Origin of the sequence: Terrabacter sp. MAHUQ-38, from assembly GCF_014518425.1 — a bacterium.
Classification (GTDB): domain Bacteria; phylum Actinomycetota; class Actinomycetes; order Actinomycetales; family Dermatophilaceae; genus Terrabacter.
Map to the genome: position 1 here is coordinate 1 of NZ_JACVCU010000003.1, position 115,343 is coordinate 115,343.

91 protein-coding genes (1 of these 91 running past the window's edge) are annotated in these 115,343 nt (G+C 71.5%); 41 read left to right on the forward strand and 50 right to left on the reverse strand.

Going from position 1 to position 115,343, the window contains the following annotated elements; genetic code table 11:
* Positions 1-461: 461 nt before the first annotated feature.
* The 7 genes from H9I49_RS11255 to H9I49_RS11285 form a co-directional block, all read right to left on the reverse strand.
* Positions 462-1,751 carry a thymidine phosphorylase gene (locus H9I49_RS11255; protein ID WP_188030482.1) on the reverse strand — a complete coding sequence of 430 codons (1,290 nt, stop codon included), beginning with the start codon at positions 1,749-1,751 and terminating at the stop codon, positions 462-464.
* A 56-nt stretch (positions 1,752-1,807) separates the two neighbouring features.
* Positions 1,808-2,161 (reverse strand): cytidine deaminase, encoded by a 354-nt coding sequence (locus tag H9I49_RS11260; RefSeq protein ID WP_188031182.1) that lies wholly within the window; start codon positions 2,159-2,161, stop codon positions 1,808-1,810.
* Between the two features lie 135 nt (positions 2,162-2,296).
* Entirely contained in the window at positions 2,297-3,838 is a 1,542-nt protein-coding gene (locus H9I49_RS11265) for an ABC transporter ATP-binding protein (RefSeq protein ID WP_188030483.1), read from the reverse strand.
* On the reverse strand, positions 3,835-4,824 hold the full coding sequence (locus H9I49_RS11270) for an ABC transporter permease (protein WP_188030484.1): 990 nt from the start codon (positions 4,822-4,824) through the stop codon (positions 3,835-3,837). Before H9I49_RS11270 ends, H9I49_RS11265 begins: the two co-directional genes overlap by 4 nt.
* A gap of 1 nt (position 4,825) precedes the next feature.
* Positions 4,826-6,004 (reverse strand): ABC transporter permease, encoded by a 1,179-nt coding sequence (locus H9I49_RS11275; RefSeq protein ID WP_188030485.1) that lies wholly within the window; start codon positions 6,002-6,004, stop codon positions 4,826-4,828.
* A gap of 155 nt (positions 6,005-6,159) precedes the next feature.
* A complete protein-coding gene (locus tag H9I49_RS11280; protein WP_255523912.1) occupies positions 6,160-7,230 on the reverse strand; it encodes a BMP family ABC transporter substrate-binding protein in 1,071 nt (356 codons plus the stop codon).
* A gap of 111 nt (positions 7,231-7,341) precedes the next feature.
* On the reverse strand, positions 7,342-8,595 hold the full coding sequence (locus H9I49_RS11285) for an amidohydrolase (RefSeq protein WP_188030486.1): 1,254 nt from the start codon (positions 8,593-8,595) through the stop codon (positions 7,342-7,344).
* A 96-nt stretch (positions 8,596-8,691) separates the two neighbouring features.
* On the opposite strand from H9I49_RS11285, the gene H9I49_RS24435 reads away from it, so the two are divergent.
* The 4 genes from H9I49_RS24435 to H9I49_RS24440 all read left to right on the forward strand — a co-directional run bounded on the left by H9I49_RS24435 (position 8,692) and on the right by H9I49_RS24440 (position 12,292).
* Positions 8,692-9,381: a (2Fe-2S)-binding protein gene (locus H9I49_RS24435; protein WP_188030487.1), complete on the forward strand. Its 690-nt coding sequence runs from the start codon at positions 8,692-8,694 to the stop codon at positions 9,379-9,381.
* 10 nt (positions 9,382-9,391) lie between these two features.
* Complete coding sequence (locus H9I49_RS11295) at positions 9,392-10,354, forward strand: pseudouridine-5'-phosphate glycosidase (RefSeq protein ID WP_188030488.1); 963 nt, start codon at positions 9,392-9,394, stop codon at positions 10,352-10,354.
* Complete coding sequence (locus H9I49_RS11300) at positions 10,351-11,229, forward strand: PfkB family carbohydrate kinase (RefSeq protein WP_223128639.1); 879 nt, start codon at positions 10,351-10,353, stop codon at positions 11,227-11,229. Before H9I49_RS11295 ends, H9I49_RS11300 begins: the two co-directional genes overlap by 4 nt.
* Positions 11,230-11,866: 637 nt before the next feature.
* On the forward strand, positions 11,867-12,292 hold the full coding sequence (locus H9I49_RS24440) for a DUF559 domain-containing protein (protein ID WP_188030489.1): 426 nt from the start codon (positions 11,867-11,869) through the stop codon (positions 12,290-12,292).
* 36 nt (positions 12,293-12,328) lie between these two features.
* On the opposite strand, the gene H9I49_RS11310 is transcribed toward H9I49_RS24440, so the two are convergent.
* Positions 12,329-13,921: a methylmalonyl-CoA mutase gene (locus H9I49_RS11310; RefSeq protein WP_188030490.1), complete on the reverse strand. Its 1,593-nt coding sequence runs from the start codon at positions 13,919-13,921 to the stop codon at positions 12,329-12,331.
* Between the two features lie 218 nt (positions 13,922-14,139).
* On the reverse strand, positions 14,140-14,655 hold the full coding sequence (locus H9I49_RS11315; protein ID WP_188030491.1) for a GbsR/MarR family transcriptional regulator: 516 nt from the start codon (positions 14,653-14,655) through the stop codon (positions 14,140-14,142).
* A gap of 83 nt (positions 14,656-14,738) precedes the next feature.
* Between H9I49_RS11315 and H9I49_RS11320 the strand changes: the two genes are divergently transcribed.
* The 5 genes from H9I49_RS11320 (at position 14,739) to H9I49_RS11340 (ending at position 20,883) form a co-directional block, all read left to right on the forward strand.
* Positions 14,739-15,644 (forward strand): ABC transporter ATP-binding protein, encoded by a 906-nt coding sequence (locus H9I49_RS11320; RefSeq protein WP_188030492.1) that lies wholly within the window; start codon positions 14,739-14,741, stop codon positions 15,642-15,644.
* Positions 15,641-17,269, forward strand: coding sequence for an ABC transporter permease (locus H9I49_RS11325; protein WP_188030493.1), 1,629 nt, complete (start codon positions 15,641-15,643; stop codon positions 17,267-17,269). Before H9I49_RS11320 ends, H9I49_RS11325 begins: the two co-directional genes overlap by 4 nt.
* Positions 17,270-17,318: 49 nt before the next feature.
* Positions 17,319-18,407, forward strand: coding sequence for a mannose-1-phosphate guanylyltransferase (locus H9I49_RS11330; RefSeq protein ID WP_188030494.1), 1,089 nt, complete (start codon positions 17,319-17,321; stop codon positions 18,405-18,407).
* A gap of 2 nt (positions 18,408-18,409) precedes the next feature.
* Positions 18,410-20,017 carry a hypothetical protein gene (locus tag H9I49_RS11335; protein WP_188030495.1) on the forward strand — a complete coding sequence of 536 codons (1,608 nt, stop codon included), beginning with the start codon at positions 18,410-18,412 and terminating at the stop codon, positions 20,015-20,017.
* A gap of 62 nt (positions 20,018-20,079) precedes the next feature.
* Positions 20,080-20,883 carry a GNAT family N-acetyltransferase gene (locus tag H9I49_RS11340; RefSeq protein ID WP_188030496.1) on the forward strand — a complete coding sequence of 268 codons (804 nt, stop codon included), beginning with the start codon at positions 20,080-20,082 and terminating at the stop codon, positions 20,881-20,883.
* A 31-nt stretch (positions 20,884-20,914) separates the two neighbouring features.
* Here the strand turns inward: H9I49_RS11340 and H9I49_RS11345 are convergent, their stop codons facing one another.
* A complete protein-coding gene (locus H9I49_RS11345) occupies positions 20,915-21,916 on the reverse strand; it encodes an SDR family NAD(P)-dependent oxidoreductase (protein ID WP_188030497.1) in 1,002 nt (333 codons plus the stop codon).
* A 114-nt stretch (positions 21,917-22,030) separates the two neighbouring features.
* Between H9I49_RS11345 and H9I49_RS11350 the strand changes: the two genes are divergently transcribed.
* From H9I49_RS11350 to H9I49_RS11385, 8 genes are all read left to right on the forward strand, one after another.
* Complete coding sequence (locus H9I49_RS11350; protein WP_188030498.1) at positions 22,031-23,227, forward strand: glycosyltransferase family 1 protein; 1,197 nt, start codon at positions 22,031-22,033, stop codon at positions 23,225-23,227.
* A 106-nt stretch (positions 23,228-23,333) separates the two neighbouring features.
* Complete coding sequence (locus tag H9I49_RS11355) at positions 23,334-24,179, forward strand: hypothetical protein (protein ID WP_188030499.1); 846 nt, start codon at positions 23,334-23,336, stop codon at positions 24,177-24,179.
* The gene (locus H9I49_RS11360; protein ID WP_188030500.1) at positions 24,179-26,137 is read left to right on the forward strand and encodes a fumarate reductase/succinate dehydrogenase flavoprotein subunit; all 1,959 of its coding nucleotides are present in this window, start codon (positions 24,179-24,181) and stop codon (positions 26,135-26,137) included. The genes H9I49_RS11355 and H9I49_RS11360 overlap by 1 nt, the downstream gene beginning before the upstream one ends.
* Complete coding sequence (locus tag H9I49_RS11365; RefSeq protein WP_188030501.1) at positions 26,134-26,886, forward strand: succinate dehydrogenase/fumarate reductase iron-sulfur subunit; 753 nt, start codon at positions 26,134-26,136, stop codon at positions 26,884-26,886. The genes H9I49_RS11360 and H9I49_RS11365 overlap by 4 nt, the downstream gene beginning before the upstream one ends.
* Before the next feature lie 171 nt (positions 26,887-27,057).
* Positions 27,058-27,711, forward strand: a complete 654-nt coding sequence (locus tag H9I49_RS11370) for a succinate dehydrogenase cytochrome b subunit (protein WP_188030502.1) — start codon at positions 27,058-27,060, stop codon at positions 27,709-27,711.
* A 3-nt stretch (positions 27,712-27,714) separates the two neighbouring features.
* The gene (locus H9I49_RS11375) at positions 27,715-29,715 is read left to right on the forward strand and encodes a fumarate reductase/succinate dehydrogenase flavoprotein subunit (protein ID WP_188030503.1); all 2,001 of its coding nucleotides are present in this window, start codon (positions 27,715-27,717) and stop codon (positions 29,713-29,715) included.
* Between the two features lie 55 nt (positions 29,716-29,770).
* Positions 29,771-30,523: a succinate dehydrogenase/fumarate reductase iron-sulfur subunit gene (locus tag H9I49_RS11380; protein WP_188030504.1), complete on the forward strand. Its 753-nt coding sequence runs from the start codon at positions 29,771-29,773 to the stop codon at positions 30,521-30,523.
* Between the two features lie 78 nt (positions 30,524-30,601).
* Positions 30,602-32,122 (forward strand): serine hydrolase, encoded by a 1,521-nt coding sequence (locus H9I49_RS11385; protein ID WP_188030505.1) that lies wholly within the window; start codon positions 30,602-30,604, stop codon positions 32,120-32,122.
* Positions 32,123-32,233: 111 nt separating this feature from the next.
* On the opposite strand, the gene H9I49_RS11390 is transcribed toward H9I49_RS11385, so the two are convergent.
* From H9I49_RS11390 to H9I49_RS11405, 4 genes are read right to left on the reverse strand one after another with little or no spacing between them, the layout of a single operon-like run.
* On the reverse strand, positions 32,234-33,352 hold the full coding sequence (locus tag H9I49_RS11390; protein ID WP_188030506.1) for a YihY/virulence factor BrkB family protein: 1,119 nt from the start codon (positions 33,350-33,352) through the stop codon (positions 32,234-32,236).
* Positions 33,353-33,355: 3 nt separating this feature from the next.
* The gene (locus tag H9I49_RS11395; protein ID WP_188030507.1) at positions 33,356-33,886 is read right to left on the reverse strand and encodes a 2'-5' RNA ligase family protein; all 531 of its coding nucleotides are present in this window, start codon (positions 33,884-33,886) and stop codon (positions 33,356-33,358) included.
* A gap of 46 nt (positions 33,887-33,932) precedes the next feature.
* A complete protein-coding gene (gene trpS, locus H9I49_RS11400) occupies positions 33,933-34,982 on the reverse strand; it encodes a tryptophan--tRNA ligase (protein ID WP_188030508.1) in 1,050 nt (349 codons plus the stop codon).
* 42 nt (positions 34,983-35,024) lie between these two features.
* Positions 35,025-35,843, reverse strand: coding sequence for an exodeoxyribonuclease III (locus H9I49_RS11405; RefSeq protein ID WP_188030509.1), 819 nt, complete (start codon positions 35,841-35,843; stop codon positions 35,025-35,027).
* Positions 35,844-35,941: 98 nt separating this feature from the next.
* Between H9I49_RS11405 and H9I49_RS11410 the strand changes: the two genes are divergently transcribed.
* Positions 35,942-36,925, forward strand: a complete 984-nt coding sequence (locus H9I49_RS11410) for a MauE/DoxX family redox-associated membrane protein (RefSeq protein ID WP_188030510.1) — start codon at positions 35,942-35,944, stop codon at positions 36,923-36,925.
* Positions 36,926-37,031: 106 nt separating this feature from the next.
* Here the strand turns inward: H9I49_RS11410 and H9I49_RS11415 are convergent, their stop codons facing one another.
* The 8 genes from H9I49_RS11415 to H9I49_RS11450 form a co-directional block, all read right to left on the reverse strand.
* Positions 37,032-37,649 carry a hypothetical protein gene (locus H9I49_RS11415; RefSeq protein WP_188030511.1) on the reverse strand — a complete coding sequence of 206 codons (618 nt, stop codon included), beginning with the start codon at positions 37,647-37,649 and terminating at the stop codon, positions 37,032-37,034.
* A 96-nt stretch (positions 37,650-37,745) separates the two neighbouring features.
* Positions 37,746-38,099 (reverse strand): hypothetical protein, encoded by a 354-nt coding sequence (locus tag H9I49_RS11420; protein ID WP_188030512.1) that lies wholly within the window; start codon positions 38,097-38,099, stop codon positions 37,746-37,748.
* Positions 38,096-38,860, reverse strand: a complete 765-nt coding sequence (locus H9I49_RS11425) for a hypothetical protein (protein ID WP_188030513.1) — start codon at positions 38,858-38,860, stop codon at positions 38,096-38,098. The genes H9I49_RS11420 and H9I49_RS11425 overlap by 4 nt, the downstream gene beginning before the upstream one ends.
* Positions 38,857-40,005, reverse strand: a complete 1,149-nt coding sequence (locus H9I49_RS11430) for a glycosyltransferase (protein WP_188030514.1) — start codon at positions 40,003-40,005, stop codon at positions 38,857-38,859. Before H9I49_RS11430 ends, H9I49_RS11425 begins: the two co-directional genes overlap by 4 nt.
* Position 40,006: 1 nt before the next feature.
* Positions 40,007-41,038 carry a glycosyltransferase family 4 protein gene (locus tag H9I49_RS11435; protein WP_188030515.1) on the reverse strand — a complete coding sequence of 344 codons (1,032 nt, stop codon included), beginning with the start codon at positions 41,036-41,038 and terminating at the stop codon, positions 40,007-40,009.
* Entirely contained in the window at positions 41,035-42,192 is a 1,158-nt protein-coding gene (locus H9I49_RS11440; RefSeq protein WP_188030516.1) for a glycosyltransferase family 4 protein, read from the reverse strand. Before H9I49_RS11440 ends, H9I49_RS11435 begins: the two co-directional genes overlap by 4 nt.
* Positions 42,189-43,544 carry an O-antigen ligase gene (locus H9I49_RS11445; protein ID WP_188030517.1) on the reverse strand — a complete coding sequence of 452 codons (1,356 nt, stop codon included), beginning with the start codon at positions 43,542-43,544 and terminating at the stop codon, positions 42,189-42,191. Before H9I49_RS11445 ends, H9I49_RS11440 begins: the two co-directional genes overlap by 4 nt.
* On the reverse strand, positions 43,532-45,559 hold the full coding sequence (locus H9I49_RS11450) for a glycosyltransferase (RefSeq protein WP_370587538.1): 2,028 nt from the start codon (positions 45,557-45,559) through the stop codon (positions 43,532-43,534). The genes H9I49_RS11445 and H9I49_RS11450 overlap by 13 nt, the downstream gene beginning before the upstream one ends.
* A gap of 130 nt (positions 45,560-45,689) precedes the next feature.
* On the opposite strand from H9I49_RS11450, the gene H9I49_RS11455 reads away from it, so the two are divergent.
* Positions 45,690-47,099 (forward strand): polysaccharide biosynthesis tyrosine autokinase, encoded by a 1,410-nt coding sequence (locus tag H9I49_RS11455; RefSeq protein WP_188030519.1) that lies wholly within the window; start codon positions 45,690-45,692, stop codon positions 47,097-47,099.
* Between the two features lie 15 nt (positions 47,100-47,114).
* Here the strand turns inward: H9I49_RS11455 and H9I49_RS11460 are convergent, their stop codons facing one another.
* Together H9I49_RS11460 and H9I49_RS11465 are read right to left on the reverse strand one after the other, a co-directional pair.
* On the reverse strand, positions 47,115-47,396 hold the full coding sequence (locus tag H9I49_RS11460) for a PqqD family protein (RefSeq protein WP_188030520.1): 282 nt from the start codon (positions 47,394-47,396) through the stop codon (positions 47,115-47,117).
* Complete coding sequence (locus H9I49_RS11465) at positions 47,393-48,295, reverse strand: nucleotidyltransferase family protein (RefSeq protein WP_188030521.1); 903 nt, start codon at positions 48,293-48,295, stop codon at positions 47,393-47,395. The genes H9I49_RS11460 and H9I49_RS11465 overlap by 4 nt, the downstream gene beginning before the upstream one ends.
* Before the next feature lie 67 nt (positions 48,296-48,362).
* Between H9I49_RS11465 and H9I49_RS24445 the strand changes: the two genes are divergently transcribed.
* On the forward strand, positions 48,363-49,088 hold the full coding sequence (locus tag H9I49_RS24445; protein ID WP_188030522.1) for a phosphatase PAP2 family protein: 726 nt from the start codon (positions 48,363-48,365) through the stop codon (positions 49,086-49,088).
* Here the strand turns inward: H9I49_RS24445 and H9I49_RS11475 are convergent.
* Positions 49,055-50,116: a glycosyltransferase family 1 protein gene (locus H9I49_RS11475; RefSeq protein ID WP_188030523.1), complete on the reverse strand. Its 1,062-nt coding sequence runs from the start codon at positions 50,114-50,116 to the stop codon at positions 49,055-49,057. The genes H9I49_RS24445 and H9I49_RS11475 overlap by 34 nt on opposite strands.
* Positions 50,117-50,254: 138 nt before the next feature.
* Between H9I49_RS11475 and H9I49_RS11480 the strand changes: the two genes are divergently transcribed.
* Complete coding sequence (locus tag H9I49_RS11480) at positions 50,255-51,523, forward strand: glycosyltransferase family 4 protein (protein ID WP_188030524.1); 1,269 nt, start codon at positions 50,255-50,257, stop codon at positions 51,521-51,523.
* Here the strand turns inward: H9I49_RS11480 and H9I49_RS11485 are convergent.
* From H9I49_RS11485 to H9I49_RS11500, 4 genes are all read right to left on the reverse strand, one after another.
* A complete protein-coding gene (locus tag H9I49_RS11485; RefSeq protein ID WP_188030525.1) occupies positions 51,486-53,195 on the reverse strand; it encodes an oligosaccharide flippase family protein in 1,710 nt (569 codons plus the stop codon). The genes H9I49_RS11480 and H9I49_RS11485 overlap by 38 nt on opposite strands.
* Complete coding sequence (locus H9I49_RS11490; protein WP_188030526.1) at positions 53,185-54,135, reverse strand: hypothetical protein; 951 nt, start codon at positions 54,133-54,135, stop codon at positions 53,185-53,187. The genes H9I49_RS11485 and H9I49_RS11490 overlap by 11 nt, the downstream gene beginning before the upstream one ends.
* A gap of 3 nt (positions 54,136-54,138) precedes the next feature.
* Positions 54,139-55,113 (reverse strand): glycosyltransferase family 2 protein, encoded by a 975-nt coding sequence (locus tag H9I49_RS11495; protein WP_188030527.1) that lies wholly within the window; start codon positions 55,111-55,113, stop codon positions 54,139-54,141.
* 76 nt (positions 55,114-55,189) lie between these two features.
* Entirely contained in the window at positions 55,190-56,293 is a 1,104-nt protein-coding gene (locus H9I49_RS11500; RefSeq protein WP_370587539.1) for a glycosyltransferase family 4 protein, read from the reverse strand.
* Positions 56,294-56,335: 42 nt separating this feature from the next.
* On the opposite strand from H9I49_RS11500, the gene H9I49_RS11505 reads away from it, so the two are divergent.
* Together H9I49_RS11505 and H9I49_RS11510 are read left to right on the forward strand one after the other, a co-directional pair.
* Entirely contained in the window at positions 56,336-57,454 is a 1,119-nt protein-coding gene (locus H9I49_RS11505) for a glycosyltransferase (RefSeq protein ID WP_188030528.1), read from the forward strand.
* A 55-nt stretch (positions 57,455-57,509) separates the two neighbouring features.
* Positions 57,510-58,745, forward strand: coding sequence for an acyltransferase (locus H9I49_RS11510; protein ID WP_188030529.1), 1,236 nt, complete (start codon positions 57,510-57,512; stop codon positions 58,743-58,745).
* On the opposite strand, the gene H9I49_RS11515 is transcribed toward H9I49_RS11510, so the two are convergent.
* Complete coding sequence (locus H9I49_RS11515) at positions 58,738-59,325, reverse strand: hypothetical protein (RefSeq protein ID WP_188030530.1); 588 nt, start codon at positions 59,323-59,325, stop codon at positions 58,738-58,740. The two genes, H9I49_RS11510 and H9I49_RS11515, sit on opposite strands and share 8 nt — an antisense overlap.
* Before the next feature lie 54 nt (positions 59,326-59,379).
* Between H9I49_RS11515 and H9I49_RS11520 the strand changes: the two genes are divergently transcribed.
* Positions 59,380-60,474, forward strand: coding sequence for an LCP family protein (locus H9I49_RS11520; protein ID WP_188030531.1), 1,095 nt, complete (start codon positions 59,380-59,382; stop codon positions 60,472-60,474).
* Positions 60,475-60,527: 53 nt separating this feature from the next.
* Here the strand turns inward: H9I49_RS11520 and H9I49_RS11525 are convergent, their stop codons facing one another.
* From H9I49_RS11525 to H9I49_RS11545, 5 genes are all read right to left on the reverse strand, one after another.
* A complete protein-coding gene (locus H9I49_RS11525) occupies positions 60,528-61,505 on the reverse strand; it encodes a hypothetical protein (RefSeq protein WP_188030532.1) in 978 nt (325 codons plus the stop codon).
* Between the two features lie 106 nt (positions 61,506-61,611).
* Positions 61,612-62,223, reverse strand: coding sequence for a low molecular weight phosphatase family protein (locus H9I49_RS11530; protein WP_188030533.1), 612 nt, complete (start codon positions 62,221-62,223; stop codon positions 61,612-61,614).
* A complete protein-coding gene (locus tag H9I49_RS11535; RefSeq protein ID WP_188030534.1) occupies positions 62,220-62,828 on the reverse strand; it encodes a dTDP-4-dehydrorhamnose 3,5-epimerase family protein in 609 nt (202 codons plus the stop codon). The genes H9I49_RS11530 and H9I49_RS11535 overlap by 4 nt, the downstream gene beginning before the upstream one ends.
* 13 nt (positions 62,829-62,841) lie before the next feature.
* Positions 62,842-63,720, reverse strand: coding sequence for a glucose-1-phosphate thymidylyltransferase RfbA (gene rfbA / locus H9I49_RS11540; RefSeq protein WP_188030535.1), 879 nt, complete (start codon positions 63,718-63,720; stop codon positions 62,842-62,844).
* Between the two features lie 75 nt (positions 63,721-63,795).
* Entirely contained in the window at positions 63,796-65,136 is a 1,341-nt protein-coding gene (locus H9I49_RS11545) for a UDP-glucose/GDP-mannose dehydrogenase family protein (protein WP_188030536.1), read from the reverse strand.
* A gap of 189 nt (positions 65,137-65,325) precedes the next feature.
* Between H9I49_RS11545 and H9I49_RS11550 the strand changes: the two genes are divergently transcribed.
* Genes H9I49_RS11550 through wecB form a run of 5 tightly spaced genes read left to right on the forward strand, consistent with a single transcriptional unit; the run spans position 65,326 to position 71,433 of the window.
* Positions 65,326-66,582, forward strand: coding sequence for a glycosyltransferase family 4 protein (locus tag H9I49_RS11550; protein WP_188030537.1), 1,257 nt, complete (start codon positions 65,326-65,328; stop codon positions 66,580-66,582).
* The gene (locus tag H9I49_RS11555) at positions 66,575-68,398 is read left to right on the forward strand and encodes a glycosyltransferase family 4 protein (protein WP_188030538.1); all 1,824 of its coding nucleotides are present in this window, start codon (positions 66,575-66,577) and stop codon (positions 68,396-68,398) included. Before H9I49_RS11550 ends, H9I49_RS11555 begins: the two co-directional genes overlap by 8 nt.
* The gene (locus H9I49_RS11560) at positions 68,395-69,294 is read left to right on the forward strand and encodes an ABC transporter permease (protein WP_188030539.1); all 900 of its coding nucleotides are present in this window, start codon (positions 68,395-68,397) and stop codon (positions 69,292-69,294) included. Before H9I49_RS11555 ends, H9I49_RS11560 begins: the two co-directional genes overlap by 4 nt.
* Positions 69,287-70,276 (forward strand): ABC transporter ATP-binding protein, encoded by a 990-nt coding sequence (locus H9I49_RS11565; RefSeq protein ID WP_370587540.1) that lies wholly within the window; start codon positions 69,287-69,289, stop codon positions 70,274-70,276. Before H9I49_RS11560 ends, H9I49_RS11565 begins: the two co-directional genes overlap by 8 nt.
* A 14-nt stretch (positions 70,277-70,290) precedes the next feature.
* Entirely contained in the window at positions 70,291-71,433 is a 1,143-nt protein-coding gene (gene wecB, locus H9I49_RS11570; RefSeq protein ID WP_188030540.1) for a non-hydrolyzing UDP-N-acetylglucosamine 2-epimerase, read from the forward strand.
* A gap of 21 nt (positions 71,434-71,454) precedes the next feature.
* Here wecB and H9I49_RS11575 read toward each other — a convergent pair whose 3' ends face one another.
* Entirely contained in the window at positions 71,455-74,250 is a 2,796-nt protein-coding gene (locus H9I49_RS11575; RefSeq protein ID WP_188030541.1) for a hypothetical protein, read from the reverse strand.
* Positions 74,251-74,577: 327 nt separating this feature from the next.
* Between H9I49_RS11575 and H9I49_RS11580 the strand changes: the two genes are divergently transcribed.
* The 3 genes from H9I49_RS11580 to H9I49_RS11590 are packed head-to-tail and all read left to right on the forward strand — an operon-like array spanning position 74,578 to position 81,180.
* Positions 74,578-77,589, forward strand: coding sequence for a hypothetical protein (locus H9I49_RS11580; RefSeq protein ID WP_188030542.1), 3,012 nt, complete (start codon positions 74,578-74,580; stop codon positions 77,587-77,589).
* A 10-nt stretch (positions 77,590-77,599) separates the two neighbouring features.
* A complete protein-coding gene (locus H9I49_RS11585; RefSeq protein ID WP_188030543.1) occupies positions 77,600-79,357 on the forward strand; it encodes a DUF6270 domain-containing protein in 1,758 nt (585 codons plus the stop codon).
* Complete coding sequence (locus H9I49_RS11590; protein ID WP_188030544.1) at positions 79,354-81,180, forward strand: heparinase II/III family protein; 1,827 nt, start codon at positions 79,354-79,356, stop codon at positions 81,178-81,180. Before H9I49_RS11585 ends, H9I49_RS11590 begins: the two co-directional genes overlap by 4 nt.
* A gap of 80 nt (positions 81,181-81,260) precedes the next feature.
* Here the strand turns inward: H9I49_RS11590 and H9I49_RS11595 are convergent, their stop codons facing one another.
* Genes H9I49_RS11595 through H9I49_RS11605 form a run of 3 tightly spaced genes read right to left on the reverse strand, consistent with a single transcriptional unit; the run spans position 81,261 to position 89,332 of the window.
* On the reverse strand, positions 81,261-82,961 hold the full coding sequence (locus tag H9I49_RS11595) for a DUF6270 domain-containing protein (RefSeq protein ID WP_188030545.1): 1,701 nt from the start codon (positions 82,959-82,961) through the stop codon (positions 81,261-81,263).
* A complete protein-coding gene (locus H9I49_RS11600; protein WP_188030546.1) occupies positions 82,958-84,805 on the reverse strand; it encodes a hypothetical protein in 1,848 nt (615 codons plus the stop codon). Before H9I49_RS11600 ends, H9I49_RS11595 begins: the two co-directional genes overlap by 4 nt.
* 3 nt (positions 84,806-84,808) lie before the next feature.
* Complete coding sequence (locus H9I49_RS11605; RefSeq protein WP_223128642.1) at positions 84,809-89,332, reverse strand: glycosyltransferase; 4,524 nt, start codon at positions 89,330-89,332, stop codon at positions 84,809-84,811.
* 249 nt (positions 89,333-89,581) lie between these two features.
* Between H9I49_RS11605 and H9I49_RS24450 the strand changes: the two genes are divergently transcribed.
* Positions 89,582-91,390 carry a DUF6270 domain-containing protein gene (locus tag H9I49_RS24450; protein WP_188030547.1) on the forward strand — a complete coding sequence of 603 codons (1,809 nt, stop codon included), beginning with the start codon at positions 89,582-89,584 and terminating at the stop codon, positions 91,388-91,390.
* A gap of 16 nt (positions 91,391-91,406) precedes the next feature.
* Here the strand turns inward: H9I49_RS24450 and H9I49_RS11615 are convergent, their stop codons facing one another.
* From H9I49_RS11615 to H9I49_RS11630, 4 genes are read right to left on the reverse strand one after another with little or no spacing between them, the layout of a single operon-like run.
* Positions 91,407-94,658, reverse strand: coding sequence for a glycosyltransferase (locus tag H9I49_RS11615; protein WP_188030548.1), 3,252 nt, complete (start codon positions 94,656-94,658; stop codon positions 91,407-91,409).
* Entirely contained in the window at positions 94,655-96,445 is a 1,791-nt protein-coding gene (locus H9I49_RS11620; RefSeq protein WP_188030549.1) for an FkbM family methyltransferase, read from the reverse strand. Before H9I49_RS11620 ends, H9I49_RS11615 begins: the two co-directional genes overlap by 4 nt.
* Positions 96,442-97,731, reverse strand: a complete 1,290-nt coding sequence (gene wecC, locus H9I49_RS11625; RefSeq protein ID WP_370587541.1) for a UDP-N-acetyl-D-mannosamine dehydrogenase — start codon at positions 97,729-97,731, stop codon at positions 96,442-96,444. Before wecC ends, H9I49_RS11620 begins: the two co-directional genes overlap by 4 nt.
* A gap of 13 nt (positions 97,732-97,744) precedes the next feature.
* A complete protein-coding gene (locus H9I49_RS11630) occupies positions 97,745-99,613 on the reverse strand; it encodes a glycosyltransferase (RefSeq protein ID WP_188030550.1) in 1,869 nt (622 codons plus the stop codon).
* A gap of 143 nt (positions 99,614-99,756) precedes the next feature.
* Here H9I49_RS11630 and H9I49_RS11635 point away from each other — a divergent pair, with 143 nt between their 5' ends.
* From H9I49_RS11635 to H9I49_RS11670, 8 genes are all read left to right on the forward strand, one after another.
* Positions 99,757-100,686 (forward strand): SGNH/GDSL hydrolase family protein, encoded by a 930-nt coding sequence (locus H9I49_RS11635; protein ID WP_188030551.1) that lies wholly within the window; start codon positions 99,757-99,759, stop codon positions 100,684-100,686.
* A gap of 67 nt (positions 100,687-100,753) precedes the next feature.
* Entirely contained in the window at positions 100,754-101,767 is a 1,014-nt protein-coding gene (rfbB, locus tag H9I49_RS11640) for a dTDP-glucose 4,6-dehydratase (RefSeq protein ID WP_188030552.1), read from the forward strand.
* On the forward strand, positions 101,764-102,624 hold the full coding sequence (gene rfbD / locus H9I49_RS11645) for a dTDP-4-dehydrorhamnose reductase (protein WP_188030553.1): 861 nt from the start codon (positions 101,764-101,766) through the stop codon (positions 102,622-102,624). The genes rfbB and rfbD overlap by 4 nt, the downstream gene beginning before the upstream one ends.
* 113 nt (positions 102,625-102,737) lie before the next feature.
* Positions 102,738-103,553, forward strand: coding sequence for an aquaporin Z (aqpZ, locus tag H9I49_RS11650; protein ID WP_188030554.1), 816 nt, complete (start codon positions 102,738-102,740; stop codon positions 103,551-103,553).
* A 50-nt stretch (positions 103,554-103,603) separates the two neighbouring features.
* On the forward strand, positions 103,604-105,241 hold the full coding sequence (locus H9I49_RS11655) for a hypothetical protein (RefSeq protein WP_188030555.1): 1,638 nt from the start codon (positions 103,604-103,606) through the stop codon (positions 105,239-105,241).
* Positions 105,242-105,275: 34 nt separating this feature from the next.
* On the forward strand, positions 105,276-105,926 hold the full coding sequence (locus tag H9I49_RS11660) for a SatD family protein (protein ID WP_188030556.1): 651 nt from the start codon (positions 105,276-105,278) through the stop codon (positions 105,924-105,926).
* Entirely contained in the window at positions 105,923-106,783 is an 861-nt protein-coding gene (locus H9I49_RS11665; RefSeq protein ID WP_188030557.1) for a hypothetical protein, read from the forward strand. The genes H9I49_RS11660 and H9I49_RS11665 overlap by 4 nt, the downstream gene beginning before the upstream one ends.
* Positions 106,784-106,967: 184 nt before the next feature.
* Complete coding sequence (locus H9I49_RS11670; protein WP_188030558.1) at positions 106,968-107,957, forward strand: malate dehydrogenase; 990 nt, start codon at positions 106,968-106,970, stop codon at positions 107,955-107,957.
* A 78-nt stretch (positions 107,958-108,035) separates the two neighbouring features.
* On the opposite strand, the gene H9I49_RS11675 is transcribed toward H9I49_RS11670, so the two are convergent.
* The 7 genes from H9I49_RS11675 to H9I49_RS11705 form a co-directional block, all read right to left on the reverse strand.
* Positions 108,036-109,004 carry a glycosyltransferase gene (locus H9I49_RS11675; RefSeq protein ID WP_188030559.1) on the reverse strand — a complete coding sequence of 323 codons (969 nt, stop codon included), beginning with the start codon at positions 109,002-109,004 and terminating at the stop codon, positions 108,036-108,038.
* Between the two features lie 10 nt (positions 109,005-109,014).
* The gene (locus tag H9I49_RS11680) at positions 109,015-109,335 is read right to left on the reverse strand and encodes a DUF3017 domain-containing protein (RefSeq protein WP_188030560.1); all 321 of its coding nucleotides are present in this window, start codon (positions 109,333-109,335) and stop codon (positions 109,015-109,017) included.
* 9 nt (positions 109,336-109,344) lie between these two features.
* Positions 109,345-110,208 (reverse strand): bifunctional methylenetetrahydrofolate dehydrogenase/methenyltetrahydrofolate cyclohydrolase, encoded by an 864-nt coding sequence (locus H9I49_RS11685; RefSeq protein WP_188030561.1) that lies wholly within the window; start codon positions 110,206-110,208, stop codon positions 109,345-109,347.
* 45 nt (positions 110,209-110,253) lie between these two features.
* Positions 110,254-111,456 carry a glycosyltransferase family 4 protein gene (locus tag H9I49_RS11690; protein ID WP_188030562.1) on the reverse strand — a complete coding sequence of 401 codons (1,203 nt, stop codon included), beginning with the start codon at positions 111,454-111,456 and terminating at the stop codon, positions 110,254-110,256.
* Positions 111,457-111,614: 158 nt separating this feature from the next.
* Positions 111,615-112,874 carry an NAD(P)/FAD-dependent oxidoreductase gene (locus tag H9I49_RS11695; protein ID WP_188030563.1) on the reverse strand — a complete coding sequence of 420 codons (1,260 nt, stop codon included), beginning with the start codon at positions 112,872-112,874 and terminating at the stop codon, positions 111,615-111,617.
* An 87-nt stretch (positions 112,875-112,961) separates the two neighbouring features.
* Positions 112,962-113,618, reverse strand: coding sequence for a hypothetical protein (locus H9I49_RS11700; protein WP_188030564.1), 657 nt, complete (start codon positions 113,616-113,618; stop codon positions 112,962-112,964).
* Between the two features lie 145 nt (positions 113,619-113,763).
* On the reverse strand, positions 113,764-115,343 hold the 3' portion of the coding sequence (locus H9I49_RS11705) for an ABC transporter ATP-binding protein (RefSeq protein WP_188030565.1). The gene runs 442 nt beyond the window's last position; only the last 1,580 of its 2,022 coding nucleotides appear in the window; its start codon lies beyond the right edge, outside the window; it ends in the stop codon at positions 113,764-113,766.

Below are 115,343 nucleotides of genomic sequence, written 5' to 3' on the forward strand. Positions count from 1 at the left end.
GCCAGGCCCCGAGACGAGGTAATTGGCATCGATTTTTGACACGCTGTTGAGTTCTCAAGAATCGGACACACACCATCAACCACCTCACCGAGGAGGCCTCCGGGGCAACCCTTCAAACTTACCCGCCGGCTCCGTGCCAGTCAAACTCGCTTGCGGCTCCAGAGAACCGCTCCAAGCTGACCCGCGCAGATGGCGGACCCGCAGCCCGGTGGACCGGACCAACCGGCCGACCTTTGTGCTTTGGGTACCAGCCCCGGGACCGGCCAACTTCGCTCGGGTGATCTCTCACCGCCGCGGTGGCGTCCGTTCCTCCCTGTCGGGCTGACAAAGAGAACATTAGCCCGGCCCCGCCGAGAAACACAAATCGGCTCTCCCGTCCCCCGCTGTCCTCGCCCTGCGAGTCGCTGACCTGCGAAAACGCCATGTTCGGAGGCCGTCGGCCGTCGGTATCGCCCGGCCGGTCAGGAGACGCGGTCGATGACGATCGGCGGCAGGTCCGGCCGCGACTCCTCCGGAGCGATCGTGAAGCCGCCCTCGAGCGCCTCGAGAGCCCTCTGGAACCGCTCGGGCTCGTCGGTGTGCAGGGTCATGAGCGGCTCGCCGCCACGCACCGTCGCACCGGGTTTGCGGTGCAGCTCGACGCCGGCGCCGGCCTGCACCGGGTCCTCCTTGCGCGCGCGCCCGGCACCGAGACGCCACGCGGCCACGCCGACCGCCAGCGCGTCGAGCCGTACGAGCACCCCGTCAGCCGGGGCCAGGACCTGGTGCGTCTCCCTCGCCACAGGCAGCTCGGCATCCGGGTCGCCGCCCTGCGCCCGGATCATCCGGCGCCAGACGTCCATGGCGCGGCCGTCGGCGAGGACGTCGGCGGGGTCGACGTCCTCGCGGCCTGCGCCCTCCACCATCTCCCGTGCCAACGCCAGGGTCAGCTCCACGACGTCGCCGGGGCCCCCACCCGCGAGCACCTCCACGGACTCGCGCACCTCGAGGGCGTTGCCGGCGGTGAGGCCGAGCGGCGTCTCCATGTTGGTCAGCAGCGCGACGGTGTGCACGCCCGCATCGGCGCCCAGGCGCACCATCGTCTCGGCGAGCTCACGGGCCTGGTCGAGCTCCTTCATGAAGGCGCCCGAGCCGACCTTGACGTCGAGCACGAGCGAACCGGTGCCCTCGGCGATCTTCTTGCTCATGATCGAGGTCGCGATGAGCGGCACGCACGAGACCGTCCCCGTCACGTCACGCAGCGCATACAGCTTCTTGTCCGCAGGGGCCAGGCCCGAGCCGGCTGCGCAGATGACGGCACCGACGTCCTCGAGCTGGCGCATCATCTGCTCGTTCGTCAGGTCGGCGCACCACCCCGGGATCGACTCGAGCTTGTCGAGCGTGCCGCCGGTGTGGCCGAGCCCGCGCCCGGACAGCTGCGGCACGGCAACGCCGCAGGCGGCCACGATCGGCGCCAGCGGGAGCGTGATCTTGTCGCCGACCCCGCCGGTCGAGTGCTTGTCGCTCGTCGGGCGGGACAGGCCCGAGAAGTCGAGCCGCTCTCCCGAGCGGATCATCGCGTCGGCCCACCGCGCGATCTCACGCGCGTTCATGCCGTTGAGGTAGATCGCCATCGCGAGCGCCGCCATCTGCTCCTCGGCGACGGTCCCGCGGGTGTACGCGTCGATGACCCAGTCGATCTGGGCGTCCGAAAGCTCGGTCCGGTCGCGCTTGGCGGAAATGACGTCTACGGCATCGAAGGCTTCGCTCACCGGACCATCATGTCCCAGCCGTGCGCCGCCCCGACCCGGGACCGCGGACGTGCCGTTCAGCCCCCGGCGTGACGAAGGTTCTCCGGTCCGAACGCCTGTGGCAGGACGGCCGACATCGGCAGCACGCCCTCCGGCGTCATGAGCAGGCACTCCGGGCCGCCGTTCTCCCAGAGCAGCTGCCGGCAGCGGCCGCACGGCATCAGGGGCAGCCCGTCGCCACCGACGCAGAACACAGCTGTGAGCCGGCCCCCGCCGGTCGCATGCAGCTCGGAGACCATCCCGCACTCGGCGCACAGACCGACGCCGTACGCGGCGTTCTCCACGTTGCAGCCCGCGACGACGCGGCCGTCGTCGACGAGACCGGCCACGCCGACCGGGAAGTGCGAGTAGGGCGCGTACGCCCGCTCCATCACCTCGACCGCGCGGGAGCGCAGCGCCTCCCAGTCGACGTCATGCCCCAGCGACCCCGCCGTGTGCCGCGAGGCGGGCTGGGCGGCATACGGCCGCGTTTCGTCGTGACCGACGGTCTCGTCCGCCGGTGCCACCTACTGGTCACCCGCCATGAGCCGGCCGATCTCGGTGCGGTCTGCGTCCTTGCCGGGCAGCTCGGCGACGACCTTGCCCCCGTGGATGACGGCGATGCGGTCGGCGAGGGAGAGCACCTCGTCGAGCTCGGCGGACACGAGCAGGACGGCGGCCCCCTCGTCGCGCGCGGCGACGATGCGGCGGTGGATGAACTCGATGGAGCCCACGTCGACACCGCGCGTGGGCTGGGCCGCCATGAGCAGCTTGGGCCCGAAGCTCATCTCGCGTGCGACGACGACCTTCTGCTTGTTGCCGCCCGACAGCGCGCCCGCGGGCGTCTGGACGCCGGGGGCGCGGATGTCGAACTCGGTGAAGAGCGCCTCGGCGTTCTGGCGCACCTCGTCGAAGTCGCGGACGAACCCGTTGCAGAACGGCTTCTCCGCGAAGCGGTTGAGCACGAGGTTGTCCGCCAACGAGTAGGACGCGACGAGTCCGTGACGCTCGCGGTCCTCGGGGATGTGCCCGATGCCGGCGACGTGGGTGTCGCGCGGGTTGGCTTTGGTGATGTCCTTGCCGAGCAGGTCGATGCTGCCCGACTGCGGGGGGCGCATCCCCGCGATCGCCTCGACGAGCTCACGCTGGCCGTTGCCCTCCACGCCGGCGACGCCGACGATCTCACCGGCTCGCACGTCGAGCGAGAACCCGTCCACGGCACGAAGGTGACGGTCGTCGAGCACGACGAGGTCCTTGATGGACAGGACCTCGTGAGCGGGCTTGGCCTCGTCCTTGTCGACGCGCAGCACGACGTCGCGACCGACCATCATCGTCGCGAGGCCACGAGCGTCCGTGTCGGCCGTGGCGACCTCGCCGACGACCGCGCCCTGCCGCAGGACGTAGACGCGGTCGGAGACGGCGAGGACCTCACGGAGCTTGTGCGTGATGAAGACGATCGACGTGCCCGCCGCGGCGAGCTCCTTCATGACGGAGAGCAGCTCGTCGGTCTCCTGCGGCGTGAGCACGGCGGTCGGCTCGTCGAGGATGAGCAGGTCGACCTTGCGCGAGAGGGCCTTGAGGATCTCGACGCGTTGCTGCGTGCCGACGGGCAGGTCCTCGACCTCGGCGTCGGGGTCGACGGCCAGGCCGTGCTTCTTCGACAGCTCACGGACCATGGCCCGCGCTCCGTCGATGTCGAGCCGGCCGCCCTTGGTCGTCTCGTGTCCGAGGATCATGTTCTCGGCGACCGTCATGACCGGCACGAGCTGGAAGTGCTGGTGCACCATGCCGATGCCGCGACGGATCGCGTCCCTCGGGTCCTTGACCGGGCTGGCGTCCCCCTTGATCGTGATGGTGCCCTCGTCGGGCTTGGCGAGGCCGAAGATCTGCTTGACGAGCGTCGACTTGCCGGCGCCGTTCTCACCGAGCAGCGCGACGATCTCACCGCGGCGGACGTGCAGGCTGATGTCTCGGTTGGCGCGCACCGTCCCGTAGGACTTCGACAGCCCGGCGATGTCGAGCAGCCGCTCGTCCTGCTGCCTGGGCCGCTCCGTCTCCTGCTGGCTCACGAACCCTCTCCCTTCACGAACGGCTGCCCGACCGCGCCAGGTGCCCGGACCCGTCCGGCGGCGACTGCCAGGACGACGAGGGTCAGGAGGTACGGCAGCAGGGTGATGAACTGCTGCGGGATGTTGATGACACCCTGCAGCTGCGACGCGAGGGCGTTGGTGAAGCCGAAGAAGAGCGCGGCGGCGAAGACGCGAAGGGGCCGCCACGCACCGAAGATGAGGATCGCGAGCGCGAGGAAGCCTCGACCGGCCGTCATGCCTCGCTCGAAGCCCGCCGTCGCCTCCATCGAGAGGAAGGCACCGGCCGCGCCGGCGAAGATCCCGCCGATCGTGACGTTGAGCAGACGCATCCGGATGACGTTGATGCCGGCGGTGTCGGCCGCCGAGGGGTACTCACCGATGGACCGCGTGCGCAGGCCCCACCGCGTGCGGAAGAGCGCGAGATGCACGACCGGCACGGCGAGCAGGGCGAAGAGCGCGATCGGACCCGTCTGGAAGAAGACGTCGCCGATCAGCGGGATGCTCGAGAGCACCGGGATGTCCCACTGCGGCATGTTCGCCGACAGGACCTGGCCGGGACGGTAGAAGAACGAGGTGAGGCCGGTCGCGACGATGTTGATGACGACACCGGCGATGATCTGGTCCATCAGGCCCTTGACCGTCGTGAACGCCAGGAAGGCGCCCATGACGATGCCGGCGAGCATCCCGACGCCGACTCCGACCACGAGGGACCCGGAGGCCGCCGCGGTGAAGAACGCCGTGAAGGCGGCCACGAGCATCTGACCCTCGATGCCGATGTTGACGACGCCCGACCGCTCTCCGACGACACCGGTGAGCGCACCGAGGACGAGGGGCACCGCGAAGAACCACGCCCCCTTGAACATCGAGGTCGCGACGTTGTCGTTCACGACGTAGAAGACGTAGGCCGCCACGAGGATCACGACGGTGGTGCCCACCGAGATCCGGTTGCGCTGGAGCCATTCCATGTCAGGACCCCCAGCTGCTCGCGAGGGCGGAGGACTTGGCCGTGTGCCGCCGGAAGATCAGCTTGGCGATGATGGGCAGCGACACGAGCAGCAGCGTGATCGCGAGCAGCATGTCGACGATCTCGGGCTGGATGCCGGTGTTGAACATCAACGTCGACGAGCCGGCGCGCAGGGCCCCGACGAGCATGGCGGCAGGAATCGTGCCCAGAGGGCTCGACCGGGCGAGCAGCGCGATGGTGATGCCGTCGAAGCCGAGGGAGCCGGCGATGCCGTCCTGGTAGCGGTACGGGTCGATCTCGAGGTACTCGACGGAACCGGCGAGCCCCGCCAGGCCACCGGCGACCGCCATGGCGAGCACGATCATGCCGCCGAGCCGGATGCCCGCATAGGACGCGGCGTGACGGTTGCGGCCGATCGTCTCGAACTGGAACCCGAGCGTCGTGCGCCGCAGCATCCACGCGACGAGGATCGCGAGAACGAGGGCAATCGGCAGACCGATCGGGATGAACCCGAGGGGGGTCAGCTTGGCGGCATCCGGGGCCGGGTAGGACGCGGGGTAGGCCGAGGTCGGGTCCTTGAGCGGGCCGTTGACGAGGTAGTCGATGAGCCCCGCGGCGATCGAGTTGAGCATGATCGTCGAGATGACCTCGTGCACCCCGCGGCTGGCCTTGAGAGCACCGGCGATCGAGGCCCACATGGCGCCGCCGAGGATGCCCGCGACCATGGCGATGACGGCGACGAGGAAGCCGGGCGCCTCCCGGACCGAGTGCGCCGCCGCGGCCGCGCAGATGGCGCCGGACATGAGCTGGCCCTGCGCACCGATGTTGAAGAGGCCCACGCGCAGCGGGATGACGACCGCGAGACCGCACAGGATGAGCGGCACCATCTTCTCGAAGGTGGCCTGCAGGCCGTCGGCCGTGCCGAAGGAGTAGGAGAACAGGCTCTGGTAGGCGTACGTGGGGTTGACCCCCTGCGCCCGGATGAGCGCCGCCCCGATGGCCAGGGCGGCGACGACCGCCACGATCGGGACGACGATGGACTGCTCCCGGACGAGCAGTCCCAGGACCCCCGTCGGTGGTGGCGGCGCCCCCTGCTCGGGGACCACCGGCGGCGGCGCCTCCGTGGCCACGGCGCCCTGCGAGGGGGCGCCGTCGGACGGCTCATCTCTGGGATCGGCCATCTCGGACCTCTCGACTCCTTGTCTGGACACGACTCATGCGACACGCCGGCGAACCGACGGGGAACGGCGTCGAGCGGGCGCCCCGGTGGAGCACCCGCTCGACGTCATCATGACGGGACTCTAGTGCGGATCTGTGTCGCCCCGGACGGAACTGATCAGGGCTTGTAGCCGGTCGCCAGCGAGCCGTCCTCGAGCTTCTTGACGACATCGCCGACCTTCGTCTTCACGTCGGCCGGGACCTTGCTGTCGAAGTCGTGGAACTGCGAGATGCCGGCGGTGCCGAAGAAGTTGCCGGGCTTGATCTCGTTGCTCTTGATCTGCTTGAGCAGCGTGCCGATGCCCTCCTTCTCGTGCTTCTCTGCCGAGGTGATGAGGCACGGGTGTGCAGCGGGGAGGGTGTTCCACTGGTCGAGGTCCACACCGATGCAGAAGATCTTGTCGCCGGCGCCGGCCGTCTTCGCGGCCTCCTGGAGCGCGCCGTTGCCCGTGTTGCCACCGGCGCCGAAGATGAAGTCGGCACCTTGCGCCAGCATCTTCTTGGCCTCGCCGGCACCCCACACGGGGTCGTTGAACGCGGTGTTGCCGGCCGGGTGGTAGACCTTCGACACCTTGATGCCCGGGTTGGCCGCCATGGCGCCGTTCTCGTAGCCGGCGGCATAGGCCTGGGTCGGAGGGATCTCCTGGCCGAGGACGACGCCGATCTTGTTGGTCTTGGTCATCAGGCCGGCGAGGTAGCCGGCGGCGTAGCCCGCCTGGTCCTCGTGGAAGATCAGGCCGGTCACGTTGGGAACCACCGGGTCGGCCTGGAACTGGTCGAAGCCGATGAACTTGGTGTTGGGGTACTGCTTGCCCGCGGCGCGCGTCGCGTCGCCCATCAAGAAGCCGACCGTGACGATGACGTCGTACTTCGTGTCGGTGAACTGCTTGATGTTCTTCGCGTAGTCCTTGGGGTCGGTCGTCTCGATGTACTTGGTCTGGGCACCGAGCTCGCCCTTGACCTCCTCGACGCCCTCCCAGGCGGCCTGGTTGAAGCCCTTGTCGTCGACCTTGCCGACGTCGGTCACGAGACCGACGCAGAACACCTCGGCGCTCGAGCAGTCGCCCGACGCGGCCGTGTTCGTGCCCCCGCCCGAGCCGGTGGAGGGGCCCGTGGTCCCACCGCAGCCCGCGAGTGCGGCGACCAGTCCGCCCGCGACGACCGCACTCAACTTCACATGTGAACGCAAGGCGCTCTCCTTCAGTCCGACGGGCCGACGACGACATCGGCCCAGATAGCACGGAACTGTAGACCCCGACGCCACAAGATCTGAGCGCGTCAGGGCATGTCGCAGGAAGTGTTACCGATCCGCGACCGCGCTCAGAGGAGGGACCCCGCCGAGCGTCTGGGTGCCCGCGAGGTGGGCCGCAGCGGAGAACACGACCCCGGCCAGGGTGCGGGCCCCGACCCCGATCGCGGCCTCGTCGATGACGAGGTCTCCGCGGTGCAGGTCGTACGTCGGTCCGCCGGGAGCCCGGGTGCCGAGGCGGGCCATCGCGCCCGGCACGTGCGTCAGGTACCACGCGAAGTCCTCGCCGCCGAGTGACTGCGGCGTCGACGTGACGAACGCGCCGGCACCTGTCACGGCCGCCGTGAAGGCGTCGATGCAGCCGGCGTCGTTGACGACCGGGGGCACGCCCTTCGTGATCGTGACGTCGGCGTGGACCGCGTACGGCTTGACGACCTCGTGGACGACCGCTTCGAGGAGGCGCTCGACGCCTTCCCAGATGCCGGCATCGAGCATGCGCAGCGTGCCGCCCACCTTGCCCGACGACGGGATGACGTTGGCGGCGCCGCCCGAGTGGACGGACCCCCACACGAGCGCGGCGCTGGCACGCGGGTCGAGGCGACGGGAGAGCACCGCGGGCACGTCCGTGACGACCTTGGCGAGCGCGTACGTCAGGTCCTGCGTCAGGTGCGGGCGCGACGTGTGGCCGCCCCGACCCGACAACGTCACCTCGACCTGGTCGGCGGCCGCCGTGATGGCACCGACACGCAGACCCACCTGGCCCGCATCGAGGCTCGGGTCGCAGTGGAGGGCGAAGATGCGGTCGACGCCGACGAGTCCCTCCTGCGCGACGACGTCCTCGGCGCCGCCGGGCATGAGCTCCTCGGCGGGCTGGAAGACGAGGCGCGCGGCGACGCCGGCGGCAGCGAGCCGGGCCTCGGCCTGCTTGAGCGCGAGGGCGGCGCCGAGGAGCGCGGTCGTGTGGACGTCATGGCCGCAGGAGTGGCTCACACCATCGGTCTGCGACGCGAACTCGAGGCCGGTCTGCTCGCGGATCGGCAGCGCGTCGAGGTCGGCCCGCAGGGCGATGCGCTGGGTCGGGCTGCTCGGCCCGATGTCGGCGACGAGGCCGGTGCCGCGCAGCCGGCGCACGCTGATCCCGGCCCGTTCCAGACGCTCGGCGACGACAGCCGTCGTGCGGACCTCGCCGCGTCCGAGCTCGGGGTGCAGGTGCAGGTCGCGCCGGATGGTGACCAGCTCCGAGGCGTGCTGCTCGACGGTTCGGGCGATGGCCTCGAAGGGCAGCGAGAGCGAGCGGTCGGTCACGAGTAGGGGAGTCTAGCGAGAGGATGTCCGAGGTCCGCGCCGGACGGGCCGGGTGCGGCCCTCGGGACGAAGGGACGGAAGGGACCTGTGGACCACGTGGAGACCGGCACACGCCTCGGCGAGGACGAGGTGCGTCGCGTCGTGGACATCGTCGACCGCGCGCTGCCCTTCACGACCCTGACGTGCGAGCCCTCCCCCGCAACCGTCTGGTGCGCAGACGTCGTGGCCCACGTCCGCGCCGGCTCCGACCCGCTCGCACCCTGGCGTAGCGCCCTGCACGCGCAGCTCGAGCAACGGCACGGCGTGCGGGTCAGGGAGCACGTGCCTGCTGCCTTCGTGCTGCAGTGGTGGTGCGAGGTCGTCGCCACCCCGATCGCGTATGCCGCCGCGCTCGGCCCGTGGGTGCTCTTCCCCTCCGGCTCCGGGCTGGGTTTCGAGCTGGCCGCGGGCCTCAACCCGCATCGGGTGGTCGTCGACCCGGCGGGGGTCGAGCTCACGGTCGAGGCCGAGCCGGGGCGGCGTCTGGAACGCGGCCACACGGCATACCTCGGGCTGGTCTCCGAGCTGGTGACGGCGTACGCGCCCACGGTCCGGATCGGCTCGCGGCAACGCTGGGGTGTGGTCACGGACATGTGGGACACCGCCGTGCGGCTCGCGCAGGGGGCAGCCGGCGAGAGCGTCGGTCCCGAGCCGACCCGCGTGTCGTGCTGCTTCATCTACGCGCTGCCCGGGATGCGCGAGTGCGCCTCCTGCCCCCGGAGCGGTCGGGGCCGACGGCGCAACTAAGGTGACGGCCATGTCGCAGCGCCTCCCCTCCTCCGACCTGCTCGTCGTCCACGAGGAGGTGCGCGAGGCCCTCGACGCGGGAGTGGGCGTCGTCGCCCTCGAGAGCACGATCCTCGCCCACGGTCTCCCCCACCCCGACAACATCGAGATCGCCGCTCAGATCGAGGGCGCGGTGCGGGCCGGGGGCTCGGTGCCGGCGACGATCGCGCTGTTCGACGGCGTCGTGCACGTGGGCCTGGGGGCCGCGGAGGTCGAGCGCGTGTGCACCGACCCCGACATCGCCAAGCTGTCCATGCGCGACGTCGGCGTGGCCGCGGCGCTGGGGCGCTCGGGCGCGACTACGGTCGCCTCGACCTCGGCGCTGGCCCACCTCGCGGGCATCCGCGTCTTCGCGACCGGCGGCCTCGGGGGCGTGCACCGGGGCGCGTCCGAGACGTTCGACGTGTCGGCCGACCTCGGCGTCATCGCCTCGACACCGGTCCTCATCGTGTGCGCGGGCGTGAAGTCGATCCTCGACGTGCCGGGGACGCTGGAGTACCTCGAGACGCTGTCGGTGCCGGTGCTCGGGTACCGGACGGACGCGTTCCCGGGGTTCTACCTGTCGGACTCGGGGCACGCCGTGCCGTGGCGGGTCGAGTCGGCCGAGGAGGCGGCCCGCGTGGCCGTGACGCGCGACCGGCTCGGGACCGATGCGGCGGGAGTCGTGCTCGCGAACCCGCTGCCGGCCGACCGGCAGGTCGACCGCGAGCTGCACGACCGGCTCGTGACCGAGGGGCTCGCCGTGCTCGAGCGCGAGGGCGTGCACGGCAAGGACGTCACGCCACGACTGCTCGAGTACTTCCACGACAGCTCGAGCGGTGAGTCGCTGCGTGCCAACGTCGAGCTCGTCCTGTCGAACGCGCGGCTCGCGGGTGAGGTGGCGGCGCAGATCGCACGGCTGTCGCCGGCGCCGGCTCCCTCGGCGGCGCCGTGATCTCCCGGCCGGTCGTCGTCGTCGGGGACGTCGGGCTCGACGTCATCACCCGACCCTCGGGCGACATCCGGTGGCACTCCGACACTCCGTCGGCGGTCGCTCTCGTGCCCGGCGGCGCGGGCGGCAACTCGGCCTCGTGGCTGGCAGGGCTCGGGGCCGAGGTGACGCTCGTCGCGCGGGTCGGCGACGACGCCGCGGGCACGACGTGCCGCCGCGAGCTCGAGGCCCAGGGCGTCGAGTGTGCGTTCGCGGTCGACCCGGCCCTGCCGACGTGCATCGTCGTCATCCTGCTCGACGCCCACGGCGACCGGACGATGTTTCCGGACCGCGGTGCCAACAAGGCCTTCTCGGTCGCGGACGTCGACCTCGCCTCCCTCGGCCTCCCGACCGAGCCGCGGCCACACCTGCACCTCAGCGGCTACGTGCTGTTCGACGCGGGGTCACGCGAGGCGGGGCTCGAGTCGCTGCGCCAGGCGCGGGCGCTCGGCTGGACGACGTCGGTCGACCCGCAGTCGCCCGCCCTCATCGAGCGGGAGGGCGTCGCGACCTTCCTGGGATGGGTCGACGGCGTGGACCTGCTGCTCCCGAACGAGAACGAGGTCGCCACGCTCGGCGGCCTGCCCTCGATCCTCCGGCACACGAGCGAGGTCGTGGCGACCTACGGCGCCGCGGGCGCGCGCTGGGTCGGCGACGGTGTCGACGAGACGGCAGAGGCACCCGCTGTCGAGAACGTCGACGCGACCGGGTGCGGCGACGCCTTCAACGCCGGGCTCCTGTCGGCCTGGCTGCGAGGCCAGGACCGTGCCGCGGCCCTGCGTGCCGGGGTGGCGGCCGGAAGCGCGGCGGCGGCACGCGTCGGCGCCCGCCCCAGCTAGACGGCATTCCCCCGCGCCGACGGGTCAGGCAACAGGATGTACGCGGTCCCGTGGCCCATGAATGCGGGGCTCGGGCTGGGTGTCCTGTTCCTTGACCCCTGTGGACGAGCGGCACGCGCCCGAGCCGTGGCCGACGAACCTGAGGTATGCCCAACCATCTGCTCCCCGAGGCTGCGCTGGTCCGGCTCGGTGGCGTCGGGCGTCGGGACCGGCTGCGCTCCCTGAGCCACTGGAGACACATCGATGCGGCGCTCGCCGAGGGCCGGATCCTGCGGGTCGCCCGCGGCTGGTACAGCCTGCCGCTCGGCGAGGCGGGCCGCCGCGAGGCGCTCAGTCTCACCGGCACGGCCTCGCACACGACGGCCGCCAACCATTGGGGCTGGCCGGTGAAGTCGCCACCCGAGCGGCCACACGTCACGGTGCGAGGCAAACGCCACCTCGCGCCCGGCGCCGGCGACGGGGCGATCGTGCACTGGCGTGACCTGGACTGCGATGACGTCGTGGACGGCTGGGTGACATCGAAGGCGCGGACGATCATCGACTGCTGCCTCGACCTGCCCTACGACGAGGCACTCGCCGTGGCCGACTCTGCGCGACGCTCGGGTCTGCGCATGCAGGAGGTGAGCGCACGAGCGGCGTGGCTGGGACCCGTCAGCGCGCCAAGGTCGAACGCGTCGCGGCAGCCGCGGACCCGCGAGCGGCGAACCCGTTCGAGTCGGTGCTGCGCGCCATCGCCAGTGAGGTCGCGGGACTCGAGGTGCAGCCGCAGACAAGGATCCGCTACGACGACTTCTACGCGCGGGTCGACCTGGCCGACGAGGACCTGCGCATCGTGCTCGAGGCGGAGAGCCACGAGTTCCATGCACGGCGACAGGACTTCGACCGGGACTGCCGGCGCTACGACGAGCTCATGGCGCGCGACTGGCTCGTGTTGCGGTTCAGCTGGGAGCAGGTGATGTTCGACCCGGAATGGGTTGCCTCGGTGCTGCGTCGCGTCGTGGCCGTCCGACGCGCCCTGCGGGGTCAACCAACAGGTCGCAGACGGCATACGGGGGCGGCGTGAGGGGACTGTCTCGCCGGGGACCTGTCGGTTGACCCGTCAGAAGGTCTCGCGGGGTTGGTAGGTGCCCCAGACCTCGCGCAGGGCGTGGGCGACCTCGCCGCCGGTGGCGCGCGCGGCGAGGGCGTCCTTCATCGGGTAGAGGACGTTGTCGGTGCCGCGGGCGGCGTCCTGCAGCCGGGCCAGCGCGGCGTCGACGGCGGCCTGGTCGCGGTCGGCGCGCAGGGCGGCGAGACGTTCGCGCTGGTCCTGCTCGATGGTCGGGTCGACGCGCAGCGGCTCGTAGCGCTCTTCCTGCTCGAGGGTGAACCGGTTGACGCCGACGACGGTGCGTTCGCCGTGGTCGATCTCGAGCTGGACCCGGTAGGCGGAGCGTTCGATCTCGGCCTTCTGGAAGCCCTGCTCGATCGCGGCGACGGCGCCGCCCTTGTCCTCGACGGCCTGGATCAGGTCGAGGGCGGCGGCCTCGATCTGGTCGGTCATGGCCTCGATGACGTAGCTGCCGGCGAACGGGTCGACGGTCTTGGTCACGTCGGTCTCGTAGGCGATGACCTGCTGGGTGCGCAGCGCGAGCCGGGCGGCCTTCTCGGTCGGCAGGGCGATGGCTTCGTCGAAGCTGTTGGTGTGCAGCGACTGGGTGCCGCCCAGGACCGCGCCCAGGCCTTGGAGGGCGACCCGGACGAGGTTTACCTCGGGCTGCTGCGCGGTCAGCTGCACGCCGGCGGTCTGGGTGTGGAAGCGCAGCATCATCGACTTCGGGTTGGTCGCGCCGAAGTCCTCCTTCATGATCCGCGCCCAGATGCGGCGGGCGGCGCGGAACTTCGCGACCTCCTCGAGCAGGGTCGTGCGCGCGACGAAGAAGAACGACAGGCGCGGCGCGAAGTCGTCGACCTCGAGCCCGGCGGCCTGCGCGGCCCGGACGTACTCGATCGCGTTGGCGAGGGTGAACGCGATCTCCTGCACGGGCGTGGCGCCGGCCTCGGCCATGTGGTAGCCGCTGATGGAGATGGTGTTCCAGCGCGGCAGCTCCTGGTGGCAGTAGGCGAAGACGTCGGCGATGAGGCGCAGCGACGCGCGTGGCGGGTAGATGTAGGTGCCGCGGGCGATGTACTCCTTGAGCACGTCGTTCTGGATCGTGCCGGTCAGCTTCTCGCCCGCCACGCCCTGCTCCTCGGCAACGAGCTGGTAGAGCAGCAGCAGCGTCGAGCCGGGCGCGTTGATGGTCATCGACGTCGAGATCTTGTCCAGCGGCAGCCCGTCGAACAGGGTGCGCATGTCGTCGAGGCTGTCGATCGCGACCCCGACCTTGCCGACCTCGCCGTGCGCGATCGGCTCGTCGGAGTCATAGCCCATCTGGGTCGGCAGGTCGAACGCGACCGACAGGCCGCCGGTGCCGGCCTTGACGAGCTGGTGGTACCGCTCGTTGCTCTCCTTCGCGGTGCCGAACCCGGCGTACTGGCGCATCGTCCACGGCTTGCCCGTGTACATCGACGGGTACACCCCCCGCGTGAACGGGTAGCCGCCCGGCGCCCCGAGCTTGGCCGCCGGGTCCCACCCGGCCAGCGCCGACGCGTCGTACACCGGCTCGATCGGCAGGTCGGACTCGGAGCGCGCGCCAGTGCTGTCAGCCATGGCGCCGAGCGTATCCGCGTGGGGCCGCGGCGCTGCCGCCGAAGGCCCGAACGTTGCCCATCTCACGTGACCGAGGCCGTATGCCGCCGTGCCGGGTCCCGAACGGAAGTGACCACTCGACGGGGTTGGGGGCGCGTGTGCGGGCCCCTCGGGGGTTGGGGGCGCGAGTGCTGGCCCCTCGACGGGGGTTGGGGGGCGCGAGTGCTGGCCTCGACGGGTCAGGGGTCGGCGGGCCAGTCGCGGGTGATCTCGGCCTTGCGCTGGTCCCACTCGTCCTCGAGCGCGCCGAGCCGCTCGGCCAGGAACTCGAGGAACTCGACGGACAGCTGCAGACGCCGCCCGGCCGGAGTCGTGAGGCCGCCGACGGCCGGCACCCCGGCCCGCAGGCTCGTCTCGATCTGGGCGAGGATCCGGTCACGCGAGAGCATCGCTCCGTGCCAGGCGTCGGCCTGCACCACGTAGACGTCCCGACGCGACCCGCGCTCGCGCTCCTTGCCGATCATGTACGTCTGCGTCAGGTAGCGCACGGCGCCGGAGACTGCGGCCGGGCTCACGTCCAAGGCCTCGGTCAGCTCGGCCGCCGTCATGCGGCCGTCGTCGTCGGCGAGCAGCTGGGCGAAGACGCGGGAGGCGAGGCGCGGCATACCGGCATCGGTGAGGGTGTCGCCGAAGCGCTCGACGTACGCGGAGACCGCCCGCTCGTCGCGGGCTGCCCGCCGTCGCGCTGTCGTCACCACTGCTCCTTCGTCACGAGGCCCGACCCTAGCCGGACCCTCATAGCATTCAGTAAATCGTGAATCTTGTGTATTGTCGATCCATGACCTCCGCCATCCAGGTGCACGACCTCCGCAAGACGTTCGGCCGCACGGTCGCTCTCGACGGGCTCGATCTCGACGTGGCATCCGGCGAGATCCACGGCTTCCTCGGGCCCAACGGCGCCGGCAAGTCCACGACGATCCGCATCCTGCTGGGACTGCTCCGCGCCGACAGTGGGAGCGCGACCCTTCTCGGAGGCGATCCCTGGCGCGACGTCGAGTCGCTCCACCGACGACTCGCCTACGTCCCCGGCGACGTCGCCCTGTGGCCCAACCTCACCGGCGGCGAGGTCATCGACGTCCTCGCCCGGCTCCGCGGCGGCGTCGACGAGCGGCGCCGCGCCTCGATGATCGAGCGGTTCGACCTCGACCCCACCAAGAAGGGCCGTTCGTACTCCAAGGGCAACCGGCAGAAGGTCGCCCTCGTGGCAGCCCTCTCCTCCGATGTCGAGCTGCTGCTGCTCGACGAGCCGACGTCCGGGCTCGACCCGCTCATGGAGGCGGTGTTCCGAGAGGTCGTCCGCGAGTTCCGAAAGGCCGGAGGCACCGTGCTCCTGTCGAGCCACATCCTGTCCGAGGTGGAGCAGCTGTGCGACCGCGTCAGCATCATCCGCGAGGGCCGCAACGTCGAGTCGGGCACCCTGACCCAGCTGCGCCACCTGTCGCGGACCACGGTCCGCGCGACGCTCGGAGACCCCGTCGACGCGGCGCAGCTCTCGACGCTGCCCGGAGTCGCCGACGTCGTCGTCACCGGAGAACACGTGACGTGCACGGTCGGCAGCGACGACCTCGGACGCCTGCTCGAGGTGCTGGGTGCGCACCGCATCACGGCCCTGACGAGCGCTCCCCCGACGCTCGAGGAGCTCTTCATGGAGCAGTACCGCACGACCTCGGCAGCGACGTCATGACCGCCGTGGCAGAGCTGGCGCGTCCCACCGTCACCGGTCTGACCGGGACGACGTCCCTGCTGCGCCTCGCCGCGCGACGCGACCGTGTGCTCGTCCCGGTCAGCGCGCTCGGCCTCGCCGGCTTCGTCGCGATGTCGGCCCAGGCGACCTTCGCGCTCTTCCCCGACCTCCGGTCCGCGCAGGCGTCGATGGCGCCGACCCTGGCCAACCCCGCGCTCGTCGCCATGTACGGCCCGATCTCCAGCCTCGGCATCGACTCGATCGCGACGTTCAAGTCGGTGCTGCTCGGCGGCGTGTTCCTCGCCCTGCTCGCGTACGTCGTCGTCCGGCGCCACACGCGTACCGAGGAGGAGTCCGGACGCTTCGAGCTGCTCGGCGCCGGTGTCGTCGGCCGCCGGGCGGCGCTGACGGCAGCGGTACTGCTCGGCACGCTGGCGGTGCTGCTCACCGTCGTCCTCACGGTCGCGCTCTCCATCGCCGTCGGCCTCGACGCCGCCGGCTCGATCGCTCTCGGCGTCTCGTGGCTCGTCATTGGCCTGTCGTGGGTCGGCGTCACGGCGGTCGCCGCGCAGCTGACCTCGAGCACGCGCGGCACGGCGGCGTGGTCGCTCGGTGCGCTCGCCATCGCGTTCCTCCTGCGCGCCGTCGGCGACACCGCGGCCGGCGACAGCCCTGGCCGGTTCCTCTCGTGGCTCTCGCCGCTCGGCTGGGGCGTCAAGGTGTCGCCCTTCGGCGACAACCGCTACTGGCTGGTCGTGCTGGGCCTGGCCCTCTACTCCGTCCTCGTCGCCCTCGCGTTCTCCCTCCTCGAGCGTCGCGACCTCGGGTCAGGGGTGCTGCCCAGCCGAGCCGGGCGCGACCGCGGCACGATGGGCACCGCCGGCGCCCTGACCCGGCGCCTCGCCCGGGGCACGCTCGTCGGCTGGGGCGTCGCGTACGTCGTGCTCGGCCTCGCCCTCGGCTCCATCGCCGGCAGCGTCGAGACGTTCGTCGGCTCCCCCGAGGTCGCGGACATGCTGAGGGCCATGGGTGGTGACGCCGGCTCGATCACCGACATCTACTTCGCCACCGAGCTGCACTTCGCTGCCGTCGGCGCCTCGGCCCTGGCGATCGCCCTCGTCACGCGCATGCACACGGAGGAGACCACGACCCGCGCCGAGGCCGTCCTCGCGACCCCCGTGCGACGGGCCCGTTGGGCGCTCGGGCACGTCGGGCTCGCGGTCCTCGCCTCGGCCGGTGTCGTGCTGGTCGGCGCGGTCGTGGCCGGCCTCGTCCACGGCGCCGACGCCGGCGACGTCGGCGGGGCCGTCGGGCGGCTCGTGGGCGCCGCGCTGTCGACGCTGCCGGCCGTATGGGTGGCCCTGGCCGCCGCCATGCTGCTCTACGGCGCGCTCCCCCGCCTCACGGGGCTCGCATGGGCCGCGCTCATCGTCTTCCTCCTGCTCGGCGAGTTCGGTGACCTGCTCGACCTTCCCGAGTGGCTCGTCGACCTGTCGCCGTTCGCGCACCTGCCGGCTCTGCCGGGCGGCGCGTTCGAGTGGACGCCCCTCGTCGCGCTCACAGTCGTGGCCGCCGTCGTGGGCGGCGCCGGCATCGCGGCCCTGCGGCGCCGCGACATCGGCTGACCCGCCGACGAGTTCGAGCGCCGCCGGGCAGGTCGGTACGGTGTGGCGCATGACAGGCATCCCCGGCTTCTGGGCCGTGATCCCCGCCGGTGGTTCCGGCACGCGGTTGTGGCCCATCTCCCGTCGCCACTCCCCGAAGTTCCTCCACGACCTGACGGGTTCGGGGCAGTCGCTGCTGCGCGCCACGTGGGACCGACTCGAGCCGCTCGTCGGCGAACGCATCCTCGTCGTCACCGGGGTCGCCCACGAGGATGCCGTACGCCGTCAGCTCCCGATGCTCGGCTACGACGCCGTCGTCGGGGAGCCGTCGCCGCGCGACTCGATGCCCGCCATCGGCCTGGCCGCCGCCATCCTCGAGCGACGCGACCCCGAGGCCGTCCTCGGCTCCTTCGCCGCCGACCACGTCATCACCCAGCCCGACAACTTCCACCGCGCCGTGGAGGAGGCCGTCGTGCTCGCGCGCCGCGGCGAGCTCGTGACCATCGGCATCGAGCCGACCGGCCCCTCGACCGCGTTCGGCTACATCCGCCTCGGCGAGGCGCTGGGAGTCGACGGCGCGCCCAGCGCCCACCGGGTCGACGAGTTCGTCGAGAAGCCCGATGCCGAGACGGCCACGCGCTACCTCGAGAGCGGCGGTTACCGCTGGAACGCCGGGATGTTCGTCGTGGGCGCCACGACGCTGCTCGAGCTGCTCGCCGAGAACCACGCCGAGATGGTCGACCACCTGCGCACGATCGCTGCCGACCCGCGCCGCATGCGCGACCTGTGGCCGGCGCTGCACAAGATCGCCATCGACCACGCCGTCGCGGAGCCGGCCGCCGCGGCGGGTCGCGTCGCGGTCGTGCCGGCCGCGCTGGGCTGGGACGACGTCGGCGACTTCGCGGCCCTGACCAAGCTCGTCGCCGAGTCGGAGGAGCTGCCCGGGATTACCGCCATCGGCCCGGTCGACGACATCATCAGCATCGAGTCGACCGCGACCGTCGCGTCCGGCGGTCGGCTCGTCGCACTCGTCGGCGTCGACGACCTCGTCGTCATCGACACCCAGGACGCCCTGCTCATCACCCGTCCCGGCCGCGCCCAGGATGTCAAGAAGGTCGTCGAGGCGCTCACGGCGCAGGGCCGCACCGAGCTCATCTGACCATGGCGTCCGAGACCCGCGCACGACCGCCCGACGAGGTCGACGCGTCCGGCGCGTCGGGTACGGCTGAACGGCCGACTCCTTGGGCGGCGCGGCGGTCGCTGCGTGGTCTCCCGGTGGTCGTCACGGTCCTCGCGGCGTGGGTCGTGACGCTGCCCCGGCTGGTGCCGAGCACCTTCGGGGACCACGGCACCTACATCTCGGTGGCCGAGCGCCTCCTCGCGGGCGACCGGCTGTACGTCGACGTCTGGGACAACAAGGACCCACTTTTCTACTACGTGCTCGCGGCCGGCCGGCTCGTGTCGCCGCTGTCCGACATCGTCGTCGAGGTCCTGTGGGTGCTCGTGGCGGGCGCGTCGGTCGTCGTCCTGGGTCGCACCGCCGGGGCGGCACGGGGGCTGGCGCTCGTTGCGGGTCTCGGCGCGACGCCGCTCCTGCTCACCGGGCCCGCCTACGAGACCGGGATGACGCACCTGCCCGGCATCGCCTTCGTGCTTGCCGCGCTGGCCTGCGCCGTCCGCTCACGCTGGATCCTTGCCGGGGCGCTCGTCGGGCTGCTGCTGTTCACCAAGCTCATCATCGCCCCGGTCGCCGCCGGCGCCCTGCTCGTCGTCGCCCTGCACCGCCGCTCGGTCGGTGGCATCCCCGGCATCCTTCGCGCCACCATCGCCGGAGTCATGGCGCTCGGCGCGGGCGTGACCGCCCTGTGGCTGCGTGGTGAGCTGCCCGGGTGGCTCGGGAACTTCAAGCTCAACGCCGACTACGCGGACGGCGAGCTCGCCCAGTCGCAGTACGGCTCGACCGTCGGCCACCTGCTGCGCGCCTTCCCCGAGGACGGGCGTGGGGCCGGCACGATCACCATCGCGACCATCGTCGCCGTGCTCCTCGTCGTCCGTCGGTCGCGGACCGAGGCGCCGACGTCGACCGACCCCGCCCTGCGCGACGACGGTCGCACTCGGGGCGACGACGGTCGGACGCCCGCCCGGACGATCTCCCCGGCAGTGCTCTGGGACCTCACCCTCGTCTCACTCGGGCTCGCGGTGGTCGTGATCGCCGTGACAGCCACGTGGCCGCACCACGCCCAGTCGCTGTCCGTGCCCGGTGCGTGCGCGCTCGCGCTCGTCGCGACACGGCTCTCCCGGCCGGCCGCCGGATGGCAACCGGCCGCCGTCCTGCTCGTCGCCGGCTACGTCGTGGCCGGCGCCCTGCATCCGTACTTCTACCTGACCGCAGCGCGAAGCGTGTCGTCGAGCGTCCAGCAGCTGCAACGCGACTCGCCTGCGAGCGAGATCATCGACCAGCACCCACAGGTCCGGACGTATGCCCGCGCGGGATCCAACGACGTGGACGCCCACGCCGTGGGCCTCCGCGATGTCGAGCTCGTCTGCCCGCGCTTCCACCAGTACTCGCTGGAGTCGGCCGCCATCCTCGAGCTGACGGCCGCATGCCTGCCCCGGGCCGACGCGATCATCGTCGACGACACCGTGCGTCCTGAGGCGGACGAGCCGGAGTGGAACGCCTACGTCGCACGGGTGCGGGCCCTCGTGTCGACGGGCTACGACTGTGTCCGGGCGACCGGCACGGAGGTCTGCTTCCGGCGCACGGCCTGACCCACCGACGGCAATCCCGGCGATTCCCTGCGCCCCGCGCGGGGACCGTCGACAGTGGAGGCATGACCTCCCTGCTGCCCGAGAAGGGCGAGTACCTGACGACCGGCTGGGAGCCCGACGTCGCCCCCGCCGACTCCCTCGTGCGCCAGGCCGTCGACGCGCACGCCTCGTGGACTCGGGCCCTCACCGCTGCGGCCCGTGGGACCTTCGCCGAGGGCGCGGGCTGGCGCGGCGGCAGCGGCGGCGGCGCCTCGGCGCTCCTGAACGTCGCAGTCGTCACGAGCCCCCCACACGACTGGGCGGACACCGTGAGCTCCATCTCGGCGGCATACCCCGAGGGCGTGACGGCCATCCTGATCAGCCCGTTCCCCACCCCCGACCTCTCACCGCACGGCTTCGCGCTCGTCGGTCACCCGCCGCTCATGTTCCGCCCCACGACCACGTCGACGCCGACTCCGGCGACCGCGCTCGAGGTTCGTGAGGCGAGGAGCCCGCAGGAGCTCCAGGATGCCGAACGCGTTCTCGTGGAGGGCTACCCGATGCCGGACCTGGCCGTGCTCCCGCCCGGTGACTTCTACCGCGCCGACGTGGTCGAGGGACCGACGCGCGTCTTCGTCGGCTACGACGACGGGGAGCCCGTGGCCTCCTCGGCCGCGCACTCCGCAGCCGGTGTCACCGTCGTCGAGAACGTCGCCGTCCTCGCGGCCGCCCGCGGCAAGGGGGCTGGGGCAGCCCTGACGTGGGCAGCGACCATGGCCTGGCCTGACCAGGGCGCGGTGCTGCTCGCGAGTGACGACGGCCAACCCGTCTACGAGCGACTCGGATACCTCCGCATCGTGCGCTGGACGCTCTGGCTGCGTCCCTGACCGTCCGTGCCCTCGTATGCCGCCGACGCGCTCAGGCGCCCGGCCCGTCGTCACGACCGGCGCCGCTCGCAGGCACCCCGGTCTCGTCGCGCACGAAGCGCCAGAAGGCCTCGACGTCCTCGGCCGTCCCGACACCGACAGGCAGGTAGTGCCTCGAGCGGCGCCGCCGGTCGTGCCACAGGCCGCCGGTCCCGATCGCGTCGGACGTCGCGGCGAGCCAGACCGCGGTGTCGGCGCCCGAGTCGGCGTCGCGCAGCAACGGTCCCGCGAGCGCGGCGAAGCGTGGGAGCGAGTCGGTGACCCCCGGGGTGTCGGCCCAGCCGGGATGCATCGAGTGGACGCGGATCCCGTCGGCGTCGAGGTCTCGCGCCCACAGCTCCGCGAGGACGAGCTGCATCCGCTTCGTGCGCGCGTAGGCGGTGACGGCGGAGTAGGCACCGCGTCCGGCCTCGGTGTACTCGGGGTCGTCCGCGTCGAGCCGCTGGCCGTAGGCGCCGCCCGAGGTCACGAGGACGACTCGGCCGCCCGCGAGCGGGCCGCGCAACCCGTAGGTCAGCACGTGCGGCCCGAGGACGTGGGTCGCGAGCGCGAGCTCGTGCCCCTCCGGCGTCGTCGTGCGCTGCGGCGGCATGACGCCGGCGTTGTGCACGACGGCATGCAGGCGCGGCACCTCGACGGCGAAGGCACGGGCGAACTCGGCCGTGCCGGCGAGGTCGCTGACGTCGGCCGCGTGCGTCACGACCTCCGCGAGCGGCTGCTCCTCGAGCAGCGCCGACCGTGCGGTGTCGAGCCGTGAGGCGTCGCGACCTGTCAGGTGGACCGTGGCGCCGAGCCGCGCGAGACCGCGAGCGGTCGCCAACCCCAGGCCCCCACTGGCCCCGGTGACGAGGACGTGACGGCCGACGAGGGCCCCGGGCGCCGGGTCGTGCGGCCACCAGGCGCGACGCAGCGCCGGCCCGACGCGCGTGTAGCCGAGCACGAGGGACTTGTCCATGACCCAGTCCAGTGCCGCGGCCGCCCGGTTGAGGACCATGCGCCCACCCTAGGTGGCCACGACCGGTGAAGGCACGAGCCCGTCACCGCCTTGTCATCGGACACACCCCGGCACGTCGCCCGCCGAGCGCGTCCGCTCGGCACCGTGGTGAAGGTGCGCATCGCCATCGTCACCGAGTCGTTCCTGCCGAGCGTCAACGGCGTCACGACGAGCGTCTGCCGTGTCGTCGAGCAGCTGCGCCACCGGGGCGACGACGTCGTCGTCATCGCGCCCCGCTCCCGCGAGGAGGGCGCTGCGACGTTCCACGGCGCGGCCGTCCACCGAGTCGCGTCGCTGCCCGTGCGGCAGTTCGACGTCGGCCTGCCGGTGCCGGAGATCCAGCGGCTCCTCGAGACGGTCGCGCCCGACCTGGTCCATGTCGCGAGCCCGTTCGTGCTCGGCGCGCGTGGCCTCGCCGCCGCCCGCGCCCTGGACCTGCCGACCGTCGCGGTCTTCCAGACCGACATGGCGGCCTACGTGCGTCAGCACACCCCGGGAGCGGCCGGCGCCGCCGCGGCCGCGACGGCCTGGCGCTGGATCCGGCGGATCCACGGCTGGGCGGACCTGACCCTCGCCCCGTCGACGGCGGCGCTCGCCGACCTGCGCGACCAGGACGTACCGCGGACCGCACTCTGGGGCCGCGGCGTCGACGCGTCCCTCTTCAACCCGGAGTGGCGCCGCGACGCCCTGACCCGGGCGCTGCGCCGGGAGCTCGCACCGAGCGGCGAACGGCTCGTCGGCTACGTCGGCCGCCTCGCGCCCGAGAAGGAGGTGGAGCGCCTCGCCGAGGTCGCCGACCTCCCGGGTACGCGCCTCGTCGTCGTCGGCGACGGGCCGTCGCGCGGCGCCGTGGGCGCGGTTCTCACCGAGGCCGTCGCCGCCTCGACCGGCCGGCCCAACCGGCCGCCGGTGTTCCTCGGCCCGCGCCACGGCGACGACCTCGCCCGGGCGTACGCCTGCCTCGACCTGTTCGTGCACACCGGCACCTCCGAGACGTTCGGCCAGACGATCCAGGAGGCCGGGGCGAGCGGCCTGCCCGTCGTCGCGCCACGGGCGGGCGGGCCGCTCGACCTCGTCGTCGACGGCGTCAACGGCTACCTCTTCGACCCGTCCCGCCCGGGCGACCTGCGCGAGCAGGTGCTCCGGGTCCTGGGCCACCCGGGGCACGCCGAGGCGCTCGGCCGGCGGGGCCACGACCTCGTGCGCGACCGGTCGTGGGCCGCCGTCGTCGACCGGCTCGTCACGCACTACGAGTCGGTCCTGCGACCGCGGGCGAATGTCACTGCCGGCGTTCGCACCTCGGCAGCCTGACGTGGCAGGCGATCCCGCGGCGCGTGGGGCTTCATCACCCTTCTGTGACGCACGTGACACTAGAGTGTGCGACGGCGCCCAACCAACGACGGTGGAGGTTCGCACGATGAGTGGTACGAGGCTCGACCCGACTTCTGGCGGAGGAGGGTCGGTCGCCGGCGGCGTCGGCTCGCCCGGGCGGGCACAGATCGCCGAGCGGACCCTCCGGGTCGACCGCTGGTGGGTCCAGCCCCTCGTGACCTTCACGTTGCTGGTCATCTGGCTGCTGTACGCGCTGGTCCGCACGGCCTCGCAGCGCGCCTACTTCGTCGAGGAGTACCACTACCTCTCGCCGTTCTCGTCGCCGTGCGTGTCGGCGTCGTGCATCCCGGCGGCCCGCGACTTCGGCACGTGGTTCGGGGAGTTCCCGCCGTTCGTGCCGTTCGCACTGCTCGTCCTGCCGTTCCTGCTCGGCTTCCGCCTCACCTGCTACTACTACCGCAAGGCGTACTACCGGGCGTTCTGGCTCTCGCCGCCCGCCTGCGCCGTCGCGGAGCCGCACACGACGTACACCGGAGAGACGCGCTTCCCGCTCATCCTGCAGAACGTCCACCGCTACTTCTTCTACGCGGCCGTCGTGGTGTCGGCCATCAACACGTACGACGCGATCAAGGCCTTCCACGGCAAGGACGGCGGGTTCGGCATCGGGCTCGGCACGGTGATCATGGTCGTCAACGTCGTGCTGCTCTGGCTCTACACCGCGTCGTGCCACTCGTGCCGCCATCTCATCGGCGGGCGCCTCAAGCACTTCTCGAAGCACCCGCTGCGCTACCGAGCCTGGACCGTCGTCTCGCGGCTCAACACCCGGCACATGGAGCTGGCCTGGACCACGCTCGGCACGCTCATGCTGACCGACGCCTACATCGCCCTGGTCGCGTCCGGGGCCCTCACCGATCCGAGGCTGATCAACTGATGACCGCCGAGCTGGAGCACTACGACTACGACGTCCTCATCGTCGGGGCCGGCGGCGCGGGTCTGCGCGCCGCCATCGCCGCCCGCGAGGCGGGGCTGCGCACGGCGATCATCTGCAAGTCCCTCTTCGGCAAGGCGCACACCGTCATGGCCGAGGGCGGCATCGCCGCGAGCATGGGCAACGTCAACAGCAACGACAGCTGGCAGGTCCACTTCCGCGACACGATGCGAGGCGGAAAGTTCCTCAACTCCTGGCGGATGGCGGAGCTGCACGCGAAGGAGGCGCCCGAACGCGTCTGGGAGCTCGAGACGTACGGCGCCCTCTTCGACCGCACCCCCGACGGACGGATCAGCCAGCGCAACTTCGGAGGTCACGAGTACCCCCGCCTCGCTCACGTCGGCGACCGCACCGGCCTCGAGCTCATCCGCACGATGCAGCAGAAGATCGTCTCGCTCCAGCAGGACGACGAGCGCGAGTCGGGAGACCCCGAGAGCCGGCTCAAGGTCTTCGCGGAGGTGACGATCACCGACCTGCTGCAGGACGCGGGCGGCGCCATCGCGGGCGCCTTCGGCTACTGGCGCGAGTCGGGCCGCTTCGTGCGCTTCAACGCGCCGGCCGTCGTGCTCGCCACCGGCGGCATCGGCAAGTCGTTCAAGGTGACCTCCAACTCCTGGGAGTACACCGGCGACGGCCACGCCCTCGCCCTGCGCGCCGGGTCGACGCTCGTCAACATGGAGTTCATCCAGTTCCACCCGACCGGGATGGTGTGGCCGCCCTCGGTCAAGGGCATCCTCGTCACGGAGTCGGTGCGGGGCGATGGCGGCGTGCTCAAGAACTCCGAGGGCAGACGTTTCATGTTCGACTACGTGCCCGACGTCTTCCGGGGGCAGTACGCCCAGACCGAGGAGGAGGGCGACCGCTGGTACACCGACCCGGACAACAACAAGCGCCCACCCGAGCTGCTCCCGCGGGACGAGGTGGCCCGCGCCATCAACTCCGAGGTCAAGGCCGGTCGAGGGTCCCCCCACGGCGGGGTCTTCCTCGACATCGCCTCTCGGCGCACGCCCGAGGAGATCCTCAAGAAGCTCCCCTCGATGCACCACCAGTTCAAGGAGCTCGCTGACGTCGACATCACGAAGGAGCCGATGGAGGTCGGCCCGACGTGCCACTACGTCATGGGCGGTGTCGAGGTCGACCCCGACACGGCTGCGGCAGCCCGGGTGCCGGGGCTCTTCGCCGCCGGGGAGGTGTCGGGCGGCATGCACGGCTCGAACCGTCTCGGCGGCAACTCCCTGTCGGACCTGCTCGTCTTCGGCGCACGCGCCGGGAGGGGCGCCGCGGCATACGTCCAGAGTCTCGGTGGCGAGCGGCCGAGCGTCGACCAGGCGGTCATCGACGCCGCGGCGGCCACGGCCCTCGCACCGTTCGAGGAGGACGGCGGCGAGAACCCCTACACCCTGCACCAGGAGATGCAGCAGGCGATGAACGACCTCGTCGGCATCATCCGTACGGCGGAGGAGATCGAGCGCGCGCTGGCCAAGCTGGAGGAGCTCAAGGCCCGCGCCCACCACCTGACGGTCGAGGGCCACCGGCAGTTCAACCCCGGATGGCACCTGGCCCTCGACCTGCGCAACATGCTCGCCGTCAGCGAGTGCGTCGCCCGGGCCGCGCTGCTGCGGCAGGAGAGCCGCGGGGGTCACACCCGCGACGACTACCCGACCATGGATCCCCACTGGCGGGGCCGCAACCTCATCTGCTCGCTCGACGGCGACGCGGTCTCCGTCGTTGAGCAGCCGATGCCGGCGATGCGCGAGGACCTGCTGGCCCTCTTCGACGGCGCCGAGCTGGCCAAGTACCTCACGCCGGCCGAGCTGGCCGCGATGCCGGGCCCGGCCGCACCCGCGACGGCACCCACGGCGACATCCACGGCGGCACCCACGGACGGGAGCGGAGCATGAGCTACGACGCGAGGTTCCGGGTCTGGCGCGGCGACGCCGACGGCGGCGAGCTCGTCGAATACACCGTCGAGGTCAACGAGGGCGAGGTCGTCCTCGACATCATCCACCGGCTGCAGGCCACCCGGTCGGGCGACCTCGCCGTGCGCTGGAACTGCAAGGCCGGCAAGTGCGGGTCGTGCAGCGCCGAGATCAACGGCCGCCCGAGCCTGCTCTGCATGACCCGGATGTCGACCTTCAGCGAGACCGAGACGATCACGGTCACCCCGCTGCGCGCCTTCCCCGTCATCCGCGACCTCGTGACCGACGTGTCGTTCAACTACGCGAAGGCACGCCAGATCCCCGCCTTCGCTCCCCCGGACCTCGCGCCGGGCGAGTACCGGATGCAGCAGGTCGACGTCGAGCGCTCGCAGGAGTTCCGCAAGTGCATCGAGTGCTTCCTCTGCCAGGACACGTGCCACGTCGTGCGTGACCACGAGGACAACAAGGAGGCGTTCGCCGGCCCGCGGTTCCTCATCCGCGCGGCCGAGCTCGACATGCACCCGCTCGACGCCCGCGACGACCGCGCCGACTTCGCGCGCGAGGAGCAGGGCATCGGGATGTGCAACATCACGAAGTGCTGCACCGAGGTCTGCCCGGAGCACATCAAGATCACCGACAACGCGATCATCCCGATGAAGGAGCGCGTCGCGGGCCGCCGTTATGACCCCCTCGTGTGGCTCGGCACGAAGATCGGCCTGCGCAAGGACTGACGAGCCGGCGAGATCCAGCCACGGCAGTGGAAATAGTCACACTCACCGTGTACCGGACGGTAGCCGTCGGAACGCGTCCGGCCACGGGGATAGGGTGCCACCGTGGCCACCAACACTCTCCCGGAAACGGGATCGACCAGACCTGCATCGGCCCGCCGAAGCACCGTGTTCATGAAGATGCTCATGGCCGTCTCGGGTGCGTTGTTCGTGTTCTACGTCCTCGCGCACATGTACGGCAACCTCAAGATCTTCTCCGGTGTCGAGGCCTTCGACGAGTACGCCGAGCACCTACGGACGATGTTCACACCGTTCCTGCCCTTCGGCGGGTTCCTGTGGCTGTTCCGCCTCCTGCTCGTCGCCGCGCTCGTGGCCCACGCGTGGTCGGCGTTCTACCTGTGGAGCCGAGCCCGAGGCGCCCGCACGACGCGCTACGTCGCCAAGGAGGCCGCGAAGGCGACGGTCAAGAGCCGGATGATGCGCTGGGGCGGCGTCGCCCTGCTGCTGTTCCTCGTGTGGCACCTGCTGCAGTTCACGATCGTGAAGTTCAACGTCGGCTCGATGGCGGCCGAGAACAGCCCCGGCCTGCTCGTCATCAGCAGCTTCCAGGTGTGGTGGGTCGTCCTGATCTACGTGCTGGCCCTCGTGGCCCTCGGGCTGCACCTCTACCACGGCGTCTGGAGCGCCACCCAGACGCTCGGCTGGGCCGGTAACGCCGCGGCCCGGGCCCGCGCCAAGACGCTCGCGACGGTCATCGCAATCGTCACGAGCGTCGGCTTCGCGCTCCCGCCGCTCGCCATCCTCTTCGGAATCGTCAAGGGAAGCTGACCTGTGACCACCACACCCACGACCTCATCGACGCCTGCGCCCGGACTGGTGTACGGCCTCTACTCCGAGGGCGAGCCGATCACGGACACGAAGGCTCCGGACGGTCCCATCGACCGTCGCTGGAACACCCGCAAGTTCGAGGCCGCGCTCGTCAACCCCGCCAACCGCCGCAAGCTCTCGGTCATCATCGTCGGCACCGGTCTCGCCGGTGGCGCCGCAGCCGCGACGCTCGGCGAGGCCGGCTACCACGTGAAGTCCTTCTGCTACCAGGACAGCCCGCGGCGTGCGCACTCGATCGCCGCGCAGGGCGGCATCAACGCGGCGAAGAACTACAAGAACGACGGCGACTCGACCTACCGTCTCTTCTACGACACCGTCAAGGGCGGGGACTACCGCTCGCGCGAGTCGAACGTCTACCGCCTCGCCGAGGTCAGCGCCAACATCATCGACCAGTGCGTCGCGCAGGGCGTCCCGTTCGCCCGTGAGTACGGTGGCCTGCTCGACAACCGCTCCTTCGGCGGCGTCCAGGTCTCGCGCACCTTCTACGCCCGCGGCCAGACCGGCCAGCAGCTGCTCATCGGCGCGTACCAGGCCCTCGAGCGCCAGGTCGCCGCAGGCACCGTCGAGATGTTCAGCCGGCACGAGATGCTCGAGGTCATCGTCGTCGACGGCAAGGCCCGCGGCATCATCGCCCGCGACCTCGTGACGGGTGAGATCGAGACGCACCTGGCCGACGCGGTGGTGCTCGCGAGCGGCGGCTACGGCAACGTCTTCTACCTGTCGACCAACGCGATGGGCTCCAACGTCACGGCGACGTGGCGCGCCCACCGCAAGGGTGCCTACTTCGGCAACCCGTGCTACACGCAGATCCACCCGACCTGCATCCCGGTGGCCGGCGACCACCAGAGCAAGCTGACGCTCATGTCCGAGTCGCTGCGCAACGACGGCCGCATCTGGGTGCCGAAGCGCGCCGAGGACTGCGACAAGGACCCGCGCCAGATCCCCGAGGAGGACCGCGACTACTACCTCGAGCGGATCTACCCCTCCTTCGGCAACCTCGTCCCCCGTGACATCGCGAGCCGCCAGGCCAAGAACGTCTGCGACGAGGGCCGCGGTGTCGGGCCGAAGGTCGGCGACTTCCGTCGCGGTGTCTACCTCGACTTCACCGACGCCCTCAAGCGGATGAGCGCCGACGCCGTCGCCGAGAAGTACGGCAACCTCCTCGACATGTACCAGCGGATCACGGGTGAGAACCCCTACGAGGTGCCGATGCGCATCTACCCCGCGGTGCACTACACGATGGGCGGCCTCTGGGTCGACTACGACCTCCAGTCGACGATCCCGGGGCTCTTCGTCGCCGGCGAGGCGAACTTCAGCGACCACGGCGCCAACCGCCTCGGCGCCTCGGCCCTCATGCAGGGCCTGGGCGACGGCTACTTCGTGCTCCCGCACACGATCCGCGACTACCTCGCCAAGGGTCCCTTCGAGAAGATCGACGAGTCCCACGAGGCGGTCGTCGAGGCTCGCGCCTCGGTCGACGCCCGGGTCGCCAAGCTGCTCTCCATCAACGGTGACCGCTCCGTCGACTCCTTCCACAAGGAGCTCGGCACGGTCATGTGGGAGTACTGCGGCATGGAGCGCAGCGAGGAGGGCCTGCTCAAGGCCATCGACCTCATCCGCGGTCTGCGCGACGAGTTCTGGCGCAACGTCAAGGTGCTCGGCGGCGCCGACACGCTCAACCAGAGCCTGGAGAAGGCCGGCCGCGTCGCCGACTTCCTCGAGCTCGGTGAGCTCATGTGCATCGACGCCCTGCACCGCCGCGAGTCGTGCGGCGGTCACTTCCGCGCCGAGTCCCAGACCGACGACGGCGAGGCCCTGCGCCACGACGAGGAGTACGCCTACGTCGCCGCGTGGGAGTGGGGCGGTCAGGACGGTGCGCCGGTCCTGCACAAGGAAGACCTGGTCTACGAATTCGTCGAGCTGAAGCAGCGGAGCTACAAGTGATCACCCCACAGAGACCTACGTCCGTTCCTCACTGCGACACCGTGCGGGGGCCCCGATGAACCTCACCCTCAAGATCTGGCGCCAGGCCGGCCCCAAGACCAAGGGTGAGATGGTCACCTACCCGGTCACGGACATCTCCGCCGACATGTCGTTCCTCGAGATGCTCGACGTGCTCAACGAGCAGCTCAACGCGCGCGGCGAGGAGCCGATCGCGTTCGACTCCGACTGCCGCGAGGGCATCTGCGGCATGTGCGGTCTGATGATCTCCGGCAAGGCCCACGGCCCCGAGGTCACGACGACGTGCCAGCTGCACATGCGCAGCTTCTCCGACGGCGACGAGATCACCATCGAGCCGTGGCGCGCTGACGCCTTCCCGGTCATCAAGGACCTCGTCGTCGACCGCTCCTCGTTCGACCGGATCATCCAGGCCGGGGGCTTCATCAGCGCGAACACCGGGTCGGCCCCCGAGGCCCACTCGGTTCCGGTTCCCAAGCACCATGCCGACCGGTCGTTCATGGCGGCCGCCTGCATCGGCTGTGGAGCCTGTGTCGCGGCCTGCCCCAACGCATCGGGGATGCTCTTCACGGCTGCGAAGATCACCCACCTCGGGGAACTGCCGCAGGGCCAGCCGGAGCGCAGCGCCCGTGTTGTCAACATGCTGGACCAGCACGACCGCGAGGGTTTCGGTGGGTGCACCAACATCGGCGAGTGCTCGCTGGCGTGCCCGAAGGAGATCCCGCTCGACGTCATCAACCAGCTCAACAAGGACCTGCGATACGCCCTGATCCACCACGGCACCCCCGAGTGACCCAGCCCGTCCGGGCTCCGTGACACTTCGTTCGACGACCCGCCCCGGAGCTCCGGGGCGGGTTAGTCTGTCCCGGCGATGACGCCCTCCGACCGGCCCCGACGTCGCCCGTGGACGCTCCCCGTCGCGGGCGCGTCGCTCAGTGCCGTCGCGCTCGGGCTCGTGATGACGACGGCGTATGCCGTCCCGCCCGGTGGGAGCGCCGTCTCGCCGCGCGTCGTGGCCGCAGCGCAGCCGGTCGCCGCTCCCACCTGCCGTCCGTGGCAGACCCGCCAGGTCGTGCCGCCGGGCGTGACCCTGACGCCGCGCGTCTTCCCGACGGACGAGGCCCCCACGTGGACGGCGCCCCCGGCCACGAGCCCCGTCACCAGGGCGGGCACACCCACGACGTCGGCGTCGAGGCCCGCCAGACCACGCGCCGTGTGCCGCAACACGCCCCCGGCGCCGTACGCCCACCCCGCGTGGGCGCCGGAGAGCGTCGTCGGCGGCTCACGCCTCGCCGAGACCGGCGTCGTCGTCGACCGGCCGGCCACCGTCGCGGCCCCGCCGGACGTGTACGACGTGTCCTACGTCATCGCCGACCTCCACACGGGCGAGGTCCTCGCCGCGAAGTCGCCGCACGCGTGGCTGCGTCCGGCGAGCACCCTCAAGGCGCTGACCGCAATGACGCTCATGCCGCGGCTCGACCCGCGGCGGGTGGTCGTCGCGAGCAAGGACGCCCAGGAGGCCTCGGGCACGCGGGTCGGCGTCCTCGCGGGCAACCGCTACCCCGTCTCGAGCCTCTTCGACGCGATGCTGATGTTCTCGGCCAACGACGCCGTCTACGCCCTTGCCGACGCTGCCGGCGGCTACGACCGCACGGTCGCGCTCATGAACGAGAAGGCCGCCGAGATCGGGGCGCACGACACCCTGACGGTCGATCCGAGCGGGCTCGACGACGGCAGGCAGCGCTCGAGCGCCTACGACCTGGCGCTCATCGGTCGTGACGCGATGCGGCTGCCGGCCTTCCGGGTCGCGGTCACGAAGCGCGACCTCGTGTTCCCCGGTGGCAGGGACCGCAACGGCAAGGTGTGGAAGCCGTTCCACGTCTACAACATCAACGACCTGCTCGCCCACTACCCCGGCGCCATCGGCATCAAGCCCGGACGCACCGACCGAGCCCAGCACACCTTCATCGGCGCTGCCACGCGCGGTGGTCGCACCCTCGTCGTCTCGCAGATGGGGAGCATCACCGGCTCGTGGAAGCCGACCGCGGCACTGCTCGACTGGGGCTTCGCGAACGCCGACCGCGTGACGCCTGTCGGACGTCTCGTCGAGCCGGGCGAAGCGTCCGCGCCCTCGCCGGCACCGAGCCTGCCGCAGCTGCCGCCGGCCGGGGCGGCGCCCAGCGGCGGCACGACGGACGACAGCGCATCCACAACCCCCTCGGGGTCCACCGCCGCATCTGCAGGCACCGGCACGCCCGAGCCGGTCGGGGCTCCCCCGTCGGAGGCCACCTCATCCGGCCGCACGGGGTCGCTCGCCGCGCTCACGGGCGTCGGTGTCATCGTCCTGGGCGGCGTCGCGTTGGTCGCCGTCGCGCGCCGCCGCCGCGCCTGACCCCAGCTCAGGGTGAGGCAGGCCGCGCGCGAGGTCCGCACCGCCCTGGCCGACTGGTGAGCCGCACTCACAGCGGACGTGCCGACCCGCGGACCCTCCCGCAACCGCTCGTCAGCGCCTTCTCAGCCGGCGGGCGCCCGCCAGCACGGCCGCGCCGGCGGCCCCGAGGACCGCTCCTGCCGCCAGGCTCGCGCGGTCGGTGGCCCGTGACGCCGGCTTCGGGTCAGCCGACGCACGCGCGTCGGGACCGGGGGCGGCGAGGGACGTGCCGGCATACGGGACGAGGCTCGCGTCGGCTCGTGGCCCGGGGGCTGTGGCGAACGCGGGACGCCGCGCCCGGGCCGTGGCCGACCGTGCGCTGTCGTCGCCGAGCGGGTGGAGGTCGACCTCGTTGGCCGCCCACGAGGCCGAGAGGAGCACCACCTTGGACATGAGGTTGAGCCAGAAGAGCAGGCCCACCGAGACTGCGACCGCGCCGAGGACGGGGTTGGCACTGGCCCGGCTCACGAGGAACCCGCCGAACAGCTTGAGCAGCGTCAGCACGACCGCGCCCAGCAGCGCAGCGTGACGGACGTTGCGCCACGGGAGGGGCACGCCGGAGAGCATCCTCAGCAGCACGATGAGGATGAGGGTGTCGAAGACGACGCCCACGACGAGCCCCAGCACGCCGACGAGCGCGCCGTTGCCCTCGAGGCCCACCCAGCCGGCCACCCGCTCGGCGAGGCCGCCGACGACGCCCGTGACGACCGCCGAGAGCGCGACGGCCAGGCCGAGCGTGACGAGGACGAAGAGGTCGCGGGCCTTCGTGCGGACCAGGTCGTCCTTGGACGCCTCGAGCCCGAAGATCCCGCGGATCCCGGTGCGCAGCGCGCCCACCCATCCCAGACCGGCGAGCAGCAGGGTGACGAACGAGATGATGCCGGTGAGCGTCAGGGTGAGGCTCGCGGGGGCCTCGACGCTGATCAGCCCTTGCGGATGGTCGGGCGTGCGCACCACACCCGGCAGCGTGCTGTTCAGCGACTCGGCGATGGTCTCGATGAGGTCCGGACGGCCCTGCAGCACGAACCCGAAGATCGCGAACGCGAGCGCGAGCGCCGGGAAGACGGAGAAGAAGGCGAAGTAGCCGACGCCGGCGGCGAGAAGGTCGCCGTTGGCGTGGCCGTAGCGGGTCCAGGCCTCCCAGGCGCGGGTGGCCTTGAGCCGGGCGAGCAGCGCCTGCACGGCGGCCACCGGTCAGCCCCCGGTGAGCGCGAACTCGTGGACCGGGCGCCACACCGCGTCGTCCCCGAGCTCGTAGAGGTGGTACGCGCCGACCTCGAAGTCGACGGCGTAGTCGGCCAGCTCCGCGAAGGCACGGTCGAGGTCGCCCGCCTGCACGTTGTGCGCCACGGTGACGTGCGGGTGGTAGTAGAACTCGAGGGCCCGCTCCACCGGTCCGGAGCGCAGCGCCATCTCGAGCGCCTCGCAGTTGGAGACGCCCTGGGCGACCTGGATGAACACGACGTCCGAGAGCGGGCGGAAGGTGCCGGTACCGCGCAGCACGACGTCGAACGGCGCGTGGCGCGTGGCGACACCCGAGCAGTGCTCGCGGAAGGCGTCATACACCTCCGCGTCGACCTCGGTCGGCGGGAGCAGGGTGATGTGCGCGGGGATCTGCCAGGCCTGGGGGTCGCCGAAGTCGGCCCGGCGTCGCTGAAGGTAGTCGCCGTGTGGGGCCGGGATGGGGATCGAGACGCCGATCGTCGTGGGACGCGCAACACTCACGACCCAGACCGTATCGAACTGGTCCGGCGTGCGAGAGGCGAGGCCCTCAGGGACGCAGCGTGGACGGGAGGAGGCCGACCTTGTCGTAGACGCGGCGCACCGTCGCCTCGGCGACCGCACGGGCGCGCTCCGCGCCGTCGGCGAGGATGCGGTCGAGCTCCGCGCGATCGGCCATGAGCTCGAGCGTGCGCGTGCGGAACGGCGTGACCGCCTCGACGACGACCTGCGCGACGTCCTTCTTGAGGTCCCCGTAGCCCAGGCCGTCGTACTGCTCCTCCAGGATCGCGACCGGCGTGCCGGACAGGGCCGAGTGGATCGAGAGCAGGTTGGAGATGCCGGGCTTGTTCTCCTCGTCGAAGCGGATCTCGCGCTCCGCGTCGGTGACGGCCGAGCGGATCTTCTTCGCGATGCGCGACGGATCGTCGAGCAGGCTCACCAGGCCGGCGTCCGACGCCGCCGACTTGCTCATCTTGGCGGTCGGCTCCTGGAGGTCCTGGATCTTCGCCGTCGCCTTCATGATGTGCGGCTCGGGCACGACGAGGGTCTCACCGAAGCGCTGGTTGAACCGGCCCGCGAGGTCGCGGGACAGCTCGAGGTGCTGGCGCTGGTCCTCACCCACGGGCACGACGTCGGCGTCGTAGATGAGGATGTCGGCGGCCTGGAGCACCGGGTAGGTGAAGAGACCGACGTTGGTGTTGGTCCCCTTGGCGGACTTGTCCTTGAACTGCGTCATGCGGCTCGCCTCACCGAAGCCGGTCAGCGTGCCGAGCACCCAATAGAGCTCGGTGTGCTGGGCGATGTGGCTCTGCACGAAGAGCGTCGAGCGCACCGGGTCGACCCCGCCGGCGATGTACTGTGCGGCCGTGATGCGGGTGCGCTCACGCAGCACCTCCGGGTCGGGTACGACCGTCAGGGCGTGGAGGTCGGCGACGAAGTAGAACGCGTCGTGGGTCTCCTGCAGCCGCACCCACTCCACCAGGGCGCCGATGTAGTTGCCGAGGTGGAGCGAGTCGCTCGTCGGCTGCATGCCGGAGAGGCTGCGCGGCCGGCGGGTCGGGAGGGAGGGCGTCGAGGACATGGGTGCATTCTGGCCCATCAGCGCGCGGTGCCCCCAACACGGGCCGCGCGACGGACCCGCTCAGCCCGGCAGCGCGACGCCGCCGAGGTCGTAGTCGACGACGACGGGGGCGTGGTCGCTCCACCGCTCGGCATAGGTCGGCGCGCGGCCGACGGACGCGTCGGCGACGACGGCCGCGAGGCGCCGGGTCGCGAGCTGGTAGTCGATGCGCCACCCGGCGTCGTTGTCGAAGGCCTTGCCGCGCCACGACCACCACGTGTACGGGCCCGCGACGTCGCCCGCGTGCGCGCGCTGCACGTCGACCCAGGTGCCGTCGGCGAGCCAGCCGTCGATGACCGCTCGCTCCTCGGGCAGGAAGCCGGCCTTCGTGAGGTTGCCCTTCCAGTTCTTGAGGTCGGCCTCGCGGTGCGCGACGTTGAGGTCACCCGTGACGACCATGAGGGCATCGGCCCCGGCGGCGCGGCGCATCCGCCGCGTCATCGCGTCGAGGAAGGCCATCTTGACGTCCTGGCGATCGGTGCCCGCTTGGCCGGTGTGGACGTACGCGGACGCGACGGTCAGGCAGCCGGCGTCGGTGTCCACGTCGACCTCGACCCAGCGGCCCTCGTCGGCGAAGTCGCCGTCGACTCCGACACGGACGTCGACCTGCGGGTCGCGCGTCACGATCGCGACGCCGGCACGGCCCTTGGCGCTGCCCTCGGTGTGGGCGAGCGACCAGTGCGCGAGGCCCGCCTCAGCGAGAACCTTGGCGAGATCGACGTCGCTCGCGCGGACCTCCTGGAGGCAGAGCACATCCGGCTGCGCCTGCTGCAGCCACGGGATCATCCCGCGCCTGGCCGCGGCCCGGACCCCGTTGACGTTGGCGGTGACGACGCGCATGCGCCGATTGTGCAGGACACCGCCCACGCCTTTCCCCGCGGCCCTACGGTTGGCACGAACCACCGCGGTGGTATGCCGTCGCCTGCCTAGAATGCGCTGTGCCCACAGACGCCCTCGTCCTCGCGCCCGCGATCCTCGCCGTCGTCCTCTTCGTCAGCGCGGTGGGCAAGCTGCGCTCGCCCCGGGCATCGGCCGAGGCCTTCCGCGACCTCAGGGTGCCGGCGCTTCTGTCGGGTCACGGGGCCGTGCGGGGGCTGCCCTGGGCCGAGATCGCCCTCGCCGTCGCGCTCGTCCTGCTCGGTGGTCGGCCCGGCGTGCTCGCCTCGGTCGCCACGCTCGTGCTGTTCACGGCATACCTCTGGCTGGTCGTGCGCGGCCTCGGCTTCGACGTCCCGGTCGACTGCGCCTGCTTCGGCGAGTTCGCGCCCGGCCGGATCACCCGCGGCACCGTCGTGCGCAACGCCTGGCTCGTCGCGCTCGCCGTCCTGGCCGTCGTCGCCTCGACGCAGGGGTCCTCGGTCGCGACACGCCTGGCCGACGGCGGGGCACCGTGGTGGTGGGTCGCCGGCGCGGTCGCGGCTGCCGTCACGGTCCGCCTCGTCGTGGGCGGCTCGGGGCCGGCCGCGGAGCTCGACGAGCAGGCCGCGCTCGTCGAGGAGGAAGGCGAGTACCTGCGGGTGCGCACACCGGCGCTGCCCGTGACCCTCGGCGACGGCAGCACCACCACGCTGCGTCGCCTCAGCGAGACGCGTCCGCAGCTGCTCGTGTACGTCTCGGAGACGTGCGGAAGCTGCCGCGAGGTCATCGACGCGGTCCCGGGGTGGCGCGAGCAGCTGCCCCAGCTCGACGTGAGGATCCTCGTGCGTGCCGACCCGGAGTCCTCCGGCCTCGCGTCGACGCAGGAGCCGCTCTCCGTCCATGACGCCGAGGGCCTCGTCTACGAGACGTTCGACCTGCGCACCCCCGGGGCGGTGCTGCTCGGCGCCGACGGGCTGCTCGCCGGCGGGCCCGTCATCGGCAGCCTCGCGGTTCCGGAGTTCGTCGACGACGTCCGCGCCGAGCTCGTCGAGGCGGTGGGCTGACCGCGCGGGCCCCGCATCCCACGACGCGCGACGTGCTGAGGGCCTCGATCCGTGGATCGAGGCCCTCAGCGCCGTACCTCTGCGTTGCGTCGGCGGCGACCCGCTGTCAGCCGCAGTTCGGGTTGAGCCCCGCGGGCACCGGAACCGCGCCCTGGATGTCGCACGACCCGCCACCGCTGGTGGCAGGCGGGGTCGAGAGCATCGGCGTCGCGATGTTGACGGGCGAGGTGTCGATCGCCGTACAGGTGCTGCACTCATACCGCTGGTAGTCCAGGCTGAACGAGGTGTTCTTGCTGTTCTGCTGCGTGTTCGTGTAGACGAAGATCCGCTGCGACGTGGCGTCGGGCGTGCAGAACGTGTTGCACGAGGTCGAACCGGCAGGCGTGCACGTGGCGCAGGTGCAGGTGCTGCCGTTCGCGACGTAGACCTGGAAGCCGGTGACGAGCTGGCCGTTGACACGGACGTTGCTGATCACCGTGACGCCGGTTGCCGGGTTGGGGCCCGGCGAGTTCGTCGCGATGAGCTCGAACACGTATCCCTTGAAGATGTCGTTCGCGTTGCCGGGGAGCTTGCACGCAGCCCCGGTGAACCGCAGAGGGCCCTCGGACGCCGCCACCGTGGGCGCGGCCCCCGCGACCACGACTGCCGGCACCGCCCAGGCGGCCCCCTTGACGACCGAACGACGACTCGGAGGCGCCGACTCGGCGCCGTGATTGTGTGACATGGATGAATCCCCCACTCGCTGACTGAAACCCCGAAGTGACTCGTCAATGTATCGGAGCCCGCGGCCTCGGATGCCGGAAATCGCACACCTTGGGGGCTATCTCGACGCTCCCGGGCGAATGTCGTCCCCATTGTCCGTTTTGTGGCCCTGACCTGCACTGATGACCTCGGCCGACAAGAGTGCGACGACGACCTCGAGCACCCTCTCGGCCAGGCCTCCGCCGGGTGGCGCCCCCAGTCGTGAACGCAGCTCGTCCTCGAGCTCGGCCAGGGTCGTCCCGCCGCCGATGGCGTCGAGGGCCTCGAGCCCGAGGGGTGAGAGCCGCACGACGCGGTGCAGCGGCTCGACCCCGACCATGACCACCGTGCCCTCGTCGGTCGTGAACTCGTCGACCAGGGGGATGCGCGCCAGGACCGTGTCCGGGTCGAGGGGTACGTCCACGCGGTTCACCGGGACCTCCCCAGGATGTCCCGCACGACCGGCTCGACCTCGACGGCGTCGTGGTAGCGCACGCGCAGCAGGCCGCCGACCGCCTGGACGAGACCGGCCAGGCGGTGCAGCGGTCGCGCGACACGGGCCAGCGACGACGTCTCGGGCGCCAGCAGCACGAGGGCGTCGAGCACCTCGACCGGTTCGACGACGGGGGCCTCCCCGGCTCCGCGGTCGCGCCGGAGCAGGACGATCCCGGCCAGCCAGGGCTGCACCCGCGGGACGGTGAGGCCGAGGTCGACCGGGTTGACCTCGTCCTTCGGCAGCCCGGTGTCGGGGCGGCGGATCGACAGGGGCTTGCAGTAGGGCTCGATGCTGAGGTCGTCGGCGACGGCGACCGTCTCGTCGGAGATGTAGCCCCGTCCCGGTCCCAGGGTTCGGACCACCGTCGTCTTGCCCGTGCCACCGGGAGCCACCATGGCGATCGTGGCGCCCGACGTCTGGTCGCAGAGCGCCCCGGCGTGGAACATCATCACCTGTCCGGCCCTGGCGCTGATCGCCTCGCGGGTCACGAGCTGGGTCAGGCTCTGCAGCGCCACCGCGATGTCGTCCGGAGTGGCGCCCGGCAACACGGTGGGGGCCTGCACGACGGGGCAGCCGTCGACGGGGGACGTCGCGCAGGCGGACCAGGCCTGGAGGGCGAGCGGGCGCAGGCGCGGGTCGGTGACCTCGATGGCCACCGTCGCGCCGAGTGCCCGGACGTGCAGGAGAGAGTCGGTCATGCGCGCCGGTCCCGGTCTCGGAGCCTGCCGATGACGTCGGAGAGCTGGTCCACGCGCCGTGACCAGTCGGCACCAGCCGCCCGCCCGGGATGGACTGCAGCAGTAGGGGCCTCGCCCCTCGAGAGGAGCCCGACGACGGCAGCCGTGAACGTCTCGTGGCCCGCGACCGTGACGAGCGGGTCCTCCACGTCGCGGAAGCCGGCCACGGGCGTCGACACGACGGGTCGCCCCGACGCCTGGTACTCGTAGAGCTTGATCGGGTCGAGGCTGTCGGTGAAGGGCGTGACGACGTGCGGCACGACCAGCACGTCGGCGTGCAGCACGTAGGCGGGCACCTCGGTGCTCGGCCGCGGGCCGAGGAGCACCACTCCGGCCGCCTCCAGGCGGCCACGCTGCTCGGGGACGAGCGCGTCCGGACCGACGAGCACGAGGTGCCCCGAGCCGGCGAGCGCGCGCGCGGTGCCGGCGCAGAGGTCGAGGTCGAGCCGATCTGCGTGGAGGGTGCCGACGTAGACGGCGCAGCGCCCCGCCGGCAGGTCGGCCGGCCGGTCGTGGACGACGGCGTATGCCGCCGTGTCGACACCGTTGGGCACGAGCGTCACCTCGCGGTCGGCGCCCTTGCTCGCGGCGAGAGCCGGGGAGCAGACGACGACCTCGTCGCAGCGCGCCAGCAGGACGTGCTCCTGTGCCACGATGCGGTCCGTCTCGGCGGCAGTGCGCTCGGCGAGCGTCCAGTCGTCGGTGACGTCGTAGAGCGAGGCCCAGGGCGTCGCCTCGACGAGCAACGACCCGGTCGGGTCGTTGACCCAGAGCAGCGGCTCGGTCATCCCCATCGAGCGCGTCGCCCGCAGCACCTGCCGTGCCCAGCGCTCGTCGACGCGACGGTCGACGCGACGCGGCAGCCACTTGGTCGGCTCGAGCAGCCACAGGGCCTCCGGACGGACGCCGTCGACGGCGGGTGCCCGGCGCAGGCCACGGCCCAGACGTGGCTGGCCGGCGCCGAGCGCGGAATGGAGCGGGTCGGCGGCCGGCTCGACGAACAGGACACGGAGGTCGGGGTCGCGCCGCAGCAGGCCTGCGACGAGGTGCTGGTTGCGGCGCCACACGCCGTCCCAGGCCTCCAGTGAGGTGATGACGAGGTCCACGTCAGGCGACCGCCCCGCGGACGGCCGCGTAGACATCGGCCGTCTCGCGCGCCTGGTGCTCGGGCGTGAAGCGCTCGCGTTGGACGCGCTGCAGCTCGACGGCATACGCGTCACGGCGGGCGGTGTCGGCGGCGAGGCCGGCGAGCAGCTCGGCGGCGCGGCTCGCGTCGCCCGCAGGGTGCATGGCGGGTCTCGAGACGCTGCCGACGGTCTCGATGTGCCCACCTGCACCCACCGCGACGACGGGTAGGGCAGCGGCCATGGCCTCGAGCACGGTGAGGCCCAGGCCCTCGATGCGGCACGGGGCGAGCAGGAGCCCGGCGCGCTCCATGAGCTGGGGCACGTCGCTGCGATGGCCGAGGAACTCCGTCGCTGCGGCGATGCCGAGCTCTCCCGCCAGCGCGACGAGACGTGCCCGCTCTGCGCCGTCACCCGCGAGCTCGAGGCGCCAGCCCCGGTGGGCGAGACCGGACAGCGCGAAGGCGCGCAGGGCCACGTCGGTGTCCTTCTCCGGCTCCAGACGCTGTGCGACGAGAACGACCGGCTCACGGTCCGCCGCCGGAAGGGTCGTCGTCGTGGAGTCGACGCCGGGATGGATCACGATGCTCGGTGCGTCGATGCTCTCTGCGACGTAGTGGCTGATGGCGATCTGGGCGTCGACGCGTCGGGCGGCACCGGCTCCAGCCAGGGCCGAGACGGGGTTGCTGCCGCGGTCTCGGGCGAAGTGCCGCGTGACGACGAGCGGCGTTCGCACGCCGACCAGCGCCGTGGCAGAGGCGATCTCGGCCGCGGTCATGTGGGCATGGACCACGTCGGCGCTGCGCGCCAGGCGTCGGACGGTGGTGAGCACGTCGGTGACCGTCGTCGCGGGCAGGGTCCGTACGCCTTCGCCTGCGGCCTGCGCCATGCGCGCCGGATCGCCGCCGACCACGAGCACGTCGTCGCCGGCTGCCAGCTGCGCACGGGACAAACGTGCGACGTGGCTCTCGACACCCGCGAACGCGTCCGAGCGCACCGCGTGGAGGATCCTCACCTGGCTCCCCCGTCTGCAGCGCGGAACGGTACCCCGCTGTCGCGCAGGCCGGTGAGGACCTCGAGGTAGCGGCGGGCCACGACCGCCCACGCGTGCTGCTCGGCGCTTGCCCGCGCAGCCTGCCGGAGCGGAGCGGGTTCTGCGGCCAGAACTCGCCTGAGACCCTGCGCGAGCGCCTCGACGGTCGCGTCCACGACGGCCCCGTTGACGCCGTCGGTCACGACGTCGGGCACGCAGCCGGTGGGCGTCGCGACCACGGGCACCCCGCACGCGAGGGCCTCGAGGACGACGAGGCCGTACGACTCGTACGCGCTCGGCGTCGCGAGGACGTCGGCCGCATGCAGCCACGGCCGAGGGTCGGTTTGGGCTCCGGCGAAGCGCAGGCGGGTGCCGAGCCGCACCGCGGGTTCGCGCCCGGCCTCGGCCGCGACGAGGTCGGGGGTGCCACCGACGACGAGGAGGACCACGTCAGGCTGGAGGCGCGTCACGGCGTCGACGAGTAGGGGCAGGCCCTTGCGCCCGAACTCGTTGCCGATGAAGAGCACGACACGCTCGTCGGGGCCGAGACCGACGGCGGCCCGGGCCGCGTCTCGCTCGGCGGGCGTCGGGGGCCGGAACCGCTCGGTGTCGACGCCGTTGCCGATGACCACGGTCGGGATCGCGAGCCGTGGGTAGGCCTCGCGAAGGAGGCGGTCCTCGTCGGTGACGAGGTTGACGACGAGCTGGTGCGTGCCGGGGCGGGAGTAGCGCAGCCGGTCCCGCGTGGTCGTGAAGAGGTGGAGCGGGTTGCGGACCATCCGCAGCGCGTAGTGGCCCCGGGCTCGCATCGCCGCCTGGACGATGCCGTGGTTGACGTAGACGTCGCCGGCCAGGGCGTCGTTGTGGCAGATCGACAGCTGCTCGGGGTGGGCCTGCAGGTGGCGCCGGGCACGCCGGGTGCCGACCGTCGAGAACCACACGACCCGGCCGATGAGGGCGAGCCGCCCGCCGACGCCGCCCGAGGGCGCGGGGAGCCAGCCGCCGCCGGCCTCCCTGAGTGTGAACCGGTGCACGTCGACACCGAGCGCGCGCCACTCCTGCTCGAGGTGGTGCGCCACGGCGCCGACTCCCGTGCCCGGCCCGATCTCTGGAGTGATCTGGACGATGGTCGTCATGCGGCCGCCGCCGGCGCAGGCGTCCCCAGGGGGTCGGACCCGGTCGCGGCGACACGTTCGTCGCGACGGTCGGCATGCCATTTCGCCCCGAGACAGATCCCGAGCACGACGAACGGGAGCGAACCCTGGACGGCCGCCCAGAAGAGGTCGAACTGCCCCTGCACGAGGCGGGCCACGAGGACCGCGACGGCGAGCGTGCCATAGGTCGGGTCGAGCCGCCACGCGACACGGAGGGCCACGTACATCAGGGCGAGGAAGGCGACGAGACCGACGACGCCGGCCGACGTCAGCACCTCGATCTCGGCGTTCGGCGGCTGGAACTGGAACGGGAAACGGTCGGTGTACCACCAGCGCAGGCCGACACCGAACCACGGGTCGGTGATCCAGACGGTGACGGAGTCCTGGAACCACGTGAGCCGCTGGAAGACGGAGTTGAACTGGTTGTCGGACTGCACCTGGTCCTGGACGAGGTTCGTGACGAACACGATGAGGGGCGCGAGGACGAGGAGGGTCAGCTTGGACCGCTTGCGGTCGGTGTTCGAGCGCAGCACGAGGACGAAGATCGCGGCCACGACACCGATGATGGCCTGTCTCGACTGGGTCGCGAGCACGGCGAGCAGCATGAGCAGGACCAGCGCACGGCTCACGCGTCGCGACAGGCCGGCCCAGTCCGGACGGGCGTAGACCATGACGACTCCGATGCCGCACAGCGTGCCGGCGAAGTTCTTGTGCATGTTGTACGGGAAGGTCGGGTAGACCGGTGAGAGGTCGCCCTGCGAGATGTGGACCGCGCCCTCCACGACGGTGATCACCGCGACGATCGCGGTGGTCCAGACGAGCAGGCGCACGCCGATGCGCCCGTGGCCGTTGGCCCCGACCGCCCACCCGACGAGCAGTGAGCCGGACACCATCATCCAGGCGTGCACCCACTCCACGGCGTTGGCGGAGTACGGGTTGTTGACGACGGTGACGAGGGTCGCGAACTGGTAGACGGCCGAGGCCCACAGCACTGCCCGGATGCCGGGCGCGAACGGCCGCTTCGCGAGGAAGATCGCAGGCAGGCTGGCAGCTGCGAGCGCGAAGTCCGAGAGCGAGAGGTCGACGCCCCCGCTGCCGACGCGCATGACGACGAGCAGGAGCGGCAGCACTGCGACCGGGATGAGGCCCGGCTGCACGGCAGTGAGGCCCGCGGCGAGGACGGCGACGGAGATCACGATGGCGGCCTCCGGCACGGTCACGGCAAGCCGTCCGACGACCGCGACGAGGGCGACGGCGGCGAGGGCGAGACCGACCTGCACCGCTCGGTCCGTGCCGCCCCGCCCGCGAAGGCCCTGCGGGATCACGCCGGCCATGATGCCTCCGACGACCGCACCGACGACCGCACCGACGACCGACCCGTCGGCGCCGACGGGTCGGCCACCGGCCGGGAGTCCTCGGGGCGCACCTCGGAGCGCAGCGGACCGCGCAGGTAGAGCCGGACCCGAGCGCGGGCGTCGCGGCCCCGCTCTCCGGGCAGGACCAGACTGCGGACCGCGGAGCCGACCACCTGCCCGGCACGGCTCACCTGCCAGCCGAGTGCCCCGAAGTGCTTGCGGAGGTAGACCTCCTGCGCCGCATGGAAGTGACCCTCGCGGCGCGTGGGGTCGGTGCTCGTGGCCGCACCCACGTGCTCGGCCCGGGCCTGGGGCACGACGGCATGACGCCAGCCCAGCCGGCTCGCCCGGTAGGCCCAGTCGGTCTCCTCGGCGTAGAGGAAGAAGCGCTCGTCGTCGAAGGGCCCGACGTGCTCGATCGCCTCGCGCCGCAGGAGCAGCACGGACCCGATGACGTAGCGGTCGCGACGCAGACGGCCCAGGCCCACGGCATCGACCCACGTCGCGAGCGGGGACGGGAAGGGCCACTCGACGCGTGACGGGGAGCCCGTCGCGTCCACCTGGACGGGTCCGACGCTCGCGAGGTCGGGGTCGGCCCGCAGGGCGGAGTGGAGAAGGGCCACGTCTGCAGGCTCGACCACGGCGTCGGGGTTGACGAGGAGCACGTCGGCGCCCGGGTCGACTACGCGCAGCGCCGCATTGACGCCAGCGGCGAAGCCGCCGTTGCGGCCCGGGTCGACGTAGCGGACTCCACCCGCCCTGGCCGTGGCGCGTACGGCGGGCGATGACGAGTTGTCGATGACCGTCACCGACAGGTCGCGCAGCGGGGTGAGCGCCTTGGCGAGGAGCTCGGGCTGGCCGTACGCCACGACGACGACCTCGAGAGGCCGGTCGCGGGCAGCTCCGGCCGTCTGGCTCCGGTGGGTGGCCGCGGCGTACATGGCCTCGTGCTCCACGGCGATCCGCTCCCACGAGGTCGCGGCCGACCGTTCCAGGCCTGCAGAGCGGAGCCGCGCCGCCACGTCCGGGTCGGACACGACCTCGGCGAGCGCATGGGCGAGCTCGACCTCGTCCCCCTCGCGGACGACGAGCGCCGCGTCCCCGACGACGAGCGGCAGGGCGCCGCTGTCGCTGACGACGACCGGGGTGCCGCAGGCCATGGCCTCGACGGCGACGCGGCCGAACTGCTCGACCCACGAGGGGGTCGTCAGGGAGGGCACGGCGATCACGTCGACAGAGCGGTAGAAGGCGGGCAGCGACTCGGGCGGCAGGGCGCCGAGGAACTCGACCCGGTCGGCGATGCCCAGCGATGCCGCGAGCGCCTCGAGCTCGCGCCTCCGGGGACCGTCGCCGGCCACGCGCAGGCCCAGGTCGGGCTGGAGGGCGACGGCGCGCAGGAGCACGTCGACGCCCTTGGCGGCGTCGAGGCGACCGGCGAACCCGGCGACGGGCAGGTCGCGCGGCGTGCCGTCGTGCGCAGCCGGCGTGAAGACGGTGAGGTCCGTGCCGAGGTCGATCGTGCGGGCGCGCCCCGGGAACCCCTTGCGCTCGGCGATGCGGCCGGCGGCGGCGTTGCAGACGTGGACGCCTCGCGCGTGACGCAGCACCGCTCGCTCGAGCCAGCGGAACGGAACGGGGTGGCGCTTGTCGATGTTCTGCGCCGAGTAGAGCAGGTAGGGAGCGCGCTGCCGGCGAAGCCAGCGCAGCAGGAGCACCTCGGCCGTGGCCAGGGCGTACGGCTCCTCGTGGATGTCGATGACGTCGACCGGCCGGCCGAGGGCACGCCAGAGGGGTCGGGGGTCGTAGAGGAACAGTGCGGGGTGCGAGCCGATCGTGCGTGCCGCGACGACGTCCTCGCCCGGGCGGGCGGCGAGCGCGACGACGCGACCGCCCTCGGACCACGACGCGGCCGACACGACGTCGACCCGGTGGCCCCGGCGGCGCAGCGCCCGCTCCCTCTCGCGCCAGGCGTCGACCACGGCGCTGTGGGACACGCGCAGTGCCCACACGACCATTCCATCCCCCAGTCTCCCGTGCCCTCCGCGGATGTCTCGGACTCGGCACAACCTCTTGGATGATATGGGAGGATGCTCCCACGTACCGACGAGTTGGCCGGGGGGCTAGGTGACGTTTCGGGAGTTCCTCAACGTGCTGGCAGCGCGTTGGCGGATCATTGCACTGAGCCTTCTTGCGGTGATCGCGGCCACGTCTGTCCAGACGATCATGACGCCTGCCGTCTACACGTCCACGGCCAAGATCTTCCTGTCCGCCACGCAGCCGCCCGATCCGGGCACCGGCGAGCAGGTCGCGACGTATGCCGTGAACTCCGACGACCTCGCGAGATACCTCGACGTCCTCAACGCCCCATCGGTCATCGAGCCCCTGCGTGCGCGACTGGGGCTCGCACCGGGCACGCCCATCTCGGTGGCCGGAGAGGTCTCACAGACCTCCAACATCATGACCATCACCGCCACCGGCGGTGACCCGGTGCTGCTGGCCCGCATCGCCAACGAGGCCGGGCCGGTGCTCGCGGACGTCGCGACGAAGAAGTTCTCGCCCCTGCTCGCCGCCAACGGCCAGTCCGTCGAGGCGACCACGATCCAGCCCGCGACCGTGCCCGGCGAGCCGGTGTCACCCAACGCCAAGCGCAACCTCATGCTCGGTGGCCTGCTGGGCCTGGCCCTCGGCACCGGGCTCGCACTGTTGCGCCACACGCTCGACACGAAGGTGCGCACCGAGGACGACATCAAGGCCCTGTCCAAGCGGCCGATCCTCGGCGACATCCCGATGGTGAAGTCGGTCAAGGACGGTCTGCTGTCCCTCGAGAGCGACCCCCACGGCCGCCACGCCGAGTCGATCCGGCGCCTGCGCACCAACATCCTCTTCGTCGATGTCACGACCGCCGGCCACTCCTTCGTCGTCACGTCGTCCGTGCCCGGCGAGGGCAAGACGACGACGACGATCAACCTCGCGCTCGCGATGGCCGACGCCGGCTCGAAGGTGCTGCTCATCGACGGCGACCTGCGCAACCCGTCGGTCGCCCGCACGATGGGGCTCGACGGCTCGTTCGGTCTGACGACCCTGTTGCTCGGCCTGGCCGACCCCGAGGACGTCATCCAGCGCTGGCGGCAGTCCACCCTCCACGTGCTGCCGGCCGGGCCGGTGCCGCCCAACCCGAGCGAGCTGCTCGGGTCGGAGCCCATGGAGATCCTCTTCGGCAAGCTCGCCCACGACTACGACTTCATCCTCGTGGACAGCCCACCGGTCGTGCCCGTCATCGACGCGGTGCTCATCAACAAGCTGACGCACGGGCTCATCATGGTCGTCGGCGCCGACCGCACGAGGAAGCGCGACCTCGCGAGTGCCGTGCAGTCGCTCGAGACCGTGGACGTCCCCGTCGCCGGGTTCGCGCTCAACATGGCGCCGGTCAGCTCGTCGACGGCGCACCGGTACGGCTACTACGGCTACAACCGCGACGCCGACGTCAAGCTGAGCCGACGGCAGAAGCGCGCGCGGGCCAGGCACCAGGCCTGAGTCGCGTCCGCTGCGTCAGGCGTCGGGCGGACCGTCCTCGATGAGGCGGCGCTCGCGCAGGTCCGAGACGAAGGCCTCGACGTCGGCCCAGATGGCTGCCGACGGCTCGCCGACCGACGCGGCCACTCGCTCGACCCAGCCCTCGGCGGGCGCCGTCGTGCCCTCGTCCCAGATGACCGCGGCCGCGCCCTCGAGCACGAGGATGGGGCCCGCGGGCAGGTGGGCGAGGTAGACCGTCTGCCCGTCGTCGCTCACCGTGACGCCGGTGTGGGAGCCCGGGCGGAAGGCGGACGTCACGCGCCGTCCCCCTCTCGCTTCCGACCGCGGCGCCTGAGCTGCTCGCGCAGTCCCCGGGCCGGCCGACCGAAGAACTCCGCCAGGACCTCGCCCCGGCTCACGGGCCGGCCCCGGACGATGGTCAGGTGCTCGACGTTGACGAGCACCGACCGCGCTGCGACGCCGACCTTGCCGCGCAGACCGTGGGCGGCCCGCACCCGGGCGCGCCACTCCTCGACCCGAGTGCCGCCGAGTGCTGCGACGCGCCACAGGTCGTAGGCCGGGTCGTCGCGGTGGTCCTCGAGGGTGCCGGTGATGACCGAGAAGCCGAGGCCGGCGTCGAGCCGGTCCACCCAGGCGCGGATGCGGTCGCGCTGGGCCTCGTCGACGGACGTCCAGACGGCCTCGACGTCGAGCGCTGCCTTGGGGTCCTTCCCACCGCGTGCGGCGTGGAGGAGCAGGAGGGCCGCCTGCGCGTCCCGGGACGGCACCGCGCACTCGACGCCACCGAGCGTCACGGTCGTGTGGTCGCGCCAGAGCTCGTCGAATGCGGCCTCGGGGTCGGGCCCCGTGCCGGGGAAGATCCGGTGCAGGTCGAGCAGACCGAAGTCCTTGTGCCGCAAGGTCGCCGAGTGCTCGAAGGAGGAACCGTAGGCGAAGGAGTTGATGAGCTCCCAGCCGTGCCCGCGCAGCTCGTCGAGGAGCAGCCGCACCTGCCCCGGGCGGGCGAGGACGTCGGCGTCGGAGTAGCCGCGAACCGGCACGAGGGTCGGGTCGAGCGCCGCGCCCTTGACGTGCAGCAGGTCGGCTCCGCAGCGGTCCGCGATCCACTGGAGGGAGGCGTGCGCGAAGCCGATCCGAACCTCGAGAGGAACCGACGCCCCCGCTGTCGGGACCTCCGTCGCCTCGTGGGTTGCCATCGCGCGAACCCCCATAGACTGCAAGCGGACTGGTCGCTCGCACCTTAACAGCCAGCAGGAGGCGCACGTGCCGCATCGCGATCGTCTCGGGTGGGCCGGTCTGGGAGTCGTCGCCGGATTCGGTCTCGTCGCGGTCGCGCTGTTCTCGACGCGCACCGACCTCGGCCGCTCGCTCGACGACGCGGTGCGCAGCTGGGTGCTCAACACGCTGCCCGGCTCCTTCCGCCGGGCGCTCAGCGACCTGGTCCGCCCCCTCGTCGTCGTCGCCCTCGCACCCGTCGTCGTCGTGCTCGCCCTGCTCGCCCTCGTGCGCCGGTCCTGGCGGCGCGCGCTCGCCGGCGTGGTGGTGCCGGTGGCGTCGACCCTGCTGGCACTCGAGGTGCGCGTCCGAGACCTCTTCGGGATCGGCGACGACGCCTTCCCGTCCAACCATGCGGCTGCGGGCCTCGGCCTGCTCGTCGGCGTGGCGCTCGCGTGGCCGAGGCCGGTCACCAGGCGCGGCCTCGTCGCCCTCGCCGCCGCCGGGTTCTGCATCGGGCTCGGCAACGTGTCGTGGTACGCCCACCTCCCCCGCGACGTCGTCGGCAGCTTCCTGCTCGTCGTGTGCGTCGCCGGGCTCGTGCTCGCCGCGCTCGGTGGCGACTCGCCGAACCTTGCCGACGACGTCATCCCCGTCCGCCCGTCGGTGAAGGCACCCGACGACACGGGAGCGACCGGCCCACGATCGGACGCGACGGGGCGGGCGGCCCCGCCCGGGCTTCAGGAGCCGACGGACCGCCAGACCCGCGCGTGACCCTCGGCGCTCGCCTCCCACGTGAAGCGCCGCGCACGCTCGAGGCCCCTCCGCGCCATGGCCTCGACGTCCGGCCCGCCCGTGAGGACGTCGAGGACTCCCTGCGCCAGCGCGGCCCCGGTCGGCTCCACGAGCAGGCCTCCGTCACCGACGACCTCCGGCAGCGACGAGCGGTCGGAGGCCACGACGGGGACGCCGGTCGCCATGCCCTCGAGGGCGGGCAGACCGAACCCCTCGACGAGTGAGGGCACGACGACGACCGACGCGGCGGCATACAGCCCCGGGAGCACGTCGTCGGCGACGCGGCCGACGAGGCGCACACCCGGCAGCGACCCGAAGAGCTCGGTGCGGCGGGAGTGGGGCGGTCCGGCGAGCACCAGGGTCATGTCGGGACGCGCGGCCTTCACGCGCGGCCACGCATCGGCGAGTGCAGCGAGGTTCTTCCGCTCGGACGCGCCGCCGGCGGTCAGGACGTACGGCCCGGTGACCCCGAGCCCGGCCAGGACGTCCGGCGCGAGTGGCCGCGCACCGAAGTAGCGTGCCTCGACCCCGTTCGGCACGACGACCGGGTCGGTGAGGCCGAGCAGCTCGACCGCCTCGGCTGCCGTGAACGCCGAAACGCACACGACGGCGGACGCCCGGCGCAGCTCCTCCGCGGCCGCGCGGACCGGCGCCGACTCGTCGGCGTAGCGCCACGCGACGACGTCGTGGAGCGTGACGACCTCGCGTGGGGCGGGCGGCAGCTCGAGGGCCATCCGGTGCACGAGCCCGGCGCCGGCGTACGCGAGCCGGCCGGCCGCCCCCCGGGCGCGCGGTGACGCTCCGGTGAGCCAGCCCATGGGCAGGCGTCGGGTGCCCGGCAGCGGCGAGCGCATCGACCGCGCGACGAGCCGTCGCACCTCCCACTGCTCCCCCGGCGCCGCCAGCGTGTCGAGGGCCGCGTCCGCGCGCGACGTGACATGGCGCTCGTATGCCTGTGCCCCCATGGGTACCGCCGTCGCGGTGGTGACGATGGTGAGACGGGGCACGCGTGGGTTCCTGCCTCTCGGGTGCGCTGGGGGTGCTCGGGCGTGCGGTCGGAGTCCGGGACGGAGCCGCCCTCGCATCGTAGGGTGAGACGGCACGCCGGCCTGTCGACCACGCGTGTCCGATCGAAAGGAGCCGCGGTGGGTCGTCGCGTCGCCCTCGTCACCTCGTCCTACCATCCGTACCTCGGCGGGGTGGAGTCGCACGTGCGTCACCTCGCGCGTGAGCTGCGCAGGACGGGGACCGAGGTCGAGGTGTGGACCGTCGACCGCGGTGAGCACCTCGGTGTCACGGAGCTCGACGGCACGGTCGTGCGCCACCTCCCCACCCCCATGCCGGCCCGTTCGGCCCGGGCCGTCGCCGGCTTCGCGATTGCCGCGCCGCGCGCCTGGCACGCCTGGCGGGCGGCCGTGCGCGCCTTCCGGCCCGGGCTGCTGCACGTCCAGTGCTTCGGACCCAACGGGGTGTATGCCGCCGCGCTGGCTCGCCGGACGGGCATCCCGCTCGTCCTGTCGAGCCACGGCGAGACGTTCACGGACGACCACGACGCATTCGGCACGTCGGCCCTGCTCCGGGAGGGCCTCCGGCACGCCATCGCGCACGCCGTGGCGACGACGGGCTGCTCCGAGCAGGTCCTCGAGGACCTGCGCCAGCGGTTCGGACTCGTCGGCGGCTCCGTGGTGCCGAACGGTGTCGGGCCCGTGCCGACGGCCGCGCCCTCCGGCGCGATGCCCGACACCCTCGGCCTGGCTGACGGACCGGTCGTGCTCGGCGTGGGCCGGCTCGAGGTCATGAAGGGGTTCGACCTGCTCGTCGAGGCGTTCGCCGGGGTCGACGCCGACCTGGGCGCCACGCTCGTGCTCGGTGGCGCCGGCTCGCAGCACGAGGCGCTGCGGGCTCTCGGCGAGCGGCTCGACCTCGGAAAGCGCCTCCGACTCGTCGGGCCGCTCGACGAGGCCGGGGTCGACGCGTGGATGCGCCGGGCCGACGTCGTCGTCATGCCGAGCCGCCGCGAGGCCTTCGGGATCGTGGCGCTCGAGGCCTGGCGGGCCGGGGCACCGCTGGTGGCCACGAGCCTGGGTGGGCCGGCGTCGTTCGTCACCGACGGCGTCGACGGCCTGCTCGTCGACCCGGTCAACACGGGCGCCTTGGCCGACGCCGTCGAGTCGCTGCTCCGCGACCCGCAGCGACGCGCCGCCCTCGGGGCGGCCGGGCGGACGTCGGCGCGCCGCTACACGTGGTCGGTTGTCGCGGAGGCGTACGAGGCGGTCTACGACGACGTGGACTCGCACGTCCGGGCCGCCGACGCGAGCGGGCCGCTCCGCGGCGGGCTGCGTCGGCGCGGGCTGCTGCGGGTCGCGTCGCGGACCCTCAGGCTGGGTGCGGCTCGTCGGCGGCGCGGGCGGTGAGCAGGCCCAGCACGAAGGGACCGAGCCGCCGAGCCGGCCGAGGCAGCGCGCGGATGATCGCGTCGGCATCAGGGACGGTCAGCCCGGACCTGCTCACGCGCAGCGCCGCGCCGTAGAGCAGGCCACCCACGGCTGCGACACCCACGGCGCGGAGCCACTCGTTGCCCGGGACCGCGTCGGCGGCGACCATCAGCCCGCCCGCGAGCCCCGCCCCGACGAAGCACGGGATGGCGTCGCGCAGCGCGAGCGAGACCGTGATGCCGAGGCCGCGCAGCTCCGACCGCGTCATGAGCAGCAGGCTCGTCATGGAGCCTGCGACGTTGGCGATGACGGCGCCCCACACCCCGAGGGTCGGGATGAGCGCGAGGGCGAGCGCGACGTCGACGACGAGGGCCACCGACGTGGCCCTGAGCAGGTCTCCCGCCGACAGGCGGGCCGACACGAACGCGGCTACCGGGCTGGCCACCGTGACGAAACCGGCTGACACGCCGAGCGCGACCACGACCGGGCCCGCCTCGGCGAACTCCGGGCCGTAGAGGACGGGGACCAGCACCGCGAGGGGCACGACGGCGACGGCCTCGACGAGCCCGACCACCGTCGCCCCGGCCCGCAGGACGCGTCGGAAGGCGGGGCGTACGGCCTGCGCGTCGACCTCGAGCAGGCCCGAGATGGCCGGCACGAGCGGACCGACGAAGGCCTGCGCCGGGGCGAAGACGTGGCCCGCGAGTCCGAAGGCCAGGGCGAACACGCCGACCGCGGCCGGGGCCGCGAGCCAGTTCATGAAGAAGATCTCGCTGCGCGACATCACGAGGCCGCCGATGACGCTCGCCAGGCCGACGGGCAGGGCGTAGCGCCAGAAACCGATCGGCATGCCCCTGGGGAGCGCGGGACGCAGCACCGCCGCGCGGTAGGCAGCCGAGATGGGGACGAGGCAGAGCGCGACCGCGACTCCGGTGACGATGAGGCGGATGGTCCAGACGGCGTCCGGCGTGCCGACGACGAGCACGACGGCGACGACCGCGACCTGGGTGGCGAGGGAGGTGACGAGGGCGATCTTGGCGCCGTCGGCCGTCTTGTTCTCGATGGTCAGGCAGGCGACCGCACCGTCGAACGCGGCGGGCACGACGAGGCCGAAGACGATCGCGATGACCATCGCGGTCGGCGGTACGTCAGCGAAGAGCAGGACGACGAGCGAGAGCACCGGCATGACCACGAGCAGGCGGAACCCCTGTGACTGCGAGAGCAGCCGGGACACGGCGGCCGTGCGCCCAGCTGCGTGCGCCTTGGCGCCGAACTGGATGACGGCAGAACCGAACCCGGCCGTCAGCATCCGGGAGACGACCTCCATGAGGGCGGTGAGGAAGGCCAGGCGTCCGTAGTCGGCGGCGCCGAGGACGCGAGCCATGAGGAGGTTGACGAGGAACGCGACGGGGATCGCGATGAAGGTGTGGATCACCGTCCAGACGGCGCCGCGCACGGCCCTCTCCTGCAACCCCTCACGGCTCATCGCCCCGGCCGGCTGCGCCTCCAGGTCGTCGACCTGCCGGTTGGGCAGCAGCAGGTCCGCCTCCACCTCCGCCGCCGCCGTCTCGGGCCCCCCGTCCGGTCGGGCGTCCGGTCGAGCATCGGGGTACGCGTCCGCGCCGCCCTCGTCGGGTCGGTCACTCGCCACGGTCGACCCCGTTGACGCGGTCGAGGGCGTCCATCAGCTCTGCGCTGCGCACCGTGTGGACCTTACGGCAGAAGGGCGAGCCGGAGGCCCGGACCTCGGCCAGGTCCTCGAGTCCGAAGGTGCGGGTCGTGTCGTCCTCGGGCACCCACACGGAGTAGGACACGGGCAGGGGTACGGCCGGTGCGCCGGTGCTCGCCAGGACCGTCTGGAGAGCGGCCTCGTCGGCGATGACCGAGCGCTCGAAGAGCCGGCGCAGCGGCTTCCCCTCCGCGAGCTCGGCCAGCACCACCCCGAGCCGGACGCGGTCGACGGCCAGCCACTGCGAGCCCATCCGGACGGGCGGCGTGCCCGGCAGCACGCGGCGCCGGAGCCCGACGTGCGCGCCCCGGCCGCGCTCGACGACCCGGAGCGAGACGAGTGGCTCCGTCCGGTGCGCGAGAGCCCACAGGGCGCGGCCCGGGAGGCGGCCGGCGCGCAGCAGCGCGTCGAGGTGACGACCGACCGGTGCCCAGCGGTAGGTGTAGCGCGTCAGCTCGTCGTCGCCGGCGCCGTGGCGCCTCCCCCACGCCGGGGTGTAGTCCAGCGCCCGCGCGGTGCCCTGCCAGCCCCCGGCTGCGCGGAGCTCGTCCTCCCACGCATCGAGCGGTCTGACGGGGTAGCACTGGCCGGACACGAGGACGAGCAGATCCGGGTCGACGGCCTCGCGCGCGGCCCGCATCGCCTCGAGGGTCACCTCGACGAGCTCCCACGAGCCCCAGTCCGTCGGGCGGCCGTGGGTGGTCACCCGGACCCGGTCGTCGTCGCTGACAGGCGCCGGGAAGCGTCGTGCGTCGTGCGTGACGAAGACGGTGGCCCCGGGGCTCGAGCTGAGGATGGCGTGCACGAGCCGGGTGACCTGGTCGGCCTCGGTGTGGCTGAGGACGACGTATGCCGCGGGCACCGGTCAGGCCCGGGCCGTGCGCCGGTCGCCGAGGCGGGTGCGGACTGCCGCGGTGGTGCCGGCGGCGAGGCCACCGATGGCCGCGGAGGCGTGCAGGGCCCGGCCGCCCACGGCGCGGACCCGCTGGCGCGGGGTGCGGTCGGCGTCGACGACGGCCTTCGCGCCGTCGACGACGTTGCCGCCCACCTCGCGCAGCGCCACGCCGTAGAAGCGCCGCAGGATCGGCGCCCCCATGCCGAAGGTGTGCGAGAGGAGCACGACGTGGTTGCGGTGGCCGTAGTAGGTGTAGCGCACGTCGAAGCGGCGCCCCCGGGTGTACGGCGCGGCGACGTGCTCGACGAGGGCCGTCGGCGTGTAGACGATGCGGTGGCCGGCGCGGCCGAGCCGGAGCATGATGTCGCTCTCCTCGCGCAGGCACGTGCCGGGGAACAGGTCGACGATGCCGCCGATCTGCGCGAGTGCGGAGCGCCGCACCGACATGTTCGCCCCGAGCACGTGGTCGACGTCGAGGTCGCGGCCGGTGTCTGCGGCGAAGTTGCCGGTGAGAGTGCCGTCGGGCAGGAGCCGCCCGACGGCATCCAGGCCCTCGTGCTCCTCGCCGGGCCGTCCGTTGCTCGCGCGGCCGCCGACGGCGCCGACGGCCGGGTCTGCGTAGCGGGCGACGATGTTCTCGAGCCAGTCCGGCTCGGCGTACGCGTCGTCGTCGATGAAGGCGATGATCTCGGAGCGGGTCTCGGCGACCCCGATGGCGCGCGAGGTCGCGAGCGTGCCGGGCCCGGCGTCGTTGCGGATGTAGCGCACGCCCGGGAAGTCGGCGACGACGTCGGCCGTGAGGCGGTGCGGCGACGAGTCGACGACGACGACCTCGTCGGGCGTGAGCGTCTGGCGACCGAGGTGCTCGAGGCAGGTCCGCACGTTGTCCGGGCGGTTGAAGGTCGCGACGACGACGTCGACCGACGGGGACGGGGCGTCTGGCATGGCAGGAGTATCGCATCGGATCTGCGCGTGCGTGGCTGACCGGGAGATCCCGTTTGCCCCGGTGGGCGGCCTGCGGTCAGCCGTCCCAACCCGCGTGCGCGAGCGCCGCCTCGAGGAGGTCTGCGGACGCGTCCCAGGTGTAGCGCTCGGCGTTGCGACGGCCCGCGGCCACGAGCTGTGATCGACGACCGGGCCCCTCGAGGACCTCGCGGACCGCCTCGACGATCGCCTCGGGGCGGTCCGGGTCGCACAGCACGGCACCGTCGCCCGCGACCTCGGGCACGGGCCCGGTGCGCAGCGCGACGACGGGACAGCCGCGGCGCTGGGCCTCGACGACGGGGATGCCGAACCCCTCGTAGACGGAGGGGAAGACGAGCACCGACGCGGCGTCGTACAGCCACGTGAGCTCGTCGTCGGTGAGCCTCCCGACGAAGGTCGCGTGCGCCCAGCGGGTGCCCCCGGCGTCGGCGAAGACCCGGCCGTCGCCGCGGGCACCGACGACGATCGAACGCAGGCCCGCCGACTCGAACGCGTCGAGGGCCGGGACGAGGTTCTTGTGCCGGGCGAAGGTCCCGACGCACAGCACCCACGGCTCGTCGGCGCCGAACAGCGCGTCGGCGTCGGCGCCCAGCGCCGGTCGGACCGGCGTGAACCGGTCGACGTGGTCGCTGCCGTTCGGGACGACGTCGAGCCGCCCGGCGTCGACGCCCAGCACCGCCACCAGCTCCGCGGCGCTGAAGCGCGACACCGTGAGCACCCGTACCGCGCGTCGTCCCAGCACCCGGTACATGGCGCGGTACCACGAGCGGAAGGCTCTGCTGTAGGTCTCGGGATGGCGGAAGACCGAGACGTCGTGGAGGGTGGCCACCTGGCGACGGGCCGCCACCGGGGCAGGGCCGCCGAGGCTGAGGAGGAGCTCACCGCGGGCCAGCCACGGGAGCACGACCTGCTCGAAGAGCTGCCCGCCGGCCCGCGACTCGCGCACCCGCGCGGACCCGGCCACCTCGGCCGGCACGGCCGTTCCGCGGGGCACGTGGATCACGATGCGCCCCGGGTGCCGGGCGACGAGTCGCGTCGCCAGCTCGAGCGCGTAACGCTGCGTGCCCGTGGTGGCCTGCGACAGGAAGCGCCCGTTGAGCGCGAGCTCGCGGCGGCGATGGCCCACACTGACTCTCGGCACCTGCCGAATCTAGCGTCCAACCCGCCCCGAGGATCGGACACCATGACGGATCGACCGCGCGTCGCGATCGCGCACGACTACCTGACCCAGCGTGGTGGCGCCGAGCGGGTCGTCCTCGCGCTGCACCGCGCCTTCCCCGACGCGACGATCCACACGACGCTCTACGACCCCGACGGCACGTACCCGGAGTTCCGCGACGCACGCGTCGTCGTCTCCCCCATCAACCGGATCGCCCCGTTGCGCCGCGAGCACCGGGCCGCACTGCCCTTGCTGCCGTATGCCGTGTCGCGCCTTCGCGTCGACGCCGACGTCGTCGTCGCCTCGAGCTCGGGCTGGGCGCACGGCGTGCCGACGACGGGTCGCAAGCTGGTCTACTGCCACGCCCCCGCCCGCTGGCTCTACCAGGCAGACGCCTACCTCGGCTTTTCGGCGCGACGCTCGCCACGCGCCCGCGCCCTGTCGGTCCTCAGCGGCTGGCTGCGCCGCTGGGACGCGGGCGCCGCCGCGTCCGCAGACCGCTACCTGGCCAACTCCACGGTGGTCCGCGAACGCATCGCGGCGGCATACGGCATCGAGGCGGACGTGCTGCCCCCGCCCTACGGCATAGACCCGGCGGACCCGCAGACGCCGGTCGCGGGACTCGCAGACTGGGCCGCGCCCCACGGCGACGGCTACCTGCTCCTCGTGTCACGGCTCCTGCCGTACAAGAACGTCGACGTCGCCATAGAGGCGGTGCGCGGGCTTCCGGAGCGCCTCGTCGTCGTCGGCGCGGGGCCGCTGGAGACACGGCTGCGGGCCTCAGCGCCCGACAACGTCCGCATCGTCACCGGACTCAGCGACGCCGAGCTGCGCTGGACGTATGCGCACGCCCGGACCCTCGTCGCACCGAGCCTCGAGGACTTCGGCCTGACCCCGCTCGAGGCGGCGGCGTTCGGGGTGCCGACGCTCGCCCTGCGCGCCGGCGGCTACCTCGACACGATCGACGAGCTGGCCAACGGGACGTTCTTCGAGGAGGCGACCGTCGAGGCGGTGCGAGCAGCAGTCGTCGCGAACCGCGCCCGCACGTGGCAGGCCGACGCGGTGCGCGCACACGCCGAGCAGTTCTCCGAGACGCATTTCCGCGAACGCATCCGCGCGGAGGTCGACCGCTTCCTAGAATGACGCCAGGCGCGGCGACGGGGGTCGGCCGTCCTGGGGCAGGCACTCGAGGGGGACCATGGACGGCACGAGCGCGCCGACGAACGCACCGACGAACGCGACAGCGGCCTCACGTCCGGTCGCACGTCCGGTCGCGACCCGGCGGCTCGCCTACGTCGACACCCTCCGCGGCTTCGCCGCGCTGTGGGTCTTCCTGCTCCACATCCACGGCTACTGGCTCGACAACGTCCGCCCGCCGAAGCTGTCCGGGGACGGCCTGCTCGTGCGGATCATGGGCTTCGGAGGCGCGGGCGTCGACATCTTCATCGTCCTGTCCGGCTTCTGCCTCACCCTCCCGCTCCTGCGTGACGGACGCGTGCGGGACCTCGAGCCGCGCCGCTTCTTCCGTCGCCGTGCCTACCGGCTGCTGCCGGCGTACTACGCCGCCGTCGTCCTCGTCATGGCTCTCGAGCTCGTGCCGCCACTGCGTGAGCGGCTGGTCAGCCGCGACCTCACGCCCGTCGACGCCGTCACCCACCTGACCCTGATCTTCCCGCTCTTCGGGGACACGCTGTCGGCGGTCAACGGCTCGCTGTGGTCGATCTCCCTCGAGGCGACCCTCTATCTCGGCTTCCCCCTCCTGCTCCTCGTGCACCGCCGGCTCGGCATGCGCGGCGCGCTGCTCGTGACCCTCGGCGTCGCGCTCGTGTGGGGCGTGTCGGGCGAGTGGTGGGCGGGGCAGGCACACCCGGCCGGCTTCCTGCCGTCGACCGACAAGCTCTTCCCGGCCCGCTGGTTCCAGTTCGCGCTCGGGATGTGGGCCGCGACGCTGGTCAGCTCGCCGAGGGCCGGTCACACCTCCCGCGCCGGCATCGCCCTCCCGGTGGCGCTCGCGGTCGGCCTGGCCGGGTATGCCGCCGGGTGGGGTCCCGTGAGCGCGCTCGGTTTCGGCGTCGTCGCCGTGTGCCTGCTCGTGCTGCTCGCACGCGTGCCCGGGCGGGTCTTCCAGGCGGGCCCGCTGCGCTGGCTCACCGCCCTGGGCGTCATCTCGTACAGCTTCTACCTGCTGCACCAGCCGGTCCTCCTGCTCTGCTCCGGCCTTGCCCGGCCCGAGGAGTGGGGCATCGCCCCGACGAGCCTCGTGGCACTGACCGTCGCGGGCACGGCGACCGTCCTGGTGGCCGCAGCGTTCTACCACGCGATCGAGAAGCCGTTCCTCGTGCGCGGCAGCATGCGAAGCGTCGTGCGGGATGACCCGGGCGACACGCCCGGACCTCAGGACGCGGGCGAGCCGAGCCGCGCGGCGGCTACGTGACGGCGCGCACGACGAGGAACCACGCGACGACGGGCGCGCCCGCGACGAGGATGATCGCGAGGACGCGCAGCGCTGCCGCGTGACCGTAGACCTTGGCGACGACGGCCGCGACGACGCCGACCGCGAAGACGCCGAGTGAATAGTTCGCGAACATCGCGCTCAGCTCGACGAGCTCGGGCGACTTCGTGATGTTCGCGATCGTCGCCGCCTTGCCGGCCGGCCCCCACGGCGCCGGAAGCGGCACCTGCGCGAGCAGGAACGCGGCGACGCCGAGGACGTCGGTGCGCACGAACGTGCGCCGCCGGGCGGAGGCATGGCTGCGGCTGCGCACCGACGGCTGCACCGGGGGTGGGGGCGAGGTGAGCGCGCGCGGCAGGGTCAGGAGCAGACCGGGCAGTCCGGCGAGGCCCGCGAGCAGGGCGCCGTAGAGCTTGGGCCGGTCGTCCGACGCGAAGGAGAACGCGGTCACGACAGGCACGGTCGCGCGCGTCAGGACCCACACATAGACGGCGAAGACCACGACGGCGCCGACGGCCAGGGGGACGTCCGCGTTGACACGCCGGCCGGCTCCTCGGGACATGGCGGACAGTGTAAGCAGCACACGCGCCTCGCCCGTCACACCTACACTGGCGCCGTGGACAGCACCAGAGAACGCGGAGCCGACCTGTTCGAACGTGACCAGGCGGGTGCCTCGGACGGCGCCTCCGGTGGGTCCGGCGGCGACCGGTGGGACGACGGCTCGCCGTCCGACGACCCGTCGCGCCGCCGCGAGAAGAAGCGCAACCGCAAGGTGCTCGTCGCGGCGCTGGTCCTGCTGCTCGTCCCCGTTCTCGCCGTCGGTGGCTACCTCGCGTGGCTCAACCAGATCGTCGCGAACAACGTGAAGACCCAGCTGCTGCTGCCCGACGGCGCCGACGGCGCGAAGCCGACCAACGACGCCGGCCAGGTCATCGACGTGCCGACCGGCACCGGCACCAACTACCTCATCATCGGCAACGACGCCGGTCCCGGACGCTCCGGCGCCCGCTCCGACGTCATGGTCCTCGTGCACGTGCCGGCCGACCACTCCAACGTCAGCCTCATCCACTTCCCGCGTGACCTGTACGTCTCCATTCCCGGCAAGGGCAAGAACAAGCTCAACGCGGCGTACGCGTTCGGCGGGGCGCCCCTGCTCGTCAGAACGATGCAGAACATGCTGGGCGTCCGCATCGACCACGTCGCGATGCTCGGCTTCGAGGGCTTCAAGTCGATGACCGATGCCGTCGGAGGCGTCGACGTCAACGTCGAGGAGGCGTCCGAGGGCGACGGCAAGGTCTTCCGTGAGGGCATGATGCACATGGACGGCGAGACGGCCCTCGTCTTCGTCCGCCAGCGCAAGCAGCTGAGCGAGGGCGACATCTCGCGCGGCCAGCGCCAGCTCGCGTTCATCAAGGCGCTGATGCTCAAGACCCTGAGCCGGGACGTCCTCACCAACCCCATCAAGCTCAAGGACTTCATCCAGGCGGCGACGAGCAACCTCACGGTCGACCAGAAGCTCGACGTCGGCACCATGCGCTCCGAGGCGTTCGCCATGAAGGGTCTGCGGGGCAGCGACATCCGCTTCATCACGGCGCCGTTCACCGGCTTCGGCACGAGCCCCGAGGGGGCGTCGATCGACATCGTCGACAAGGTGAAGATGGACGAGCTCGGCGAGGCCATCCGCACCGATGCGCTGAACTCCTACAAGTAGGAGGCGGCCCGGTAGAAGGCTGCCCTCCCCGGTGGCCCCGGCGGAACGCGAGGTCAGACCCGCTTCCACGAGGTCAGGTCACCGACCGACACCCACGTCTGGTCTCCCGACACGATCCACCCGCCCCGGTCGGTGACGGAGAGACCGACCTGGCCGCGGACCGGCGACCTGACCGGCACGCACGCGACGATCGTGGCGTTGCGGCCCTCCACGACGCGGACGACCTGGACGCCCTCGCACGCGCCCACGATGCGGGCGGCATACGTCGTCAGGGTCGTGTCGACGAGGAGGTTGCTGAGGGCCACGCCGCCCGGGGCGTCACCGGAGTCCGACCACGTGACCCCTCCGTCGTTCGTGACGACGACGGAGCCGTCGGCGCACAGCGCCTCCGCCTGCGACGCCGACGTGCGCGCGAGGTCGATGACGACGGCCCCACCGCACGGGGCCGCCGCGTCCTGCTGGGGCGCCAGCACCGAGCTCGGCTCGTCGAGCCGGCGGGCCCAGCCACCGCTGACCGTCGTGGGAGCCTGCCACGTGCGGCCCACGTCGTTGGTGGCGTACTGCTCGAGCGTGCAGTCGGCCCCCGCCCCGATGACGAACGCGCGGGCCTCGTCGAGCGGTTGGACGCGCACCACCGCCCGGGACGGCGTCCGCAGCCTCGTCCACGTCTCGCCACCGTCGTTCGTCACCTCGACGACGGCCCCTCCGGCGTCACAGCTGCCCGTCCTCGCCCGCCAGGCGGTCGCGGCGTCCAGGGCGGTGACGAGCCGCGTCGCCGGGACCGCCTTCGCTGCCGGGGAGGAGGTGCTGCGCGGCGGCGAGGTCACCGGGTCGGCCGGCGCGGTGGTCCTGGGGGTGGTCTGCGGAGTGGTCTGCGGGTCCGTCGCCGGGTCCGTCGTGAGGCCCGCCGTGCGGGTCACGGTCGGCAGCGCGGGCGCCACGTCGCGACCCGCGCCGAGCGCCGCCGCGACCAGCGCGACGTCGGCGGCCAGGAAGGCCAACAGGCCGGCTGTCGCCAGTCGGTTCTTCATGTCGGTACTCCCCCTCGACGCATACTTCCTCCCCTCCCCCGGGGGACATGCTAGAGGCGAATCGCCTTGAACGAGGCGGCAGCCCGAGCTCGCAGCCGCGGCGGTGTCAGGGGGTGCGCGGTCGCAGCGCCTCGGCCACGACACCGATCTGCGCCTCGATCTCGTGCGACATCAGGGCATATGCCGCAGATCCACGCCCGTATGGGTCCGGTATGTCCGACTCCTCCGGCTGGCGGATCGTGGAGCGGCCCCGTCGGCTCCACGCCAGCGCGGCGAGGCGAGCGGCCCATGACGCGTCCGACGCGGCCGGCCCGGTCGGGTCGTGCGCCTCGAGGGCGGCCATCTCGACACCGAGGTCGGCGTCGCGGAGCAGGTCGGCGAGCTCGCCGAGGCTGAACGTCCGTCGCAGCGCACGAGGCAGCAGCGCGACGACCTCGTGGCGGTGCCGTTGCGTCGCGGTGACGACGAGATCGGCGTCGCGGATCAGGGCCGGCGTGATCTGGCGCGCCGCGAAGCCGGCCGCGTCGGCGTGGACCTCACCGAGCGCGTCGACCGACCCCGGTTCGATCGGAGCACCGACGAGTGCACGGGTGCCGGCGCTCGCGACCTCCACACCCGTGCCGGCGAGCAGCTGGACGAGGCGCCGCTCGATGTAGGGCGAGCGACAGACGTTGCCGGTGCACACGACGAGGACCCGGCCGGCGAGGGCGGTCGTCACGTGCGGCTCCCTGCGGCCAGCGAGGACGAGTACGCGAGGCACGCCTCGAGGGTGGGCAGCAGCCCGGCGTCGGCGGCCTCGTCGAGGGTGGGCGCGGCGGCGTCCTTGGGTGACAGGAGCGGCACGAAGCCCTGGGGAAGGGCCAGGGCGATGCGTGGGTCGAGCGGGTTGACGCCGCGCTCGATCGCCGGGGTGAACACCTCGGAGCACAGGTAGACGGCGGTCCCGCCCTCGATGCAGGCGAGGGCGTGCCCCAGCCCCTCGGCGACGTAGACGGCCCGCCGGTCGACCGTGTCGAGCACGACCGAGTCCCAATCGCCGAACGTCGGCGAGCCGACCCGGACGTCGACGACGAAGTCGATGAAGACGCCGCCGGTCGCCGTGACGTACTTGGCCTGCGAGGGCGGCACGTCGGCGAAGTGGATGCCACGCACGACGCCCGGCCCCGACACCGAGACGTTCGTCTGCCGCACCTGCATCTCGTGGCCGATGGCCTCGGCGAGGTGGTCGACGCGGAAGCCCTCGGCGAAGACCCCACGCTCGTCGTGCATCTGCCGCGGCGTGACCTCGAAGGCGCCGGCGACCTTCAGCGGGCGGATGTCCATGACGTCCTCGCCTTCACGGGGTGTCCCTGCCCTCGGCGAGCAGGGCGTGCAGGTAGAGACCGTAGCCACTCCGGGCCTGGTCGTCGGCGTGCCCGCGCATGGCGTCGTCGTCGAGCCAGCCGTTGCGCCACGCGACCTCCTCGACGCAGCCGATCTTCTGGCCCTGCCGGGCCTCGACGACGTGGACGTACTGGCTCGCCTCGATGAGCCCCTCGAAGGTCCCCGTGTCGAACCAGGCGGTGCCGCGCGGGAGCACGCTGACCGACAAGGTGCCACGGCGGAGGTACTCGTCGTTGACCGCCGTGATCTCGAGCTCGCCGCGCGAGCTCGGGCGCAGCCCCCCGGCGATGGCCACGACGTCGTTGTCGTAGAAGTAGAGGCCGGGCACGGCGTAGCTCGACTTCGGCTCCGCCGGCTTCTCCTCGATGGAGATGACGCGTCCGTCGGGGCCGAACTCGACGACGCCGTATGCCGTGGGGTCGGCGACGCGGTACGCGAACACGTGCCCGCCCTCGACGTCGGTGTGGTCGGCGAGGCGGGTGCCGAGGCCGGGCCCGAAGAAGATGTTGTCGCCGAGGACGAGGCCGACGCGGTCCTCCCCGATGAAGTCGGCGCCGAGCACGAACGCCTGGGCGATCCCCTCGGGACGCGGCTGGACGGCATACGTGATCGTCATGCCCCACTGCGAGCCGTCGCCGAGAAGGCGTCGGAACTGCTCGACGTCCACGGGGGTGGTGATGACGAGGACCTCGCGGATGCCCGCCATCATCAGGGTCGAGAGCGGGTAGTAGACCATCGGCTTGTCGTAGACGGGCATCAGCTGCTTGCTGATGCCCCGTGTGATCGGGTGCAGCCGGCTGCCCGTCCCCCCGGCGAGGATGATCCCCTTCATGGCAGGGAGCCTAGGTGCTGCGTCGACGCGCCGCCCGGGAGACGGCAGAAGGCGCAAACCGGACGCCTCGCCGCCTCACCAGGTCGACGCGGTGCGCCCCATCCCGCGGTAGTCCCAGCCGGCGTCGGCCCAGGCGTGCGCGTCGAGGACGTTGCGCCCGTCGATGATCCGCGGCGTGGCGACGAGCGACTTGGCGTGGGCGGGGTCGATGGCGAGGTAGTCGTTCCACGCCGTGAGGAGCATGACGAGGTCGGCACCCTCGAGGGCCTCGTCGGCCGTGTCGACGATGTGCAGGTCGGGGCGCTGGCTGCGCACGGCGGCCGCGCCCGCGGGGTCGGTCGCCACGACATTGGCGCCGCGGCCCCAGAGGCGGCCCGCGATGTCGAGGGCCGGAGAGTCGCGCACGTCGTCGCTGTCGGGCTTGAACGTCAGGCCGAGCACAGCGACCTTGACGCCGACGAGGCGTCCACCGGCCATGCTCGTCGCGAGGTCGACGGCGTGGTCGCGCCGACGCATGTTGATCGAGTCGACCTCGCGAAGGAACGTCAGCGACTGGTCGACGCCGAGCTCGCCGGCCCGGGCCATGAAGGCACGGATGTCCTTCGGCAGGCAGCCGCCGCCGAAGCCGATGCCGGCCTGGAGGAACTTCGGTCCGATGCGCTCGTCGTGGCCGATCGCCTCGGCGAGCCGCGTGACGTCGGCGCCCGCCGCGTCGCACAGCTCGGCCATCGAGTTGATGAAGGAGATCTTCGTCGCGAGGAAGGAGTTGGCGGCGACCTTGACGAGCTCGGCCGTCGCGTAGTTGACGAGCAGGCGCGGGATGCCGGCGGCGATGATCGGCGCGTAGACCTCGTCGAGCACCGCACGGCCGGTGTCGCCGGCCCGCGCGTCCTCGGGCAGCCCGTAGACGACACGGTCCGGGGTCTGGGTGTCCTGGACGGCGAAGCCCTCGCGCAGGAACTCGGGGTTCCACACGACGACGGCGTCCAGCCCGGCCTCCGCCACGCGGTCGGCGATCGCCTGCGCCGTGCCGACCGGGACCGTCGACTTGCCGACGATGACGAGCGGCCCGTCGGCGTGCGGCCGGGCGTGGGTGAGGATGTCGTCGACGGCGGTCCAGACGTAGCTCAGGTCGGCCGCGTAGCTGCCACCGCCCTGCGGCGTGCCCACGGCGATGAAGTGGACCCGGGCGTCGCCGATGGCGCTCTTGTCGGTCGTGAACCGGAGCCCGCCCGACTCGACACCCTTGCGCAGCACCGGCTCGAGGCCCGGCTCGTGGAAGGAGGGGACCCCCGCAGCGAGCCGGTCGATCTTGGTCTGGTCGATGTCGACCCCCACGACGTCGTGACCGAAGTCGGCCATGCACGCGGCGTGGACCGCACCGAGGTATCCGCAACCGATCACCGAGATTCGCACGGGGGAAGCATACGCAGGGCGGTCGCCGCGGAAATGGCGCGCGAGTGAACGCCACCGCACGAACACGCATGTTTCTGTGCCAGTTCACAGGTTGGACCCATCTCTGGATAAACTTGCCCGGTTAGCCCGATTCAGGGGACTCGAGCGGACGAGACGAGAGTGCGTGCGTGTCCGTAGGGCGGTCGTGAGATGAGGATCCTGCTCCTCACTCACCACTACGAACCAGAGCTGGGCGCCCCGCAGCAACGCTGGGGGGCGATGGTTCGACGCTTCACCCGTGCGGGGCATGACGTCGTCGTCGTCGCCCCCTCTCCGCACTACTCGTTCGGCGGGCTCATGGACGACGCAGAGCAGATGCGGCCGGGTTCCGTGCACCGGGGTGCGTACGGCGAGTCCGTCCACCGCGTTGCGTTCCGTCCCCACACCGGTCGACTGGGCTCGCGTCTTCTCGACCAGGTCGTCAGCTCGCTCGACTCCACCCGCACCGTCCTGACCCGCGTGCGCCGCATCCGTCCCGACGTCATCATCGCGACGGCCCCGGCCCTGCCCACGCTCTTCTCCGGCGCCCTGCTCGCCCGCACCATCGACGTACCCCTCGTCACCGAGATGCGCGACGCGTGGCCCGACCTGCTGGCCGTCGCAGACGACTGGAACGCCGCCGCGGTGCCCGCCCCCTCGAGGCGCGCCGCGGTGTTCCGGCCGCCCGTGCTGCACGCCGCGGGCGCACTCATGACCGCGCTGCAGCGCCGTTCGGCGGCTGTCGTGACGACGACCGAGAGCTTCGCCTCGGCGCTGCGGTCCCGGGGCGTGCGCAGCGTCCACGTCGTGCGCAACGGGGCCCACGAGCTGCCCGGCTACCGGGTGCATTCCCCTCGAGACCCCGACGGCGAGCTGCGGGTGCTCTACCTCGGCACGGTCGGACGAGCTCAAGGCCTCGGCACCGCCGTCGTCGCCGCCCGGCTGGCCCATGCCGCGGGGGTGTCGGTGCGCCTGCGCATCGTCGGGGCCGGCGCGGAGCACGAGGCCGTCGCCGCGATGGCCTCCAAGGGCGACGTGCCCATCGAGATCCTCGGACAGGTGCCCAAGGCGCAAGTAGCCGACCACTACGCCTGGGCCGACACGCTCCTCGTCGCGCTCCGGCCGTGGGCGCCCCTCGAGCTGACCGTCCCCTCGAAGCTCTACGAGGCGATGTCGATCGGCATCCACGTCACCGGGATGGTGGACGGCGAGGCCGCCGCGATCCTACGGACCGCGGGCATGGGCGCGATCGTCCCGCCCGGCGATGCCAACTCCCTCGCCGAGACGTGGGCCAAGCTCGCCAACGACCCGTCGCAGCTCTACGTCGGCGACTCCGGACGCGAGTGGACCGACGAGCACGCCAACGACGACCGGCTGGCCGAGCGCTACCTGTCCATCCTCGAGGACGTCGTGGCACAGCATGCGTGACCGCCGGACCTCGTCCGGCAGGGGCGTCTCAGGCCTCGCAGGGCGCACGCGCTCGACCCTGCGCAACCTCGCCATCCTCGCGCGCGTCGGAGCCCGGCACTTCGAGGACGACCCGGCGCTGCTCGCGGTCCAGACCCTCCGCCGCCTGCCCGCCCCGGTCCGCCACGGGCTCGCCGGTGCGGTCGCGGCCGGCGCCCGCCTCTCGAGCAGGACCGCAGGCGCACCCGTCGTCGGCACCGCCCTCGCGGAGTTCCTCGCCGACCGGCCCGCAGCTGCGCGTGCCTCGTTGGCCGGCGTCGCGCCGACGCGACGGTCCACGCGGCGCCTGCACGCCGAGCTCGCCGTCGCCCTCGGGGACGAGCCACCGGCGGATGCCCCCGACCCCGTCCGCGCTCGGGCCCTGTGGCGGCGAGGACGCATCGGCGAGGCCATCACCGCGCTGCCGGCCGGCGTCTCCGGCAGCGTCGGCCGCCAACGCGCCCGCCTCGAGTCCGAACGCGCGATCCTCGAACCCGGCTTCCGCCTCGTCGCCGCCCCGTCGCCGCGCCCGACGGGTGCAGGTCTCCTGAGCCCGCCGGACGGCATCCGCGCCCTGCACCTGCTCACCAACTCGCTGCCCTGGACCCAGTCCGGCTACTCGTTGCGCTCGCACGCCGTCCTGCAGGCGCAGGCCGCCGAGGGGATCGCCGTCGAGGCGGTGACCCGGATCGGCTACCCCGTCACCGTCGGCCTGCCGCACGCGCCCGACACCGACGTCGTCGACGGCGTGCGCTACCGACGCCTCATGCCCTGGTCGATGGCCGACACGCAGGTCGAGCGGCTCCGTCAGACGGCCGCCCTGCTCGCGCGCGAGGCGCACCGCTTCGAGGCGACCGTGCTGCACACGACGACGCACTACCCCAACGCTGTCGTGGCTGCGGGTGTCGCGGCGACGACCGGCCTGCCCTGGGTGTACGAGGTGCGCGGCCAACTCGAGAAGACGTGGGCCGGCTCGCTGCCCGTGCACGAGCAGCAGGAGGCGCACCGCAGCGAGCGCTACCGCCTGTGGCACGCACGCGAGGCCGAGCTGGCCCGTGAGGCCGACCACGTCGTGACGCTCTCGCGGGCCCTGCGCGACGACCTCGTGGCCCGCGGCGTGCCCACCGAGCGCATCACCATCGTGCCCAACGCCGTCGACGACGCGCTCGTCGCGTCGGGGGCCGACGACGACGCCTCCCCCGCAGATGCGCGGCGACGCCTGGGCCTGCCGAGTGGGGGGTTCTGGGTCGGCACGGTCTCCTCGATCGTCGCCTACGAGGGCCTCGACCTGCTGCTCGAGTCGGTCGCCCTGCTGCGGGGCGACGGCCACGACGTGCGCTGTGCCATCGTCGGCGACGGCGTGGCGCGGGCCGAACTCGCCGCGCTGACGACCCGTCTCGGGCTCGACGGCGTCGTCGTCATGCCCGGCCGGGTGGCGCGCAGCGAGGCGCCTCTCTGGCATCGCGCGCTGGACGCGTTCGTCGTCCCGCGGCGTGACCTCGGGGTGTGCCGCACGGTCACACCCCTCAAGCCGATCGAGGCCATGGCGCTCGGACGCCCCGTCGTCGTGTCCGACCTGCCTGCCCTGTCGGAGATCACCGTCGAGCCGGGCTCGGGCCTGGCCTTCGCGCCGGGAGACGCCGCCGCGCTCGCGACTACACTGCACACCTTGTACGCGGACGGCGACCTCCGGGGCACCCTTGCCACGCGTGGGCGCGAGTTCGCGGCGACGCGCACGTGGCGGGCGCAGGCCGCGGCGTACCGGGACATCTACGAACGGCTGAGAGGCACGGCATGAGCAGGGAGACCACCCGCCTGCGCTCCCCGCTCGTCGAGATCGACGACATCAACCTCGAGTCCGTCGACGTCAGCCGCCTCCAGCCCGTCGGCCAGCGCCCCCCGCTCGGCGTGTACGTCCGCTCCCTCTGGGACCGTCGGCACTTCATCGTCGCCGACTCGCGAGCGCGGGCCTTCTCCGGCAACCGCGACACGCTGCTCGGCAACGCGTGGCTCGTGGGCCGCCCGATCCTCGACGGCGCCGCCTACTTCATCATCTTCGGGGTGCTGCTCGGCACGTCCCGCGGCGTCGACAACTTCATCGGGTTCCTGCTCGTCGGCGTCTTCATGTTCTCCTTCACCTCGCGCTGCCTCACCGGCGGCGCGGGCGTCATGTCGTCCGGCAAGAACCTCATCCGCGCGTTCTCGTTCCCTCGGGCGGCCATCCCGATCGCGATGGTGCTGCGCGAGACGATCTCGATGCTCCCCGTCATCGCGACGATGCTCGTCATGGTCGTGGCGATCCCGCCGCACGCGAGCATCACGTGGCGCTGGGCGCTCTTCCCGCTCGTCTTCCTGCTGCAGGTGATGTTCAACGCCGGGCTCGTCTTCTACGCCGCCCGCATCACCAGTGCGATCCCGGACCTGCGGATGGTGCTCGGCTTCGTCTCGCGCTTCTGGCTCTACGGCTCGGGCGTCATGTTCTCGCTCGAGCGCTTCATCACCCACCCGACGGTGCTCGAGGTCATCCAGTTCAACCCGGCGTACTGCGTGCTCGAGCTGTCTCGTGACCTGCTCGTCTACGGCCAGACCCCCGAGCTGACGCTGTGGCTGACGCTCGGCGCGTGGGCCGTCGCGACTCCGGTCCTCGGCTTCCTCTACTTCTGGCAGGCGGAGGAGGACTACGGCCGTGAGTGAGGCAGTGAACGACGTCGTGAACCACGACGTGAGCGCGCCGGGCGGGCCGGCCGGGTCCGAGGGAGACCCCGATGCCCCCGACGCACCGAAGAAGGGCATCGAGGTCCCGGTCGGCGACCCGACCGTCCTCGTCAACCACCTGTCGGTGCACTACCGCGTGCCCAGCAGTGAGCGCGCCCGCGGCGCGCAGAGCCGGGCCGCGCGGATGCTGGCCCGCTTCGGGTGGAGCCGCACCGTCACCGTCAAGGCCGTCCGCGACGTCACGTTCGTCGCGCGCGCCGGAGAGTCCATCGGTGTCGTCGGGCACAACGGGTCGGGCAAGAGCACGCTGCTGCGCGTCATCGCGGGCCTCGAGACGCCGACCGCCGGCACCGTGCTCGCCTCGGCCACCCCTTCCTTCCTCGGTGTCAACGCGGCCCTCCTCCCCGAGATGTCAGGCATGGCCAACGTCCGACTCGGGCTGCTGGCGATGGGCATGACGCCGGCCCGGGTCAAGGACACCATCCCGGAGGTCCTCGAGCTCGCGGGCCTCGGCTCGTCGATCCACCTGCCGATGAAGACCTACTCGTCGGGCATGGGCGCCCGGCTGCGTTTCGCGATCTCGGCCGCGGCCCGACCCGAGATCCTGCTCATCGACGAGGCCCTCGCCACGGGCGATGCCGCCACGAAGCAGCGCAGCGAGGCCAAGATGGCGGACATCCGCAAGCAGGCGGGCACCGTCTTCCTCGTCTCCCACGCCGCGCAGACCATCGAGGAGATGTGCACCCGGGCGATCTGGCTGCACGAGGGCGAGATGGTCCTCGACGGTCCCGCCTACGAGACGGCGCGGGCCTACCGGTGGTGGGCCTGGAACGTCGCCAAGGGCGAGCACCGCAAAGCCGAGGGCCTGCTCGAGGACGCCCGCGCCCAGCTGCGCGCCACGCACGTGGCCGCCCACGACAGCACGACCCAGCGCTACATCGCGCGGCACCGACACATCTAGAGGACAGTGAAGAGATGACGACGAAGGTCATGACCGTGTACGGGACGCGTCCCGAGGCGATCAAGGTGGCGCCCGTGGTCAAGGCGCTCGAGGCCTGTCCCGACTTCGAGTCGACGACGGTCGTGACGGGTCAGCACCGCGAGATGCTCGACCAGGTCAACGCCATCTTCGGGATCACGCCCGACCACGACCTCGACGTCTTCGCCCACGGCCAGACCCTCAACTCGATCATGGCCAAGGTCTTCGACCGGCTCGACCCGGTGCTCGTGCAGGAACGTCCCGACGCGGTCGTCGTCCAGGGCGACACCTCGACGGTGGCCGCGGCCTCGATCGCGGCCTTCTACCGGCAGATCCCGGTCGTGCACATCGAGGCCGGCCTGCGCAGCGGTGACATCTCCTCGCCCTTCCCCGAGGAGGCCAATCGGAAGCTGACGAGCCAGGTCACCGCCCTGCACCTCGCGCCCACCTCCACCTCACGCGACAACCTCGTGCGCGAGGACATCGACGCGGCCACCGTCGCCGTGACCGGCAACACCGTCATCGACGCGCTGCTGCACACGGTCGAGCAGCAGATCCCCTTCACCGACGCACGGCTCGCGGAGGCCGAGCGGTCCGGCCGCTCGGTCCTGCTCGTGACCACCCATCGCCGCGAGAACTGGGGCGGCGCCATGGAGGGGGTCGGCCGCGCGCTCAAGGCGCTGGCGCTGCGCTACCCCGAGCAGCTGCTCGTGCTCCCGGCCCACCGCAACCCGATCGTGCGCCAGGCCGTGCTGCCCTACCTCGCGGGCCTCGACAACGTCCTCGTCACCGAGCCGCTCGCCTACGGCGAGTTCACCCGGCTCATGGCGGCCTCGAAGATCGTCCTCACCGACTCCGGCGGCGTCCAGGAGGAGGCCCCGTCGCTCGGCAAGCCGGTGCTCGTCATGCGCGACAACACCGAGCGTCCCGAGGCGGTCGAGGCCGGCACGGTGCGGCTCATCGGGACCGACGAGGAGCGCATCGTCGACGAGGTGAGCCGCCTCATGGACGACGAGAGCCACTACGCGAGCATGGCCAACGCCGTGAACCCGTACGGCGACGGTCGCGCGGCCGAACGGTCCGTGGCCGCCGTGCGCCAGCTCTTCGGGCTCGGCGAGCGCATCGCCGACTTCGAGTGAGTACTACCTCCCCGACTGTCGTCACAGCCGAGGTGTGATCCAGCGCAGGGCGGTGCCTGCCGCGTAGTAGATGCGGCTGCCCACGACCGCCAGCTGCCGGCTCGTCAGGCCGCTCGCGACCGGCGAGCTGACCCGCAGTGTCAGGGGGTCGATGGCGTACACCTTGCCCGCGGCCAGGTAGAGCAGGCCCCCGGAGTACACCAGATCGGCGTTCTTGTACGTCACCTCCTGACGCACCTGCTCGGGGTAGACCATGACCTGACGCCGTGTCGCCCCCGTCCGGGGATCGAGCTCGACCAACCGCGTGCCCGATGCCGCCCACAGGGTCGAGCCGGGGCCGAGTACGAGACCCCCGTATGCCTGCGCGCCGGAGAGGGGCTTGGCGGTCCAGAGCAGCTTGCGCTGCACGAAGTCATAGGCGAACACGGCGGCTGTGGACTGGGTCGGAGTGGCCCCGATCCCGCCCCACCGAGTCGTCCCGCCGTACACGACGTTGCCGGATACGGCGAGGCTGACGATCCCCTGGTCCACGACCGGGCTGGGCACCACCTGGGGCAGGGAGGAGTCGTCGGGGATGATGCCGAGGGCGCCCCCCAACACCCCGTACCGTGGGACGGTGCCGAAGAACGTCCGGTCGCCCGAGGAAGTCCAGGCCAGAGGACGGTCCTGCTGGAGGGTGGTTCCGAGGTTCGCGAGCAGACGGGGGTTGGATCCCTCGACCCAGGGCTGCGCAGGGTCGTATCGGAAGATCTTCCCGTCGTTGTACGTGCCGAGGTACTGCACGGGTCCGTGCGCGTGCGACCCCTCCAGCTCACCGATCGCGTCGGAAGCCGAAGAGGGGGCACCCGGGTACTGGGCTCGCGCTCCCGTGGCGGGGTCCACGACGCTGAGGCTGCTCCCGCCGAAGCCCCCGACGAAGAGGCGGCCGCCGACGCCCTCGTCGATCGCCTTCACGGGCATCTTGGTGGGGGCAAACGTCACGGTGTAGGCCCGCTCGGCATACGTCGCCAGGTCGATGGCGCCGACGGTTCCGACCGGGTCGTAGGAGAGCAGCCATTCGCTCGTGACGCCGCCCAGGGTTCCGCGATAGACGAGACGATCCCGTCCCATCGGCGTGGTCACGCGCGCTGCCGAGACCTTGGCGCCCGTCGTGGAGTCCACGGCCCAGACCTGCTGGTAGCTGATGTAGTAGAAGCTGCCGCGCGAGTCCAGGCCGCTGGGAGTCTGGGTGTAGAGGTTCGCCGGCACGTCCCAGGTTCGGTTCCGCAGGTCGTAGAGGCGGCGCTCGCCGGAATAGGTGGCGCCCGAGGCGGTGATCCCGGAGGGGGTCTGGACGAGCAGGTAACGGCCCAGGGCCTCGACGGCCGTGACCCGCCCTGCGGAGACCGGCACCGGCAGCGAGATCCGCTGCCGGTCCGTGGGGTCGGCCAGGGAGACGCGCACCAGGCAGGGGTCCGTCGAGCCGACGCCGACGTAGGCGTAGTCGCCCACGATGGCCAGGCTGCGGGCGTACTCGTCGGTCGAGCTCACCGCGCCGAGGTCCGTGGAGGTGCCGGTGCTGGGGTCGTAGACCGCCAGGTGCGCGTCCGGGTAGGTGGCGACGACGATGCGCCCAGCGCCGTCGACCTCGAGGTCCCAGATCATGCTGGCACCTGCGGCCGGTTTGCCGACGTCGCGAGCGGGGCCACCAGCCGGGTCCACCTCGTAGAGGTGCCCGCCCGTGCCTGCCGCGTAGATCAGGCCGTTGGGGGCCTGCGCGAGCCCCCACCCGACGCTGAGACCGGGGAGCGGGACGCGACGGGTCACCACTCCGCTCTGCACGTCCGCGAACTGCAGCTCGGCGGGCTCACCGGCGACGATGCCGAACAGCGTGGCGCGCCCGCCGATCGTCGTCGCGTCCAAGGTCGTCGAGTTCGCGAAGCTGTCGAGCGGCTCACCCAGGCTCCCGGACGTCCACGACGTGACGGGCGACCCTGCGGTCGGGGTGAGCTGCACGTCGTCCGCGCGGGCGGTCGACGTCCCGGCTGAGCTGGTCGAGAGGACAACGCGTGCTGTCGTGGCGCCGTACGGGGCGGTGACCCGGGCGTAGACCTGGCTCCACGACCGTGGCGATGTGGGCGAAGGCACCGTCGTGGAGCCGAGGTACGCGGCGGCGGGGCCGTACCACTTCACGGCGATGCCCACGGACCCGGCGTTTGCCAGCACCCAGACCCTCACGTCGTGAGAGACACCCGGGAACACAGAGATGGGCGCGCTCGTGGCTGCGGCCGAGAGGACCGAGGAACTGTCCTGCAGCACCAGAGCGCTCGCGCCGACGCGGCCCGGGCTGCTCGACGCCGCACTCACGCCGACGCCCGCAGTGGTTGTCCACTGCGGCACGGGCGCGGTCAGAGTTCGGGGTAGCTCGAACCCACCATTGGGCACGATCGGCGCGAGGAGCATGACCGCGTCCCAGTACATCTGCCCCGTGGCTGCGGCGGACGAGGAGATCTGGATCGACGCGCTGCGTGCCGTGGCGGGAGCGACCGCCCGGGTCTCGACACGGGACCACACCATCGAGGCACCTGTGCTCGCGACGCTGGAGCGGCCCACGACGGTTCCGGCCGCGTCGAAGAACACGAGGGACAACGCCTGCGCTCCGGAGACCGTGTAGGAGTAGCCCTGGAGATGGTACTGGCGACCTGCAGTCACGGCGAACTTCGGTTGCGCCACCAGAACGCCCGTCGAGGAGCTGCTGTCGGTGACCTTCAGAGCGCGGGACCCCGAGATGGCTGTCGAGGTGACGACGACGGCCGAGTTGGGGCTGGGAGCCTGCACCGTCCACCCCTGCGGCGCCAGACCAAGGGCCTCGAAGTCCCCGACGCTTGACGTGATGACACGCTCGAGCGCGCTCGCCGGATTCGGCGACGACGCCACGGTAGGCAGACACAGTGCCACGACGGCGCACGCCATCGCCATCACTCGCCACAGTGGCCCAGGACGCTCCGCTCTTAGCACACGCACTCTTCAAATGTACGTCGCGAATCGCCACTTTTACGGAGAATTCCGACATTGTTGGCATCGGACCCGGACGCCCAACCAGCTTCCTCTCCTCGGTCACACCCGTCGTCGCCCGAGGGGCGCCCGTGAGGCAGACTCGACCCCATGCCTGGCCGGAGCCGAGTGCCGCCCGCGCGGCGCGGGCTCCGCGCCGTTCTCGTGGTGATGCTGCTGGCTGCGGGGGTGGCGCTCACGACCTCCTCGCCGCCCGACAGATCCTCCTCGGTCCGCGTCCCGTCGGCCACGGTGCTCGGGTCGTTCGACACCGATGAGACGCCGCCACCCGGCTGGACCGTGACGCCGGCGCGTGCCGCGAGCGGGCTTCGACCTACCGCCCCCGAGGCCCAGGACGGCCCCAGGGCCCTTCGCGTCACCGGGCCGGAGGCCGGCTCCGCCCTGAACCTGGTACGCGAGGTCGGATCCACCCGGGGCGGCGACCGGTACGCCGTCGCTGCTCTCGTGCGCCCCCTCGATGGCTCCCAGCAGCTGATTCTGACGTTTCTCGACGCCTCGGGTGCACCAGTGCAGCGGGTCACGAGCACTACGCCGCCCACCAACACGTGGACAAGGACCGCAGTCGCCGGACGGGCGCCCGGTTCGGCCACCCGTGTGGTCGTCACGATCGTCGCACCCCCGTCATCGGCAGCGATCTGGGACGACGTGCTCGGGCTCGCGCCCCTCCCCCACGACCCGGGGTTCGAGTCGAGCTCACCCCTGGGCGTCGACTGGGCCGTCGACGCGCGAGGTGGCGGCAGCATCAGACGTTCGGCGGACGCGCACTCCGGTTCGTCAGCAGCCGAGCTGAGCGTGCCCGCGGGGCACGTCGTGTGGCTTCGCAGCCGGCTCGTTGCCGCATTTCCGGGCGTGGCACACAGGTTCGGAGCCTGGGTCCGCGCCACCGAGGGAGCAGTGGTCCTGACCGTCGAGTGGTACGCCGCGGACGGCAGGGTCGTCCGGTCGTCCCGCCACCAGGTCGCGGCGACGGCCCGATGGGGGCGCGTCACCGCAGACGACCTGGCACCGGAGGGCGCGACCGCGGTCTCGGTCGGCGTGTCGACGACATCCGACCGGGCCACGCACGCCTGGGTCGACGACGTCACGATCGACTCTGCGGCCGCTCGACCTCCGAGTCCCGGGGCACCCACGCGGCTCGCCGAGCTCGCCGGCTTTGTCACGACGACGACGTCCCAGATCGCCACCGTGGCCGGCCGGGCACAGCTGATGACCGTCGTGTCGGGCCAGCCTGCGACCTTCCAGGTCTTCGACCTCGAGTCGGGCCGACGCCTCGTGACCCGCCCGCTGGGCGGCGGGACCAACGGCTGGGCCCTGACCAAAGGCACGACCGACCGCGACGTGTACGTGGGTGGCGGCGACGGTCACGTCTGGCACTACGACACCACCTCGCAGGCGTTCACCGACCTCGGGCGGGCGACCCCGGAGGCGACCCTGGTCTGGGGGCTCGCGACCGACGACGAGGGTGTCGTCTGGGGCGCGAGCTACCCCGGCGGCCAGCTGTGGCGCTACGACCCAAGCCTGCGAAGGTTCTCCACGTGGGGGCGGGTCGACCCGACGGCCGAGTACGCCCGTGGTCTGGCCGTCGACACCGATGCCGTCTACGTCGGCACGGGATCGGTCCGCCCCCACATCGTCGTCGTCCCACGTGACGGGAGCCCGACCCGGCGCATCGACCCTCCGGTGCCGATGCGGCAAGGATTCGTCAAGCAGCTGCAGCGCAGCGGTCGGTTCCTGCTCGCCCGCTTCACCTCGAACATCACCGGGGTCTACGACCTGAGGGCTTCGCGGTGGGTGACGTTGCCCGGACCCCCGCCCGTCACTCCGCGTGCCATGCCGAGCACGGCTCCACCGGACGACTCGTTCTATTTCGTGTCGGGTGGGCGCATCTGGAAGATCGCCGGTTCCGGGCCCCAGTCCGCCCGGCCCGTGGCCATAGCGACCGCGGCGCTCGATCCGGCTCGCGACAGCGCCGTCGTCCCGACCACGATCGCGGGTCGCGCCGGCGTCTGGCTCGTCTCGTTCGACGGCGTCGACCTGGTCCAGGCCGTCGAGCTGTCGAGCGTGCGGCACGTCGTCAGTCGACCTCTCACCGCAGCGCCCGTCACCAGAGTCCGTCTCGAGCCGTTGGCCTCGTCACTGCGCATCAAGTCGCTGGTCGCGGACGGGGACCGCATCCATCTCGGTGGGTTCGGTGGCCCCAGCTTCGCCACGGTCGACCGGTCGGGGCGCTTCCTCTTCCGCTACCCGACGGACCTGGACGCCTTGGACGTCGCGATCGGCGAGATCGAGGGCATGGCGGTCAACGACAGCCGCGTCTACATGGGCAGCTACACGGGGGCGCGGATCCTGCGGTACGACCCCGCGCAACCGTGGCGGGCGGCGCGAAACCCCGTGCAGGTCGGGTCGCTGGGACCGTCGTACCTGCAGGACCGCCCCCAGGCGTGGGCCGTCGACGGCAGCCGCACCTACTTCGGGACGGTGCCGACCTACGGCGTGCGAGGGGGCGCGTTCGGCTGGGTCGACGGCCCGGACGGCGCGGTCGTCGCCGTGCGCACACCAGTCCGCGACCAGAGCGTCACCAGCATCGCCGGCCGGGACGGCATTGCCTACGTCGGCACGTCACGATGGGGTGGTCTCGGGATCAGCCCGACCACCGACGGCGCCTCGGTGTTCGCCTACGACACGAAACGCCGTCGGATGCTGTGGAGGACCCAGCCGGGCTCGGGGGTCCAGTCCGTGGGCGCCCTGGTCCTGACTCGAGAGGGGGAGCTCTACGGGCTCGCCGACGGCACCCTGATCCAGCTGGACCCCGGTACCGGGCAACGACTGCGCTCGTTCCGGCTCTCGACCGAGCCCGCGCCCAGCGTCACGACGTGGTCGAACAGCCAGCTCGTGCAGGTGGGGACGACGTTGTACGCGGCGTTCCGTGGCGGGGTCTACGCGATCAACCCCCAGTCGTTGGCCGTCGTGGCGGTGACGACGTCGGGAGCCTCACCGAACAAGCTCGCGACCGACGGCCAGGTTCTCTACTACCCGTCCGGATCGCGCCTCATGGTTGCAGCGGTCCGAGGCCCGGCCGGAGCCTCGGCACGAAACGGATAAAGTTGCGGCCATGCCCACGGCCCTGAGACTCGGAGTTCTCGGGAGCTGTGTCAGCCGTGACATGGCCGCCCTGCACCGCGAGTGCGCTGTCGTCCTCTACGTGGCCCGGCAGTCGTTCATCAGCGCCGTCTCCCCCGGCGTGTCCGTCGCGCCGGGAGCGGGCCTCACCTCGCCGTTCCAGCAGCGCATGCTCGAGTCCGACCTCGGCTCAACGGGTCTCGAGCTCCTGCAGCGCCACGCGCCGGAACTCGACCTGTTGGTCATAGACCTCGTCGACGAGCGTCTCGGCGTCGTGCCGCTCGCCGGAGGCTCGTACGTCACGGACTCCCAAGAGCTAAAGGAGTCCGGCACCAAAGACCTGCTCGAGGTCGTCGGGGACGACCTCGAGCTCGGCACGCCGGAGCACTTCCGGCGGTGGTGCGGTGCTGCTGGGCGGGTGGTCGACGTCCTGCGCCGGACGGGCCTGCTCGAGCGCACCGTGGTGCTGCGCGTCCCGTTCGCCCAGACCACTGCAGACGGTTCGCCCGTGGCCGCGTTCATGGGGCGGTCCGCCCTGGAGTGGGACGAGCTCTATGCGCCGTACTACGAACACCTGCAGCACTTGGGACTTCCGGTGGTCGCCCTCCCCAGGGCCTTGGCCGTGAGTGACTCCGCGCACCGCTGGGGTCCGGCCCCGTACCACTACAACCCCGAGGCCTACGGGTGGTTGCTCGATGCCGCTCGACGAGCGGTTCGGGTTCACGACGATCCAGTGCTCGCACCGCTGCCGCGCAGCCATGTGCGCATGCCGTTGAGCGTGCCTGTCGTCGGGATAGCGAACCCAGCCACGGCCGGGAGCATCCGGTTCCCGGTCGAGCTGGCGGCCGACGTGCGACGCTGGCGCCTGCGCGTGCGCAACCTCGACCAGCGCACGGGTCGATCGCTCGCGGGACGCGTGGACCTGACTGGCCTGTGGCTGGGCGTCGATGCCGGCAACGGGGCGCTGGCCGCGCAGCCAGTCCGCCTCATGAGCGCGCGCACCCTGCCGTCCGGTGGACGGGAGCTGGTGACAGCGTGGTTCGATCGTCCGCTGGCCGCGGGGCGCTGGTCGCTTTCGGCAGGGTGGCGGGCCGAGACCGCCAGGGCCGTGGTCGTCTCCCTCGCCGACACCTATCGCTCCCCCGATCCCGACGCCGCGGGCGAGTCCGGCGCAGAGGGGTTCTCGGCCTCGAGGTACACGCCGCTGACCTGGGCGCTCGAGCTCGAGGTGCCCGAGACCGTTCCAGTGGTCGTCGGTTGGGGCGACGAACGCCTGCTGTCCCGCGACCCCGGGGCCGAGCTGTCCAGCTCGCCTGTCTCCCGCGCGGCGCACGACATCGCCGGGGTCCCGGTGCACGTCGTGCACCCCGGGACCGGGCTGGCGCTCTGGAACGGCTACAGCTCCCAGTGGAGCGATGCGGCGCTTCCCGAGCCAGCGCACGAGGTCTTCCACGCGATGGGGACGCGCGACGTCCTGGCAGGCACACCCGTGGAGCAGCTGCGCACGATGTTCACCGACACCCTCGCGAAGGTGCGCCGCGGCTGGGGCCCCCATGTCACAGCCGTGCTCGTCGACGACGGGACCATCAGCGAGCCCACGCACGCCGAGTCGGCCCGCGCCTTCAACCGCTGGCTGCTCGACACGCACCCTGGGCCGGTCGCGCGCATCCGCGACGGGGCGTTCGAGCGAGTGCGACCCGCGCTGGAGCGCGCTGCACCCGACTCGACCCCCCGACAGGTGAACGCGTGACACGTTTCTCCGAGGACGCCGCCCGGGCCCAAGCCATCGGTTCGCACTTCTCTGCGCTGGCGCACGACCGACGCCTCTGCGACGAGCTGCTCAGCGGATCCTTGACCCTGCCGCCCCACGCCGCGTGGAGGCTGCCCGCCGAACTGGCCTGGAACGAGAACCCCTTCCGCGAGATCAACTGGACCGCGCAGCTGCACATGCTCCGCTGGATCGACCCGCTGCGGCGCCGCGCCGACACAGGCGACCTCCGCGGCGTCGACCTGTGGGTGCGGACAGTGCGTTCGTGGATCGCGGCCAACCCGCCCGGTCGCGGCCGGGCGCAGTACGCGTGGGGTGACATGGTCGAGGCCGTCCGGGCCATGGTGATGTGCTTCGGTCTGCCGATGCTGCGCGACCACGCCCCCGATCACCTCGACGCGGTGCTTGCGTCGGTCACGGAGCACGGCGAATGGCTCGCCGACCCCGCCCGCATCCGCATCGGCAACCACGCCCTCCAGCAGCACCAGGGCCTGCTCGTCATCGGTGCCGTGCTCGAGCGCGACGCCTGGGTCGATCTCGCCATCGAGCGCATGGTGACGATGCTGCGCTCGGCCTACGACGAGGACGGCATCAACGAGGAGGGCGCGGTGCAGTACCACCAGATCAACTACTCCTGGTGGAGCCTGACCAAGCGCCGGGTCGAGCTCGTGCGCGGACGGGCCCCCGACGAGTTCTCCCGCATCGACAAGGCGCCAGTGGGGCTGGCCCACGCCACTCGTCCCGACGGCACCTACGAGCTGATCGGTGACACGGAGGTGTACTCGCTCCGCGGAATACCGCATCCGGCAGTCACCTGGGTGGCCACGGGCGGCGACGCCGGGGCACCCCCTCCGGAGCGCGTGAAGGTCTACGGGTCGGGCTACGTCTTCGGGCGCAGCGGGTGGGGTGATGCCCAGAGGCCCTTCTCCCAACAGGGCTACTACACGTTGCGCTTCGGTCCGCAGAACCGGATACACGGGCACGAGGACGGTGCCGCGCTGACGTTCTACCACCGCGGCCGCTCGGTCCTCGTCGACGGTGGCAAGTATGCGTACGACGCCAAGGACCCCCTGCGCGCCCACCTGCTGTCGCGGCCGGCGCACAACGCCGTACACCTGCGGGGTGAGGCGTATGACCGGACGACGAGCGTGGAGCTGACCCGCAGCACGCTGCGCGAGCACGGCGAGGACTTCGAGTTCGTCGACCGGGGCTACGCCGGTGCGGTGCTGCGTCGACGCGTCGTCGTCATGTGGGACCTCGAGGCGGTCATCGTGACCGACGATGTGGAGTCCGACCATGACACCGAGGCCGTGCAGGTGTGGCACCTGGATCCGAGCGCTGGGCACCGCGTCGAGGCCGGCACCGTCCTGGCCCTCCAGCGCGACGAGGGGTCGCTGCACACGTGGTTCTCGTCCCTGCAGGGCGGCACGTCGCTCTCCGTGGTGCGCGGTCGCCGCGACCCATGGCAGGGTTGGACCTCTCCTCGGTGGCGCGAGCGGGTCGAGACCCGCACGATCGAGATCTCCGCGACCGGCCGTTCGCTGCGGCTGTCGACACTCATCGACCTGTCCGACCGCCCGACACGACCGTCGGTGGAGGTCGTCACGGTGCCGTCCTGCCGGGCGGCCGACCCGTCGGCCGTTGACGCGGCAGGCGCGGTGGACGAGGTGGACGTCGTGAGGTGGTCCACGACGGACGGGGTGGTGCGCTCGGTGGCCCTCGGCGCGGACTGGTTCGTGACCGACCGCCGTGGCACGTCCGCGGAGGACGTCGCCCGCCTCGGCCGCGACAGCTTCGGCCGCTGAGGTCCGTCGCGGTGAAGCCCCGGACCACGACGGCGCGAGCGCGGGGAGTGCTCGACGCTGGTGAGGTCACTCCGCAGGGCTCAGCCGACCTCGGTCGCCGGGACGGCACCCCAGCGTCGCGCCAACGCAGCCCAGTCCCCGTCGACCGGTGCCACGTCCTGCATGAGCGAGCGCAGCTCGCGGGCGGTGGGGGGAACATGTCCGCGGCCCCACTCACGAAGCAGCAGGTGGACACCGTCGTGCGTCGGTAGTGCTTGCAGCCACGGCCGCAGCTGCGTGGTCACGTGGGCGTCCTGGGAGTTCTGCAGGTAGATGACGCTGTTGTCGAACCCGCCCGCGTACACCCTGCGCAGGTCGGCCCGCGGGTGCGCGTCGAGCGCCGCGAGGGCCGCCTCTGCGCCCACCGCTCCGAGGCAGGCGGCCGCGAAGGCCTGCCAGGCCGGTGGGTGGTAGTCGGCGATCCGTGTCTGCGCGTTGACGGGCACGGCGAGCGATCCGGGGAAGGTGTGGGACAGGTTGAGCGAGGCAAAACCGCCCCCGGACATCCCGAAGAAGACGAGATGACGGGCGCCGAACCCGACCTGGATGGCGCTGATGGCATCGTGGAGCAGGCGGGTGAGGTCGAGCCCGGTCCCGCCGAGGTACCAACCGAGCTTGAGCTCGGGGTCGAGGCAGAGGCTGGCATCGGACACGAAGATGCGGTTGACGGGCAGTCCTTCGGTCACGGAGCGACCGGTGAAGATCGGGAGGTCCATGGGCTTCTGGCCCATCGACGCGTGCAGGCTGACGACAGTCGTCGAGGCCTGGTTGTCCTCGACGAGCAGATCGACCGGGGCCGCTTCCGTGATCAGGGTGACGAGCCCGTTCCGTGGCCGGGCACCCGCAAGGTCCCTGACCGAGCCGAAGATCTGCGCCTCACCCCACGTGCTGGGATCGCGACGTCCCACCTCGGTGAAGGCGTTGACGGAGACTGGTTCTGCGGCGGGCGAGATCGCCTCTGTCTGCAATGGTTCGGCCCTTTGGGGCGCAGCGGCGAAGGCCGCGATGCCATCGGCCAGGTGGCGGTAGGCAGGCTCCATGTAGTGGAACGGACTCGGTCCCCAGCGATGGTCGAGGGGTGAGCGCGCGAGGTCTTCGGGCAGGTCGATGACCGTCAGGCCGAGCCGTTCCACGTGCTCGAAGTAGCGCTGGTAGAGGCGGTTGGCCGTGTCCGGAGCGGTCATCCAGCTCGGGATCGGGATCGGGCTCCCGTCCGGTGCGAGTTTCGCCCAAGGGGTGCGCAGGACGACGGTCCGTTTCTTGAGGCCCAGACGGTTCAGGTGCCCGACCACGGCCTCGAAGGACCCCGACCAGGCGTCGAAGTGCTCGTTGGTGCCGAACTCGAGCAGCGGGATCCCGGCGGTGACCTCCCGCCCTCCGGCACTCCACAGCTCGGCGAGCTTTGTCACGAAGCCGCCTCCGATGGGAACGACACCGCCGCGCTCGTCGATGAGGTCGATGAGCACCAGGTCGACGTCCTGGGCGTTGCGCTCGAGCACGGCGGGCAGGTCGCCGCGCACGTCGCCGCCGACCATCCGGTTCTGGAACGCGGACGGCAGCTGCTTGAGCCGGGTGAGTACCCCGTCGGCGGGCGCCCCGGCACTGATGGCGGACTGCCGGGCGACGTAGGTGACGAGTCGGTAGGTGTCCGGCAGGAACTCGAACGTGTCACGCGAGACGCAGCTGCCGTAGATCAGCGTCCGCGTCTCGTCACGCTCGTCGTCGAGCGGCGTGTCGGTCATGCGTCGGGGACCTCGATCTCGATGGTGTCCGGTGAAGCGGGCCTCTCGCCGAGCCAGCCGTTGTTCAGGGTGTACTGCGCCGAGAAGAGCGCCCAGGCTGCCGGGGCGCGGTATCGGCTCCCGCCGAGCATCTTCTCGACACTGCCCCTGTCGATCACGTCGAAGAGCAGGCTGGACGGTTGGTCCAGGACGTACGACGTGAAGTACTGCGCAAGAGCCGGGGTATAGCTGACCCGCCAGTTGAAGTTGGCCCGCGGCACGTTGGTGGCCGTGTATGGCTCGCGGGACTCCCAGCCCTGTGGGTCGTGGAAGCCGCTCGGCCCCTTCGCCTCGAAGGCCCAGCGATCCCGGAAGAGGGGGAGGTCTGCGACCCCGGGGATGATCGTGTTCATCACGCGGTGGGCCAGCCGCTCCTCGACCAGCGTCTCGTCCGGCGCAGCCAGGATGCGGCGCACCATGCGGTTGTTGATGAGCAGCGTCGCGTGGGGTGCCACGACGGACTCGCCGTGGCGCATCGTCGCGAGCCAGCGCCCCGTGCGGTCGCGTACGTAGGCGTCGAGCATGCCCCGGACGGGGACGTTGCTCACCCGCTGGAAGCTGGCGGAGAGGTCTCGGTGGACCGCCTCGGTGGCCAAGGGCGACAGGAGGTCAGCGTTGTTGAACCACAGGGTGTTGAGCAGGCGCAGGGCGCTGTCGCGGCCATGGTCGGTGCCGGCGAGAGATCTGGCCCAGCCGCCGCGGATGATCTCGCCACCCTGACCGCCGAGGTTGACGGAAGAGGTGATGAGCACGTGCTTCTTGGCCGGATCGGGCAAGGTGGTGAAGGCGTTTCCGAGACCGCCGGTCGAGCGCAGGGTCATCCATGCCTGCAGTTCCGGCTGGACCGGCAGGACGGTCCTTCCGGAAGGCGCCGTGGTCAGCACCGGACGGTTGGTGCGGTGCTCGGCGCCGAGCAACGCCGCGACCTGCCTGCCCACGAGGACCTCGCCGCTCTCATCGAGCCCGTTCGTGTAGGCCGTGAACGGGATGCCGGCCGCGGTCAACGCGGAAGTCACGAGGCGGCTGTCCTTGCCACCGGTGATGGCGGCCATGACCGTCTCGGCGCCGCCCGCAATGGTCCTCGCGTAGTCGACCAGGCTCTCCGCGACCGACGAAGCGATCTCGTCGAGACCGGCGTCGGCGTCCGCCTTCCAGATGTAGTGGTCCTCGACGCGCAGGTCGTGGCGCTCGTCGCAGACCAGCCGGGAGCCGGGTGGGGCGATGCGCACGTCAGCGAAAACGGTCGTGTTCGTGACCGGCAGCCCGTGCACGATCGCTCCCGCGAGCCCGAGTGCGCTGTAGACGGGTGACCTGGAGCCGTGCCGCACGAGGTTGAGGACCGCCGCGGAGTTGCTGAAGAGGACCGCGTCGTCGACCTCGGCGTAGTACATGGCCTCGCTGCGGTGCACGTTCGTGAAGACGCGGAGCGTGTCGGGTCTCGCACCGATCATGGCGAAGCTGCCGATCGCGTCGTCGACTGCCGCCGCGACGGGTTCACGGGTGTGGTCGCCCGCACGGAGGACGGGAAGCAGCTCCTCGCCCACGACCCCGGTCCACGCCCAGGCGCGAGCCTTGTTCCCGATCCAGCCGGCCCGGGTCGCGGTCGACTCCGGCTCGTTGCTCCGCACGAGCATGCCGACGCGGCCGGCGTTGGGCGTCCAGCGCAGGTCGGTGATGGTGTGCTCGGACGGCCATGGCGTGACGGCGTCGAGGGCCGTGACGGCACGACTCATGACCCGTTTGAAGCCTGCCACCTCGCCGGCGGGCACGTGGTTCTTCAGACGTGCCGCGAAGATCAGGCGCACGGCTCAGCCCGCCCCGATGGGCGCGGCCACGTCGGTCACGGCCCGTCCTGTCGTCAGGCTCACCAGGCGCGCCAGCACGCCGCCGCTGTCGAAGCGTTCGCGGGCCACGGCGTGCCAGCCGTCGGGGTCGGCCTCGTCCTCCGCGATACGCCGGACGAGGTCATCGACGTCGGCCGAGATCCACTCGCGGGGGTAGATGAGGTCGGACCCGGCCCAGGCCAGCAGGGCCGGCATCGCGCCGGATGCGGCGCCGTCGGCGATGGTGAGGTGGAACGACTCGAAGTCGCTGACGGAAAGCACGATCCCGATCTGCTGGTACCACTGCGCCATGTCGTCGCCGTGTCCGTCGAGCAGTACGGAGCCGGGGCGGACGCGATTGATGCGCTCGATCCGCGCGAACTGCTCGTCGTAGTAGGCAGACTCCTCGGGCCGGTTGGCCATCCACGGGTAGTCGGCCGGCGTCTTGCCCTTGATCCGCAGCCGGTGGTCCAGGCCCCTGGCGTGCAGTCCTTCGAGGACATCGAGCGCGAGGTCGAGCCTCTTGCGCGCCGGGACGATGCCGACCAGCCCCAGGGTCCGTGCGGCCTCGTCGACCTTCGGCCGCCGCAGCAGCTGTGTGTCCACGGCGTTCGCCACCACGTGGGCCTTGTCCGACGGGACGCCGTGCCCGAGGACGGCAGCCTCGCGGATGAGGTCACCGACGAAGACGTACGCGTCGACGTTCTCGTGCTCGACCCGGGCGAGGTAGGGCCGCTGCAGCTCCTGCAGGTGCACCCGAACCACCAGACGCTGCTCGGGACGCACGTGCCGCGAATACCAGACCGCGTTGCCGAGACCCCACTCGCAGAACACCACGTCCGCCTCAGCGAGGAGGGCGCGGGACCGCGCCTCGTCGTGCTCACTGTGCGAGCGCCAGACGTCCGTCGTGACCACGGCACCCTGTTGCCGCAGCTCTTCCAGCAGGCCGGTCGCGAACTTCAGGTCGTGGCCGGCCACGAGCACACGCTGACCTCGGACGGAGGCGGGGTCGAGGTCGATGCGCGAATCCTGTGCCGCTGCCGCGCCGTCGAGGCGCGTGGCCGGCACCGGAGCGGCGCCGCCCGTCGGCACGAGCAGACGCACGCCGTTGACGCCATCGGAGCGCAACGCCAGGTCCAGGTCACCGTGCTCGTCCAGGAGCCCACGGCGCACGAGCCCGGCGAGCGAGTGCGTTCCGTTGATCGGGGTGGCGATCGGCTCACCCATGCTCGGCACGTCCGTGCTCGGCACGATCCGGTCCCACGGGCCGTAGAGATCGGCGAGCAGCAGGTCCTCGAACCACGTCCGTCCGATGGGCTCGTCGACGCGTGCGACGAAGTCACATGCGGTAGCCGTCAGCGACTCCCGCGACGAGTCGCGCACGGCGACTGTCGTTCCCGCGAGGGCGGCGCGCACGCCGTCCAGGTCACCCTCACACCAGATCTCGCGTGGCGGAACCGACTGTGCCGCAACGGACTCGGCCACCTCCGGGCGGGCTGGGTCGAGCAGCACGGCATACGTGGGCAGGGAAAGGGCGGCCACGGGGACACCCGCGGTCCTGGCGAGGATCGTCATCGCCGCGTCGACCGTGTGGGATCGCAGCACGGTGCGCATCTGCAGCCAGGACTCCGCGAGGCGCGCGGCGGGGTCGGTGGCCCACGACCGCAGCAGGGCTCGCCAGACGAGTGGGTCCGAGCTCGTTGGGACGGCGGACCCGAGCGTCTCGGTGATGCCGCGCCCTGCGCCCGAGAGCACGACGCCGCCACATGCCGCGACCTCGATGACCCGTCGCGAGAACATCGTCGGCGACGACGTCACCGAGTTGACGTTGAGGTTGACGAGGTGCGCCTTGTAGCTGTCGACGACGTCGGCGTAGGGCAGCGACCCGCGTACGTATGGTGCGAGCGTGCTCGGGAACCGGTAGGGCGAGTCGGGTACGTCGGCCTGGCGGTCGTAGATGGCCAGGCCGAACGGGCGCGCCGTCTCGAGCAGCTGCGACAGCTCCTGCGACCGCGTGGCATAACGCTCCCCGTAGTACGTCCCCGCGTAGGAGGCGGTCGTCTCGAACGGGCGGCCACCCGGCAGCGGGTTGTGCAGGCGCGGCTGGGCATAGAACGGCAGCGACGCGACCGACCGGACCGTGCCGACGCCGGCCGCCGCGTAGTCGACGATCTTGTCGGCGTCGGTCGTGAACACGTGGTCACACAGCGACGCGGTGCGCACGAACCGGTCGAAGTGGATCGGGTCCTCCTTGTTCCAGAACACCGAGGGGATGCCCTGATCGCGCGCGCTCGAGAGCAGCTCGGCCAGGTCGCGGTGCTCCTCAGGTGAGTAGTAGCCCACCCCGCGGTGCCACTCGCCGCCGTTGCCCTTCCATGCCGACTCGACGAGAACGAGGTCGAGACCCTCCAGCTGGTCGCGCCAGTGCGCTCGGTCGAGCGGGCGGACCGCGTACGAGGCCGAGAGCGTCGCGGTCGTGAACTCGTCTGCGACCAGCCCGATGCGCAGGTCTTCCAGCCGGACCGTCCGTTGGGCCGCCAGCGTCGCCGCGGCCCGTCCGACCGCACCCTCATGCGCCTGGACCAAAGTCGCGCCGAGCCTCGACCACGTCCGCTCGTCGAGGCACCAGAGCCGGCCGGCTCGGCCGAGGCCGACCCGCCGGTCAGGTTCGCGCACGAGCCGCTCCAGCACATCGGCGAGCGAGTCCGCGTCACCAGCGCGGAAGAGGGCGGCGCGACGCTCGTCACCTCCGGCGATGTCGAGGTGCGGTGCGACGTCGGACAGCACCACGGCCTTCGCGCTGCTCAGGGCCTCGAGCGGCTTCAGCGGCGAGACCATCTGGGTGACGGGCACCGAGATGCGCGGACACGGCATGATGTCGAAGCAGCTGATGAGGCGAGGCACGTCGGCCGCGGGAACCCGGCCCAGGAACGTCACTCGGTCCTCCAGCGCGCGCTCGAGCACCTGCTCCTTCAGGGCCGCCTCGGCACTCCCCGACCCGGCGAGGGCGACCTGCACGTCGACCCGACGGTCCCGTAGCACGGACACGGCGTCGATGAGGACGTCGAGGCCCTCGTAGGGCACCATGCTGCCCGCGAAGCCGATCACGGGCACGTCTGGACGCAGCCCCAGCTGGGCGGCATACGACTCGTCGCGCGGCAGCGGCACGAACTCCGCGGTGTCGACGGCGTTCGCCGCCACCGTGATCTTCTCGGCCGCCACACCACGTCGGACGAGCTCGTCCCGCGTCTGGGGCGTGATCGCGAGGACCGCGTCGGCCTCACGCGCGACGAGCGTCTCGAGCTCGGCCTGCAGGCGGTAGCGCTGGGTGGACTCCCAGCCAGGCTTGTCGGAGGCCTCGGTGATCTCCCAGAGCCCGCGCACCTCGTAGACGAACGGGACGCCGAGCCGGCGCGCCGCGATCAGGGCCGACAGGCCGACGCGGTAGTTGGACGCGGCCTGGATCACGCCGGGCCGACGCATCCGGGCCTCTCGCACGAAGGCGTCGGCGCACTGCTGGATGTAGTGGTCGGTCGGCGTGGGCGCGAGGGCGCGTCCCGGCAGGTGCACGTAGTCGATCCCGTCGACCTCGACGACGTGGCGCACCTGCTTCGGCTTGGCCACGTCCGCCTTGCCGTCCCACGGGTAGCCGGCCCGGCCGACGACCACGACGTCGCGGCCCGCGTCGCGCAGACCCCGCGCCACGCCACGGGTACGCAGTGAGTAGCCGTTGGTGTTGAACGCCGGCGTGGAGTGGACGCAGTAGAGGACCCGCGACGACTCCGCGACGTAGGCCGGCCCGGCACCACGTGCCGGCAGAGAGATGCCGTCACGACGGATGCGGTCGGCTGCCAGGATCCGCTCGGCGAGCTCGCGCTGGGACGCGTCCAGGTCGCCGACGATCTCTGGATGGGCGGCGATCATCGCCGCCGGCTCCTCGATGAGGCCCTGGTGATACCAGGCCCGCGTCAGCACGTGGCCCAGACGTCCGGGCGTCGGCGACTCCTGGAACCTGGCGATCAGCTCGTCGTAGGAGTAGTCACGCAGGCGCCTCTCGCCGGCCCCACCCGCGGGCACCGCGGGTGACGACGCAGTGGTCACCGTCCCGGGCTCACGCGCGGTGGGCGCCGACACCCCGGACGCGTTCGTCGCCAGGGACTGCGCACGAGGTCGCAGGAGCGACGCAGGCCTGGCGATGACTCGAGCGAGCCGGTAGGTCCGCGAGCCCCGCACCCGCTTGAGGTCGGCCTTGAGGCGCGCGCTCTCGGCCCGGTACGCATCGAGGGCGGCGTTCGCACTGCCGAGACGCTGGGTGAGCTCCGCCTTCTCCCGGCGCAGCCGCTCGAGCTCCTTGCGGTTCTTGGCGGCCTCCTTGAGCTTCTTGCGCGAGGTACGGTCGCGCTGGTCCAGCTCGAGATACTTCGTCCAGAGGTTACTAGCGTCGCTCTTGACCTCGGCGAGCACGCGTCGCTCCAGATCGCGCGGATCCCGCTGCTCGTCAGGGTGCATCACTTGTTTCTGCCGTTCTGTCACATTGTGTCCGCCGACAGTCTAGGCAGCGAGCGGATTTGCCTCGACACGCTTCGCCGGCATTGGCCGGTATAGCCTGTCATGGCCTCAGACCCGGTCGGGCGCGGCCGGCCCGAGAAGGAGACATTCGATGTCCGAGCTTCAAGACGGCGGTCCTAGCCGGCTCATGCATCACGCGGGGTGTTGCACAGCCAGCCTGAATCGTCGCCGCCGGATCAATGGACCGGCGTGACCAGCGACGCACTCATGCCGCGCCTGACCTCTCAGGGCGGGTCGGTGACCCTGTCGAGCGGACGACGTCTCGGGATCAAGATCGACCTCCTTGGCGACGTTGAGGGGCTGCAGGACGGAGGGGCCGTTCCCGTGTGGCTGGTCCCTGGTTCGCGCATGGTTGGCCATGGCATCCCGGCTCGCAACAGTGGTCCACAGCCGGAGGACGTTGCGCTCCCAGCGGTAGTCGTCACGTTCGAGCCCTGCGAGGTCGACTCTGCCTCTGAGCAAGGCGAACTCACCGACGTCCTCGCCCGCCTTTGCGACCGGCTTGGGCGAGAGATCGTCCTACTCGGGCAGGACGAGACTGCCGAGGAGGCGCTCGCGCAGGCCGCCGCCCTGGGGCAAGCCGCCAGTTGCCTGGTGTGGTCGCTCCCGCGCCGGGACGCCGGGGATGGAGCCCCCCTTTCCCCCGGAAATACATCATGGGGACGGCGTACGGTCATCCTGCAGGACGCCGCCGACCCCGGCATCCGCACCGGCCTCGGGCCCCGAATGCGGGCCCTTGGCTATGTCCACCGCGGGCGTGGACTGCACACGACCGCAACAGGTCATTGCGCGATCATCCTTCGGTTCGGCACCGATGACCACACCCCCTCTCCGACGTTGCTCAGGGTCGCCCTCGGCTCTCTCCTCGATCCAGGGCGGCCCGCCCGCAGCGTCTTCGAGGCGCTCCAGGGCGCGGGCTTCATCGACGCCGCGTCGGCGCTGGCGCTCCCCCGCGACCTGAGACGTGAGGCGTGGTCACTGCTGGCCGATGCGGCCCTCGAGGCCGAGCCGGTTGCCTCTGATCGGCAGTCCGTTCGCATGAGCGGAGTCAAGACCGGAGTCGGCGGTCTGACTTTCGAGTTCAGTCTCACCTGCGACGCAGACGACCCGACGGACGCGCCGCTCCGAGTCATCACCGCCTCGCCCTCAGCCACACTGCGCACCGAATGTCCAGGCACCCTCAAGGTGGCGGTGGTCGACGGGCTGGGTAACCGCCTGCAGACGCTCTGGTCACGCTGGCCGATCGCCGACAGCGGCGCGCAACGTTCCCTCGCGCCGGTCGTGTTCGTCTACGGCAGCTGTGTCACCCGCGACGCCTTTGCGCTTAGCGGGGCGCCGCCACTCGCCGACTACATCGCGCGGTCGCCACTCGGCAGCGCCTTCTCGCCGCCCCCCGATGCGCAAGACCTCATCCGGCTCGAGGACAACCCCTCAGCGTTCCAGCGGCGCATGGTCGACGTGGACCTCAACAAGGGGTTGGCCACGCTGCTCGAAAGCACAAGATTTGACCTGCTCGTGCTCGACTTCATCGACGAACGACTATCGATGGTTCGCACGGGCTCGGGCTTCGTTACGTACTCACCTGAGGCAGAACGATGCGGCCTGAGGCCGGACACGGCAGACCTGGTGAGTCCGGGTTCAGCCGAGCACGTCGCGGCGTTCACGTCGGGGCTCGACGCGCTCATCGCGGTGGTCCCCTCAGACCGGATACTCGTCAACAAGGTGTATTGGGCCACGACGACAGCCGACGGGGAGCCGCTCGCCCACGCCGACTCGATCCGCCAGAACAACGAGACGCTGGACGCCCTGTATACCCTCTCGGCCGATCGGGACCTGCGCTTCCTCCACTACCCCGAACGCGTCTTCGTCTCCGATCCTGCTCACAAGTGGGGCCTGTCGCCCTTTCATTACGCAGGCACCCTTTACGACCACACCCTGCGAGGAATTGCAGGGGCCTTTTCGGATCTCTCTGTTCACGCGACAGCATCCCGCCGTTAGACGACGGCGTGCCAACTTAGCGCCGGAACAGTTCGATCTCCTTCGGCACAATGACATCGGCAGCCGTCTGCTTCTCTACCCGCCGCGCTGCCGCCCGGGACATTGACGCGAAGAGCTCTTCATCGTGGGCAAGAGTCCAGATCGCCTCTGCCAGGCCAGCCGCATCCTCGCCCTCCGCCATGAAACCGCACTGCGTGTCGACGAACTCCGGAACCGCAGCGACCGCCGAAGTGACCGGCACGAGACCCGAGGCCATCGCCTCGTCACGGGACACCCCTTGAGCATCCATGCGTGTGGGTGTGAGGAAAACACCAAAGTCCTTGTGGATGCGCGCGATCTCTTGGTGCGTGAGGAACTGGCGGCGAATCTCCACGTTCTCCAAGCCACGCAACGGGGCTAGCGTTTCCTCGAACAACGGCCCGTCGCCGATAAAGCAGAATTGGATATCGCTGAAACCCTCGCGGTCACTGAGAAGCCGGACTGCCTCGACGCTAAGGTCATTGGCGTACTTACGCGAGGCGTAGGGGCGGATCGTGAGGACGCGTCGGCGCTGCTCCGGCCGCTTCGGAACGTAGGTGAAGATTGACGTGTCGATGGGATTGTGGATTATCGAGAAGCGGTCCTCAGGAAGCCTGATACCAACATCCTCGAAAACTTCCTCCGCAAAATATCGGGACACGAAGATGAAATGCATGTTGTCAGGTGCCTCGCGGAAGACCTCTTGCCAGAAGGACATTCGCGCGTCCGAGGCCATCTTTGCCGTGGCGAGCTCGTCCTCGTCCTTGAAGTTGTACTCGCGGCGCCACCATGGCTGAACTTCGGAGCCATGCACCCAGACGTAAACACCCTTGAGGTTCGACTGCTGCCGAAGGGCCTGCCAGATGAGCGGGTCAAGGAAATGAACTAGCGCGTTGTCGACGTCGCCGCTGCGCAGGCACGCGCTCAGATCGTCGATCGGCACCTCGGCCACGTCGACGTCTTCGAACTCCCGGAAGGTCGAGCGCGAGGTCCGGCTCGGCAAGAGAACCTCGACTTTCCGACCGTGCTCCCGATAGGCCCGGACGCGGGTGTGGATAAAGCCGTTGCGGTACAGGTTGTCGTAGGAGGGATAGACGTTGGTCACGACGAGGTCCCGTGCGCGGGTGAGGACGCCCGAGTTGGCCTCGTGGTGGTGGTGAGGGATGAACCGCTTGACGGTTGCGCGGCCCGGACCAAGCACCCGCAGTCCCACACAAAGCTCTACGGTGCCCGGGGGGAGGTCGATGCCGACGTTGATGAGGTTAGGCACCATGACGTGCCCCAGCCGCTGGCCGTTACTCCCCATGAAGAGAAAGGTCAGGGTCAGGTCCAGACCGGGCGCACACTCGAAGTACACGAACCGGTCTCGCGCAAGATCGAGCACGTTGGGCTGAAGCCGCTTGCTGCTGTACACATAGCGGTGCTTGCCCGGGGCCAACGTGGAGATGATTGTGGGCAGCGGGCCAGTCGTGTCTACCCGGATCTCCCCCGACCGGCCCTCAAGCCCGTCGAGCAGCTCAGACACGGCGATCCCGAGGTTGTCGTCCACGTCGACGGTCGCGAGCGCAGCGTGTCGTCGCATGTCGTCGAGGCCGTGCCCTCGGTCCAGCTCGAGGTCGAGCACGTCCGCCATCCTCTCGACTGGAAGCGCGGCACCGCCGCGGCAGTAGTTGAAAGGGTCGATCGCCAAGCCTTCCATCGTGATCGCATCGATCCGTTGCGCGCTGAAGTAACTGGGCAGGGCGGACAGCCGGATTACAGACGCCCGCGCCGGGAGTGTTGGGTGTGACGTGAACGAACCCGTGTCGGAGGAGAGCATCGGCCCCTGGGTCGTGGCCGCAAAGTGCCGCCCCTTACCTGCCGCAGGCAGCGAACTCCAACCAAGCGCCAACGTAGCGTCCGTCACATAGTTGGGGCCGTAGTAGTCGGACGGGTCAAAGACGCTGACGAACTCGCATCCGGCCTTCTCGGCTGTGACCTGCACCGTCGCAGGATCCATGGAGGAGAGAAGCACCAGCTCCGCGTTGGCCCAGCCGCCGAGCACCTCATCGCGGGCCTTCTCGGCTGCCAGGGCACCGTTAGCGTGAACCGCCACCTTCAGCGGCTTCCACGTCTGACGGTTGACCGCCTCGCGGACCGACTCCAGTTCAGTGACGTTGGCAACGTCGGCGACGACCAGTACGCCAGCATCGACCCTCGACTGGGTTGCCACGTTGTTGACGCGCGCTATGAACGCCAGCCGCTCGCCGTACGTGTGGTCCGAAAGCACCTTGCGTAGTGCAGCCGCGCGCACCCGCTCGACTCCGTGCGGTATTCGCTCGAGGCGGTCGAGGACGCGGGCTACCTCAGCCGCGCTATCCGTTGCAACCACAAGGTCACCGAACATCGACCTCAGTCCTCGCGAGAAGTTGCTGACGACGAGCGTGTTCGAGGCCATGAGTTCGTAGACCCGGCGAGCGAACATCGATTGCGACTGCTTGACGGAGTTGAGGTTGAGATTGTAGGTGTAACCCTTGTACGCGACGCCGATTTCGTGGGGTGCGAGGCCTCCAACGATCTCGTCGTGAAACTCCTCGGGAAACGCATACTCCGCGATCTGCTTGGCATGGTTTCGGTCGTAGATGGCGAGCGGCCCACGGCGACGCAAAGCCCGAGAGAGGGCGTCGAGATCAGCGGTGCGTTCGGGATACCGCCGGTAATACGCGCCGGCGAACGCCGTACCGTCGGTGCGTTCGAACGACTCGAGCGGGTTGTGCAGCGCTGGCTGCGCCGCGAACGGCAAGAAGTGGACCCGCTCGTGCCCAAGGCGTGCCTTGTAGAGAGGAACGCAATCCATGTCGGTGGTGAACACGCTGTCGAACTCGGCGGCAACGGTGAGGAAGGTCGCGAAATGAACCGGGTCTTCCTTGTTCCAGAAGGCTGTAGGCACGCCCCTCTCACGGCACCACGCAAGAATCCCCTGAAGCTCGGGGTCGAGCCTCGGTATGGTGTTCCACCACAACTCCCGGTGACCACGCCAAGCCGACTCCACGAGCAACAGATCCGGCTGACTTGCGCACAGCTCGACTTCCCAGTTCTTGGGAGTGAGCGGCACGAAGTCGGCTTCGGGGCTGAAGCACTGTGCACTGAATTCGTCGAGAATGCAGGCGACGACCAAGCGATCATTCGCTCGAGCTCTGGCGAGCAACTGTTGCTCGTCAAAGAGCATTTCGGGCCGCTGCGGGGTCTGACGCTCTGCTGTCGTGGTCAACGACGGGACTCCTTCGCTGCTCGATAAGCACGCCGCATTTCGGGAATCAGTCGGAACAGGCCGCGAGGTGACCGCGCGTCGCGCAGCGCGGCGCCGAGGATGTAGGTCCCACTGTTGCGCAGCCCGACGAGGGTTCGACGGTACGAGTCACGCTCCGCCTGCGTTACGCAATGGCGCGACGCCTCCTCGTGCAGTTCCTCGCGAAGCGCCGCCTCGATGTCACCGTGGCGCGACGCCTCCTCGTGCAGTTCCTCGCGAAGCGCCCTCTCGATGTTGTTGTGGCGCGAGCGCTCAAGGGTCACTTCCTCGCGAAGCGCCGTCTCCAGGTCACTGTGGCGCGAGCGCTCAACGCTCAGATCCTCGCGGGCCTTGACCTCGGCGGCATTGAGACGGCGTGCCTCTTCCTCCTGAGCCTCAATGTGCCGACGAACGACTTTGAGGTCGCTCCTGACCCGCTCGTGCCGGGCAACGAGGCTTGCCACCTTTACCCGCAGCTCGTCGGCCACATCGATCTGCGCACGAAGGCGGTTCTGTGCCTCGGCTCCCGCCCGCTCCAGCTCGCTCGCTTGCAGCTTCCAATCGGCCGCAAGTCTTTCGTTCGACGCGCAGCGCCCCTCCGCCTTCTCGAGGGCCACAAGACGCTCGTCCAGAGTGGACCGCAGGCGAGCCTGCTCGGCCACTTCTCTTGTCAACTGCCGGTTCAATGTCTCCGCGCGCTCGCGTTCGGCAGCCAAGTCTCGCCGCAAGTCGGCGGCGGCCTCTCTCGCCTCGACCAACTGCAGGCCCAGGTCGCGCACGGCCCAAGTGGCTCGGGCGTGACTGGTGTCTAGACGCCGGGCGAGCTCAGACTGCGTAGAGGCAAGCTGCTTCGTGAGTTGTTCGAGCTGAAGTCGGGTGCCCTCAGCCGTGGAGAGCATCACCTGCATATCGCCAGCGCGAGACTCGCCAGGGCCCGAAACCGCCTGGGCGAGTGACCGGTATTGCATGTTCGCCTGGTCTAGCCGCTGGCGGTCGCTCCGCGACTGCTCGAGCAGTGCGTAGTGAGCCAGGGCTACCTCTCGCAGTCGCGACCGCAGTCCCTCGATCTCCGACAGTTGTTCGAGGTGGACGAAGCAGTGAGTGGGTGAAGCATTCCAGACCCCAATCCAGATGTAGTCGTGGTCATCGAGCGTCGACTCGACGAGTTCGAAATCGGCTTCGTTCAGACACTCGACGTAAACGAGAGGACGGTCCTGCTGAAGGAGCGCCGAGGCGCCGCGAAGCACATCCACCTCCGCTCCCTCGACATCGATCTTTACGAGGCGCACGGGGGCGTCGAAAGTCACGCTGTCGAGAGTGACTACTTCGACAGAGGGACCGTGGTCTCCCTCAGGGGCAACCCGCTGACCGCCGAGGTTGGACGGGTCGTCACATACGAGCACACCCTTGCCGTGGGAGGCTCCGACCGCGACGCGGTGGATTTGCACCAACTGCTGCACGCCGTTGCGTTCGGCCGACTCGTCGATGGCCTGCGTCAGGTGCTCGTCGGGCTCGAAGGCCTCGACGCGGCATCCCAGCACGCAGGCCATGAAGAGCGTGTGGTTGCCGACGTTGGCGCCGACGTCCAGTGCGAGATCACCTGGTCGCAGGCGCCTGGCGAACTCCGCGAGCAACTCCTCCTCGTAGGGGGCGCCCTCCTTGAGAACTCGGCCCTGGATGTAGTCGGTCTCCGCATCGGGAACACGCAGATGGTAGGCGGCATCACGCCACCGGACCTCCGCCCACCCCGAGGAGGCTTGGTCGGTCAACGCCAGATGCCCCGGGTGTCGATGACGGCCTTCTCCTCGAGGACCGAACGGTTGAGCCGCTTGAACTCCTTGTGGTCGACGAGGAGCACGACGATGTCGGCGGCCGTGATGCCGGCCATCGTGCCCTCGAGACGCACGTTGTCGAAGCCGGTCAGCGCCGTCGGCAGAGTGTCGACGTTCGGCTCGATCGCGAGGATCGTCGCGTCCGGGTGGCGCTGCGCGAGCTGCCGGGTGATCTCGAGCGCCGGCGACTCGCGCAGGTCGTCGATGTCCGGCTTGAAGGCCAGGCCGAGGGCGGCGATCACGGGTCGCTTGAACCGGTCGGCACGCTCCTTGACCCGACCGAGCACGACCTCGGGCTTGCGGTCGTTGACCTCGCGAGCCGTCCGGATGAGGCGGGCGTCCTCGGGCACCGCGCTCACGATGAACCACGGGTCGACAGCGATGCAGTGACCGCCGACGCCGGGACCGGGCTGGAGGATGTTGACGCGGGGGTGCTTGTTGGCGAGCTCGATCAGCTCGAAGACGTCGATGCCGAGGCGCTCGGCGATGATCGACAGCTCGTTGGCGAAGGCGATGTTGACGTCGCGGAACGAGTTCTCGGTCAGCTTGGCCATCTCGGCGGTCGTGGCGTCTGTGAGATGCAGCTCGGCGTCGCAGAAGATGCCGTAGAGGTCGCGGGCCCGCTCGGCGGCGCCACGGGTCAGGCCGCCGATGATGCGGTCGTTGGTGACGAGCTCGATCATGACGCGCCCCGGGAGCACCCGCTCGGGGCAGTGCGCGAACTCAACGACGGGACGGCCACCGGCGCCGTCGAGCGACAGGTCGGGGCGGGCGTCGAGGACGCGCTGGGCAAGGTGCTCGGTGGCGCCGGGCGGGGAGGTCGACTCGAGGATGATGAGCTCGCCGCCGGAGAGCTGCGGGACGATCGCGTCGGTCGCGGCGTCGATGTAGCTGAGGTCGGCTTCGTGACCGTCCTTGAAGGGGGTCGGGACGGCCACGATGTACGTGTTCGCCTTCGGCGTCTCCTTCTGCGCGCGCAGCAGGCCCTTGCTCACGGCGCCCGCGACGTGGGTCGCGAGGTCGGGCTCGACGAAGGGCACCTCACCACGGTTGACGGCGTCGACGTGGCGGTCGCTGACGTCGACCCCGATCACCTCGACGCCGTTGCTCGCGAGGATCGCGGCCGTCGGCAGTCCGATGTAGCCCAGGCCGATGACGGCCACGGTCTGTGAGCCCACGGCCGATGCGGTGGGAGCGGGTGCGCTGAGGGTTTGCGCGGTCACGGGTTCTGCCCCTTCAGAAGATGACGTGGTCCACCGCCCGTCCGTACGCGACGACACGGGAGTTGGCCAGCAGCTCCGCTGACGATGCCTCCCAGGTGTGCGCCCGGGTGGAGGACCGAATCTGGACGAAGCCGAACCTATCGCACGAATAAACCCGGAGCCCGCTGCCGACCACCCGGCGGAGGAAGGCCGTGTCCTCACCGCGGGCGACGTCCTCGAACGGGTGGGCCCGGGCCACCTCTCGGGGCGTCACGATGGTCGGCCCCATGACGAAGTCGGTGAACTGGTGCTCACGCTCCGGGAAGCGCACCACCGTGACGTCCTGGGCCTCGAGGTACATGTGGTGGGCCTGCTTGCCGACGACGCCGGCGCCGGAGTAACCGAGGGCGTTCAGCTGGTCGCGCAGGTAGTGCGGACCGTAGACGTCGTCGTCGTCCATCTTCGCCACGACGTCGCCCTCCGCTGCCTCGACCAGACGGTTGAGACACGCGCCGAGGCTCGTGTCGGACGGGGCCGTGAGCGTCCGGAACGACGCGAGCCCGAGGTCACTGGCCAACCCCGCCAGGCCGACGGGCGCCTCGAAGCCGTGCGTGAGCAGGACGAGCTCGACGTCGACGTCCTGCTGCGCCGCGACGGTGCGCACGACGTGCTCGAGCTGGCCGGGCCGGTTCGACGACACGAGTGCCGACACCGAACGCGGCCGCACGACGTGGACCCCCAGCCCGACGGCACCGAGCACGTCGTCGACCCGGTGGGCGTACGTGTGGCCGCGCCAGATCCGTCGCTGCGCCGAGTGGACCATCCGGTCACGCAGCTCAGGGCTGTTCACGAGCGCCCGCAGCGTCCACTCGGCCTCCTGCGCCTCGCCGACCTGGGGCACCTCGTCGGAGGGGAAGAACGCGCCGATCGCGGGGCTCGGGGTCGACACAACGGGCGTGCCGCACGCCGTGATCTCGAAGATGCGCCGCGCGCACATGCTCGGGCTGCCGACCACGCTGTTGACGTTGAGGAACACCTTGTACGCCCGGTATGCCGTGAGCATCTGCGCATACGTCAGCGACCCCACGACGCGCTCGCCCAGCTCGCCGGGGAACTGGTAGCGCTCGTCGCCCCCGAGGTAGCGTGAGAAGATCTCCAGGCCGTACGGCATACGCCCGGAGACCTGTGCGGCCGCGCCGAGGAGCAAGTCCATCTGCTCACGCCGCTCCGGGTGGCGGTGCGCGAAGTACATGCCGGCGAACGCGATGTCCCGCGCCTGGTGCCCCACGATCGGCCGCACGGGATTGTGGATTGCCGGCTGCGCGGCGAACGCCATCACGCCGACGCGGTCGTGGCCGAGGTCGCGACGGTAGTCGGGCAGCCGGTCGCTGTCGGTCGTTCGGACATGGTCGAAGAGCCGCGCGGTCTCGAGGAAGTCCGCGTAGTGGCTCGGGTCCTCCTTGTTCCAGAAGACGGTCGGCACGCCAGCCTCACGGCAGGATGCGACGAGCTCGACGAGGTCGGCGCGCGGCGCGGACGGGCCGGTCAGGGCGTACTGCCAGGCGTCGGAGTTGCCGTGCCACGCCGACTCGACGAAGAGCAGGTCGAGTCCGGCGACCTGCTCGCGCCACGTCGAGGGGCGCAGCACGACCTGGTGCCACTCCGGCGCGAACGCCGTCCGGCTGAAGTCGTCGAGGATGACACCGACGCGCAGGGCCGGCCGCGCCGGGCGGCGTTCGGGCGTCGGCCACGGCTCGAACGCCGCGGGGTCGAACGCGTCGCCGCGCGCCTGCCCGCGGCGGATGGACCGGCGCGAGAGGAACGTGCGCAGCTGCGGGAGGCCGCCGCGGCGCAGGTGCCAGAGGGCCTTGCGCAGGTCCCCTCGGGGAGTCGCCGTCGGCATCGCTCTCGCAGTCCTGTGTCGTCGGGCGTCGGCCGGGAGGCCTCCCGGGCGACCGCTGGCCGGGCGCCAATCTAGCCCACGGCGCGCCCGGCGACCCTCGGACGTTTGGGTGAACTCTGTCCTGCTATTGCACAATTGGGCCCATGCGACGGTCCAGGACGAAGAGTGCCCTCCTGGGCCTCGTCATCCTCCTGGTCAACGTCTCCATCGTCGTCGCCGTCGTCTCGCTGACCGGCGGCGGCCCCGACGGCACACCCGAGCTGCCGCCGTCGGCGGGCGCGAAGACGTCGAGCTCCGGCACCCCGGTCCCCGGCACGAAGCCGCCGTCGGGCACGACACCGGCGGCCACGGCGCTGGCCGCCCAGGCTGCGGGCCTCGTGGGCTCGGGGCGCGGCCTCACGATCGCGGTGCTGGGCGACGGCACCGGCGACGAGGACGGCGAGTGGGTCCAGGTCATGGCGAAGCTGCTCGGCCAGACCCATCAGGTCAAGCTGCGCAACCTCAACGAGTCCGACCCCACGCGCTACGACGCCGCCGTCGACTACGGCACGTCGGGGCCGAAGGCCACCGTCTGGAACGGCAGTCGCCGCGACGTCGGGGCCGCGTATGCCGCCCGAAGGCTAGACTTCCTCGTCCCCGCGCGTCCTGACGTGGTGCTCCTCAGCTACGGGCGCAACAACACCGCCTCGACGATGCCGGGCGCGCTCAACAGCACGTATGCCGCCCTCCGTGCCAGGTGGCCGGCCGTCCCCGTCCTGGTCGTCCTCCAGGCCCAGGACCGCGACGACGCCATCGGGCCCGTGCGGGTCGCCGCAGAGGACTGGGCGGCCACCAACGGCGTGCCGACGGTCGACGTCGCCGGCGCGTTCTCGGCCGCGGGCGACCCCAACCGGTTCGTCTCGGTCGTCGACCCGCCGAGCGTCAACTCGAAGGGTGGCCGTCTCTGGGCACGCACGGTGTTCGACGCCCTCGGCGGCGACGTGTCGGCCCTGCCCGCCGACGGCTCCCTGCCCGAGACCACGCCCCCCGCCGAGACCACGCCCGGCGCCGAGTCCGCGACCACCGAGGGCTGAGCCCGCCGCGGGTGGCGAGCCGACCGAACTCCCGGCCGCACGCCGAGGCGGAGGCTAACCTCACCCCATGCGCGTGCTCGTCACCGGCGGAGCCGGGTTCATCGGCTCGAACTTCGTGCTGCGCGCCCACGAGACCCGGCTCGACTGGTCGCTGACGGTGCTCGACGCCATGACGTATGCCGCCAACCGCCACTCGCTCGCGCCGGTCCTCGCGGACCTCGGCGGAGACGGCTCGGTGCGTCTCGTCGAGGGGTCCGTCGCCGACGCTGCCCTCGTCGACGACCTCGTCGCCGGGCACGACGTCGTCGTCCACTTCGCCGCCGAGTCGCACAACGACAACTCGCTCGACAGCCCGTGGCCGTTCGTCGAGAGCAACGTCGTGGGCACCTTCACGCTCCTCGAGGCGATCCGCCGCCACGACCGGCGCCTGCACCACATCTCGACCGACGAGGTCTACGGCGACCTCAAGCTCGACGAGCACGAGCGCTTCACCGAGCGGACGCCCGTCAACCCGTCCTCCCCCTACTCGGCGACGAAGGCCGGCGCCGATCTGCTCGTTCGAGCCTGGATCCGGTCGTTCGGCATCAAGGCCACCATCTCGAACTGCTCGAACAACTACGGCCCACGCCAGCACGTCGAGAAGTTCATCCCGCGCCAGATCACGAACATCCTCGACGGCATCCGCCCCAAGGTCTACGGCTCGGGCCTCAACGTGCGCGACTGGATCCACGTCGACGACCACAACGACGCCGTCATCGCCGTCCTCGAGCAGGGCCGTCTGGGCGAGACCTACCTCATCGGTGCCGACGGCGAGCGCAACAACCTCGAGGTCGTCGAGACGCTCCTCGAGATCATGGGCCGCCCCGCCGACTGGTTCGACCACGTCGACGACCGCCCCGGCCACGACCTGCGCTACGCCATCGACGCCACGAAGCTGCGCGTCGAGACGGACTGGAGTCCCCGCTACGGCGACCTGCGCGCGGGTCTGGTTGCGACGGTCGAGTGGTACGCCGCACATCGCGAGTGGTGGTCGGACGCGAAGGTCGAGGCCGAGCGGACCTACGCCCGGCTGGGCCGATGACCGACGGCAGCGGCGCGCTCCGCGTGCTCGTCACGGGAGCCGCCGGGATGCTCGCGCGCGACCTGGTGCCGGCGCTGCGAGCCGCCGGCCACGCGGTCACGGCCCTCGGTCGACCCGACCTCGACGTCACCGACGCCGCCGAGTGCGTCGCCGGAGTGGCGGGGCATGACGTCGTCATCAACACGGCCGCGTGGACGGCGGTCGACGACGCGGAGACCCATGAGGCGCAGGCCTTCTCGGTCAACGCCGTGGGTGCCGCGAACCTGGCCCGCGCGGCCGGGCGCACCGGCGCGCGCCTCGTCCAGCTCTCCACCGACTACGTCTTCGACGGCACCGACACGACCCCGTATGCCGCCGACCACCCCGTCGCCCCGCGCTCGGCCTACGGGCGCACCAAGGCCGCCGGTGAGTGGGCCGTCCGGGCGCTGTGCCCCGACGCTGTCGTCGTGCGTACGGCCTGGCTCTACGGCCCGGGCGGGTCGAACTTCGTCGCGACGATGCTGCACCTGGCCACCGAGCGCGAGACCCTCTCGGTCGTCGACGACCAGGTCGGCCAGCCCACCTCGACCGCCGAGCTGTCGGCGCTGCTGGTGCGCCTCCTCGACGCGGGCCTGCCCGCCGGCACCTTCCACGGCACGGCCGCGGGCGCCGCGACGTGGTACGGCCTGGCCCGGGCCGCGTTCGAGCTGTCGGGCCTCGACCCCGAGCGGATCGCACCCGCGACGACGGCGAGCTTCCCGCGCCCGGCCCACCGGCCGGCATACGGCGTCCTCTCGCACGACAGCCTGACCGCCGCCGGTGTCGAGCCGATCGGCGACTGGCGCGACGGCCTGCGGGCCCACCTGGCGACGCGCTGACGGCCCGCGGCGCGCACGTCTGCCGCCCGTTCCGGCGGGTGCCCGTCGACTACGCTGCGAGCACCGGGAGTCTCCCGGGTGGTCCGACGTCGACGTCCTGCTGGAGGAGCCCGATGTACACCCCCAAGCTGAGCTCACGGCTCGCGGTCGAGGCGCTCGGCACCTTCTGGCTCGTCTTCATCGGGTGCGGCTCGGCGATCTTCAACGGCAAGTTCGTGCGCCAGGCGCTGTCCGACGAGACCCCCGTCCAGCTCGGCATCGGCCACCTCGGCGTCGCGATCGCGTTCGGTCTGGCCGTCACGACCATGGCGTACGCCGTCGGCCACGTCTCCGGGGCGCACTTCAACCCGGCGGTGACGATCGGCATCGCGGTCGCGAAGCGGTTCCAGTGGCGCGAGGTGCCCGCCTACGTCGGGGCCCAGCTCGTCGGCGGCCTGCTCGCCGGCGGCGCGCTCGCCGGGCTCGTGTCGTCCAAGGGCCTCGCGACGACGGGCAACCTCGCGGCCAACGGCTACGGTGCGCACTCGCCCGGCGGCTTCGGGCTCGGTGGCGTCCTGGTCGTCGAGGCGCTCGTGACGGCATTCTTCGTCTACATCATCCTCGGCGCGACGAAGGACGACGCCCCGAAGGGCTTCGCGCCCCTCGCCATCGGCTTCGGCCTGCTGCTCGCGCACCTCGTCGCCATCCCGATCAGCAACGCGTCGATCAACCCGGCCCGGTCCACAGCCGTCGCCTTCTTCAACGGCAACGACGCGGTCGGCCAGCTCTGGGCCTTCTGGGTCGCGCCGGTCGTCGGTGGGCTCATCGCCGGCGCCACCTACGCCTGGATCACCGGCGAGGAGAAGGAGCACCTCGACATCAGCGGCTCCACGGACACCGTCTCCAACGCCGCCCTGGACGACGAGGGACGACCGGTTCTCGACAGTTGACGACCGCAACGCGGACGGACAGGGCGGTCCACCGACACAGCCACTCCCGGGTGGCGGCGACCGGTCTGGGAGCGGCCGCTCTCGCGACCATCGGCATCTCCGCCTGGCTGGCCACCCGGGGGTTCGACCGCACCGACGAGGGCTTCTACCTCAACTCCATCGCGCACCCCGGCGACGACCGGTCAACCATCCTGCTCTTCGGCTACGCCTACCATCCGCTCTACGTGCTGGTCGGCGGTGATGTCGTGCTGCTCCGCTGGGCAGGGATGCTGCTGTCGGTCGTCGCGGTCGGGTCGCTGGCCTGGGTGGCGCTGGGCACCCCTGCTCTCGTCGGCCTCCGCACCGTGCCACCGGCGCTCCGGGCTGCCGCAAGCCTCGGTCTCGGCGCGACTGCCCTGACGACGATGGCCCAGATGCCCTCGACGCCGAGCTACAACACGCTCGCTCTGCAGGGGCTGTCGCTGACCGCGACCGCACTCGTGTCGGCCGTCACCCGTGCCGGCAGGGCCGGCATCGTCGGAGCAGGCCTGGTCGGCGTCGGCGGATGGGTCACGTTCCTGGCGAAGCCGACGACGGCCGCCCTCCTCGCCGCCATCGTGGTGGCCGCGGCGATCGCCCTGCCCGGAGCGTGGCGGCGCCGGGCCTGGGCCACGATCGTCGCTGCCGTCGCCTCCGCCGCCCTCACCCTGCTCCTTGCCCGGGTCAGCCCGGCCGGGATCATCGAGGTGCTGTCCAACGGGCTGGCGACCTCCACGGCGCTGGGTGGGCACGAGGACCTCGTCCGGTGGGACACCTTCCCGCTCCGAGGCACGGCGTTCACGGCCGCCGTCGGAGCCGCGACGATCCTCGCTGCCTGCGGCGCCGGCCTCGTCGCCGTCATGGTCGCGTCCCTGGTCCGGGCGCGCCGGTCCGTGGTCACCGGCGCCGGCAGGGGCTCGGACCGCCCTCACTCCCATCGGATCGGGCCCACGCTCGTCGGGCTGCTCATCCTCCTGCCCCCGGCCTACGCCCTGGGCACGAACCTCAACCTCTGGACCGCCCAGGGACGGGCCGGCTCCTTCTGGCTCGTGGCGCTCTGTGTGCTGCTGACCCGTTACTCCGGCCCCTCAACCACTCCCTTCCTCTGGACGGCACCGGTGGCCGCCACCCTCGCCCTGCTGTTCGCGATGCTCGTGGCGACGGCCGCCGCGCCCTACCGCTACCAACCGCTGCGCACCGCCACGACGCCCACCCAGGTGGGGTCCGGCACGGTCCGCCTGACACCGGCCGACCACGAGCGCGTGGCGGAGCTGGCCGCCCTGGGCCAACGGCTGGGTGTCGACGAGCACACGCGCGTGCTGGACCTCACCGGCGACTCACCGGGCTCGATCTTCCTCCTCGGTGCGCGTCCTGTCGGCCAGGCATGGATCCTCGGCGGCTACCCGGGCAGCGAGTCGGCGGCCCGACTCGCCATCGAGCACGACCGATGCAGCATGCGTGGTGCGCTGCTCTTCGTGGCGGAGGGGGCACCTCGGGCACTTCCCGCCGGCGTGCTCGACACGGTCGGACTCGAGCTCGACCGTGACTACGAGGTCGTCGGCGTCTTCCAGCGCGAGCGGTCCAGCTGGGCCCGCAGCTGGGCAACGGTCGACGCCGTGACCGTCCATCGGCCACGCGAGGGTGTGACCATCCCCGGGTGCAGTCCATGACTTCATTTCCGCCAAAAGAAGATATGATCTTCATATGCCTGATCTGAAGGTGAATCCTTCACCCGTCGTGCTCATCGGCGACATCGTGGAGTCCCGGACGCACCGGGACCGCCAGGCACTGCACGACCTGATCGAGGAGGCGCTCGCGCACGTCAACTCCACCGTGCCGGTCGACGATCCGGCCGTCATCACACTGGGTGACGAGTTCCAGGGCGTCTACCCCACGCTCGGCGCGGCCGCCCAGGCCAGCTTCCTGATCCGCGCCGACCTGCACCCCGGGGCCGACGTGCGCTTCGGCCTGGGTCGCGGCAGGGTCACCACGCTGGATCCCGAACGCGGCATCCACGACGGACCCGGCTACTGGGCGGCCCGCGACGCCATCGTCCTGGCGGAGGACCGCGCGGACCGCGCGCAGACCCGCACGTCGCGGACGGCATACCTCGCCCCCGACGAACCGCCAGGGCAGGTCGCGGCCGTGCAGGCCGCCCTCGACTGTCTGGACTTCATGGTTGGCTCGCTGTCGACCACCTCACGCGAGATCCTCGGAGGACTCATGCACGGCCAGGCCCAGCACGACCTCGCCGACCGCGTCGGCATCAGCCCGTCCGCGGTGTCGCAGCGGGTGCGGCGCGACGGCATCGGCGTCGCGCTCGAGGCCATGACGGCGCTCGGGGGACTGCCGTGACGTGGCTCTCGATCGCCCTCGTCGGCATCGGCGTCGGCGACGTCGTGCGCTCGATGGCGTGGCGGCCCGGGCGGCTGGTGGCCCACGTCGCCACACCGGTGGTGATCCTCGCCGTCGGGCTCCTCGCCGGCCTGCACACGGCAGTCGACCTCGTCGCGCTCCTCGTCGCGGCTGCGGTCGGCGCGCTCTGGGCCGAGCTGGCCCGCCACACGCAGCAGACCGGACGCCGCGCGCTCGCACCGCTCACCGCGTTCGCCGTCCTGGTGGTCGGGCTCCTGGCCTTCTCGGGGGCCGCCAGCCCCGCCGGCGGTCCGCTCGCGACGTGGCTCGCCTGGGCCGACCTGCCCGGCAACGGCGGCCTGCCCCCCGGGCGCGTCCTGCTCCTCGTCGGGCTCGTGCTGTTCAACGTCGCGACGGCCAACACCATCGTTCGTCTCGTCCTGCTCGCCATCGGAGCGCTGCGGCCCTCCGACGTGACGGCCGCCAACGCCGCGGCGGCAGCAGCCGCGTCGCTCACCGGGCGGGCCGCTCCCCCGGTCTCGGGGCAGCCGGCCGACCGTCTCAAGGGTGGCCGGCTCCTCGGCCCCATGGAGCGCATCGTCATCCTCGGCCTCGGGCTCGCGGGAGAGTTCGGAGCCGCCGGCCTCGTCATCGCCGCGAAGGGGCTGCTCCGCTTTCCCGAGATCCAGGCCGCGGCGCGCAGCGCTTCCGGCGACCCAGCCGACCCGGCCAACCCCACGCTGGCCGCGTCGTACCCCGGTGGCCCGGCCGGCATCGACGACGTCACCGAGTACTTCCTCGTCGGCAGCTTCGTCAGCTGGCTCGTCGCACTGGGGTCCCTCGCCCTGACGGCCTGACCCGAGCCGGCCTGCGCCGCGGGGGTCCTCGTGTCCGGCTCGCGGGCACCGGGCGTGATCGTCGTCACCCGGTCCGCCGGGCATGCGGGAAGCACGTCGCGAGCACGGGCACCCCTCCGGCCGCGCACACGCGCACTGATAGCGTCGGGACGTCCAGCGCCACACCGATGTGAAGGGCCTTCCCGTGAGCACTACACCCGTCAAGGTCGCCGTCACCGGCGCCGCCGGCCAGATCGGCTACAGCCTCCTCTTCCGCATCGCGAGCGGTGCCCTGCTCGGGCCCGACACCCCGGTGGAGCTGCGCCTGCTCGAGATCACCCCCGCGCTCAAGTCGCTCGAGGGCGTCGTCATGGAGCTCGACGACTGCGCGTTCCCGACGCTCGCCAAGGTCGAGATCGGCGACGACGCGACGAAGGTGTTCGACGGCGTCAACCACGCCCTGCTCGTCGGCGCCCGCCCCCGCGGCCCGGGCATGGAGCGCGGCGACCTCCTCGAGGCCAACGGCGGCATCTTCGCCCCGCAGGGCAAGGCCCTCAACGCCGTCGCGGCCGACGACATCCGGGTCACCGTGACGGGCAACCCGGCGAACACCAACGCGCTCATCGCGATGAGCAACGCCCCCGACATCCCGACCGAGCGATTCTCGGCCCTGACGCGGCTCGACCACAACCGCGCGATCAGCCAGCTGGCCGCCAAGCTCGGCGTGCCGGTGACCGAGATCAAGAAGATGACGATCTGGGGCAACCACTCCGCGACGCAGTACCCCGACCTCTTCCACGCCGAGGTGGGTGGCCGCAACGCCGCCGAGGCCGTCGGTGACCAGGACTGGCTGGCCGGCACCTTCATCCCGACCGTCGCCAAGCGCGGCGCAGCCATCATCGAGGCCCGCGGCGCGAGCTCGGCCGCGTCGGCCGCGTCCGCCACCATCGACCACGCCCGCACGTGGGTGCAGGGCACGCCCGACGGTGACTGGGTCTCGATGGCCGTCCGCTCCGACGGGTCCTACGGCGTCGAGGAAGGGCTCATCAGCTCCTTCCCCGTCACGGTCAAGGACGGCGCCTGGAGCATCGTGCAGGGCCTGGAGATCGACGAGTTCTCGCGGGGCAGGATCGACGCGTCCGTCAAGGAGCTCGCCGAGGAGCGCGACGCCGTCAAGGGTCTCGGGCTCATCTGACGGCTTCCAGCCTGACGTCGAGGGGCGCCGGTCACCGCGTGGTGGCCGGCGCCCTTCCGCATGTGTGCCCGCACCCGGTCAGCGGCGCCAGCCCAGACGTTCGGCCCGGGCTTTGAGCGCCTCGGTGAGGTTGGGCCGGTTGCTGCGTGGCCGCACGTGCGTGCCCCGCAGCCGCCAGAACTTCGCCTCGCCCCACTTCGTCACCTCGCCCGGGTGTCGCCACCAGAGGCGCACCAGACGTACGCGGTGGACGAGCTTCTCGCGGAGGAGACGGGCCGCGGGCACGTGGCGGGCGTAGACGAGCTCGAGGTCGAACCGCTCGTTGACGACCCGCGGCGAGACGCGGGCGCCGACCGTCATGTTGAGCAGGTTGGTGCCGTGGATGACCTGCACCCACATCGGTGGCGCGCTCACCTCGCGCAGCGGCCCCCACTCACGAGCGCGTGCGTGTCTCGCCATGTACACCGTGCGGGGCGGGGTGCCCGGACGCCGCCCCTCGACGAGCGTCAGGAACGGGCTCGACAGCTGGTCGTAGAGGTACGTCGCGCCGCTGCGGTCGATCTGCACGCCGCGGGGGAAGTCGACGAAGAGCCCGTCGGTCGGCGTGAACTCCCGCTGCACCGCGGCCATGAAGTCGCGCGCGATGCCGTCGTCGCTGTCGAGGCGGGTCGTGAGCAGCCAGGGCGCCGGGGCGACTCCGGGCGCCGTGAGGTCCTCGACTGCCCGGCCGAAGATCGCGGGCGACCACGGCTCGTGCGACCAGACCGGGGTGAAGGTGCCCTCGGCGAGCGCCTCGACGTCCGCGCGGAAGCCGTCCGGGCAGCGGTCGTCGAACAGCACGAGCCAGGTGAAGTCGGCGCCGCGCTGACCGCGCACCGAGGACCAACAGGCGTCGACGAAGAAGCCGAGGCGGTAGCGCAGCCAGTCCTCCTGGGCTGGCACCGCCGGCGAGAATGCAGCGCTGAAGCGGGTCAGCAGGACGTGGTCGAAGTGCGCGCCGCTGAGCTCCCCGCCCCCTTCGCGCACTCCGCTCGACCTGGTCGGCACGGTCGTCAGCTCACCTGACGGCGCTGCCGACCGCCGGGCGGTCGGGCACCTCGGCACGCACGTTGACCGTCGCCGACGCGATGAGCACCCCGAGACCGAGGGCCAGCAGGATGAGGACGTCGAGGGCGCGGGAGCGCACGTTGAGGCCACCGGCCTTGCGCGAGGGGCGCGCGACGAGCCTGATCACGGCGCCGACCAGGAACGCGCCGGCGACGATGCGCCCGCCCCAGCGGACGTCGAGGAAGGCGATGACGAGCACACCGACAGCCGCGATGCCGGCGACGAGGTACCACCAGCTGAGGACGACGAAGCCGCTACCTCGCCACTGCATCGAGGCTGCTCAGGAACCGGACGCAGCCGCGGAGGCGGCGGCCTCGGCTGCCTCGACGATGTTGCTGAGCAGGAGGGCTCGGGTCATCGGGCCGACCCCGCCGGGGTTGGGGCTGACCCAGCCGGCGACCTCGGCGACGTCCGGTGCGACGTCGCCCGCGATCCTGCCGTCGAGGCGGCTCACGCCGACGTCGAGCACGGCGGCGCCGGGCTTGACCATGTCCTTGGTGACGATGCCGGGGACACCGGCGGCGGCGATGACGATGTCGGCCTGGCGCACCTCGGCCGCGAGGTCCTTCGTGCCGGTGTGGCAGAGGGTGACCGTGGCGTTCTCGCTCTTGCGCGTGAGGATGAGCCCCAGCGGCCGTCCCACGGTCAGGCCACGGCCGACGACGACGACCTTGGCGCCCGCGATCGGCACGTCGTGGCGGCGCAGCAGCTCGATGCAGCCCATCGGCGTGCACGGCAGTGGCGCGCGCTTGCCGAGGACGAGCCAGCCGAGGTTCGTCGGGTGCAGGCCGTCGACGTCCTTGGCGGGGTCGACGCGCGAGAGCAGCGCCATCTCGTCGAGGCCGGTCGGCTGCTGCACGAGGAAGCCGGTGCAGGCGGGGTCGGCGTTGAGCTCGTCGATGACGGCCTCGACCTCGGCCTGGGTCGCCGTGGCGGGCAGGTCGCGGCGCAGGCTCGTGATGCCGATCTCGGCGCAGTCCTTGTGCTTGGCGTTGACGTACCAGTGGCTGCCGGGGTCGTCACCGACGAGCACGGTGCCGAGCCCAGGGACGACGCCCTGCTCGCGCAGCCGTGCGACCCGCTGGGTCAGCTCGACCTTGATGGCCTTGAGAGTGCTCTTGCCGTCGAGGATCTGTGCCGTCACGGGGAACATCCTGCCACCCCGGGCGCGGTGCCCCGTGCCACGGTCTCAGTCCGCCAGCAGACCCATGAGGCGCTGGACGTTGTCCTCCCACGTCAGGGACTCCGCCCGCGCCCTGAGGGCCTGCCCCCTGCGACGTCGCTCGTCCGGCTGGGTCACGAGCGTGTGGAGGGCATCGGCAAGCTGCTCGGTGTCGCGCGGGTCGACGTAGACGCCGTCGGGCCCGAGGTACTCCGGTATGCCGCCGCTGCGGGCCGACACGACCGGCAGCCCCGAGGCCATCGCCTCGGTGACGACCTGCCCCGCCGGCTCCTGCCACTCGACCGGCATGCAGAAGATGTCGGCTGCGCCGTAGACGGCGGGCAGCGTCCGACGGTCCACGAAGGGCGTGAACTCGACGACGTCGCCGAGCGGGCCCGCGGCCCGGCGCAGCTCGCGTTCGTAGTCCGAGAGCCCCTCGGCCGGTCGCAGGCCCGCCGACCCGACGATGCGCACCCGGAACTCACGAGTCCTGCGAGCGAGCGCGTGTGCGGCAGCGACCAGGTGGTGAGCGCCCTTGTGGGGCACGACGTTTCCGACGAAGAGGATCGTCGGTGGGCCGTGTGATCCGCGTGCCGCCGGGCGGAAGGTCTCCGAGTCGACGCCGTTGCGCAGCACGTGCAGGTTGTCGGGCCGGAAACCGATGCGGTCGACGATGGTGCCGGCGAGGTACTCGCTGACGGCGACCGTGACGTGTGTGCGCTCGATGACTCGCCGGATCTCCGCGGGACGCCACGACCGGAAGACCTCGTTGCCGAGATGCAGGACCACCTTGCCGCCGAAGCGGCGGATCCGCCTGCCGGTGAGCGCTCCGGCGTAGTTGTAGAGGACGAGGGCCTGTGCGTCCGCGGGTACGGCGTCGAGCGCCTCACGGTGGAACCGGGCGATGAGGGGGCGACTGCCGAACGCCAGGCCGCAGGCCGCGTCGACGCGGCGTTCGAGATCGGTGAACCACTCCCGCTTGGTCGACCTCGACGACGCGTATCGCACCAGGGTGCCCTCGTCGTAGTCGTGCTCCCGCCGGTCGCTGACGACGACGTACGTCTGCCCGCCGAGTGCCTCGTGGGCACGGGCCTGCGCGTTGATCTTCGTCGACATGGCGTTGCCGGTGCCGTGGGAGTACTCGGAGAAGACGTACGCGACCTGCGCGATGGGACTGACGAGCGGAGCCGTGACCACGCGAGGGTCACCGGTCTCTCGTGCAGCCTCCATGGTCCTCGCTCCTGTGCCGGGCCCCGAGACGATGTGGCTCCGGGCAACGGTCCGAGCGTAGGAGACAACACGACGCCGCGGGACGAAAAAGGACATGACGGCGTCGCGCGGTGCGCGCGCGTCTGCGTGTGGACGCTGCCGGCGGTGTGCCGGTGGTGTCAGGTGAGGTCGGAGAGCGCGACGCCGGGGTCGGCGAGTCGGTCGCGGTCGACCACCGTGCGTTCGCGGACCAGACGCTGGACGTCGTCGATGGTGTCCCACACGTTGACGTGCATCCCGGCCAGCACGCGCACGCCGTCGTCCTGGGGCACGACCCAGAAGGCCATGAACTCGTTGCCGGCCGGGTCACCGCGCAGCACGACCTCGGCATTGCTGCCGCGGGGGACGTAGCCGGCGTACTCGAGCCCGATGTCGTACTGGTCCGAGAAGAAGAACGGGATGGGGTCGTAGGTGACGTCCTGCCCTGCCATCGACCGTCCCGCGGCCAGCCCGCCGTCCTGGGCGTTGGCCCAGTGCTCGACGCGCACGTTCGTGTCCAGGGTCGTGCTGCGCCAGTTCGCGACGTCGCCCGCGGCCCAGACCCCGTCGGATGACGTGCGCAGGGCCGGGTCGGTGACGATGCCGTTGTCGGTCGCGATCCCGGCGCGCTCGGCGAGCCCGGTGTTCGGCGTGATGCCGACGCCGACGACGACCGCGTCGGCCGCGAGGGTGTCGCCCGACTTCGTGACGACGCCGGTCACGGACGTGTCACCCTCGATGCGCTCGACGCCGTCGCCGAAGCGGAACTCCACCCCGTGGGAGCGGTGCAGGTCGGCGAACCAGCCACCGACCTGCTCACCCATGACGCCGAGCAGGGGCGCCGCCTGGGGCTCGATGACGGTCACCGTGCTCCCCGCCTCGCGTGCGGCAGCCGCGACCTCGAGGCCGATCCAGCCCGCACCGACGATGACGATCCGGGCGCCGTCGGCGAGCTGCTCCTTGAGCGCCTCGGACTCCTGGATCTGACGCAGGTAGAGCACGCCGTCGAGGTCCGCGCCGGGCACCTGGAGAGTCCGTGGCGACGACCCGGTCGCCAGGAGCAGCCGCTCGTAGGCGATGACGTCGCCGTCGCCGACGGTCAGCTCGTGTTTCGCCACGTCGAGCGACGTCGCTGGGCTGCCGAGGCGCAGGTCGACGCCCTGGTCCGAGTACCAGTCGCGGTCGTGGGTGAACACCGTGTCGATCGGGTCCTCGCCCTTCAGCACGGACTTCGACAGTGGCGGCCGCTCATAGGGCAACCGGTCCTCCTCGGCGACCACCACGATGGCACCCTCGCGGTCGCTCTCACGGATGCCTTCGACCGCCTTCGCCACGGCGAGCCCGCCACCGACGAGGACGTATGCCGTGCGCTGCTGCTGTCCGGATGTGTCAGTGCTCATGTGCCCCACCTTCACATGCGGGCGGGTGCCCGTCGAGCCCGACGCGTGCCCTCGGCGGCCTGACCCGGGGCGGCGCGGCCGGCGTCGTCACATCAGGTAGAGGCCGACCGGCCGACTCGGGTCGAGCACCTCGTCCGGGCCACGACCGAAGACCGTGGCGCTGATCCGCCTCTCGAGCTCGCGGTCGAAGTCGTCGACCAGCACGAGCCCGCCCCTGGCCACGAGCCTGGCCGCCAGCGCGATGCTCGACGCCCGGCCGGGGGTGTCGGGGGCGAAGCCCATCGGCCCGTCGACGACGACAACGTCCCACTGCCGAGAGCTGATCTCCGGAGGCAGCGACGGGACAGGGATGTCTGACACCGACGTGTAGTCGGAGGTGTCGACGGTGGTCGCATACGAGATGAGGTGGACCTCCCGAGACGGCGCGAGCCGCCTGGACAGCTCGAGCCACTCGCTCAGGTCCTCGAGGAAGGCCGTGCGACCGTCCTCGTTGAGCTTCTCCCACGTCGAGGAGTCACGCCCGAGCCCGAACACGAGGACGCCGGAGCCCGCCGAGAGGTGGTCACCGACCCGGCGCATGGCGACCGTGGACATCTGGAACCCGCGGAGGCGGCGCACCGCCGGCAGCAGGACCATCGTCAGTCTGCGGGGCAGCCGGTCGAGCACCGGTGCCGCGCCCCGGCGGACCCCCGCGACGAGCGCATCGCGTGACGGCCTCCAGTGCCGCGGCGTCCCGAGGACCATCAACGGTGCTCCCCTCGCCTCAGTGGCTCCGCCCGACGTCGATGACGGCATCCGTCGGTGTCCCGGTGACGACTATGGCGCATCCAGGTGCTCGCCGTCTCCCACGGCTTGCCGCTGCCCGCAGCACCTGTCCCGCCGGCGCTCGTCAGGAGGTCCAGGCGTGCCAGAGCGCGGCGTACTCGCCGTCGCGCTCGACGAGCTCGTCGTGGCTGCCGAGCTCGGCGACCCGGCCGTCGATGACGACGGCGATGCGGTCGGCGTCGTGGGCGGTGTGCAGCCGGTGCGCGATCGCGATGACCGTACGGCCGGTGAGCAACGCGTTCATCGAGCCCTCGAGGTGCCGGGCCGTGCGCGGGTCGATGAGCGAGGTGGCCTCGTCGAGCACGATGGTGTGCGGGTCGGCGAGGATGAGACGGGCGAGGGCGATCTGCTGGGCACGTCCCGGGGTGAGTGCCTGCTGGCCGGAGCCGAGCTTCGTGTCGAGGCCGTCGGGCAGCCGCTCGACCCAGTCAAGGGCGTCGACCGCCCGCAGTGCCTCGCGCACCTCCTCGTCGGTGGAGCCCTCGCGGGCGAGCACGACGTTGTCGCGCACCGAGCCGATGAAGACGTGGTGCTCCTGCGTGACGAGGGCCACCTCGGTGCGCAGCTGGTCGAGCGGCAGCGAGGTCAGCTCGACGCCACCGACCGTGACGGACCCGGTGCGCGGGCCGTGGATGCCGGACAGCAGTCGGCCGAGGGTCGACTTGCCGGAGCCGCTGGGCCCGACGACCGCGAGCCGCTCACCGGTGTTGAGGCTCAGGTCGATGCCGTGCAGCACGTCGTGGTCGGCACGGTAGGCGTAGCGCAGGTCGCTGCCGACGAGCTCGCGCCCGGACGGTTGGGCGTCGCCGGCCACGCGGTCGGCGGGGACCGTCGCGATGCCGAGCAGACGCGTCGTCGACGCGATGCCGACCTGCACGCGGTCGACCGTGTGCACGAGCATCTCGAACGGTCCCCACAGCGCCTCCGTGTAGAGGATCGCGGTCGTGATCTGTCCGAGCGTCGCCCAGCCCTGGGCATACCCGACGGCGCCGAGGAGCAGGACGAGCACACGCGGGAGGCTGAACGCGACGTCCATGACGGCGAAGAGCAGGTTGCGCAGGGTCATGGTGTAGCGCTCGGCCTGGCCCGACACCTCGATGTCGTCGTCGCCGCGACGCAGCCGATGGCCCCCGAGCCCGAGTGCCTCGACGGTGCGGGCGCCCTCGACGGTCTCGGTGAGCGTCGTGTTGATGCGGGAGTAGGTGCCGCCCTCGGTGAGGTAGCCCTTCGGCGCGCGTCCGAGGTAGCGACGCACCTGGATCAGCGCCAGCGACATGAGCACGATCGACGGCAGCGCGAGCAGCGGCGAGTTGCTCACCATGGCCACGAGCGTGAGCACGACGGTGATGCTCGCGATGATCGACTCAGGCAGAGCCCAGCGCACGCTCTCGCTCATGGTCCCGACGTCGCGCGTGACCCTCGTGACGAGGTCGCCGGAGCTCGCACTCTCGACCCGGGACAGGGGCAGCCGCAGGATCGCCCGCACGACGTACTCGCGGGCACTCGCGAGGACGCTCTGGCCCAGCACCGCCGAGGAGGTCTTCGCCGCGAGGGTGAAGACGCTCTGCAGCACCACGAGGCCGGCGACGACGAATGCTGCGGCGTTGGCGTTGGCGAGCGCCGCGTCGACCCGCCCCGCCTGCA

What these genes read in the sequence shown, in the direction of transcription:
- H9I49_RS11260 (WP_188031182.1), bottom strand. Translation starts at nt 2,161, where the DNA reads ATGGAGCGGGCGTACGCGCCCTACTCGCACTTCCCGGTCGGCGTGGCC.
- H9I49_RS11270 (WP_188030484.1), bottom strand. Translation starts at nt 4,824, where the DNA reads ATGGAATGGCTCCAGCGCAACCGGATCTCGGTGGGCACCACCGTCGTG.
- H9I49_RS11275 (WP_188030485.1), bottom strand. Translation starts at nt 6,004, where the DNA reads ATGGCCGATCCCAGAGATGAGCCGTCCGACGGCGCCCCCTCGCAGGGC.
- H9I49_RS11295 (WP_188030488.1), top strand. Translation starts at nt 9,392, where the DNA reads ATGTCGCAGCGCCTCCCCTCCTCCGACCTGCTCGTCGTCCACGAGGAG.
- H9I49_RS11310 (WP_188030490.1), bottom strand. Translation starts at nt 13,921, where the DNA reads ATGGCTGACAGCACTGGCGCGCGCTCCGAGTCCGACCTGCCGATCGAG.
- H9I49_RS11320 (WP_188030492.1), top strand. Translation starts at nt 14,739, where the DNA reads ATGACCTCCGCCATCCAGGTGCACGACCTCCGCAAGACGTTCGGCCGC.
- H9I49_RS11325 (WP_188030493.1), top strand. Translation starts at nt 15,641, where the DNA reads ATGACCGCCGTGGCAGAGCTGGCGCGTCCCACCGTCACCGGTCTGACC.
- H9I49_RS11330 (WP_188030494.1), top strand. Translation starts at nt 17,319, where the DNA reads ATGACAGGCATCCCCGGCTTCTGGGCCGTGATCCCCGCCGGTGGTTCC.
- H9I49_RS11335 (WP_188030495.1), top strand. Translation starts at nt 18,410, where the DNA reads ATGGCGTCCGAGACCCGCGCACGACCGCCCGACGAGGTCGACGCGTCC.
- H9I49_RS11340 (WP_188030496.1), top strand. Translation starts at nt 20,080, where the DNA reads ATGACCTCCCTGCTGCCCGAGAAGGGCGAGTACCTGACGACCGGCTGG.
- H9I49_RS11345 (WP_188030497.1), bottom strand. Translation starts at nt 21,916, where the DNA reads ATGGTCCTCAACCGGGCGGCCGCGGCACTGGACTGGGTCATGGACAAG.
- H9I49_RS11355 (WP_188030499.1), top strand. Translation starts at nt 23,334, where the DNA reads ATGAGTGGTACGAGGCTCGACCCGACTTCTGGCGGAGGAGGGTCGGTC.
- H9I49_RS11360 (WP_188030500.1), top strand. Translation starts at nt 24,179, where the DNA reads ATGACCGCCGAGCTGGAGCACTACGACTACGACGTCCTCATCGTCGGG.
- H9I49_RS11365 (WP_188030501.1), top strand. Translation starts at nt 26,134, where the DNA reads ATGAGCTACGACGCGAGGTTCCGGGTCTGGCGCGGCGACGCCGACGGC.
- H9I49_RS11370 (WP_188030502.1), top strand. Translation starts at nt 27,058, where the DNA reads ATGAAGATGCTCATGGCCGTCTCGGGTGCGTTGTTCGTGTTCTACGTC.
- H9I49_RS11380 (WP_188030504.1), top strand. Translation starts at nt 29,771, where the DNA reads ATGAACCTCACCCTCAAGATCTGGCGCCAGGCCGGCCCCAAGACCAAG.
- H9I49_RS11385 (WP_188030505.1), top strand. Translation starts at nt 30,602, where the DNA reads ATGACGCCCTCCGACCGGCCCCGACGTCGCCCGTGGACGCTCCCCGTC.
- trpS (WP_188030508.1), bottom strand. Translation starts at nt 34,982, where the DNA reads ATGGGCCAGAATGCACCCATGTCCTCGACGCCCTCCCTCCCGACCCGC.
- H9I49_RS11405 (WP_188030509.1), bottom strand. Translation starts at nt 35,843, where the DNA reads ATGCGCGTCGTCACCGCCAACGTCAACGGGGTCCGGGCCGCGGCCAGG.
- H9I49_RS11415 (WP_188030511.1), bottom strand. Translation starts at nt 37,649, where the DNA reads ATGTCACACAATCACGGCGCCGAGTCGGCGCCTCCGAGTCGTCGTTCG.
- H9I49_RS11425 (WP_188030513.1), bottom strand. Translation starts at nt 38,860, where the DNA reads ATGACCGACTCTCTCCTGCACGTCCGGGCACTCGGCGCGACGGTGGCC.
- H9I49_RS11440 (WP_188030516.1), bottom strand. Translation starts at nt 42,192, where the DNA reads ATGACGACCATCGTCCAGATCACTCCAGAGATCGGGCCGGGCACGGGA.
- H9I49_RS11445 (WP_188030517.1), bottom strand. Translation starts at nt 43,544, where the DNA reads ATGGCCGGCGTGATCCCGCAGGGCCTTCGCGGGCGGGGCGGCACGGAC.
- H9I49_RS11465 (WP_188030521.1), bottom strand. Translation starts at nt 48,295, where the DNA reads ATGGCAACCCACGAGGCGACGGAGGTCCCGACAGCGGGGGCGTCGGTT.
- H9I49_RS11495 (WP_188030527.1), bottom strand. Translation starts at nt 55,113, where the DNA reads ATGCCAGACGCCCCGTCCCCGTCGGTCGACGTCGTCGTCGCGACCTTC.
- H9I49_RS11505 (WP_188030528.1), top strand. Translation starts at nt 56,336, where the DNA reads ATGACGGATCGACCGCGCGTCGCGATCGCGCACGACTACCTGACCCAG.
- H9I49_RS11510 (WP_188030529.1), top strand. Translation starts at nt 57,510, where the DNA reads ATGGACGGCACGAGCGCGCCGACGAACGCACCGACGAACGCGACAGCG.
- H9I49_RS11515 (WP_188030530.1), bottom strand. Translation starts at nt 59,325, where the DNA reads ATGTCCCGAGGAGCCGGCCGGCGTGTCAACGCGGACGTCCCCCTGGCC.
- H9I49_RS11525 (WP_188030532.1), bottom strand. Translation starts at nt 61,505, where the DNA reads ATGAAGAACCGACTGGCGACAGCCGGCCTGTTGGCCTTCCTGGCCGCC.
- H9I49_RS11535 (WP_188030534.1), bottom strand. Translation starts at nt 62,828, where the DNA reads ATGGACATCCGCCCGCTGAAGGTCGCCGGCGCCTTCGAGGTCACGCCG.
- rfbA (WP_188030535.1), bottom strand. Translation starts at nt 63,720, where the DNA reads ATGAAGGGGATCATCCTCGCCGGGGGGACGGGCAGCCGGCTGCACCCG.
- H9I49_RS11550 (WP_188030537.1), top strand. Translation starts at nt 65,326, where the DNA reads ATGAGGATCCTGCTCCTCACTCACCACTACGAACCAGAGCTGGGCGCC.
- H9I49_RS11555 (WP_188030538.1), top strand. Translation starts at nt 66,575, where the DNA reads ATGCGTGACCGCCGGACCTCGTCCGGCAGGGGCGTCTCAGGCCTCGCA.
- H9I49_RS11560 (WP_188030539.1), top strand. Translation starts at nt 68,395, where the DNA reads ATGAGCAGGGAGACCACCCGCCTGCGCTCCCCGCTCGTCGAGATCGAC.
- wecB (WP_188030540.1), top strand. Translation starts at nt 70,291, where the DNA reads ATGACGACGAAGGTCATGACCGTGTACGGGACGCGTCCCGAGGCGATC.
- H9I49_RS11580 (WP_188030542.1), top strand. Translation starts at nt 74,578, where the DNA reads ATGCCTGGCCGGAGCCGAGTGCCGCCCGCGCGGCGCGGGCTCCGCGCC.
- H9I49_RS11585 (WP_188030543.1), top strand. Translation starts at nt 77,600, where the DNA reads ATGCCCACGGCCCTGAGACTCGGAGTTCTCGGGAGCTGTGTCAGCCGT.
- H9I49_RS11595 (WP_188030545.1), bottom strand. Translation starts at nt 82,961, where the DNA reads ATGACCGACACGCCGCTCGACGACGAGCGTGACGAGACGCGGACGCTG.
- H9I49_RS11605 (WP_223128642.1), bottom strand. Translation starts at nt 89,332, where the DNA reads ATGCACCCTGACGAGCAGCGGGATCCGCGCGATCTGGAGCGACGCGTG.
- H9I49_RS11630 (WP_188030550.1), bottom strand. Translation starts at nt 99,613, where the DNA reads ATGCCGACGGCGACTCCCCGAGGGGACCTGCGCAAGGCCCTCTGGCAC.
- H9I49_RS11635 (WP_188030551.1), top strand. Translation starts at nt 99,757, where the DNA reads ATGCGACGGTCCAGGACGAAGAGTGCCCTCCTGGGCCTCGTCATCCTC.
- rfbB (WP_188030552.1), top strand. Translation starts at nt 100,754, where the DNA reads ATGCGCGTGCTCGTCACCGGCGGAGCCGGGTTCATCGGCTCGAACTTC.
- rfbD (WP_188030553.1), top strand. Translation starts at nt 101,764, where the DNA reads ATGACCGACGGCAGCGGCGCGCTCCGCGTGCTCGTCACGGGAGCCGCC.
- aqpZ (WP_188030554.1), top strand. Translation starts at nt 102,738, where the DNA reads ATGTACACCCCCAAGCTGAGCTCACGGCTCGCGGTCGAGGCGCTCGGC.
- H9I49_RS11660 (WP_188030556.1), top strand. Translation starts at nt 105,276, where the DNA reads ATGCCTGATCTGAAGGTGAATCCTTCACCCGTCGTGCTCATCGGCGAC.
- H9I49_RS11680 (WP_188030560.1), bottom strand. Translation starts at nt 109,335, where the DNA reads ATGCAGTGGCGAGGTAGCGGCTTCGTCGTCCTCAGCTGGTGGTACCTC.
- H9I49_RS11690 (WP_188030562.1), bottom strand. Translation starts at nt 111,456, where the DNA reads ATGGAGGCTGCACGAGAGACCGGTGACCCTCGCGTGGTCACGGCTCCG.
- H9I49_RS11695 (WP_188030563.1), bottom strand. Translation starts at nt 112,874, where the DNA reads ATGAGCACTGACACATCCGGACAGCAGCAGCGCACGGCATACGTCCTC.
- H9I49_RS11700 (WP_188030564.1), bottom strand. Translation starts at nt 113,618, where the DNA reads ATGGTCCTCGGGACGCCGCGGCACTGGAGGCCGTCACGCGATGCGCTC.